This window comes from Rhodanobacter sp. FW104-R8 (genome assembly GCF_001617365.1).
Taxonomy (GTDB): Bacteria; Pseudomonadota; Gammaproteobacteria; order Xanthomonadales; family Rhodanobacteraceae; genus Rhodanobacter.
Genome location: NZ_LVJR01000027.1, coordinates 1 through 111,432, shown reverse-complemented (window position 1 = coordinate 111,432; position 111,432 = coordinate 1). Strand labels below are relative to the sequence as shown.

The window sequence follows — 111,432 nt, the reverse complement described above, 5'->3', positions numbered from 1 at the left end:
AAGAACTCCACGTGCGAGTCGCCCTCGAACGCGATGATGTGGGTGGCGATGCGGTCGAGGAACCAGCGGTCATGCGAGATCACGATCGCCGAGCCGGGGAATTCGAGCAGGGCGTCTTCCAGTGCGCGCAGGGTTTCCACGTCCAGGTCGTTGGACGGCTCGTCCAGCAGCAGCACGTTGCCGCCCTGCAGCAGGGTCTTGGCCATGTGCAGGCGGCCACGCTCACCGCCGGACAGGCTGCCGACGATCTTCTGCTGGTCGGTGCCCTTGAAGTTGAAGCGGCCGATGTAGGCGCGCGACTGGATCTCGAAGTTGCCGATGGTGAGGATGTCCGAGCCGCCGGACACTTCCTGCCACACGTTGTTCTTCGGGTCGAGCGCGTCGCGCGACTGGTCGACATACGCCAGCTTGGTGGTGTGGCCCAGCTTCACCTCGCCCGAGTCCGGCGTTTCCTTGCCCATGATCATCTTCATCAGGGTGGATTTGCCGGCGCCGTTCGGGCCGATCACGCCGATGATGGCGCCCGGCGGCACCTTGAACGAAAGGTCCTCGATCAGCACGCGGTCGCCGAACGACTTGGTCACGTTCTTGAACTCGATCACCTCCTGGCCCAGGCGCTCGCCCGGCGGAATGAAGATCTCGTTGGTCTCGTTGCGGCGCTGGTAGTCGACCGAATTCAGCTCCTCGAAGCGGGCCAGGCGGGCCTTGCCCTTGGACTGGCGGCCCTTGGCGGCCGAGCGCACCCACTCCAGCTCCTTCGCGATGGCCTTCTGGCGCGACTTCTCCTGGTTCGCTTCCTGCTTCAGGCGGGCATCCTTCTGCTCCAGCCATTCGGTGTAGTTGCCCTTCCACGGAATGCCGCGGCCGCGGTCGAGTTCGAGAATCCACTCGGCGGCGTTGTCGAGGAAGTAGCGGTCATGGGTGACCGCCACCACGGTGCCGGGGTAGTCGTGCAGGAATTTCTCCAGCCAGTCCACCGACTCGGCATCCAGATGGTTGGTCGGTTCGTCCAGCAGCAGCATGTCAGGCTTGGACAGCAGTAGGCGGCACAGCGCCACGCGGCGCTTCTCGCCACCGGAAAGTGGCCCGATGATCGCGTCCCACGCCGGCAGGCGCAGCGCGTCGGCGGCCACTTCCAGCTGGCGCTCCAGCGCGTGCGCGTCGTTCGCGGCCAGGATGCCCTCCAGCGCTTCCTGTTCCTTGGCGAGCTTGTCGAAATCGGCGCCGTCCTCGGCGTAGGCGGCGTAGACCTCTTCCAGCCGCTTCTGCGCATCAAGGATGACCGACACGCCTTCCTCGACCACTTCGCGTACGGTCTTTTCCGGATTCAGGTCCGGCTCCTGCGCCAGGTAGCCGATCTTGGTGCCCGGCTGCGCGCGCGCCTCGCCCTGGAAGTCCGTATCCACGCCGGCCATGATCTTCAGTACCGTGGACTTGCCCGCGCCGTTGACGCCGAGCAGGCCGATCTTGGCACCGGGGAAGAACGACAGCGAGATGTCCTTGATGATCTGGCGCTTCGGCGGGACGATCTTGCTGACCCCGTTCATGGTGTAGATGTACTGCGAGCTCATGCAACCTCCGAAGGCGTGCGCCGCACCGCCTGCTTAGGTCGGTACGGAAAGGGAATTCGTCAAACCGCGCAGTATAGCGGCTTGTGGCGTCACGCCGATGCTGCCGTCCGGTTCCGCCCGGCAGGTGGCCGCAAACGCCCGGCGGCGCTACACTTTCCGGCTAATCCCGCCACCACCTGCCGAGGCCAGAATGTTCCCCAAGGACTGCACGATTGCCGGTTACGACGACGAACTGGCCAAGGCCATCGCCGACGAAGGTCGGCGCCAGGAAGACCACGTCGAGCTGATCGCCTCGGAGAACTACGCCAGCCCGCGGGTGATGGAAGCACAGGGTTCCAAGCTCACCAACAAGTACGCCGAGGGCTACCCGGGCAAGCGCTACTACGGCGGCTGCGAGTACGTGGACGTCGCCGAGAGGCTGGCGATCGAGCGGCTCAAGCAACTGTTCGACTGCGACTACGCCAACGTGCAGCCGCATTCCGGCTCGCAGGCTAACCAGGCGGTGTATTTCGCACTGCTGCAGCCGGGCGACAAGATCCTCGGCATGAGCCTGGCCCACGGCGGCCATCTCACCCACGGCGCCAAGGTGAACCTCTCCGGCAAGATCCTCGACGCGGTGCAGTACGGCGTGGACGAGAACGGCCTGGTCGACTACGACGAGGTCGAGCGCCTTGCCGTCGAGCACCAGCCGAAGATGATCGTGGCCGGTTTCTCCGCCTATTCGCAGGTGATGGACTGGGCGCGTTTCCGCGCCATCGCCGACAAGGTCGGCGCCTACCTCTTCGTGGACATGGCCCACGTCGCCGGCCTGGTCGCCGCCGGCGTGTACCCGAGCCCGCTGCCGCACGCGCACGTGGTCACCTCCACCACCCACAAGACCCTGCGCGGCCCGCGCGGCGGCATCATCGTCGCGAGCCATGCCGGTATGGGGCCGGCGGCCGAGGAGATCGAGAAGAAGCTGCAATCGATCGTGTTCCCCGGCATCCAGGGCGGCCCGCTGATGCACGTGATCGCAGCCAAGGCGGTGGCGTTCAAGGAGGCGCTGGAGCCGGCGTTCAAGGAGTATCAGGCCCAGGTGGTGAAGAACGCCAAGGCAATGGCGAAGACCTTCATCGCACGCGGCTACAAGATCGTCTCCGGCGGCACCGAGAACCACCTGATGCTGGTCGACCTGATCGGCCGCGACGTTACCGGCAAGGCCGCCGAGGAAGCGCTGGGCAACGCACACATCACGGTCAACAAGAACGCCGTGCCGAACGACCCACGCAAGCCGTTCGTCACCTCCGGCCTGCGCGTCGGCACCCCGGCCGTCACTACCCGCGGCTACAAGGAAGCGGACGTGACCGAACTGACCAGCTGGATCTGCGACGTGCTGGACGCGCCGGGCGACGAGGCGGTGATCGCCCGCGTGCGCGAGGCGGTAACGGCGCAGTGCCACAAATTCCCGGTCTACGGCTGAGGGCGAGAAGTGAGCGGAGAGGAGTGAGAAGTGAGAGAAAGCCGACGCTGATGCTTCCCTCTCGTTGCTCACTTCTCTACTCTCACTCCTGACTTTATGCATTGCCCCTTCTGCCAGCACGAAGACACCCGCGTGATCGATTCGCGGCTTACCGAGGACGGTGCCAGCGTGCGTCGTCGGCGGGAATGCGAGCAGTGCGGCGAGCGCTTCAACACGTTCGAGACCGCCGAACTCAAGCTGCCGACGATCGTGAAGAGCGGCGAGCGGCGCGAGACGTTCGACGAGCGCAAGCTGCGCGTCAGCTTCGAGCGTGCACTGCAGAAGCGGCCGGTGGCCAGTGACGCGGTGGACGCCGCGGTACGCGCGATCATCAACGACCTGCGCCGCAGCGGCGAGCGCGAGGTGCCGTCGCGCCAGCTCGGCGAGCTGGTGATGCGCGAGCTGAAGAACCTCGACCAGGTCGCCTATGTGCGTTTCGCTTCGGTCTACCGCAAGTTCGAAGACGTGCATGCGTTCCGCGAGGAGATCGAGAAGCTGGAACGCGACCTGCCGGGGCTGGCCGATCTGCAGTTGCCCTTGCTCGGCGGCGGCAAGCGCGAAGGCAAATGACGCGGTGCCTGTAGGAGCGCACCCTGTGCGCGAATGATGTCGCCGCAACGCAAGTTTTTCGCGCACAGGGTGCGCTCCTACAAAGGTGCGGCAGCGTGACCGACTCTTATTCGGCTGTTGATCACACCCACATGGCGCACGCCCTGCGCCTGGCCGAGCGCGGCCTGTACACCACCCAGCCGAATCCGCGCGTGGGTTGCGTGATCGCGCGCGGCGACGAGGTCGTCGGCACCGGTTTCCATCAGCGTGCCGGCGAACCGCATGCCGAGGTGTTCGCGCTGCGCGAGGCGGGCGAGCGGGCGTGTGGTGCCACCGCCTACGTGACGCTTGAGCCGTGCGCGCACCACGGGCGCACGCCGCCCTGCGCCGATGCGTTGATTGCCGCCGCCGTCGGGCGGGTGGTCATCGCGGCAGAGGACCCGTTCCCGCAGGTCGACGGCCGCGGCATCGGCAAGTTGCGCGCCGCCGGCATCACGGTCGAATCGGGCCTGATGCGCGAGGCCGCGCGTGAGTTGAACGTCGGCTTCTTCAGCCGGATCGAGCGCGGCCGCCCGTTCGTGCGGGTGAAGCTGGCGATGAGCCTGGACGGCCGCACCGCTCTCGCCAACGGCGAGTCGAAGTGGATCACCGGCGAGGCCGCGCGCGCCGACGTGCAGCGCTGGCGCGCGCGCAGCTCGGCGATCCTCAGCGGCTGCGGCACCGTGCTCGCCGACGACCCGCGGTTCACCGTGCGGCTGCCGCAGGACGAGGAGTTCACCCCGCCGTTGCGCGTCGTGCTGGACCGCCAGCTGCGCACGCCGGCCGGCAGCCATGTGCTGGACGGTTCGGCGCCGACCCTGCTGCTGCATGGTGTGGCGGCACCATGCACCGATGACCGTTTTGCCCGGGTCGAGCGGGTGGTGCTGGCCACGCAAGGCGACGCGCTCGACCTGCGCGCCGCGCTGGCCCTGCTGGCCGGGCGCGGCTGCAACGAAGTGCATGTCGAGGCCGGTCCGACCCTGTGCGGCGCCTTGTTCGCCGCCGGCCTGGTCGACGAACTGCTGCTCTACGTCGCCCCGCTGCTGCTGGGCGACAGCGCGCGCCCGCTGCTGCAGCTGCCCACGCTCAGTGACATGGCGCGGCGCTGGCAGCTGCAGGTGGTCGATCAGCGCATGCTTGGTGCGGACTGGCGGCTGCACTGCGTCCCGCCTGATTCGTTCAGGTGCGCGCCGTGAACGCTGCATTCGCCATGGCAGCACGCGAGCCGGTGCCGTGGCGGTGCTAGACTTCGCCAGCCGGCCATGCCGGCAAACATTACATAGCGTCTTCAGGGCGGGGTGAAATTCCCCACCGGCGGTAGGTTGAAGGGCCCACGTCCGACAACGAGCCCGCGAGCGCTCACGGTGGTCGCCGTGAGGTCAGCAGATCCGGTCGAATGCCGGAGCCGACGGTTGGAAGCGGGCAACTGCTTCCTCACAGTCCGGATAAAGAGAAGACGGCAGGGCGGGTGGCTTCGTTGCCGCACGCCTGGCCTCATGCCTCGAGGCGTACTCGCCTTCAGCTTTATGCGGGAACGATGCATGAAATCCATCGTATTTGCACGGTCCATCACCCTCCGTCCGGAGGTGCGCTGATGTTTACCGGCATCATCCAGACCGTGGGCCGCGTCGCGCGGCTCGAACCGCGCGGCGGCGACGTGCGCCTGCATGTCGATACCGCCGGCCTCGACCTTGCCGACGTGCAGCTGGGCGACTCGATCGCGGTCTCCGGCGTGTGCCTCACCGCGATCACGCTGGAGCCGCGCGGTTTCAGCGCCGACGTTTCCAACGAGACGCTGTCGCTGACCTCGCTGGGCCAGCTGAAGGCCGGCGACCCGGTGAACCTGGAGAAGGCGCTGCGCCTGGCCGACCGCCTGGGCGGCCATCTGGTTTCCGGCCACGTCGACGGCCTCGGCAAGGTGGTGTCGATCACCCCGGACGGGCGCTCGCAACGCTGGACGTTCGAGGTGCCGGCGGCGATCTCGCGCTACATCGCGGCGAAAGGCTCGGTCTGCATCGACGGCACCAGCCTTACCGTCAACGAGGTCGCCGGGTCACGATTTGGCGTCAACCTGATCCCGCACACGGTCGAACACACCGCGTTCCACGCGCGCCGCGCGGGCGACGCGGTGAACATCGAGGTGGACGTGGTGGCGCGCTACATCGAGCGGCTGCTGTCGCATGGCGAGGCGCCGCGTATCGACGAGGCGTTCCTGAAACAGCACGGCTTCGCCTGATCTTTTGCCCCTCCCCCTGCGAAGCAGGGGGAGGCTGGGAGGGGGTAACGCTTTTGATTTGACAGATCAGATCAAAGGCGGACCCCACCCCAGCCCTCCCCTGCTTTGCAGGGGAGGGAGCACAACCCTCAAGGAACTCCCATGGCTTTCAACACCATTCCCGAAATCCTCGAAGACATCCGCGCCGGCCGCATGGTGGTGATCCTCGACGACGAGGACCGCGAGAACGAGGGCGACCTGATCATGGCGGCGCAGATGGTGCGGCCGGAGGATGTCAACTTCATGGTGCGCGAGGCGCGCGGCCTGCTGTGCCTCACGCTCACCGAGCAGCGCACGCGCCAGCTCGGCCTGCGCCCGATGGTCAGCGACAACACTTCGGCCTACCACACCAACTTCACCGTCTCGATCGAGGCGGCCGAAGGCGTCACCACCGGCATCTCGGCGCACGACCGCGCGCGCACGATCCAGGTGGCGGTTAAATCCGACGCGAAGCCGCAGGACCTGTCGCAGCCGGGCCACATCTTCCCGCTCACCGCGCAGCCGGGCGGCGTGCTGACCCGTGCCGGGCACACCGAGGCCGGCTGCGACCTGGCCGCGCTGGCCGGGCTGGAGCCCTCGGCGGTGCTGATCGAGATCCTGCACGAGGACGGCTCGATGGCGCGCCGGCCGGAACTGGAGATCTTCGCGCAGAAGCACGGCCTGAAGATCGGCACCATCGCCGAGTTGATCCGCTACCGGCTGGAAACCGAGAAGACCGTGCAGCGCGTGCATGAAGAGGACGTGGACACCGAGTTCGGCCCGTTCCGGCTGGTGGCCTACCGCGACGCGATCCGCCACGGCCTGCACTACGCGCTGGTGCGCGGCAGGGTCAACGACGGCGCGCCGGTGCTGACCCGCGTGCACGTGCGCAATACGCTGTCCGACGTGCTGCACCTCAAGCGCGACGACCTCGGCCTCACCGTGACCGCGGCGCTGCGGCGCATAGCCGACGAGGATCGCGGCGTGCTGCTGGTGCTGTCCGGCGAGGACACGCCCGAGGCGCTGCTGGCCCGGCTCAACCGCCAGCCCGGCAAGCAGGCGCCGGAAGAGGCGCAGCAGCAGGAATGGCGACAGCTCGGCCTCGGCGCGCAGATCCTGGCCGACCTCGGCGTGCACCGCCTGCGCGTGCTCGGCACCCCGCGCAAGATGGTCGGCCTGGGCGGCTTCGGCCTCGAAGTCGTCGAATACGTCTGAAACCATCTCGCTGCGTAGGGCGGGCACTGCCCGCCGCTCTACGAGACATGTGGGAAATGCAAAAGCCGGCGGGCAGTGCCCGCCCTACGACAGGGCTGGCTCCGGAGCCCCCCTTCCTGGCCATGGTTGCGCCACGCCACTGTCGCATAATCCAGCTTTCCTCCGCCGACCAGAGCCATGCCCGCAACCCGTATCCGCCTGATCGCCCCCTCCGGTTACCCGCACGATCGCGCCGCGATGGCGCGCGGCGTGGCCCGGCTGCGCGAGGCCGGTTGCCGGTTGAGCGGCCTGGAGGTGCTCGATCGCAGCGAGCAGCGCTACGCCGGCAGCGACACGGAGCGGGCGGCCGACCTCAATGCGCTGGCCACGGAGGACGAACTGCCGGATATCGCGCTGGCGATCCGTGGCGGCTACGGCGCCACGCGCCTGCTGGCGCAACTGCATTACGACGCCTTGCGCGAACGGCTGGGCGGCGGCAGCACCTTGCTGGTCGGCCACAGCGACTTCACCGCCCTGCAGCTGGCGCTGCATGCGAAGAGCGGCCTGTGCACGTTCAGCGGCCCGATGCTGGGCGCCGACTTCGGCGCCGAGACGCTCAGCGAATTCACCTGGCGGCATTTCTGGGGCACCGTGCGTTCCCCCTCGACGCAGGTCGAGTGGGCCACCGCGCCCGACGCCGAACTCGACGCCGAGGGGCCGCTGTGGGGCGGCAATCTGGCGGTGCTGTGCAGCCTGGTCGGCACGCCGTATTTCCCCGGCATCGATGGTCGCGGGATCGACGGCGGCATCCTGTTCGTCGAGGACGTCGGCGAGCCGCCGTTCCGGATCGAGCGGATGCTGTACCAGTTGCACCTGTCCGGCGTGCTGGGGCGCCAGCGCGCGCTGCTGCTGGGCCACTTCAGCCAATGCCGCCCCAGCGGCTACGACAACGGCTATGACCTGGCCGACAGCTTCGCGCAGATCCGCCGGGCCAGCGGCATGCCGGTGCTTGGCGGCCTGCCGATCGGCCACGAGCCGGACAAGTTCACCCTGCCATTCGGCGCGCCGGCGCGGCTGAAAGTCGCTGGCGGCAAGGCGCAGTTGAGTTTCAGCGGATACCCGCATTTGCCGCCTCGGCCTTGACGTCCCGTCCCCGCCTCCGCGCTTCCGCTCCTCCCCCTGCAGGGCAGGGGCGGCTGGTTTTAGGTGAGGGGGTAGCTGCGGACTGGCGAGCAAGATCAAAAGCAACCCCTCCCCAACCCTCCCCTGTGAGCAGGGGAGGGAGCCGAATGAGCATGAGGGCGGCCAAACCCGTAAAATGCCCGCTCTGCATGGGCCGCGCGTCCACCCGAGGAAATCCGCAATGAAGACCATCGAAGGCGATTTCGCCACCCCGAAAGGCCGTTTTGCCATCGTCGCCGGCCGTTTCAACGGCTTCGTCGTCGAGCCGCTGGTGGCCGGCGCGCGCGATGCGCTGGTGCGCCACGGCGTGAAGGACGACGCGATCGAACTGGTCCGCGTGCCGGGCGCGTGGGAGATCGCGCTGGCCGCGCACAAGCTGGCGAACTCCGGCAAGTACGTGGCGGTGATCGCGCTGGGCGCGGTCATCCGCGGCGCCACCCCGCATTTCGACTACGTCGCCGGCGAATGCGCCAAGGGCCTGGCCCAGGCCGCGTACGGCTCCGGCGTGCCGGTGGCGTTCGGCGTGCTGACCACCGACAGCATCGAGCAGGCGATCGAGCGCGCCGGCACCAAGGCCGGCAACAAGGGCGCCGATGCCGCGATCGCCGCGCTGGAAATGGTCAACCTGTACGGGAAGCTGTGATGCATCACGCCCCGCAAGGCCTCGACCTGGCCGCGCGCTCGCGTGCCCGCCGCCGCGCGCTGCAGGCGCTGTACGCATGGCAGCTTTCCGGCAGCCACATGAACGCGGTGATCGAGCAGTTCCGCCATGAGCAGGACATGGAAGTGGCCGACCTCGACTACTTCGAGGACCTGCTGCACGGCGTGGAGAAAAACGTCGATGCACTGGACGCCAGCCTGCGCCCGCACCTCGACCGCGAGGTGGCGCAGGTCGATCCGATCGAACGCGCCGCGCTGCGGCTGGCCGCGTACGAGCTGAAGTTCCGTCCCGACGTGCCGTATCGCGTGGTGATCAACGAGGCGATCGAGGTCACCAAGCGCTTCGGCGCCGACCACGGCCACAGCTACGTCAACGGCGTGCTGGACAAGCTGGCCGGCGAACTGCGCGCGGTCGAGAAGCGCGGCTGATGCCCGGCGCCGCGGGGTCGCCGGGCGGGCAAGTGCCGGAAATCGAGACCGCGCGGTTGCGCCTGCGCGCGCACCAGGCCGGCGATCACGCCACCTGCACCGCGATCTGGTCGGACCCCGAGGTCACCCGCCACATCGGTGGCCGCCCGTTCACCGCCGAGGAAGTGTGGAAGCGCCTGCTGCAGTATCGCGGGCTGTGGAGCCTGCTCGGCTACGGCTACTGGGCCATCGAGGAGAAGGCCAGCGGCCGCTACGTCGGCGACGTCGGTTTCGCCGACTTCGCGCGCGAACTGCAGCCCTCGCTGCGGGGCATGCTGGAGTGCGGCTGGGTGCTGGCGCCGCCGGCGCACGGCAAGGGCTATGCGAGCGAGGCGGTGGCGGCGATCGCGGCCTGGGCCGAGGGGCAGTTTCCCGAACGGCGCGTGGTATGCATCATCGCGCCGGAAAATCAGGCGTCGATCCGGGTCGCGGAGAAAGCCGGCTTCCGCCTGTGGCAGCCGTCGACCTACCACGACAGCCCTACCCTTGTGTTCAGCCGCTGACCTTGCATTGGGGGGTTCCCGATGGAATTCGACCTGATCGAACTGATCCGCCGGCATACCGCGCAAGCGCGGGACGACGTGCGCGTCGGCATCGGCGACGACGCCGCGGTGCTCGCGGTACCGGCCGGGCAGGAGCTGGCGGTGGCGATCGACACCCTGGTCGAGGGCGTGCACTTTCCGCGCGGCACCACGCCGGCCGACATCGGCTGGAAGGCGCTGGCAGTGAATCTTTCCGACCTCGCCGCGATGGGCGCCAGCCCGGCCTGGGCGCTGCTGGCGCTGACCATGCCTAGCGCGGACGCGGCCTTCGTCGAGGGTTTTGCCGAGGGTTTCGCGAAACTGGCGCAGCCGCACCGGCTGGCCCTGGTCGGCGGCGACACCACCCGCGGGCCGTTGACGATCAGCGTGGCCGTGCACGGCTTCGTGCCGCCAGGCCACGCGCTCACCCGCGCCGGCGCGCGGGCCGGCGACGCGGTGCTGGTCACCGGCACGCTGGGCGATGCGGCCGCCGGCTTGCATGCCGTGCAGCATCCGCCGCGCGACGACGACCGCACCGGGCTGCGCGGCTTCCTGATCGAGCGGTTGAACCGGCCGACGCCGCGACTCGCCGCCGGCACCGCGTTGCGCGGGCAGGCCACGGCCTGCGTCGACGTCTCCGACGGCCTGCTCGCCGACCTCGGCCATATCTGCACCGCCAGCGGGGTCGCGGCGGAGATCGAGGCCGCGCTGCTGCCGCGCTCGTCGGCGCTGCTGGAGCTGCACGACGACACTACGGCGCTGCACTTTGCCTTGAGCGGCGGCGACGACTACGAACTGTGCTTCACCGTGCCGGCCGCCCGCGTGGCCGAGCTGCAGGCCGGCCTGGCCCGGCTCGGCTGCGGCGCCACGAAGATCGGCCGCATCGTGGAAGGCGAGGGCGTGCGCGTGCGTGCCGCCGATGGCTCGCGGCTGGCCACGGATCGACCGGGCTGGGAGCATTTCGCGTGAGCGCAAAAAAGAACCTCGGCACGGAACAGCGGCGCGCCCTGCTGGCCACGCCGGCCGGCTGGCTGGCCTGCGGATTCGGTTCGGGCCTCGCGCCGGTGGCGCAGGGCACGTTCGGTTCGCTGGCCGCGCTGCTGCCGTGGCTGCTGCTGCGCCAGCTGCCGCTGCCGTTCTACCTGCTGGTGGTCGTGGCCGGCTTCGCGATCGGCGTGTGGGCCTGCAACGTGGCCGGCCGTGCGCTGGGCGTGGACGACCATCGCAGCCTCGTGTGGGACGAATTCATCGGCCAGTGGATCGCGCTGTTGCCGTTGCTGATTCCCGCGCTGCTGCCAGCCAGCGGATTCGCGTGGTGGATGGTGCTGGCCGGCTTCGTGCTGTTCCGCCTGTTCGACGTATGGAAGCCGTGGCCGATCCGCTGGCTGGACCGGCATCTCAAGGGTGGCCTCGGCGTGATGATCGACGACTTGGTCGCCGGCATCTTCGCCGCGGTCGTGCTGGCGCTGGGGCTGTAACTGCAGCACTGACGGTCGTATCAGTGTTCGGGGCGGGTCGGTCTGCCCGCGGCTCCGTCCAGGCAGCCCAACCCGCGCAGAGTCGCCTCGATCGCCTGGTCCAGGTCCGTATGGGGTTCCGCTCCGAGCAGCGCCACCAGTCTGCGGTTGTCCAGTTGCAGCGGCAGTTGCCACAGGTAACGCATCTCGCGCAGCTCGCGGAACAGTGCGACAAACGGTGCGGCCAGCGTCACCAGCCACCACGGGAAAGCGCGCAGCGGCAGCTCCGGGTGGCCGGTCGCACGCCGGATCGCGTCGGCCATGGCTTGGCCATCGACCCAGTGGCCGCCGAAATGGAAGCGCTCGAACGCGGCCAGTGCATCCTCCCGTTCCAGCAGGCGCGCCACGGTCTCGCCGACATCGGGCAGGTAGGCCCAGGCATGGCGCAACCCGGGGTCGCCTGGATAACTGATGGCACGCACCGGCCGCCCCGGTTTCACCAGCGCCGCAAACCAGTTGTTGCGGGCGTGGGGGCCGAAGAAATCGCCGCAGCGCAGGATCAGCGTGCGCACGCCGTCGGCCGTCGCCTGCTGCAGGCGGCCTTCCATTGCCACCCGGATTGCACCCTTGCGGGTCAACGGATGCTGCGGCGAATCCTCGTGCAGCAGCGGCAGTGCATCTGGCCCGTAGTTGTAGACGTTGCCAGGCAGCACGATGCGCGCGCCGGTGGCGCGCGCGGCAGCGAGGGTGTGCTCGAGCATCGGCAGGATCAGCTTGTGCCAGTCGCGGTAGCCCGGCGGATTGACCGCGTGGACGATCACGTCGACGCCATGCGCCGCCTGCGCCACGTCGGCGGCATTCATGACGTCGCCGGCGTGCCATGCGATCTGCGCCGGCAACCCCGGTCGGGAAGCGTCCCGGACCAGGGCGCGTACCTGCCAGCCGCGGCGCAACAGCGCCGCCGCGATCTCACCGCCAGCGCCGCCGGTGGCGCCCAGTACCAAGGCCTTGCGTGCCGTGTTCATCGCGTTCTCCGGTTGAAAGTGGCCCAGTATGAATGTCGTGGGCGCGAAGGAAAATCCGCGATGGACGAGCTTTCCTGTATGGGGGCGTGGCCACCGACGAGCGGCGGGCGCCGTTCGCCGCGGGAATGGGTTCGATCGGCTACGCCTGCAGCACGATGCGATAACGCGCCTTGCCCGCTTCCAGATGGGCGAGCGCCTCGTTGACCTTGCCCATCGGAAACATCTCCACCTGCGGGCGGATGTCGTGGCGGGCGGCGAAATCGAGCATGCGGGCGATGTCGACCGGCGAGCCGGTGGGCGAGCCAGAGACTTCGCGCTGCTTGCCGATCAGGCTGAACGCCGGCACCGGGATCGGTTCCAGCACCGCGCCGACCACATGCATGCGGCCCTTCGGCGCGAGGGTATTGAGCAGGCCGTTCCAGTCCATCGGCACGTTGACGGTGACCAGCAATAGATCGAGCGAGCCGGCGATCGCCTTGATCGCGGCGCTGTCGCGGCTGGCGACCACGTGGTGCGCGCCGAAGCCGCGCGCCTCGCCGGCCTTGGCCGTGGTGGAGGTGAACGCGGTGACCTCGCAGCCCCATGCCGCGGCGAACTTCACCGCCATATGGCCGAGCCCGCCGATGCCGACCACGCCGACCCGCGCGGTCGGTTCGATGCCGTAAGCGAGGAACGGCTTCAGCACGGTGATGCCGCCGCACAGCAGCGGGCCGGCGCTGGCCAGGTCGATGCCTTCGGGCAGCGGAATCGCCCACGCCCAGTGCGCGCGCACCTTGTCGGCGAAGCCGCCGTGGTGGCCGCCGATGGTCGCCACCGACTGCGCGCACAGGTGCTGGTCGCCGGACAGGCACTGGCGGCAGTGCATGCAGCTCCCCGCGGTCCAGCCGATGCCCACGCGCTGGCCGACCGACAATCCCTTCGCCTGCGCGCCCAGCGCGGCGACCCGGCCGACCACCTCGTGCCCGGGGATGAACGGATAGCGCGAGCCGCCCCATTCGTTGCCGATCATCGACAGGTCGGAGTGGCAGATGCCGCAATAGTCCACCGCCACCTCGACTTCCTCGGGACCCAATTCGCCCACGTCGAACGTGGCCAGCTTCAGCGGTTGACCGGCCGCGCTGGCGGCCCAGCCCGTGATCGATGACATGGCGAACTCCGATGGTGGGGGGAGCACAAGATTACGCCGTTGTATCGCGCGCGTGGATTGGACATGCTGGCGGTCTTTCCCGTCACAGGAGCATCCCCATGCTGTACCGCCGCCTCGGCACCTCCGGCCTGCAACTTTCCGCGCTGTCGTTCGGCGCCTGGATCACCTTCGGCCGGCAGGTGGGGCGTGCCCAGGCGCGCGAGCTGCTGGCGCTGGCGCACGACCGCGGGGTGAACTTCTTCGACAACGCCGAAACCTACAACAACGGCGTGGCCGAGCAGGTGATGGGCGACGTGCTGGCCGACCTGCGCTTTCCGCGCGACAGCTACTGCGTCTCCAGCAAGGTGTTCTTCGGCGCGCATGACAAGCCGCTGCCGACCCAGCGCGGGCTGTCGCGCAAGCACGTGATGGAAGCCTGCCACCAGGCGCTGCAGCGCCTGCGCGTGGATTACCTGGACCTGTACTTCTGCCATCGCCCCGATCCGGATACGCCGATCGAGGAAACCGTGGCGGCGATGGATACGCTGGTGCGCCAGGGCAAGGTGCTGTATTGGGGCACCAGCGAGTGGCCGGCCGAGGCGATCCACGAGGCGCACCGGATTGCCCGCGAAAACCACCTGTATGCGCCGGTGATGGAGCAGCCGCAGTACAACCTGCTGCACCGCGAGCGGGTGGAGGTGGAGTACGCGCCGCTGTACGAGGCCTACGGCATGGGCACCACGATCTGGTCGCCGCTGGCGTCCGGCCTGCTGAGCGGCAAGTACAACGACGGCGTGCCGGCCGACTCGCGGCTGGCCCAGCCCGGCTTCGAGGGGTTGCGCGAGGATGTGCTGGGCCACGGCGACGAACGCCTCGGCAAGGTGCGCGCGCTGCAGCCGAGCGCCGCCGAGCTGGGCACCAGCCTGGCGCAGCTGGCGATCGCCTGGTGCCTGCTCAATCCGCACGTTTCCACGGTGATGCTCGGCGCCAGCAGACGCGAGCAGCTGGCGCAGAACCTGGATGCGCTGGAGCTGCTGCCACGGCTGGATGCGGCGGTGGCGCAGCGGATCCGGCAGGTCGTCGAGGCGGGCTGAGGGAGGAGGGCAGTTGACACTTAAATGATAATCATTATCATCTAAGGTGTCACCGCTTCCACTGGATATTCCGATGCCTGTCCTGTCCCTGCGCCAACCGCCGTCGCCACGCTCGATCCGGCGGCCGGCAGCGCCGCCGCCGGCCGCCGCGATGGCCAGACGCGTTTCCAGCCATGCGTTGCTGGAGGGTGAACGCGAACTGGTGATCCAGCATCAGGGCAGCGAGTACCACCTGCGCCTGACCCGCAACGACAAGCTGATCCTGACCAAGTAGCCCGCCGGTCGGTTTCCCTGGCGCCGTGGGCGGTGGCCCGCGCGTCTTTCCCGGGCCTGGGCGCTTCGCCGGCTCGTGTCGCTGGAGGCAGGCGATGTTCACTCCCTGGTGGCGACAACGGCGGGCATGCTGCCCGCAGGCTTCCGGCACGGCCCCCTGCCGGCGCTGGCTGCGGATCGCGCCGGCGTCGCTGGTTGCGGCGCTGCCGGCGCTCGACAGCGTGCTGTACATGCCGCTGGCGGCGCGTGGGCCGGAGCTGTCGGCGCTGCCGCGCGGCCTGCTGGCGGAAACGCCGCAGCTGGCCCCGCTGCTGCGGGTGCGCTGGCTGATGGCAGTCAGCGTGATTGCGGTGGACGGGCCGCACGAATGGATCGACGGCCTGGATCGCACCGGCCAGCCCTGTGTGCGCCTGCACCTGCTGCCGGACACCGACTACCTGGGCTGGGATCGCCTGCTGGCTGGCGGCGAGCCGGCGGCTGCGATGCCGCGCACGCCGCACCTGCAGGCGGTCGATGCGTACCCGCTGCGCTTCCATCGACGCCGGCTGGCGGGCCTCGACGTGCTGCGCGGCGAGCTGGCCGCCGGGCTGTCGCCGCTGGGCCGTCAGCTGGCCGGGCGAATCGCCTACGTGCATACCGGGCAGCGCGATCGGCAGTTCCGCTAGCCGCGGTTGTCGATGGCCGCGTCGGTTTTCAGCGAGATTCCTGTGCCGGCGCCACGCGCAACAGGTCGTCGGCGTCCGCGGTATGGAAGTGCCGCTTGAACGCGACTTCGCCGGTGGCCGGCTCCTCCAGTTCGCGGGCGTAGCGGTGGCCGGCGTAGACCGCATGCGCGATCAGCCCCGGCGCCTCGGCGTCACCGATGCAGCGCAACGATCGCACGCCGGCAGCGGACCACTCCGGCTCGCGCCGCAGCAGTTCCTGGTACAGCGCGTCGTCGGGCACGCGGGCGGTCACCGTGACCACCGCGTCGCAGGCCAGCTCGCGGCGCCGGTGGGTCCAGATGTCCTCGACGGTGAGCGTGGCTCCGTCGAAGCCGACGATGTCGTGCGACACCAGCGCCTCGATGCCGAGCTTGGCCATCCGCTTGCGGATATGCCGGTAGTCGAGCGTGTGCTGGCCCCACGGCGCGATGCTGTCGTCCGGAGTCAGGTGGGTCACCTCGCAACCGCGCAGGCGCAGGACCTCGGCGGCCACGCTGCCGTAGTAGAAGCCGTCGTCGTCGAATACCACCACACGTCCTTCCGGCAGGCGGCCGTCCATCAGGTCGTCGGGCGTGAACACGCGCGGGTTGTCGACGAAGCCGGGAATGGCGAAACCGTTGCTGCGCCCGTAACCGTCGCGGCGCCAGTGGCAGCCGGTGGCCAGCACCACGTGTTCGGCGCCGAAGTCGAGCACGTCCTGCGCGGTGAGTACCGAATCGAGATAGACGGCTATGTTGGCGAGCTTGTTGATCTGGCCCACGCGCCAGTCGCGCACGCGCGCCCACTCGGCCAGGCCGGGCAGGCGCGCTTCGCGGGTAACGCGGCCGCCGAGTTCGCGGCGCGCCTCGGCCAGGCTCACCTCGTGGCCGCGCTGACCCAGCGCGCGCGCGGCTTCCAGCCCGGCCGGTCCGGCGCCGACCACCAGCACGCGGCTGGCCGTGCGCGCCGGCGCGATGCGTTCCGGGTGCCAGCCCTTGCGCCACTCCTCGCCCATGGTCGGGTTCTGCGTGCAGCGGATCGGCGAGATGGTCATGTCGCCGGAGACGCAGATGTTGCAGCCGATGCATTCGCGGATGTCGTCGACGCGGCCTTCCTCGATCTTCTTCGGCAGGAACGGGTCGGCGATCGACGGGCGCGCGCAGCCGATCATATCCAGCACGCCGCGCTTGAGCTGCGACACCATGGTGTCCGGCGAGGTGAAGCGGCCCACGCCGACCACCGGCTTGCTGGTGGTCTGCTTGACGAAGTCGATGAACGGCTCCTGCGCACCCTCGGCGGCGAAGCGCGAGGGCACCGAGTCGTTGTACCAGGCGGCGAGGTTCACGTCCCACAGGTCAGGCAGTTCGGCCAGCATGCCGACGATCTCCTTCGCCTCGGCCAGTTCCACGCCGCCGGGCCCGAGCAGTTCCTCGGTGGCGAAGCGCAGCGCCACGGCGCAGGTGTCGCCGACGGCATCCTTCGTGTCCTGCAGCACCTCGCGCAGCAGGCGCACGCGGTTCTCCAGCGAGCCACCGTATTCGTCGCTGCGCTGGTTGCGCCGGCGCTGCAGGAAGTGCATCGCGAGCGACAGGTCGTGCGCCGCGTAGACGTAGATGATGTCCATGCCCGCGCGCTTGCCGCGGATCGCCGCCTCGCGATGCCAGCGCCGGTACTCGCGGATGTCGTGCAGGGTCATCGCGCGCGCCTGCGACGGGTAGCCGTACTTGGACGGCTGATGCGACGGCGCCAGCAGCACCTCGCGCGAATACAGGTTCGACGCGGTGGGACCGTTGTGCGACAGCTCCAGCGCGGCGAGCGCGCCGTGCGCGTGCACCTTGTCGCACATCAGCGCCAGTGCGGGGATGTCGCGGTCGTCCCACAGCCGCGCCTCGACGTAGGGCGTGAGGTCGCCGCTGGGATGGATCTCGCACTCCTCGGTGGAGACCACCGCCCAGCCGCCCTCGGCCTTGGTCTCGCGCATAGCCGCGTGCGCCAGCGGCATCGCATGGCCCATGCCGTTGCAATGCGGCACCTGGAAGAAGCGGTTCTTCGCGGTGACCGGGCCGATCTTGATCGGGGTGAACAGGATGTCGTAGCGCGGATCTCTCATTCCGGGATGACCTCGACGGGCGGCGCGCTCCTGTGCCGCAGGCGCATGAACGCATACAGCGGCAGGCCCGCTGCGATCAGTCCCAGCGCGTACAGGAACGGCTCGTGGCCGATGCCGACGAAGGCGAAGACCACGAACAGCACGCAGGTGACGGCGACCAGCAACACCCGCACCGAAGTGCACGTCGCGGTGCGCCGCCGCCACAGCACGACCAGCGCCAGCGCGCAGCACAGGTAGAGCGGCAGGTTGGCGGCGGTGACCACCCGGGTGAGGAAGGTGAACGCCGACACCAGCGACTTGCTGTAGCTCATCCCGATCATCGCCGAGGCGAGCGCGCCGATCACCAGCAGCGCCACCGCCGGCGCGCCATGGCGGTTATTGCGCGCCAGCACAGCCGGCAGCACGCCGTTGTGCGCCATCGTGCGGGTCAGCTCGCCGGCCAGCAGGGTCCAGCCGTTGAGCGCGCCCAGCCCGCTGATCACCACGAACAGCGCCAGCCAGCGCCCGGAGCCGGCGGCGGCGAAGCGGTCCATCAGCAGCGCGAACGGCGCGTTCGCCTCGGCCAGTTCCTGCTGCCGGATCAGCAGCAGCGGCACGGTGGAGACGATGATGTAGATGATCGCGGTGAGCACGGTGCCGGTCATGGTCGAGCGCGGGATCGTGCGCGCCGGGTCGTCCACCCGCGCCGCCGGCACGCTGGCCGATTCGATGCCGAGCATCGCGAACAGGGCGATGGTCGAGGCCGCCATCACGCCGCCCAGGGTGACCGGCGTGGCCGGCGGGTGCGCGACGTAGCTCGCCGGCGAGTCGAGCAGGACCCAGCCGCCGAGCAGGGCGATCGCCAGCATCGGCAGCAGCTTCAGGACGGTGGTGACGATTTGCACCCCGCCGCCGGTGCGCACGCCGAACAGGTTGATCGCCACCACCGACCACAGCAGGCACAGCGCGAACAGCGCCGGCTGGATCGCACCCAGCGGCGGGAACACCACCGTCATGTAGCCGACCACGCCGGTGGCGAGCGCCGCGTTGGTGAGCCACAGCGACACCCAGTACGCCCACAGCGCTAGGTACGCCGGCAGCTCGCCCAGGGTGCGGCGGATGTAGCCGTACGGACCTTCGGCGTCGGGCAGCGCGCGGGCCAGGTGCGAGAACACGCGGGCCAGCACCAGGCAGCCGGCCAGCACGATGATCCAGCCGATCAGCGCATTGAACCCGAACGGCGCCAGCGATGCCGGCAGCACGAAGATGCCCATGCCGATGACATTGCCCACCACCAGCGCGGTGCAGGTCCAGAAGCCGATCTTGTTGCGGTCGTGCATGCCGGCTTCCGCGGGTTTGGGTTCGGAGAGGGAGCGGCCGGGTCGGGCCACGCTCACGCGGACTCCCCGGCGGGTCCGGCGTAGGCCGCGCGCAGCAGGTTCTGGAAATGCCAGACGCCGCCTTCGCGCTTCGGGCACAGCCGGCCGGGGACGTAGTATCCGGACGCCAGTCCCTTCTGCACCGCCTCGCAGATCGCGATGTCCTCGTGCTGCACTTCGTCGCTGAACGCCTGGTCGGCGGCGATGCGGGCCTGGGCGCCGGCGTCCTGCGCGTAGTAGTAGTCGAACACGATGCGGCAGCGGTCCGGCCCCAACGGCAGGATGCGGTTGGTCTGCAGCCGCCCGGGCATGATGTTGAGCATCACGTTGGGGTAGACGAAGTAGTAGAACGCCTGGCCGTCGCCGTAGAGCTCGCTGCTGTTGCGCAGCGGCGAGGACTGCAGCGAATGCCACGGGAACAACTCGGTGTCGTAGGCGCGGTAGTCCAGCACCCGGGACAGGCCCGGGTGCACATGCGGCAGGTGGTAGCCCTCGAGGAAGTTGTCGACGTAGACCTTCCAGTTGCAGTCGATGTCGTAGTTGTCGCGGCGCAGGTAGCGCATCGCCGACAGGTCGATCGGCGCGATGCGGCCGGCGATGCCGCCGTAGACCTCGTCGAACGGCGGCACAGCCGGGTCGAGCGCCACGAACACCAGGCCCTGCCATTCGTGCACGCGCAGCGGCGGCAGGCGGATCTCCTCGACCTTGAAATCGCAGGCGTCCTGCATCTCCGGCGCGCTGCGCAGCTGGCCTTCGAGGGTGTAGGTCCAGCCGTGGTACTTGCAGTGCAGGGCGCGCGCGCCCTTGCCGTCGCACAGCGCCAGCGGCCCGGCGCGGTGGCGGCAGACGTTGGGGAAGGCGCGCAGCACGCGGTCCTGTCCGCGCACCAGCAGGATGGGCACCCCGGCGATCTGCTCGACGGCATGGTCGCCCGGCTCTGCCAGTTGTTCCTGGTGCGCCACCAGCTGCCAGCTGCGCGCGAATACCGCGCGCTGTTCCATCGCCAGCATCGCGTCGCCGGCGTAGTAGCGGGCGGGCAGGGCGCGCGCGCGGTTGAGTTCCTCGACCAAGGTGTCGGTAGGCATGAGCAGGTTCAGTCCCCGGATGGGTGGGCACGGCGAGCAGCCGTCTTCCGGAGCATCCATGTCCGCGTACCGTCTCGCGCCCGCAGCTAGTGTTCGCGATCCAGCCTAGCGCCTCCGCCGGACCGGGGGCAACAGGCCCCGGCCTGCGTGGACGGGATGCCGGCGCATGGCACATTTGCCGGCAACTACTATCTACCGGCCGGATTCGGTTGTAGATTGCGGCGATATCCATTGGGGAGCTGCTGCCGTCCATGCAAGGTGCTGTACCTAGGCTGTGCCGCCCGAGACTCGACCCGCACGGGCGGAGCGCATTGTCACCGCGGGAGCGGTCGTGACGGAGGCGTCAGCCACCGGTACGCTGGAACAGGCGCTGGCCCATGCCGCCCGCCTGCTGGATCGCGATCCGGCCATGGCGGTCGAGCAGCTCGACGAAATCCTTCAGGTCGCCCCGGGCCACCCAGTCGCGCTGCAGCTGCTGGCGGCGGCGCGCTCGCTGCAGGGGGACGTGCAGGGCGCGCTCGACATCCTCATTCCGCTGGCGCGATCCCAGCCGAACTGGGCCGTGGCCCATCTCGACCTGGGCGTGGCCCTGGGCCGCCGCGGGCGCGGGCAGGAGGCGATCGACGCGCTGCGTCGGGCGGTGACCTTGAAGCCCGACCTGCCGCAAGCCTGGCGCGCGCTCGGCGACCATCTCATGGCGGCCGGCGAACAGGCGCAGGCGGACGCGGCGTACGCCAGCCACGTGCGTTACTCCACCCGCGACCCGCGCCTGCTGGCGGCTGCCGTCGCCCTGGTCGAGAACCGCATTCCCGAGGCCGAGGCCCTGCTGCGCGAGCACCTGAAACAGGCGCCGACCGACGTGGCGGCGATCCGCATGTTCGCCGAGGTCGCCGCCCGGCTGGGCCGCAACGAGGATGCCCTGCACCTGCTTGAGCGCTGCCTGGAGCTGGCCCCCAGCTTCCATGAGGCGCGCCAGAACTACGCGCTGGTCCTGCATCGCAGCAACCAGCCGGAGCAGGCGCTGGTCCAGATCGAGCGCCTGCTGGCGGCTGATCCGGGGCACCTGGGCTGCCGCAACCTCAAGGCGGTGGTGCTGTGCCGGATCGGCGACTACGAGCCGGCCATCCGCATCTATGCCGACCTGCTGGAACGTTATCCGCGCAACGCGAAGGTATGGGTGAGCTACGGCCATGCGCTGAAGACCGCCGGGCACACCGAGCGCGCCATCGCCGCGTATCGCCGCAGCCTGGAGCTCGAACCGTCGTTCGGCGAGGTCTGGTGGAGCCTGGCCAACCTGAAGACCTTCCGCTTCGGCGCCGACGAACTGGCCGCGATGCGCCGGCAGCTGGCGCGCACGGATCTCACTGAGGACGATCGCCTGCACCTGGAGTTCGCCGTGGGCAAGGCGCTGGAGGACGCCGGCGAATACGAGCCGTCGTTCCGGCATTACGCGCAGGGCAATGCGATCCGCCGCACGCAGCTGCACTACAGCGCCGACGACACCAGCGCGCGGGTGCGCTATATCCGCGAGCACTACACGCGCGACTTTTTCGCCGCGCGCGCCGGCGCCGGCAGCGCGGCGCCCGACCCGATCTTCGTGGTCGGCCTGCCGCGGGCCGGCTCCACCCTGATCGAGCAGATCCTGTCCAGCCACAGCCAGGTCGAAGGCACCATGGAGCTGCCCGAGGTCACCTCGATCACGCGCCTGCTGCGCCTGCAGGGCGACGCCGGCAGCGCGATGCCGTACCACGGCGCGCTGGCGGCGCTCGACGCCGACGCCCTGCGCGCGCTGGGCGAGCGCTACCTCGCGCACACCCGGATCCAGCGCAAGACCTCGGCGCCGTTGTTCATCGACAAGATGCCGAACAACTTCATGCACATCGGCCTGATCCACCTGATGCTGCCGAACGCGAAGATCATCGACGCGCGCAGGCATCCGCTGGCGTGCTGCTTCTCGGCCTTCAAGCAGCATTTCGCGCGCGGGCAGAACTTCAGCTACGACCTCGAGGACGTGGGGCGCTACTACCGCGACTACGTGGCGCTGATGGCGCACTTCGACGCCGTGCTGCCCGGGCGCATCCACCGCGTCGTGTACGAGCGCATGGTCGAGGACACCGAGGGGGAGGTGCGCCGCCTGCTCGACTATTGCGGCCTGCCGTTCGAGGCGTCGTGCCTGCGGTTCTTCCAGAACCCGCGGCCGGTGCGCACGGCCAGTTCGGAACAGGTGCGCCAGCCGATCTACCGCGAAGGGGTGGATCACTGGCGCCACTACGCACCATGGTTGGGGCCTCTGGCATCGGCGTTGGGGCCGGTGCTGGAGAACTACCCCGACGTACCGGCATTGGAGTAATGGCTGAATTCGATGGATTAGTCCTGGACATGCGAGGGGAGAGTGTATGCACGCGATACGATCGAAACAGATCACGGGGACGCGACAGGCGGGCCTGACCCGGCTGCCGCTTGCGGCGGCGATCTGTCTGGCCATGGCCGCGCCGGCTTTTGCGCAGGACGCGGGGCAGGCCCAGGCGCCTTCGGCGAAACCGAAGACCACGACGCTGAGCGTGGTGAACGTGACCGCGCAGAAGCGCGTGGAGAACCTGCAGAAGGTGCCGATCAGCATCAACGTGCTGGAGACCGACCAGCTCGAGGCGCTGCACGTGCAGAACTTCAACGACTACGTGAAGTACCTGCCCAGTGTCACCTTCCAGCAGGGCGGCGGCGGCATCGCCACCGGCCCCGGCTTCGCCAGCATCTACATGCGAGGCGTGGCCAGCGGCGGCAACACCAACCATTCCGGATCGCAGCCCAGCGTGGGCGTGTACCTGGACGACCAGCCGGTCACCACGATCCAAGGCCCGCTCGACATCCACATGTACGACATCGCCCGCATCGAGGTGCTGGCCGGGCCGCAGGGTACGCTGTACGGCGCCAGCGCGGAGGCGGGCGCCCTGCGCATCATCACCAACAAGCCCGATACCAGTGGTTTCGCGGCGAATTACGCCATCGGCGTCGACAAGGTGGCGCACGGCGGCGTCGGCTTCACCGCCGAAGGCATGCTCAACATCCCGATCAGCAAGAGTGCGGCGGTGCGCATCGTCGGCTGGCGCGAACACGATGCCGGCTACATCGACAACCAGGCCGGCTCGCGTACGTTCCCGGTGTCCGGCATCACCGTCAGCAACGCCGACAACTGCAAGCCGGGCCCGATGCTGGAATGCTTCGGGCACGCCCGCAAGCACTACAATGACGCCAACACCAACGGTGCCCGCGCCGCGCTGAAAGTCGACCTCAACGACAGCTGGTCGATAAGCCCGACCCTGATGGGGCAGCAGACGATCTCGCACGGCACCTTTGCCGGCGATCCCGCCATCGGCGACCTGGCGGTCACCCACTTCTACCCCGAGCGCGTCAACGACCGCTGGTGGCAGGGCGCGCTGACCGTGCAGGGCAAGATCGGCAACTTCGACCTGACCTACGCCTATGCGCACCTCAAGCGCGACCAGGAAGAGCAGACCGATTACAACGACTACTCGTTCTGGTACGACACCCTGCTTTCCTACGGTGCCTACATCCACGACAACAGCGGCGCCCTGATCAATCCGTCCGAGTTCATCAGCGACCGCGACCACTACGCCAACAGCAGCCACGAGCTGCGTATCGTCTCGCCCAAGGAGGACCGTCTGCGGCTCGTCGCCGGCGCGTTCTGGCAGAAGCAGAAGCACGACATCATGCAGGACTACCAGATCAACAAGCTGGCGACGTCGCTGTCGGTCGCCGGCTGGCCCAACACGATCTGGCTGACCCGGCAGATGCGCTACGACTACGACAAGGCGCTGTTCGGCGAGCTGTCCTACGACATCATCCCCGACGAACTCACCGCCACGGTGGGCGAGCGCTATTTCCGCACCAGCAATGACCTGTACGGCTTCTACGGCTTCAGCAAGGGCTTCTCGCCGAATTCGAGCTACGGCGAGGCGGGCTGCATCTCGCCGCAGCCGTTCATCGATGCGCCGTGCCTGGTCTTCAACAAGCACGTGAAGGAAAGCGGCTCGCTCGGCAAGGTCAACATCACCTGGAACATCTCGCCCACCAAGATGATCTACGCCACCCGCTCCGAAGGCTTCCGCCCGGGCGGCGTCAACCGTGCCGGCCAGCTGCCGCCCTACCAGGCGGATTTCCTGACCAACCTGGAGCTGGGCTGGAAAACCTCCTGGTTCGACAACCGGGTGTCGTTCAACGGCGCGGTGTTCCGCGAGAAGTGGAACGACTTCCAGTTCAACATCCTCGGCGCCAACGGCCTCACCCAGATCAAGAACGCCAACTCGGCCCGCATCGACGGACTGGAGTCGCAGGTGAACTGGCAGGCCACCTACAACCTGAATCTCAGTACCGGCCTCGCGTGGTACAACGCCAAGCTGACCGCGAACTATTGCGGATTCACCGACGCCAATGGCAACACGGTCACCTATTGCCCTGCCGGCACGATCAACCCCAACACCGGCGCGGTGGTGAACGGGCCGCTGGCCCCGAAGGGCACGCAGCTGCCGATCACGCCCCGCTTCAAGGCCAACCTGGTGGCGCGCTACACCTTCAGCCTGGGCGGGAACGATGCCTTCGTCCAGGCCGCGTTCGTGCATGTGGGCCGACGGACGACCGACCTGCGCCTGCTCGAGCGGAGCCTGCTCGGCAACCTGCCGGCGTACAACTCGGTCGACTTTTCCGCCGGCATCCAGAAGGGCAGCTGGTCGCTGAACGCGTATGTCGACAACGCGTTCGACAAGCGGGGGGCGCTGTACAAATTCACCGAGTGCGGCGTGACGGTGTGCGCTGCCCACAATGTCGTCGCGCAGTACCCGAACGGACAGGTCTACACCGGCTTCAGCCAGCCGCGCACGTTCGGCATCCGCTTCAAGCAGGACTTCTAGGCGGGCGAGGCCAGTCCGTGTGCAAGAAAGGCCCCGGTGCGAACCGGGGCCTTTCGCGTTTCCGTGGGTAGCCGCGGCGATCGGCCGGGTCGCGTTCGTCCGGTTGTCCGTGCGGTGTCCGCGGACACTGCACCGACAAGGCGCGTTATACGCAAATCATTGAAATACAAATTTTTTTACGCCGTTGCCGCGTGGCACGCGGATTGCAGCCATCTCCGTGCAACCGCGCTGTCCGCGGTCAGGAACGGCATCGATGATCCGCGACACGTCCGCACAAGACCGCTTGGTCGAGGTGAAATCCAATCCCAGGCGCCGGCTGATCCTGGTCGGCGCCGGCGTGCTCGTGCTGGCCCTGCTGGCGTGGCTGGCGCCGCGTGCCGGCCGGCTGTTTTCCGCTTCCGAATCGGTCAGCAGTTCGCGGCTGGCGTTCGCCACCGTGGAGCGTGGTCCGTTCGTGCGCGACATCGCCGCCGAAGGCAAGGTGGTCGCCGCGGTCAGCCCCACCCTGTACGCCACTTCCGGCGGCGCGGTGACGCTGAAGGTGCACGCCGGCGACACGGTGAAGAAGGACCAGGTGCTGGCCACCATCGTCAGTCCCGAGCTGACCAACAAGCTGGCGCAGGAGCAGAGCAACGCCGACGCGATGGAAGTGGAATACCAGCGCGCGCAGATCGACGCGCGCAAGAAGCGCGGCGAACTGCAGAAGGCCTACGACAACGCACAGATCGACGCGACCGCCGCCGAACGCGACCTCGAGCGCAACCAGAAGGCATTCGACAAGGGCGCCGTACCCAGCATGGCGGTGGACCGCGCCAGGGACGAGCTGCAGAAGGCGAAGATCGCCCTGCAGCACGCCAAGGCCGACCTGGGCATGGACAACACCAGCCTCAGCTTCGACATCCAGTCGAAGAAGCTCGCGCACGAGCGCCAGCTGCTGCTGGTGAAGGACCTGCAGCGCCAGGTCGACGACCTCAACGTGAAATCGCCGGTCGACGGCCAGGTCGGCCAGCTGTTCATCGCCGAACGCGCCACCGTGGCCAAGGACGCGCAGCTGCTCAGCGTGATCGACCTGTCCGCGCTGCAGGTGGAGATGCAGGTGCCGGAAAGCTTCGCGCGCGACCTCGGCATCGGCATGGCCGGCGAGATCAGCGGCAACGGCCACACCTGGAAGGGCCTGGTCAGCGCGATCTCGCCGGAAGTGGTCAACGGCCAGGTCGCCGCGCGGCTGCGCTTCGAAGGCGACACGCCGAAGCAGCTGCGGCAGAACCAGCGCCTGTCGGTGCGCGTGCTGCTGGACAAGCGCGACGACGTGCTGACCGTGCAGCGCGGCTCGTTCGTCGACGAATCCGGCGGAAGCTACGCCTACCTGGTGCGCGACGGCCTCGCCAAGAAAACCCCGATCCGCGTCGGCGCCTCCAGCATCGACAAGGTGGAAATCCTCGACGGCCTGAAGGCAGGCGACCGCATCGTGATCTCCGGCACCGACAGCTTCAAGGGCGCGGCGACTGTCGCGATCAGCAACTGACGATTTCTCCCTCCCCTGCGCGCAGGGGAGGGCTGGGGAGGGGTAAAGCTCTTGCTTGCAAAGTCAAAAGCATCACCCCCTCCCAGCCTCCCCCTGCGACCGAAGGAAGTCCCTTTGGGACATGCAGGGGGAGGAGCAAAGACCATCACCACCACCGAGGAACAACCATGCTGAAGATGACCCACCTGTCCAAGGTCTACCGCACCGAAGTGGTGGAGACCTACGCGCTGCGCGATTTCAACATCGACGTGAAGGAGGGCGAGTTCGTCGCCGTCACCGGCCCGTCCGGTTCCGGCAAGACCACCTTCCTCACCATCGCCGGCTTGCTGGAAACCTTCAGCGGCGGCGAGTACCACCTCGACGGCATCGAGGTGAGCAACCTCAACGACAACGCGCGCTCGAAGATCCGCAACGAGAAGATCGGCTTCATCTTCCAGGCGTTCAACCTGATTCCCGACCTCAACGTGTTCGACAACATCGAGGTGCCGCTGCGCTACCGCGGCATGAAGGCGGCCGAGCGCAAGCAGCGCATCATGGATTCGCTGGAGCGCGTGGGCCTGGCCTCGCGCGCCAAGCACTACCCGGCCGAACTGTCCGGCGGCCAGCAGCAGCGCGTGGCGATCGCCCGTGCGCTGGCCGGCAGCCCGCGCCTGCTGCTGGCGGACGAACCGACCGGCAACCTCGACACCCAGATGGCGCGCGGCGTGCTCGAACTGCTGGAGGACATCCACCGCGGCGGCGCCACCATCGTGATGGTCACGCACGACCCGGAACTGGCGGCGCGCGCCCAGCGCAACGTGCACATCATCGACGGCCAGGTGGTGGACCTGTCCGAGGACCCGCGCTTCCACTCCATCCACGCGGTCCAGGTGGACGAGGCGCACGGCTGAGCGGCAGGGATTCGGGATTGGGGACTCGCAAGAGCCGCGGCCCGCGGACCCGCCGCTTTCCCTGATCTCCTATCCCGTCCTCCCGAATCCCGGAACTTGAGATGCTCGCCTACTACTTCCAACTTGGTCTGCTCAGCTTGCGCCGCAATCCGGCTCTCACCGCGCTGATGGTGATGGCGATCGGCTTTGGCGTGGCCGCGTCGATGATCACGTACTCGGTGTTCCGCGCCGTGTCGGGCAATCCCATTCCGGGCAAGTCCGCCCAGCTGTTCACGCCGCAGGTCGACAGCTGGGGGCCGCAGCAGAACCTGAAGGGCGAGCCGGCGGAAGCGCTGGCTTACACCGACGCGATGGCACTGATGCGTGCGCACGCGGCGAAGCACCAGACGCTGTTGTATCCGGTGCAGCTGTCGGTGATGCCGGGCGGCAATCGCGATCTCCCCTTGAATGCCAACGGCTACGCCGTCACCGCCGATTTCTTCACCATGTTCGAGGTGCCGTTCCGCTACGGCAGCGGCTGGAGTACGCGGGACGATGATGCGCGAGCCAGCGATGTGGTCATCAGCAGCGAGCTCAACCAGAAGCTGTTCGGTGGCGCCAACAGCGTGGGGCGTGCGCTCAGCCTTGGCGGTCATGATTACCGCGTTGTGGGCGTCGCCAGCCACTGGAACCCGCGTCCACGTTTCTACGACCTGTTCAGTACCAGCGGCTTTGCCGACGAGCCGGATATCTACATGGTGTTCAACCGTGCGCTGGATCTGCAGATGCGCACGGGCGGTCGCAACAGTTGCCGCGGTTCGCTCGCCTACACGAGCTGGCAAGGCTATCTGCAAAGCAACTGCGTCTGGGTCACGCCATGGGTGGAACTGGGCAGCCCCGCCGAAGTCGCCAGCTACAGCAGCTTCCTCGCCAACTACGCCGCTGACCAGCAGCGCGCGGGCCGCTTCAACTGGGCAGCCAACGTGCGCCTGCGCGACGTGATGCAGTGGCTCGATTACGAGCACGTGGTGCCGCCGGAAAGCCGCATCTCGCTGGCGGTGGCGCTGGGCTTTTTCCTGATCTGCCTGGTCAACACCATCGGCCTGCTGCTGGCGAAATTCATGCGCCGCGCCGGCGAGATCGGCGTGCGCCGCGCCCTGGGCGCAACGCGGGGCGAGATCTACAAGCAATACCTGGTCGAGGCCGGCACGGTGGGTCTCGCGGGCGGCCTGCTGGGCCTGCTGCTCACTGCGCTGGGCGTGTCCGGCGTGGGCATCCTGTTCCAGCCGGAGATCGCCAAGCTGGCGCAGCTCGATTTCTCGCTGGTGGGCCTGACTTTTGTCGTTGCGATCATCGCCACCGTGCTGGCGGCGTTCTACCCGGCGTGGCGCGCGGCACACGTGCAGCCCGCCTGGCAGTTGAAGTCGAGCTGAGGAGAGCGCCATGAATATCCAGATCAGGCCCATCCTCACCGCGCTGCGCCGGTACAAGGCCGGCACCCTGCTGATCGCGCTGCAAATCGCGTTGACCTTGGCCATCGTGTGCAACGCGTTGTTCATCATCCACCAGCGACTGGCCAACCTGTCCGCTGCCAGCGGCGTGGACGAGGCCAACGTGTTCGTCATCGCCAATATGTGGGCCGACGTCGGCCAATCGACGGCGCAGGTCGATGCGCAGGTGCGCGCCGACCTGCTCGCGCTGCGGCAGCTGCCTGCCGTGTCCGACGCCACGCCTGCCAGCGGTTATCCGCTGAGGGGCGGCGGCTGGGACAACTTCGTCACCATGACGCCCGAGCAGACCAGGCCGACCACCGATGCGGCGGTGTACACCGGCGACGAACATTTCATCGGCACGCTGGGCCTGAAGCTCGTCGCGGGGCGCAATTTCCGCCCCGATGAGGTGATGGTGATGGGCACCCAGCAGGCAATCACCCCGCCGACGGCGATCGTGAGCAAGGCGCTGGCCGACCGTTTGTTCCCCGATGGCAACGCGCTGGGCAAGAGCTTCTACGCGATGGGCGCCACGCCGAGCACCATCGTCGGCATCGTCGATCCGCTGCACCGGCAAGGCGTGGATCAATGGAGCAACAGCTATGCCGGGCAGGCGCTGATCTGGCCGATGCGGGCGGATGATTCGCGCGGCATCTACTACATCGTGCGCGCCAGGCCCGGTCAGCTTGCCGACGCGATGCGCGAGGCGCCCAAGGCCCTGTACGCGCAAAGCCGCCTGCGCATCATCGACCCGAAGGACGGCATCCAGGACTACGCCACCATCCGTCACAAGGTGTACGACCGCGACCGCGGCATGGCGATCCTGATGGGCATCATCAGCGTGGTGCTGCTGGCGATCACCGCGGCCGGCATCGTGGGCCTCACCAGCTTCTGGGTCGGCCAGCGCCGCAAGCAGATCGGCGTGCGCCGCGCGCTGGGCGCCCGGCAGCGCGACATCCTCGCCTACTTCCTCACCGAGAACTTCCTGATCAGTGCGGTGGGCGTGGTGCTGGGCACCGTGCTGGCGATCGCCTTCAACCTGTGGACGGTGACCCGTTTCGAGATGAGCCACATGTCGATGGCCTACGTGGGCATCGGCGTGGCCGTGCTGCTGCTGCTCGGCCAGGGCGCGGTGCTGGCGCCGGCGCTGCGTGCCTCGCGCGTGTCGCCGGTGGAGGCGACGCGGTCGGTGTGACGTTCTTTTCTCCCTCCCCTGCAAAGCAGGGGAGGGCTGGGGAGGGGTGCTTTTGATCTTGACGTCAAAAGCTTTACCCCCTCCCGACCTCCCCCTGCTTTGCAGGGGGAGGAGACAAAACCTGGAGCATTTGGAATGTTCAGCTACTACCTCGAACTGGCCCTGCGCAGCCTCAAGCGAAGTCCCGGCCTGACCGCGCTGATGGTGCTGACGATCGGCTTCGGCGTGGCCGCGTCGATGACCACCTGGTCGGTGTTCCGCGCGGTGTCGGGCGATCCGATCCCGTGGAAGTCGTCGAAGCTGTTCGTGCCGCAGATCGACAACTGGGGGCCGAACGGGCGCAGCAGCGACGGCGAGCCGCCGAACGCGATGGACTACACCGACGCGGTCACCCTGATGCGCGATCACCGCGCCAGGCTGCAGTCGGCGATGTACCAGATCTCCCCGTCGATCGTGCCGGCGGATGCGGGCAAGCATCCGATCAACGTCAGCGGCCACGCGGTGTACGGCGAGTTCTTCCCGATGCTCGACGTGCCGTTCCTGTACGGCAGCGGCTGGAGCGCCGACGACGATGCGCAGCGCGCCGCGGTGGCGGTGATCAGCAGCAAGCTCAACCAGAAGCTGTTCGGCGGCGACAACAGCGTGGGCAGGACCGTCAACATCGAGGGCAAGGACTACCGCGTGGTCGGCGTGCTGAACGACTGGAATCCGCAGCCGCGTTTCTTCGACGTGGTCAACAGCGGTGGATTCTCCACCGGCGTCGAGGATGTGTTCGTGCCGTTCCAGCGCGCCATCGCCGTCGGCATGCCGAACGACGGCAACACCAATTGCAACGCCGTTCCCACCGAGTCGGGCTTCGTCGGCCTGCAGCATTCCGCCTGCGTGTGGATCGCCTACATGGCCCAACTGGACGATGCGGCCGCGGTGACGGCCTACCGGCAGTACCTCGACGGCTACGCGCGCGACCAGCAGCAATCCGGCCGCTTCGGCTGGGCGCCGAACAACCGCCTGCGCGACCTGCCGGCATGGCTGGACAACCAGCACGTGGTGCCCAGCGACACCAAGGTGTCGCTGCTGGTGGCGCTGGGCCTGCTGCTGGCCTGCCTGGTCAACACGGCCGGCCTGCTGCTGGCGAAGTTCCTGCGTCGCAGCGGCGAGATCGGCGTGCGCCGCGCGCTGGGCGCGCCGCGCCGGGCGATCTATGCGCAGTTCCTCGTCGAGGCCGGCATGATCGGCCTGAGCGGCGGCGTGCTAGGCCTGCTGCTGACCGGCGTCGGCGTGGCCAGCGTGGGCTGGGTCTTGCCCAAGGACATCGCCGCGCTGGCGCGGGTCGACTTCTCGCTGCTCGTGCTCACCCTGCTGGTAGCCGTCGTCGCCACCGCGCTGGCCGGGCTGTATCCCACCTTCCGTGCCTCGCGCGTGCAGCCCGCGTGGCAACTGAAATCGAACTGATGACTGCCCCACGACTCCGCCCAGCCGTAGGAGCCCGCTCGCGGGCGATGCTTTTGAGCCGGGTTTCAGAATTCAGGATCCGGGGTTTGCACAAGCAGGAGCATCGCCCGCAAGCGGGCTCCTACGGTATCGGCGGCGGCCCGTCTGTCTCGCGCAAGGAACGACAACCATGACACTCCCACCCATTCTCGCGGCGCTGCGCAAACACAAGGCCGGCGTCGTGCTGATCTCGCTGCAGATCGCGCTGACCCTGGCGATCGTCTGCAACGCGGTATTCATCATCGGCCAGCGCGTCGAACGGGTGAACCGGCCCACCGGCCTCGACGAGAACGACCTGTTCCTGGTGTCCCAGCAATGGGTGGGCGCACCCAGCGGCGACGACCCGTCCGGCGTGGAAAAGCTCGACGTGATGCAGCAGGAGGACCTGGCGGCACTGCGCAACCTGCCCGACGTGGCCTCGGTGGCGCCGAGCAACTCGGTGCCCCTGCTCAATTCCTCGTGGACCGGCGCGCTGTCGCTCAAGCCCAACCAGAAGTTCGAGAAAGGCATCACGCGCACGGCGTACTACTTCACCGACGAGCATGCCCTGGCCACGCTGGGCCTGCGCCTGGTGGCCGGCCGCGCCTTCACGGCCGGCGACGTGCAGCACCAGGGAGCACGCGACCAGCGTGACCGTCCGATCGTGATCGTGACCCAGGCACTGGCCGACAAGCTGTTCCCGCAACGCGGCGCGGTGGGCAAGGTGGTCTATGCCGATGGCAGCAGCGCGCCGAGCACCGTCATCGGCGTGGTCGCGCGCCTGCAGACGCCAAGCACCGGCAGCTGGGGCAACGGCTTCGCGTGGCACTCGACCCTGGTGCCGACCCGGCTGGACGCGAACTTCGCGCGCTATGTGGTGCGGGCCAAGCCGGGCCGGCGCGATGCCGCGATGCGCGCCGTGCCGGCGACGCTGTATGCGGTGAACCCGATGCGCGTGCTCGACGACGACAGCGTCAAGTCGTTCGCCGATATCCGCGCCAGCGCCTACCGGGCCGACGTCGGCATGGCGATCCTGATGGGCGTGGTCTGCCTGATCCTGCTCTGCGTCACCGCCGCCGGCATCGTCGGCCTCACCAGCTTCTGGGTCGGCCAGCGCCATCGGCAGATCGGCGTGCGGCGCGCCCTGGGCGCGCGCCGGATCGACATCCTGCACTACTTCCAGATCGAGAACCTGCTGATCGCCGGGATGGGTGTCGTGCTCGGCGTGCTGCTGGCGGTGGGCCTCAACGCGTGGCTGATGATGCATTACGAGATGACGCGCCTCCCGGTGCTGTACGTGCTGACCGGCGTGCTGGCGATGCTGGCGATCGGGCAGGCCGCGGTGTTCGTGCCGGCGCGGCGCGCGTCGAACGTGCCGCCGGTGGTGGCGACGCGGGCGGCGTGATGAAAGCCGGGAATCGGGATTCGGGATGGGGGATTCGGCAAAGCCAAGACTTGCCGTGTCGCCGCTCTTCCAAATTCCGAATCCCGAATCCCGAATCCCGTCTCCAAAGGAGACCTTGATGTTCACCTACTACCTCGACCTGGCCCTGCGCAGCCTCAAGCGCAACAAGGCGCTCACCGCGCTGATGGTGCTGGCGATCGCGCTGGGCATCGGCGCCAGCATGACCACGCTCACGGTACTGCACGTGCTGTCCGGCGACCCGCTGCCCGGCAAGAGCGCGCAGCTGTACTACCCGCAGGTCGATCCGCAGGACATCAAGGGCATGCAACCGAACAAGGAGCCGCCGGATCAGGTCACCCTGATCGACGGCCTGAACCTGCTGCGTGCCGGTCGCGCCGACCACCAGGCGCTGATGAGCGGCGGCTCGGTGCCGCTCCAGCCGGAACGATCCTCGCTCGATCCGTTCTACGTCGAGGCGCGCTACACCAGCGCGGATTTCTTCGCGATGTTCGACGCACCGTTCCTGTACGGCCACGGCTGGACCGCGGCGGACGGCGAGGCCAAGGCGCGCGAGGTGGTGATCGCGAAGTCGCTCAACGACAAGCTGTTCGGCGGAGCCGACAGCGTGGGCCGCACACTGCGCATGGCCGGCACGTCCTTCCGCATCGTGGGCGTGCTGGACAGCTGGCAGCCGAACCCGCATTTCTATGATCTGAACACGGGCTCCTACGCCTATGGCGAGCAGGTGTTCCTGCCGCTGCAGACCATGTTGGAGTTGCGGCTGGATCGCAACGGCTCCAGCGATTGCTGGGGCAACGGTGGCGGTGGCGTCGGCAACATCCTGCCTTCGGATACCTGCGTGTGGCTGCAGTTCTGGGTGCAACTGGACAGCCCCGTGAAAGCAGCCGCGTACGAGGAGTTTCTCGTGCACTACTCGCAGGAGCAGAAAGCGCTGGGCCGGTTCCAGCGCGCTCCCAACGTGCGCCTGCGCAACGTGGTGCAGTGGCTCGACTACCAGAGGGTGGTGCCCAATGACGTGCGCCTGCAAACCGGGTTGGCGTTCGGCTTCCTGCTGGTATGCCTGGTCAACACGGTGGGTCTGATGCTGGCCAAGTTCATGCGCCGCTCGGCCGAGCTGGGCGTGCGCCGTGCGCTGGGCGCGTCGCGGCGCGCGTTGTTCGCGCAGTTGCTGATCGAATCCGGCGTGATCGGCCTGGTCGGCGGCATCGGCGGCCTGCTGCTGGCGATGTTCGGGCTGTGGCTGGTGCGACAGCGGCCTTCGGATTACGCCGCGCTGGCACACCTGGATCCGAGCATGCTGCTCGCCACCTTCGTCCTGGCGGTATGCGCCACGCTGCTGGCCGGCCTGCTGCCGGCCTGGCGCGCCTGCCAAATCGCGCCCGCCCTGCAACTGAAGAGCAACTGAGGTGAGCATGGACATTCTTCCGATCCTTTCCACGCTGCGCCGGCACAAGCTCACGTCCTGGCTGCTGATCCTGGAGATCGCGCTGACCTGCGCCATCGTCTGCAACGCGGTATTCCTGATCGGCCAGCGCCTGCAGCGCATGGACATACCCAGCGGCGTGGCCGAGCACGAGCTGCTGCAGATCCAGGTGGCCGATGTGACGACTCTGTCCAATCCGTATGCCCGCCTCGCGGAGGATGTGGCGGTGCTCAGGCAGGTGCCCGGCGTGCTTTCGGTGGCTTCCTCCAACCAGGTGCCGTTCGGCCACTCGTCGTCGAACGGCAACATCCGGCTCGACCCGGCGCAGCCCGAGCGCACGCTCTTCGCCACCACCTATTTCGGCGAGAACCTGGTGCCGACGCTGGGCACGCGGCTGGTGTCCGGGCGCGACCTGCAGCCGGATGACTTCGTCGATGTGGAGACGGCGTTGAAGGCGCTCGGCACGGGCGACAGCAAGAGCCTGCCGCACGTGACGCTGATCACCCGGACCCTGGCCGAGCGGCTGTGGCCGGGACAGAACCCGCTGGGTCGCGCCATCTACCTCACGCCGGTGGTTGGCCTGCGCGTGGTCGGCGTGCTGGACAGTTTGGTGCGGCCGAATGCGTACGACGTGGCCAAGGCGCAATACACCATGGTGGTGCCGATACGCATGGGCACGAACAAGGACCAGAGCTACCTGATCCGCACCCGGCCGGAAGATCGCGCGAGCGCCATGGCCGCTGCGCTGGCCGCCCTGAAGAAGGCCGACCCGCAGCGCGTGGTGACCACCCAGCGCAGTTTCGACGAAGTACGCCGGAAGTTCTTCCAGGACGACCGCGCGATGGCCGGCATGCTGGTCGGCGTGATCGTGGCGCTGCTGACCGTCACCGCGCTGGGCATCGTGGGCCTGGCCAGCTTCTGGGTGGCGCAGCGGCGCCGCACGATCGGTGTTCGCCGTGCGCTTGGCGCCACTCGCGCCAACATCCTGCATTACTTCCAGACAGAGAACTTTCTGCTTGCCACGATCGGCATTGCGCTGGGCATGGTGCTGGCCTACGGCATCAACCTTTTCCTGATGGCCCACTACGAGCTGCCGCGGCTGCCGGGCATCTATTTCCCGGTGGGTGCGGTGGCGCTGTGGCTGATCGGCCAAGTCGCCGTGCTCGGCCCGGCGCTGCGCGCGGCGGCGGTGCCGCCAGTGGTGGCGACAAGGTCGGTGTGATGAAGCCGGGGTTGGGGATTGGGGATTCGGAAATGCAGCGTGACGCCGACTCCTCCCCCGAACTTCGAATCCCCAATCCCGCTCCGAAGGAGCAGACATGTTCGCCTACTTCCTCGACCTCGCGCTGCGCAGCCTGAAGCGCAACAAGATACTCACCGTGCTGATGGTGATCGCCATCGCCGTCGGCATCGGCGCCAGCATGACCACGCTGACGGTGATGCATCTGCTTTCCGGCGATCCACTGCCGGACAAGAGCGGCAAGTTGTTCTACGCGCAAGTGGATGCTGTCCCAGACACTAGCTACAGCCACACCGAACCGCAGGACATGCTGGACTACCAGTCAGCGATGGATCTGTGGGGTGCGCATCGCGCAGACCGGCAGGCGCTGATCGTGGACAGCCAGTTGAAAGTGCATGCACCTGGCGTGGATCTGCCACCTCTGATGGAGATGATGCTATCGACTACGGCGGATTTCTTCCCGATGTTCGAGGTCCCGTTTCGGTACGGCAACGGCTGGAGCGCGGACGACGACGCGAAGCACGCGCGCGTGGCGGTGATCTCGGCCAACCTCAACGACAAGTTGTTCGGCGGTGCCAACAGCGTGGGCCGCACACTGCGCCTCAAGGACACCGATGTGCGCATCGTCGGCGTGCTGAAACCGTGGCGGCCATCGCCGCAGTTCTACACGGTGGCCGGTGGCCGTTTCTCGCACGGCAACACCGCGGACTATTACGCCAAGCCGGAGGACGTGTTCGTGCCGTTCACCAGCGGCCTCGAAATCAACGACGGCAACTTTCATCAGTTCAACTGCTGGCACATCCCCGACAAGCCCGGCCATCTGGTAAACGCGCCGTGCGTCTGGATCGGTCTGTGGGTGGAACTGGGCAGTGCGGCGAAGGTGGCCGGCTACCGTGATTTCCTGGCCGGTTATGCCGCGCAGCAGAAGGCGCTGGGGCGCTTCATCCATGCCGACAACACGCGCTTGCGCAGCCTGATGCAGTGGCTGGACTTCAACGGCGTGGTACCCGGCGACGTGCGCCTGCAGACCTGGCTGGCATTCGCCTTCCTTGCGATCTGCCTGTTCAACACGGTGGGTCTGCTGCTGGCGAAGTTCCTGCGCCGGGGTGGCGAGATCGGCGTGCGCCGCGCGCTCGGCGCCAGCCGTGCGACGGTGTTCGCGCAATGTCTGGTCGAGGCGGGGCTGATCGGCTTGCTAGGCGGCATCGGTGGTTGGCTGCTGACGCTGGCTGGCCTGTGGCTGGTGCGGAGACAACCCGCGGCGTACGCGGACCTGGTGCATCTGGACGCCCCGATGTTCCTGATCACCTTCGCGCTGGCGATCGCGGTGAGCCTGCTTGCCGGCGCGCTGCCCGCCCTGCGCGCGAGCCGCATCGCGCCTGCGCTGCAACTGAAGACGTTGTGAGGATGCCGGTCATGCAGATACGCCCCATCCTTTCCGCGTTGCGCAAACATCGCCTCGCCACCTTGCTGATTGCGCTGGAGATCGCGCTGGCTTGCGCGGTGCTGTGCAACGCCTGTTTCTTGATCGCCAACCGGCTCGGCATGATGAAGATCCACAGCGGCGTGAACGAATCCTCGCTGGCCGTGATTTACCTCACCGGTTACGACAGCAGCGCGGATATCGATGTCAACGCACGCATGCTTGCCGGCCTGCGTGCGATCCATGGCATGCAATCGGTCAGCGTGATCAACACGGTGCCGTTCGGCCAGCAGGCCGGTACAGTGGGCATCACCACGGATGCGGCCGGCCAGCACTATGGCGCCGTGGTGGACATATACAACGGCGGCCCCGGCAGCACGCAGGCGCTTGGCCTGCAGCTGGTGGCCGGGCAATGGCCGCGGGCCGACGATTACCAGGCGCTGCAAGGCGACTTCCCGACGGATGCGCGCGTGCTGATTACCCGCTCGTTGGCCGAACACCTATGGCCTGGCGCCGACCCGCTGGGCAAGGAGTTCTGGTGCGACAAGCTCCACTTCCGCGTGATCGGCGTGGTCGAGCATCTGGCGCGAGCCCGTCCTGCGAGTCGTGGCGCGAGTGCAGCGGAGTGGTCGGTGTTTGCACCGGCGCAGCCAGGCAGGTTCCTTTCCGGCACGTACCTGTTGCGTGCCGATCCGAAGGACCTGCCGCGCGTGCTGCACGACGCGAAGGCGGTGGTCGCGAAGATCGCCCCGGACGTGGTGCTCGACCACGAGAACAGCCAGACCCTGGGCGATCTGCGCAGCACGTACTTTCAGACCGACCGCGCGATGGCCGGCGTGTTGGTGGGCGTGATCGTGGCGTTGCTCGGCGTCACCGCGCTCGGCATCGTCGGCCTCGCCAGTTTCTGGGTGCAGCAGCGCCGTCGGCAGATCGGCATCCGTCGCGCGATCGGCGCCACTCGCGCCGACATCCTGCATTACTTCCAGACCGAAAACTTCCTGATCGTCAGCTTCGGCATCGCGCTGGGCATGGTGCTGGCCTACGCGCTGAACCTGGTGCTGATGACGCATTACGAATTGCCGCGCCTGCCGTTGTACTACCTGCCGATCGGCGCGCTGGCGCTGTGGGCGCTGGGCCAGCTCGCGGTGCTCGGCCCGGCGCTGCGCGCGGCAGCAGTACCGCCGGTAGTGGCGACGCGGTCGGCGTGAGAATTGTGCTGTCCAGTACCTGAAATCGAGTTTCATGCCAGTCACAATGCATGTTCGTGAGCCCATGTACACCCCGGAGAACTAGCCTGATGAAGACCTTGCCGCTGCTTGTCTGTGCGAGCCTGTTGGGCTCGGTGACCGTGATTTCATCAACCGTGGCCTCACCTGCCCAGGCCGCACCGGCGGCGCAGGTTGCGCAGGCGGGCGTGGCGACCCGGGTGAAGGCGCTCAACGCGCTGTTGGCCGAGCAGTGGCAGCACATGCTGCAGAACAGTCCGGAGTTCGCGACGATCCTCGGCGACCTGCGTTACAACGACCGCTGGAGCGACCTCTCGCTGGCGCATGCGGCGGCCGAGAACAAGGCGACCGCGGATTTCCTGAAGCGCTTCGAGGCGATCGATACGAGCGGGTTCTCCGATACCGACAGGCTCAACCAGCAGCTGATGGTGCGCCGCCTGAAGGACAGGCTGAAAGCCTACGACCTGAAGCTGCACGAGATGCCGCTGGAGCAGATGAGCGGTATCCACCTGGAGCTGGCAGGTTTCGTCAGCTCGATCCCGTTCAACAACACGAAGGAATACGAGGATTATCTCGCGCGCCTGAAGGCGGTGCCGAAAGGCTTCGATCAGGTGATCGATGTGGCGCGGCAGGGCATGCGCGACAAGATGATGCCGCCGAGATACCTGCTGGAGAAAGTCGTCACGCAGATCGCCAGCATCGAGAAGCCGGCCGGCATGGACAGCGTGTTCGCCGAACCGCTGAAGCATTTCCCGGCATCGGTGTCGGCGGCCGACCAGAAGCGCCTGCATGACGCGATCCTTGCGGCGATCGACCAGGACGTGCGTCCGGCCTATCGCAAGCTGGGCGAATTCGTGGCCAAGGATTACGCGCCGCACGGGCGCAGCCAGCCGGGTATCTGGGATTTGCCGAACGGCGACGCGATCTATCGCTACGACGTGGAGCAGATGACCACCACCAAGGAGTCGCCGGAGAAGATCCACGAACTTGGCCTGGCCGAGGTCAAGCGTATCGAGGGCGAGATGACGAAGATCGCCAAGTCGCAGGGCTTCGCCGACCTGGCCAGCTTCCGTGCCTCGCTGAAGACCAACCCGAAGACGCACGCGACCTCGCGCGAGGACATCCTCAAACGCTACCGCGGCTATCTGGCGCAGATGCAGCCGGAGCTGCCCAAGCTGTTCGGCCTGCTGCCGAAGACCAAGGTGGTGGTGGTGCCGGTGGAGGCGTTCCGCGAGAAGGAAGCGCCGACGGCCGAATACCACCAGGGCACGCCGGACGGCTCGCGGCCGGGGCAGATTTTCGTCAACACCGGCGATTTCGCGAATCGCAGCGTGCTGTCGATCGAGTCGACCGCCTATCACGAAGGCGTGCCGGGGCATCACCTGCAGATCTCGATTGCGCAGACCCTGCCGGCGCTGCCGCCGTTCCGCCAGCAGGCCGGCTACACCGCCTATATCGAGGGCTGGGCGCTGTATTCGGAGCAGTTGGGCAAGGACATCGGCTTCTACCAGGACCCGCTGTCCGACTACGGCCGCCTGTCCGACGAGTTGTTGCGCGCCGATCGTCTGGTGCTCGACACCGGGGTGCATTACAAACACTGGACGCGCCAGCAGATGGTGGATTTCTTCCACGCGCATTCCAGCGAGGACGAACCGGACGTGCAGGCCGAGACCGATCGCTACGTCACCTGGCCGGGCCAGGCGCTGGCCTACAAAATGGGCGAGCTGAAAATTCTCGAACTGCGCACGCGCGCGAAGCGGGAGCTGGGCAGCCGGTTCGATATCCGTGCGTTCCATGACGAGATCCTCGACGGCGGCGCGCTGCCGCTGGACGTGCTGGAAGCGCGCACCGACGCATGGATCGCCGCGGTGAAGGCGGGCAGGGCACCGGCGCACCCGGTGGCGGGGTAAGTCGTCAGGCTGGTCGAATCGTCAGCCGCTCCCACGGAAATCGGCAATCATGCGAGGCGCCGGTGCTTCCGGGTTTGAATAGTCCGCAAGTCATGGCAACCTTTCAGGTCAGAGCGGCATCCATGACCGCATGTGCAGAAGAAAGATGCGAACCGTCCTGATCATCGACGACAACCCGGCCGTGGGCGAGGCGCTGTCGCTGGCGCTGTCGCTCAACGAGATCCGCCCGCTCGCCGCGCTGACGCCCGACGAGGGGCTGGCGCTGCTGCAGCGCGAGGCGGTGGACGTGGTGATCCAGGACATGAACTTCACCGCCGATACCACTTCGGGCGAGGAGGGCGTGGCGCTGTTCCGGGCGATCCGCGAGCGCCATCCGGACTTGCCGGTCATCCTGCTGACCGCGTGGACGCACCTGGAGACCGCGGTGGAGCTGGTCAAGGCCGGTGCCGCCGACTACCTGGCCAAGCCGTGGGACGACAACAAGCTGCTGGCCACGGTGGAGAACCTGCTGGAGTTGTCCGAATCGACCCGCGAGGTCAGCCGCAGCCGGCGCGAACGCCGCCAGCGGCGCGAGCAGTTGCAGCGCAAGTACGACCTCGACGGCCTGGTGTTCGCCTCCGAGGCGATGGCGCGCACGCTGGACCTGGCCTGCCAGATCGCCCGCTCCGACGTGCCCGTGCTGATTACCGGGCCGAACGGCACTGGCAAGGAACGCATTGCGGCGATCGTGCACGCGAACTCGGCGGTGAAGCGCGGCCCATTCGTGGCGGTGAATTGCGGCGCGCTGCCGGGCGAACTGATCGAGGCCGAGCTGTTCGGCGCCGAGGCCGGCGCATACACCGGCGCGAACAAGGCGCGCGAGGGCCGCTTCGAGCTGGCCGATGGCGGCACGCTGTTCCTGGACGAGATCGGCAACCTGCCGCTGCCCGGCCAGATGAAGCTGCTGCGCGTGCTGGAGACCGGCCAGTTCGAGCGGCTCGGCTCCGGCCGCACGCGCCATGCCAAGGTGCGCGTGCTGTCGGCGACGAATGCCGACCTCAAGGCGATGATCCAGGCCGGCACGTTCCGCGAGGACCTGTACTACCGGCTCAACGTGATCGAGGTGAACCTGCCGCCGCTGGCCGAGCGCAACGACGACATCCTGCCGCTGGCCGAATTCTTCCTGGACGGCCGTGCCGAACTCGGCGACGCCGCGCGCGAAGCCTTGCTGGGCTACCCGTGGCCGGGCAACGTGCGCGAGCTGAAGAACGCGATCGAGCGCGCCTCGCTGCTGGCCGGCGGCCACCCGATCACCCCCGAACTGCTGAACCTGCCGCAGCACGCGGCGACTGCACTGGCGGCGCGCAATCTCGACGAACCCAGCCGCGAGGCGGTGGAGAGCGCCTTGCACCGGGCCGACGGCGTGGTCAGCCGCGCCGCGCAGAGCCTGGGCCTGTCGCGCCAGGCGCTGTACCGGCGGATGGAGCGCTACGGCCTGGCGACCACGGCTTGATGGCCGCGATGCTTGCCCCCGACCGCAAGGCGTAGAAAGATGGCTGCCCGCGTCCAGCAGGAGAGGCATCGTGCGCTATCGCCGGATCATGCCTGTTTCGGCCCGGCCGGGCGGCCCGCCGCCGGGCCGCGCGATGGCTCCGGTCGGCGCCGGGTGTTGCTGAGCCGGCCCTCCCCCGTCGAGGAGAACGACCGATGTGGCGTCGCCTGAATTCGCTGCAGGGGCGCCTGACCCTCCTGCTGGCCGTGGCCGGCGTGGCCGGCGCGCTGGTCTATGCCGGCGTCACCCAGTGGCCGCTGCCGCAGTTGCTGCTGTGGCTGCGCAAGGACCTGGCGCTGTCGATACGCGCGCCGATGCAGCTGGGCATCTACGGCGGCCTGCTGGCCAGCGTGGTCGTGCTGTTGCCGCTGGCGTTCTGGCTGGCCGGACGGGTGATGGCGCCGGTGAGCCGGCTGCTGCGCGCGCTGGAGGGCGCGGTGGCCAGCTATCGCGATGGCGATTTCAGCTTCTCGATTGCGGTCGACCGGCGCGACGAGCTGGGCGAGCTGATCCGCATGCACAACGCGCTGGGCCAGACCTTGCGCGAGCAGCGCCAGCACCTGGTGCAGCGCGAGCTGCTGCTCGACACGGTGGTGCAGAACACCCCGGTGGCGCTGGTGCTGACCGACGCGATCGGCCGGGTGGCCTACGCGAACATCGCCTCGCGGCATTTGTTCAACGAAGGGCGCAGCCTGGTCGGGCTGGACTTTGCCGAGCTGCTGGCCGAAGCGCCCGAGGCGCTGCGCAAGGCGGTGGAGAGCGGCGAGGATGCGCTGCTCAGCGTGGAGATGGACGGCAGCGAGGAAACCTTCCACCTGTCGCAGCGCGCGTTCCGCCTGCAGGGCCGGCCGCATCGGCTGCACCTGTTCCGGCGCATGACGCGCGAGCTGTCGCGGCAGGAGGTGGCGACCTGGAAGCGGGTGATCCGGGTGATCAGCCACGAGCTCAACAACTCGCTGGCGCCGATCACCTCGCTGGCGCATTCCGGCGCCGAGCTGGCCCGCCGCGGGCAGGTGGATCGGCTGCCCGGCGTGTTCGCCACCATCGGCGAGCGCGCGCTGCACCTGCACCGCTTCATCGCCGGCTACGCCAGCTTCGCCAAGCTGCCCACGCCGCAGCCGGTGGACATCGAGTGGAAACCGTTCCTCGACGGGCTGGCGCTGCATTGCCGGTACCGCCTGGCGGCGCCGGCGCCGCAGCGGCCGGGACATTTCGACGCGGCGCAGATCGAGCAGGTGTTGATCAACCTGATCAAGAACGCGCACGAATCGGGCGGCCCGGACGACGAGGTCACGCTGTCGATCCAGGATGTCGGCAACGAGCTGCGCATCGAGGTGGCCGATCGCGGCCCCGGCATGAGCGAGACGGTGCTGGCGCAGGCGTTGCTGCCGTTCTATTCGACCAAGCGCTCCGGTACCGGCCTGGGCCTGGCGCTGGCGCGCGAGATCACCGAGGCGCACGGCGGCCGCGTGCTGCTGGCCAACCGCGAGGGCGGCGGCCTGCGGGTGAGCCTGCGCCTGCCGCAAACGGCGGCGCGATAACGGCCGGAGCGGCGCGGCCTCGCCTATACTCAAGCCTTCTTCACATGGAATGAGGTGGGCAATGGGACAGCTGCTTGCGTTGGTCGTCGTGGCCGTCGTGGTCATCGGCGTGGTCAAGCTGGTGCGCATCGTGCCGCAGGGCTTCGAGTGGACGGTGGAGACGTTCGGCAAGTACACCCGCACGCTTACCCCGGGCCTGCATTTCCTGGTCCCGATCTACCAGGCGGTCGGACGCAAGATGAACATGATGGAGCAGGTGCTGGACGTGCCCTCGCAGGACGTCATCACCAAGGACAATGCGGTGGTGCGCGTGGACGGCGTGGTGTTCTACCAGGTGCTGGACGCGGCCAAGGCGGCCTATGAGGTGGCCCAGCTCGAGCAGGCCACGCTGGCGCTGATCATGACCAACATCCGTACCGTGCTCGGCTCGCTGGACCTGGACGAGAGCCTGAGCCAGCGCGACGCGATCAACGCCAAGCTGCTGCGAGTGGTGGACGAGGCCACGCATCCGTGGGGCGTCAAGGTCAACCGCATCGAGATCAAGGACATCTCGCCGCCGCGCGACCTGGTCGATGCGATGGCGCGGCAGATGAAGGCCGAGCGCGAGAAGCGCGCCAACATCCTCGACGCCGAGGGCTTCCGCCAGGCGGCGATCCTCAAGGCCGAGGGCGAGAAGCAGTCGGTGATCCTCGCCGCCGAAGGCGAGAAGGAAGCCGCGTTCCGCGCCGCCGAAGCCCGCGAACGTTCGGCCGAGGCCGAGGCGAAGGCGACCACGATGGTGTCCGAGTCGATCGCCAACGGCAACGTCAACGCGCTGAACTACTTCGTCGCCAACAACTACGTCGAGGCGCTGAAGGCGATGGCCGCCTCGCCGAACCAGAAGATGCTGCTGCTGCCGATCGAGGCCACCGGCGTGATCGGCGCACTGGCCGGCATCGGCGAGCTGGCGAAGGAATCGCTCGGCCAGCAGCAAGCCGCCATCAAGATGCCATCGCCGCGCTGATGTCGTGCGCCCTTCTCCCGCTTGCGGGAGAGGGGCGGGGGAGAGGGTACGATGTCGACGGAGAGGGCATCGGTGGGAGAGAGGGCATGGACAACCTCGCAAACGCCAAGGCCATGCGCAGTGGCCAGACACCCGCGGAGCAGCGCCCGTGGTACCACCTGCGTGCCCATCGCTTCCTGGGCCTGAAATTCAAACGGCAGAAACCCATGGGGCCGTACATCGTCGATTTCATTTGCGTTGAACGGCACTTGGTCGTCCAAGTCGATGGCGGCCAACATTGCGAGCAAGTCGCCTATGATCGCCAACGTGATCAGTGGCTGGCAGCGCAAGGACTGCTCGTGCTGCGTTTCTGGAACCACGATGTATTGAATCGCACGGAGAGTGTGCTGGAGCAGATTCGTCTGATCGTCGAAGCGCCCTCTCCCCCAGCCCCTCTCCCATGAATCGGAGAGGGGAGTCGTCCGCCTGCCTGTCGTCATCTTTCACGGAAATCCGTCATGTTCGAGTCGATTGCAATGCATTACCTGTGGTGGATCCTGGCCTTGCTGCTGATCGCCGGGGAGTTGCTGCTGCCCGGCTATTTCCTGCTGTGGATCGGCCTGGCGGCCGCCGCGATGGGCGTGGTGCTGTGGGTCGATCCCGCGCTGGGCGTGCTGGCGCAGGCGCTGTTGTTCGGCCTGCTCGCGTTCGCTTCCTGCGTGGGTTACGCGCGCTGGCTGCGGCCACGGCTGGAGCGGCGCGCGTCCGGCGACGAGCGCCTGAACCGGCGCGCCGAGCAGATGATCGGGCAGCGCTACGAGCTGGTCGAGCCGATCGTCAACGGCCGCGGCAAGGCCCGCGTGGGTGATGGCCAATGGCTGGTCAGCGGGCCGGACCTGCCGCGGGGCGCCACGGTGGAGGTGGTCGCCGTCGCTGGCACCACGCTGCAGGTGCGCGCCGCGGCATGAGCGCCGGCGACGCCATCGGCCGGCAGCAGTTCGCCACCACGGCGCTGACCACGCGCATCGCCTTCGTGCTGGAACTGGCGCGAAGGCTGCACCAGTACGGCACCTCCGCGCCGCGCCTGGAGATGGCGATCGCCGGCGTGGCGCAGCGGCTGGGGCTGTCCGCCGACGTGTGGTCCAGCCCTACCGCGATCATCATCTCCTTCGCCGACCTGGCCCAGGGCGAGGAGGGCGTGGCGCAGACCACCCAGGTGATGCGGCTGGCGCCGGGCGAGGTGAACCTGGAGCGGCTGTGCCAGGCCGACGACATCGCCGACCGCACGATCGCCGGCGAACTGGGCCTGCGCGAGGGTTTCCACCTTCTGCGCGAACTGGGCCGGCCCGACACGCGGCGCGAGAAGATCGGCGCGATCGCCAGCTACGGCCTGTCCGCGGCCAGCATCGCGGCCTTGTTCCTGCACAGCTCCTGGGTGGACCTGCTGGTCGCCGGCGTGATCGGCATGATCATCGGCGGCATCACCCTACTGGCGGCCAGCCGGCCGCAGCTGGCCGCGGCCAGCGACGCGATCAGCGCGCTGGTGGCCACCACGGTGGCGATCATGGTGAGCGCGTTCGTGGTGCCGCTGGCGATCAGGTCGGTAGTGCTGGCCAGCCTGATCATCCTGGTGCCGGGCATGTCGCTGACCACCGCGGTGCGCGAGATTTCCAGCCAGCACCTGGTGTCCGGCATGGCTCGCATGGCCGGCGCGATGTCGACCCTGCTCAAGCTCACCTTCGGCACGATTGCCGCGACCCAGCTGTGCGCGGCGGTGGGCATCACCGCACGCGACTTCGCGCTGCCGGCGTTGCCCGCCTGGACCGACTACCCGGCCCTGCTGGTCGCCGCGATCGCGTTCGCGATCCTGTTCCGTGCGGCCCGCCGCGACTGGCCGGTGGTGATCGTGGCGGTGGCGGTGGGCTACCTCGCCACGCGCTGGGGCGGTGCGATCGCCGGCTCGCTGCCCGCCGCGCCGGTGGGCGTCTTCCTCGGCGGGCTGCTGCTGGCCGCGCTGGCGAATGTCTTCGCGCGCTTCGTGCACCGGCCGGGCGCGGTGGTCCGCGAACCGGGCATCCTGCTGCTGGTGCCGGGCAGTGTCGGCTTCCGCAGCGTGTCGTTCCTGCTCGAACGGGATACCACGCTGAGCATGGACACCGGCCTGCTGCTGATCACCCTGCTGGTGTCGCTGGTGGCGGGGCTGATGTTCGGCGATCTGCTGGTTTCGCCGCGCCGCTCCCTGTAAAGCAAAAGCAGCCGGAGACATATTCTTCCTGTCGCCTTGTCCATCGAGACGACGAGCCGGCTCGGCACGGTTGCCCCTCCCCTGCAAGGCAGCGGAAGGAATCGTGCCCGCCCGCTCTGGCGAATGCGGCGTTGCCTTGTAACCAACAAAAAACGCCGGCACGAGGCCGGCGTTTTCATTGAATCAGCGGAAAAGGCGACGATCAGACCGCCAGGTCCTTTTCCTTCTTGCCGGCCTTCAGCGCGTCATTGAACCAGTGCGGACGCTTGCCGCGGCCGGACCAGGTCTGCGCGGGATTGGCCGGATTGCGGTACTTCGGCGCGACCGTCCCGGTGCTGCGCTTGGCCTTGGCGCGCGCGCTGCCGAAGATATCCTCGAAGGCATAACCCTCGGCCTTGATCAGGGCGTGCACTTTCTCGCGCAGCTTGGCGACTTTTTCCTTGCGCAATTCATTCTGGCGGATCTGGGCCTTGCTGATGAGCTCGTTGAGCTGGTTGTGATTGAGGTTCTTGATATCGACGGCCATGATGGACTCCGGGTAAGTATCGGCAATTAAATGCGGCCATTATGCAGGCCGGTGCCGGACGAGCAAAAAACTTGCAGTGCCGGCGATTCTCGCTGATTTGCAGAATATTTGTAAAGCGGAACGCACCGTGTGAAATACGTTTCACATTAAGGGTGATTAATAATGTGACGGGCTTTTGAATCGGTCGGCGGCGGGCCACGCCGTGCCGAATATGAAAACGGCCGCACTGGGCGGCCGTTTTCGTTAATCGCCCGTGGCGCCGGTTCAGCCGAGCAGGGCGAACAGCTCGTCCTGGCTGAGCGGTCGGTTTTCGCTTTCCTCGCGGGCGCGATATTCCAGCGTGCCGGCGGCCAGCCCGCGCTCGCTGACCACCACGCGATGCGGTATGCCGATCAGTTCCATGTCGGCGAACATGCTGCCCGCGCGCAGGCCGCGGTCGTCCAGCACGGCCTCGACGCCGCGCTGGAGCAGCGCCTGGTAGAGCGCTTCGCCGGCCGCGCCGACGGCGGGCGAATTCTTCGGGTTGATCACGCAGACCGCTACGCGCCAGGGCGCCATCGCTTCCGGCCAGAGGATGCCGGCCTCGTCGTGGCGCTGCTCGATCGCGGCGGCGACGATGCGGCTGACGCCGATGCCGTAGCAGCCCATGGTCATCACCTGCGGCGTGCCGGTTTCGTCCACCACGGTGGCGCCTAGCGCCTCGGCGTACTTGGTGCCCAGCTGGAACACGTGGCCGACCTCGATGCCGCGGGCGATATGCAGCGTGCCCTTGCCGTCGGGCGAGAGGTCGCCCTCGACCACGTTGCGCAGGTCGGCGACGCGGGTGATGCGGGCATCGCGTTCCCAGTTGGCGCCGGTGCAGTGCGTGCGGTCGGCATTGCCGCCGCAGACGAAGTCGGCGAGCGCGGCGGCGTCGCGGTCGACGATCACCGGGATCGACGCCGACAGGCCGACCGGGCCGATGAAGCCGGGGCGGGTGCCGGTGGCGGCGAGGATCTCCTCCTCGCTGGCTAGCACCGACTCGCCCGGCAGTTCGGCCAGCTTGCCGGCTTTCACCTCGTTGACCTCGTGGTCGCCGCGCAGGCACAGCGCCACCAGGCCGTCGCGGCCGCGCACCAGCAGGGTCTTCACGCATTGCCGCGGGCTGACCTTGAGGAAGCCGGCGATGTCGCCGATGGTCTTCTGGGTGGGCGTGTCGACCCGCTGCAGGGCGGCGGCCGGAGCGGGGCGTTCCGTGGCCGGCGCCAGCGCCTCGGCCTTTTCGAGATTCGCGGCGTAGTCGGAGCCGTCGGAAAACGCGATGGCGTCCTCGCCGGAATCGGCCAGCACCTGGAATTCGTGGCTGGCATTGCCGCCGATCGCGCCGGTGTCGGCCTGCACCGCGCGGAAGGTCAATCCCAGGCGGGTGAAAATGCGCACATAAGCCTGGTACATCGCCGCGTAGGTTTCGGCCAGCGAATCCTGGCTCAGGTGGAATGAATACGCATCCTTCATCAGGAATTCGCGCGCGCGCATCACACCGAAACGCGGGCGAATCTCGTCGCGGAACTTGGTCTGGATCTGGTAGAAGTTGACCGGCAGCTGCTTGTAGCTTTTCAGCTCGTTGCGGGCAAAGTCGGTAACCACTTCCTCGTGGGTCGGGCCATAGCAGAATTCCTGGCCCTTGCGGTCCTTGATTTTCAGCAATTGGCCACCGAATTTTTCCCAGCGACCGGTTTCTTCCCACAATTCCTTCGGCTGCACCGAAGGCATCAGCATTTCGATCGCGCCGGCGCGGTCCATTTCCTCGCGCACAATGTTTTCCACCTTGCGCAGCACGCGCAGGCCCAGCGGGCTCCAGGTGTACAGGCCGGAGGCGAGCTTGCGGATCATGCCGGCACGCAGCATCAGCCGGTGGCTGGCGATTTCGGCGTCGGCGGGGACTTCCTTGACGGTGGCCAGGTGGAATTGGCTGAGGCGCATGCGAGCGGTTCCGGCGTGATGAAGACGCTTATTGTAGCGGCCCGCCGTCGCCGGACGGACATCGCCGGCAGTGGCCGGCTGCCGCCGGCGCCATGGTGCGGGGCATGCGCGATCAGTTCCTGCAGTACTGGTCGTACTGCGCCTGGGTCGAGGCGGTCTGCTGCTTGCGCTGGTCGGCGTCCAGGGCCACGGATTTGCCGTCCTGCTGCATCACCACGGGTCCACCGCCCTGCAGCGCGGCGAGGTTGGTTTTCAGCGACGCGCACAGCTTGCCGCGGTTTTCCGGCGTATCGGCCACCGGCTTGGCCGGGCCGGCCTGGGTTTCTTGGTGATCCGTGGGCTGGCTGCTTGCAGGGGGCGCCGGCGGCTCCACGGTGCCGGTGGTGGTCACCCGGGTGAACTTTGTGCCTTGCGCCGGCGGGGTTTCCGAGTAGTGCACGGTGCCGCCGGCGTCCGTCCATTTGTAGACCTGGGCGGTGGCCAGCGGGGCCAGCAGCAACAGTGCCAGGACGATCAGCAAGCGGTGCATGGCGTTCTCCATTTCGCGGGAAAATTCTGGCTACCTTGTTAACACTCCGCCGACCCGGACTCAAGCGGTCGATGGTTTACACTGCGCGCATCCTGTCACGGTCCTGATTCATGAGCGAAACCACGCCCGTTCGCCCGCCCCGGCACCGGGGTATCTACCTGTTGCCGAACCTGTTCACCACGGGAGCGATGTTCGCCGGTTTCTTCGCGATCATCGCCGGCATCGGCGGACGCTACACCGAGGCCGCGGTGGCGGTGTTCATTGCCGCGTTGCTGGACGGCATGGACGGGCGGGTGGCGCGGATGACCGGCACCCAGAGCGAATTCGGCGTGCAGTACGACTCGCTGTCGGACCTGGTCAGCTTCGGGCTGGCGCCGTCGCTGGTGATGTACACCTGGTCGCTGTCGACGCTGCGCGAGTTCGGCCCGTTGTGGGGCAAGCTGGGCTGGGCGGCGGCCTTCATCTACGCCGCCTGCGCCGCCTTGCGGCTGGCGCGCTTCAACACCCAGGTCGGCGTGGCCGACAAGCGCTATTTCCAGGGGCTGGCCAGCCCGGCGGCTGCGGCGGTGTGCATGTCGTTCGTGTGGAGCGTGGAGAAGTTCGGCTTGACCGGCGCCGACTTCTGCTTCGTCACGCCGGGGCTCACCATCGTGGTCGGCCTGCTGATGGTCAGCCGCTTCCGCTATTTCAGCTTCAAGTCGCTGCCGATGGGCGACCGCCAGCGGGTGCCGTTCGTGTGGATGGTGGCCGCGGTGCTGCTGCTGGCGCTGCTGATCCTGGACACGCCGCGGGTGCTGTTCGTCGGTTTCACGGTCTACCTGCTGTCTGGCCCGGTGTGGACGATCTGGGGCCTGGCCACGCACCGGCGCCGCGCGCGGCGCAGCGCGACATGAGCATGTTGCAAGCCGGCGCCACCCACCGTGCCCGCGTGCTGCGCGCGTTGGGCGTGACGCCGTGGGTGCGGCGCGCACCACCGCCGGCGGTTGTCCCCGCGCGTGACGAGCCGGTCGCGGCGGCGGGGAGCGTCGCCTGCGTGGTGGTGCTGCCGCAGGGTTGCGGCACACGCGAACTCGACCTGGTCGGCCGCGCCCTCGGCGCATGCGGCGCCGCCCTGGCGCGCGCCGCGCGGGTCACGGTGAGCGGCGGGCGACTCGCCGGTGAGGTGCCGGTGGCGCGCGCCTACCTGGTATTCGGCGAAACGCAGGCGCACGCGCTGGGGCGTGCGCTGCCGGCGGCGGTGATGCGCGATGCGCAGATCGTGCTGGCCGACGAACCGGCCCTGGTGCTGGCTCGCGCCGAGGCCAAGCGGCGGCTGTGGAATGCGCTGCGCAGCCTGCGTCGCGCGCTGGCCGCGGCGGGGAAGTGAGCCGTGGTCGCGGTGATCAAACCGGTGATCCAGGTGCGCGCCATGCGCATGGAGGACCTGGATACGGTCGGTGCGATGGAGAAGGCCTCCTACGAGTTTCCGTGGTCGCCGGGCATCTTCGGCGATTGCGTGAAGGCCGGGCATCCGTGCTGGGTGCTGTGCGTGGACGGGGTGGTCGCCGGCTACGGCATCCTGTCGACGGGTGCCGGCGAGGCGCACGTGTTGAACCTCTGCGTCGGGCCCGACTGGCGCGGCCGCGGCCTGGGCCGGCATCTGCTGGGTCGGCTGCTGGACATCGCGCGCTGGAACGGCGCCGAGCGGATCTTCCTGGAGGTGCGCCCGTCGAACCCGTTGGCGAAGGCGCTGTACGAATCGGCGGGGTTCCGCGAGATCGGCCGCCGGCCGCGTTACTACCCGGCGCGCAACGGTCGCGAGGATGCGATCGTCATGGCGCTGGAGCCGCCGGCCACCTGACGTATGCGCGGGGCCGGAGCGCAATCGGGCCATTCGCACGGATGAGGCTCCCGGCGGTGCTAGCATGCCGCCTTCGTTTACGCGAAGGGTTCTGGCCAGTGCAAGGGCAGTTTTCGACCGATTGGTTCCACCACAACATTCCGTATTGGGAGCAGTGGCTGGCTTCGCTGCGCGGCAAATCCGGCCTGCGTGCCCTGGAGATCGGCAGCTTCGAGGGGCGTTCGACCCTCTGGCTGTGCGAGAACATTCTGACCGCCGCGGACAGCTCGATCGACTGCCTGGACTTCTTTCAGGTTGATCCGGTCTATGGCGACTACCACGCGCGCTTCCGCGCCAACACGGCGGCTTGGGGCGAGCGGATCCGGGAGTTCCCGGGACCGAGTTTCGACTCGCTGCGGCGCGTCGAAGGCCCCTACGACATCATCTACATCGACGGCTGGCATTCCGCTTTCGGCGCGCTGGCCGATGGCGTCATGGCGTGGCCCTTGCTGAAAGTTGGCGGGGTGATGATCTTCGACGACTACCTGTGGGTGCCGCCGAAGCTGGGATCCCCGCCGCGTCCCGGCTGGTTGACGCGCAAGTGGCTGCGCTGGTCGGGCCGCCGGTGGTGGACCGAAGGGCTGAAGAAGCAGATCGAAAGCGTGAAGACCGAAACGCCCAAGCTCGGCGTGGACGGGCTGCTGGCCACGCTCGACGGTTATTACGAATTGCTGGGCACCAGCAACCAGTTGGCCGTGCGCAAGACGCGCGATTTCTCGCCGGGGCAGGTCGGCCACGATACCTGAGGCGTTGGAGCGGCGGCCGGAGGCAATCGTCGCGACTGCCCGGGCGTCTTGTCCAGGGGCGACGAAGAGATCGTCCATCGCCTATTTGCAGTTCTTCAGCCCAGCTTTTGCGCCTGCTCGCGCAGCGCGCCCAGCGTGGCATTCCAGTCGGCGATGCGCTGGCGCTCCTGCGCCACCACCTCGGCGGGCGCGTTGGCGACGAAGCTGGCGTTGCCGAGCTTGCCCTCGCACTTCCTGATCTCGGCCTCGATGCGGGTGATTTCCCTGGCCAGGCGCGCCTTCTCTGCGCCGAGGTCGATCAGCCCGGCAAGCGGGATCAGCACGCGCAGCGCGCCGACCACGGCGGCGGCCGCGGCGGGCTCCGCGGCTCCGGCTTCGATCCACCGCGGTGCCTCGGTGCGGGCGAGGAAGGCGATCTGCGAGGCAAACTTCGCCACGCGGGCACGATCGCCGGCATCGCCGTCGGCAAGCAGCAGCGGGATCGTCTTGGCGGGCTGGATGTTCATTTCCGAGCGGATCCGGCGGATGCCGGAGAGCACGTTCTTGAACCATTCGATTTCGGCCGTGGCTGCGATGTCGGCAGTGATTTCCCCCGAGTGTGGCCACGGTCGCTGCATCAGGCTGTCTTCGGTCAGGCCAAGCTTCGGTGCCACCGACTGCCAGATTTCCTCGGTGATGAACGGAATCACCGGATGCAGCGCGCGCAGCACGCTTTCCAGCACCACCAGCAAGGTGTGACGGGTCGAGGTGGCCGCCGCGGCGTCGTCGCCGTTCAAGGCTGGCCCTTCGACCTTGCTCAGGGCAGGCTTGGCCAGTTCGAGGAACCAGTCGCAGTACTCGTTCCAGACGAATTCGTACAACGCCTGTGCCAGTTGATCGAAGCGGTAAGTGCCGAAATGCTGCTCGACGTAATCTAAAGTGTGTTTGAGGCGCGTGAGGATCCAGCGCTCGGCCTCGGTGGCCGGGGTGCTCGCCGGCGCGGTGATCTCGCCCTCGGGCAGGTTCATCAACACGAACCGCGCCGCGTTCCACAGCTTGTTGCAGAACGCCTTGTAGCCTTCGGCGCGCTTGATGTCGAAGTTGATCGTGCGGCTGTAGCTGGCCAGCGCGGCGAAGGTGAAGCGCAGCGCGTCCGTGCCGATCGCCGGGATGCCGTCGGGGTAGTCCTTGCGGATGCGCTTCTCGACCTTGGCGCGCACCTGCGGGATCAGCAGTGACCGGGTGGATTTTTCCACCAGCGGTTCCAAGGCGATGCCGTCGATCAGGTCCAGCGGGTCCAGCGTGTTGCCCTTGGACTTGGACATCTTCTGGCCTTCCGCATCGCGCACGATGGCGTTGATGTAGACCTCGCGGAACGGGATCTGGCCGGTGAAGTACTTGGTCGCCATCACCATCCGGGCGACCCAGAAGAAGATGATGTCGAAGCCGGTGACCAGCACCGCGCTGGGCAGGAAAATCTTGTCCTGCTCCCAGTTCGCGACGACCTCGCCACGCTCGTTCCTCACCGGACCGTCGGCCGGCCAGCCCAGCGTGGAGAACGGCCACAGCGCGGAGCTGAACCAGGTGTCCAGCACGTCGTCGTCCTGGCGCAGCGTGCCGACCGGTGCGGCGGTGGCGCTGGCGCGCGCATCGGCCTCGTCCTCGCCCACGTAGATGTTGCCGGCCTCGTCGTACCACGCCGGAATGCGGTGGCCCCACCACAGCTGGCGGCTGATGCACCAGTCCTGGATATTGTCCAGCCACTGCGTGTAGGTGGTGCTCCAGTTCTCCGGCACGAACTTGATCTCGCCCGAACGCACCGCATCCAGGGCCGGCTCGGTGATCGCCTTGCGGCCGCCCGGACGGCCATCGGCCTGCACGTCGGAGGTGAGGTCGACGAACCACTGGTCGGTCAGCATCGGTTCGATCACCGCGTCCGAACGCTGGCTCACCGGCACCTGCAGCTTGTGCGGCCTGGTTTCGACCAGCAGGCCAAGTGCGTCGAGGTCGGCCAACACGGCCTTGCGCGCGTCGTAGCGGTCGAGGCCGCGGTATTCCGGTGGCGCGTTGTCGTTGACCTTGGCGTCCAGCGTGAAGATGGTTATCGGCGCCAGCTTGTGCCGCTGGCCGATCGCGTAGTCGTTGAAGTCGTGCGCCGGGGTGATCTTCACGCAGCCGGTGCCGAAATCCTTGTCGACGTAGTCGTCGGCGATGATTGGAACAAGCCGGTCGGTGAGCGGCAGCTTCAGCGTCTTGCCGACCAGGTGCGCGTAGCGCTCGTCTTCCGGATGTACCGCCACCGCGACGTCGCCGAGCATCGTCTCTGGGCGGGTGGTGGCCACGACGACGCTCTCGCCGCTGCCCGCGACCGGATAGCGGATCGACCACATATGGCCGTCGCGCTCCACGTTGTTAACTTCCAGGTCCGACACCGCCGTGCCCAGCACCGGATCCCAGTTCACCAGCCGGTTGCCGCGATAGATCAGCCCCGCGCGATACCAGTCGATGAACACCTCGCGCACAGCGGCCGACAGCCCCTCGTCCATGGTGAAACGCTCGCGCGACCAGTCCGCCGCGGCGCCGATGCGGCGCATCTGATTGGTGATGGTGGAGCCGGACTCCTCCTTCCACTGCCACACCCGCTCGACGAACGCGTCGCGGCCCAGGTCGTGCCGAGTCTGCTCCTCGGCTGTGAGCTGGTTCTCCACGATCTTCTGGGTGGCGATGCCGGCGTGGTCGGTGCCGACCTGCCACAGCGTGTTGAAGCCGCGCATGCGGTGGTAGCGCACCAGCATGTCCATCACGGTCTGCTGGAACGCATGCCCCATGTGCAGCGTGCCGGTGACGTTCGGCGGCGGCAGCAGGATGCAATACGGCTCACCCTTGCCCGACGGCTGGAACGCGCCGCTGGCTTCCCAGCGCTCATACCACTTCGACTCGATCTGGGCGGGTTCGAAACTCTTTTCCATCGGGGTAGGCTCGGGTGGCGCGCGCAGGGCGCGCGCTTTGTCATGGGGGAAAGCGGGTCATTGTACGGGGAGGGGGCCGGGCTGCCAAAAACCGCGAATATCGGTCGTTGCCTGGCGGCGCCGGGTGGGGCGCTGGGCCGCTTTGCTCCCTCCCCTGTTTGCAGGGGAGGGCTGGGGAGAGGGGCTCTTGCCCTCAATGCTCGTGCTTGATGCTTTAGCCAGCTGTGATTGCGCAACGCCCGAGCCACGGATTCTCGCCGGCCAGCGGTACCTTAATTTGGTGTATTGACAGATGTATCCAAAAAGATACACTACTACGGTGAACACATTCCATCGCACGGCAGCGTTCGATACTTGGCTTTCGGCGCTCAAGGACGGCATCGGCAAGGCGCGCATTGCGCAGCGCATTCGCGCGGCGGAGTTCGGTCACTTCGGTGATACCAAGCCAGTAGGCGACGGCGTTTCCGAAATGCGAATAAACACCGGCCCCGGATATCGCGTGTACTACATGCGGATCGGCAGCGTGGTCTATCTGTTGCTGGCTGGCGGCAGCAAGACCAGCCAGCGACACGACATCAAGCAAGCGCTGGATATAGCTCGCGCACTGAAGGAGTAACCCCATGAAAACCATCAAAGCCAACCCTGTAGCGTTGAAGGCACTGGGCGTCAAACCCTTCGATGCAGCCGACTATCTCAACAGCGACGAAGCCGTTGCCGAATACCTGACCGCAGCACTGGAAGATCCCGACCCCGACCTGTTCCTCACCGCCATCAAGGACGTCGCCCGGGCCCGCGGCATGGCCCAGCTGGCGCGGGACACGGGGCTTGGCCGCGAAAGCCTGTACAAGGCGCTTTCCGCGGGTGCCAAGCCACGCTACGACACTGTGCTGAAGGTACTCAGTGCGCTAGGTGTGCGCTTGCAGGCTGTTGCAGCGTAGGCAACCGACGCAAGGGCACCATGATTATTCCTAACTGCGATGCTCTGGGATGCCACGATGGAATGCTGCCCTGTCTGTTCTGTAGCTAGAGGTGACGCGCTTTGCGTGTGCGGATACTCCTTTGAAGGTGACATGATCGTCGATTGGGGCAGGTTGAAAGCGCAGCTTGCATCAATACCTAGTAGCTCGTGGCCTACACGGGTCAGACTCGTGCACGCAGCAAATAGCGTCCAGTTAAGCAAAGGTGGATCCGGGAGACAAACAGCGACACAGCTTGGCGTCAGTCCAATGACTATTTCTCGCGCTGTGCGATTGGCAAAGTCTCTCGATTTTATCCGCAATTGGCGCTGTGTCGCAACGAAGATGCAGCTCAGAGAAAACTAACTTCCATAGCTAACGAAATTCCAACTAGCCATCCAAACTTGCCAGATGCTGGTCCTTTTGAGTTGGAAGCAAACTTGCAAAGCTACTTGGCGCAGCATTGGGATGCAACGAGCTTAGGAAAGGAGTGGAAGCTCTATGAAAAGGGGCACGTCGACGCCGGAGAGATTGGGATCATAGATCTTCTTGCACAGCACCGGAATCGGCCGGGTTGGCTCGTGATAGAACTGAAAGTGCGTAAGACGAGCGATCAAGTACTTGGCCAAGTACTGCGTTACATGGGGTGGGTCAGAACGCGACTGGCTGCCAAGAACGACACTATTGAAGGCCTTGTCATTGCTTCATGGCCTGATATTCAGACGCTGTATGGTCTGGAGTGTCTTCCCGACATACGGATGATGTGTTACCGGCGCCTGCCAAACGGACTTGATCTGTACGAGAAAACTTTGCACGAGCATTTGATATAGAGTCTTGACGACGACCAGAGGAGAAAACTCGTTGAACTCATCAAAAACTCGTAGCTGAGGCAAGGGCTTTGTCGGAGAGCTGCGGTGCAAAAGAGAAGGAGTGGCTGCAGAGTTACAGCAGCTCAATCCCAAACCGCCGCACCAGCAGCGCAAACAGCCAGAAACACACCACGGTGATCACCACGCAGGCCAGCAATGTCGGCCAGAAGCCGAGGCGCGGCAGCAGCACAGGAAAGGCCAGGAACATCGGCAGCGTCGGCACGACGTACCAGAACGTGTACCAGGCGTGGTTGGCGATCTTCACTTGCGGCTGGCGCTCGACGTACAGCCAGATCAGCGCCAGCACGGTGACCAGCGGCAGCGCGGCGATCAGGCCGCCGAGGCGATCATTGCGTTTGGCGACCTCGGAGACGAGCACGACGACGGCCGCGGTGATCAGGTACTTGGCGACGAGCCATCTCATCGGCCGACTCCGTTGAAGCCTTGCTCAGCTGCCGCGCAGGATGCACCCGTACGCGTGCACCTCGTCCACCAGCACCTTCAGGTTGTCCGGATCGACTTCCGGCGTGATGCCGTGGCCGAGGTTGAACACGTGGCCGGGGTGGTTGCCGTAGCTGTCGAGCACTGCGCGGGCCTCGCGGCGGATCACTTCCGGGCTGGCGCGCATCACCGCTGGGTCGAGGTTGCCTTGCAGGGCGACCTTGCCGGCGACGGCGCGGCGGGCGTCGGCGAGGTCGATGGTCCAGTCCACGCCGAGCGCGGCGCAGCCCGAGCCGGCCATATCGGCCAGGTGCGCGCCGGCGCCCTTGGAGAACAGGATCACCGGCAGCTCGCGTGCGGTCGCGTCGGCCTTCAGCGCGGCGACGATCTGCGCCATGTAGCGCAGCGAAAATTCTCGGAACGGCGCCGGGCCGAGCAGGCCGCCCCAGGTGTCGAAGATCATCAGCGCCTGCGCGCCGGCGGCGGCCTGGGCGATCAGGTAGGTGGCGACGGACTGCGCCAGCGTGTCGAGCAATTGGTGGGCGAGTTTCGGTTCGTTCCAGCACATCGCCTTCAGCGTGGCGAAATCGCGCGAGCCGGCGCCCTCGACCATGTAGCAGGCCAGCGTCCACGGGCTGCCGGAGAAGCCGATCAGCGGCACGCGGCCGCGCAGTTCCCGGCGGATCAGGCGCACCGCGTCCATCACGTAGCGCAGCTCGCCGTCCATGTCGGGTACGGCGAGTTTCGCGACGTCGGCGGCATTGCGCACCGGGTGGGCGAACTGCGGGCCTTCGCCGTGGGCGAACGACAGGCCCAGGCCCATCGCGTCGGGAATGGTGAGGATGTCGGAGAACAGGATCGCGGCATCCAGCTCGAAGCGCTCGAGCGGCTGCAGGGTCACCTCGCAGGCGTACTCGGGGTTCTGCGCCAGCCCCATGAAGCTGCCGGCACGCTCGCGGGTGGCGCGGTACTCCGGCAGATAGCGGCCGGCCTGGCGCATCACCCAGATCGGCGTGGTGTCGGTGGGTTCGCGGCGCAGCGCGCGCAGGAAGCGGTCGTTCTTCAACGCATCGGTCATTTCGATCAACGTCCGTACGGGCCTTCCAGCCCCTGGGCAAACATCAGGCGGAAGCCGCGCTTGAGCTGGGCGTCGCGGGCCTTCTCGAAGGCGGCGACCGCCTCGTCGCGCTCCAGGAACTGCTCGCGCTTCATGGTGGCGCGGCCGCCCTGGGTGCCGGCTTCGCGGTACAGCGTCCAGCCGCCGAGCAGGTCCTGCTCCAGCGTGATCTGGACGTAGCGGGGTGCCTCGGTACTGCCGGGCACGGTTTGCAGGTAGAGGCGCATGGGTTCCAGGAGTACAGCACGAACGGCGCGTAGCCGGACGACACAGTTTATAGGATTTGCGCGGGCACACCCTCGGCCGCGGATGCCGCAGGCCCGTAGGGCAGGCAATGCCTGCCGCTCTCGGTGGTAGCAAGGCAAGAGCCGGCGGACAGTGCCCGCCCTACGGCGTCATGGGCTATCCGGTGGTTTGCAGTGTGGCCAGCACGTCGGCCTCGTCCACGCCGGCAACGATCTCCGCGTGGCCGATGCCGCGCCACAGGATCAGCCGCAGCGTGCCGGCGGTGTTCTTCTTGTCCAGCCGCATCAGCGCCAGCAGTTGCTGCGCGTCCATGCCGGGCGGGATCGCCACCGGCAGGCCGAGGGTTTCCAGCAGACGCTGCAGGCGGATGGTGGCGGCCGGCACGCTCATGCCGAGCCGCTCGGACAGTCGCGCCGCCAGCAGCATGCCGATCGCCACGCCCTCGCCGTGCAGCAGGGTGGTGTAGTGGCCGGCGGTTTCCAGCGCATGGCCGAAAGTGTGGCCGAAGTTGAGCAGGGCGCGTTCACCCTGCTCGGTCTCGTCGCGGGCGACCACGCCGGCCTTGTAGGCGACCTTGCGCGCGATCGCCTCCTGCACGGTGGCGGGGTCGCGCGCGGCCAGCGCGGCGGCGTGCTGTTCCAGCCAGGCGAAGAACGGCTCGTCGCCGATCGCCGCGCCCTTGATCACCTCGGCCAGGCCGGCGCGGTATTCGCGCTCCGGCAAAGTGGCCAGGGTGTCGATGTCGGCGAGCACCGCGCGCGGCTGGTGGAACGCGCCGGCGAGGTTCTTGCCGACCGGCAGGTTGACCCCGGTCTTGCCGCCGACCGAGGAATCGACCATCGCCAGCAGGGTGGTCGGCATCTGGATGAAGTCGATGCCGCGCATCCAGCAGGCAGCGCTGAAGCCGGCCAGGTCGCCGACCACGCCGCCGCCCAGCGCGATCACGCAGGCGTCGCGGGTGGCGCCGAGTTCGCCCAGCGCTTCCAGCACGCGGCCCACGTTGGCGAAACTCTTGTGCGCCTCGCCGTCGTCGAGCAGGAAGCTGGCCCAGCGCAGGCCGTACAGCCCCGCCTCGATGTGCGGCAGGTACAGCGGCGCCACCGTGGTGTTGCTGACCACCAGCGCATGCCGGCCGCGCAGCATGGCGCGCCAGCGCGCATGCTCGGCGAGCAGGCCGGCGCCGATCCATACCGGATAGCTGCGCGGGCCGAGGGTGACGTCGACGGTCTGGAGGGCGGGAGGGTTCATGCGGTCTGCGGTGGCCTTGCCGGGAATGGGTGCCGCCAGTGCCGGTCGATCAGCTCGATGCAGCGCTCGCAGGCGGCGGCGACGCTGCCGTGCTCGCCGGGCACGGCGAGGTCGGCGAGCTCGCGGTAGAGCGGGTCGCGCGCCATCGCCATCGCCTGCAGCCGCCCGCGCCGGTCCGGCACTGCCAGCAGCGGGCGGTGGTGGTCGCGCTCCAGCCGCTCCAACTGCTGCTCGATGGTGGCCTGCAGCCATACCACGTAGCCCTGCTCGCGCAGCTGACGGCGGTTGTGGCTGGCCAGCACCGCGCCGGCGCCGGTAGCCAGCAGCACTCCGGGGCGCCGGCTGAATTCCTCCAGCAGCGCGCTTTCGCGCTGGCGGAAGCCGGCCTCGCCCTCGATCTCGAAGACGGTGTTTACATCCACGCCGCAATGCCGTTCGATTTCCTGGTCGAGGTCGACGAACGGCAGGCCATAATGCGCGGCAAGCCGTCGCCCGATCGAGGTCTTGCCGGCGCCGGTCGGACCGATGATGAACAGGTTGCGCGACGGATTCATGGGCAAATGCTAACAGGCAGGTGAACGGGACGTGGCGGTGAGCGAACGTACATTGCTGGCCGGGTGCGGCGATCTCGGCGAACGCGTGGCGCAGCGCCTGCTGGCGCAGGGCGACGAGGTATGGGCCTTGCGGCGGCGGCCGCCGGAGGCAGGCAAGCGCGGCATCCACTGGCTGCGCGGCGACCTCACCGCGCCGGAAACCCTGCGCGGCCTGCCGGAGGGGATCACCCGGCTGGCTTACCTGCCGGCGCCGGAGGCGCGCGACAGGGCGACCTATCGCGCGGTGTATGCCGACGGCCTGCGCCACCTGCTCGACGCGCTCGATGTCCGCAAGCTGGAGCGCGTGCTGCTGGTGTCCTCCAGCGCCGTGTACGGCGAGCACGACGGCGATTGGGTCGACGAGGACACTCCCGCCGACCCAACGGGCTTCAACGGCGCGGTGCTGCACGAGGCCGAGCAGTGGCTGGCCGGGCGGCCATTGCGCTCGATCGTGCTGCGGCTGGCCGGGCTGTACGGCCCGGGCCGGCTGCAGCTGATCGAGCGCCTGCGCGCGGGGCAGCTGCGGGTACCGCGCGAGACGCCGCACTGGGCCAACCGGATCCACGTCGACGATGCCGCCGCCGCGATCGTGCACCTGCTGGGATTGAAGTCGCCGCAGCCGCTGTACCTCGGCGTCGACGACACGCCGATGCCGCTCGACGAGTTGTACGATTTTCTCGCCGGACTGGTCGACGCGCCGCTGCCGGCGGAAGGTGCGGCCCCGGCCGGCATCGGCAGCAAGCGGCTCAGCAATGCGCGGCTGCGCGCCGGTGGCTGGGCGCCGCAATGGCCGGATGCGCGCGAAGGCTACGCCGCCCTGCTCGACAACTGAATCGTCCCCCACGGAGAACCGTCATGGCCCGCACCATTCCGCATCACCAAGTCAGCACCGGCAACGACATTCCCGGCTGTCGCATCGTGCGCTCGTTCGGCATCGTGCGCGGCATCACGGTGCGTTCGCGCAGCGTGGTCGGCAACCTCGGCGCAGCGCTGCAGACCATCGTCGGCGGCAACATCTCGATCTACACCGAGCTGTGCGAGAAGGCGCGCGAGGAGGCGTTCGAGCTGATGCTGCAGCATGCCGCCGTGATGGGCGCGAACGGCGTGGTGGCGATGCGCTACGACGCGAACGAGGTGGCCCAGGGCGTCACCGAGGTGCTCGCCTATGGCACGGCGGTGCAGGTGGAAGCGTCAACGTGAGGTGATTTTGCAGTGCGGCTTGTCCCGGGCGGCGGCCACGGACCAGACTCAGGCTTCAGGCGGGGGAGCGCAGCGTGCCGCACGCACGATTCCACGGGAGATTGACGCCATGTCGGTAGCCAAGGTCATCGAAATCAACGCCTCGTCCAGCAAGGGCATGGAGGATGCCGTGAAGCACGGTCTGAAGAAGGCCGGCGAGTCGGTGAAGAACATCAAGGGCGCCTGGATCAACGAGATCAAGGTGGTGACGAAGGACGACGGCACGGTCGCCGAGTGGCGCGTCAACATGAAGGTCAACTTCGTGGTCGATTGATCGGCCCATGCCGGGATCGGGGCCGGGGCAGCGCCACGCTTCCCCGACTCCCGGTTCAACCGTGGCTGAGCCCGGTCACGTGGCGTTCGTCGTCGTACTCCACCACGGTATCGGCCAGCGCCGGCAGGATGGCCAGCGCATGCCGGCTGAGCCGCTCGAAGTGCGCCAGGAAGCGTTCCAGCGCGGCCGCGTCCATCGCCAGCGGCGCATGCCGGGCCAGCAACTCCTGTTCCTGCTCGCCGCGCCAGCGGCGCACGATATCCCAGCCCGGCGCCTGCAGCACGATCAGCGCGTCGAACTTGCGCCACAGCGGCTGGTAGCCGCGCAACTGCTTGTTGACCCAGTGCCGCCAGCTGCCGTCGGGATCCTCGGCGCGCTCCAACTCGTTGATCGGCCGCGTCAGCGCGGATTGCAGCTGCGGGCGGATGCCCAGCGCCCAGCCCTCCACGATCACCAGCTTCGGCGGCCGCGTGCTGCGCGGCCAGCGCGACGGCGGGAAGCGGGTGTCGCGGCCCTTGTCGAAGCGCGGGTGCGACACCGGCAGCTTGTCCGAGGCCTGCGGCAGTGCGGCCAGCACCGACATCAGCAGCTCGATCTCGTGGGTGCCTGGCACGCCGCGGCTGCGCAGCAGCGGATGCACGTCGCGGGCCAGCGCCTCGCGGTCGCTGCGGGCGTAGTAGAAGTCGTCCAGCGAAAGCACTTCGGTGGGCCAGCCGCGGGCTTCGGCCGCAGCCTTCATCACCCGCGCCAGCGTGCTCTTGCCGCTGCCCTGCAGGCCGGACAGGCCGAGGATGTAGGGGCGGCGGGACCGGGCGATGCGCCCGGCGTACTGGTCGAGCAGGTGGCCGGCGAGGGCCTCGTTCTGCATGTCGGCGTGGGACGTCATCCGCAAGACACCATGGTTCCGGAAGGGGTGTCGGCCATCGGCAGACCGTGGCGACGGAGTATCCCGCAAACCGGGACGTCACGGCCGCCTTCACGCGTCATGATGGAAGATGGCAGCACCGTCCGTGCCTTCCTGGTACTGGATCGGTGGTGCATTGCACTATCATTGGGCGGATTCATCCGCACCATGATCGCGCGTGTCGGCCGCGATGCAAAAGGAAAGTTTCAGACGCCATGCTCAAATCCGAGATCCTCGACACCTTCCTCAAGCTGCTGGACGAGGCCAGGGCCAGCGGCGAGCGCGAACCGACGGCGATGAACCTGGCCACCGTGGACGGCTCCGGCCGGGTCGCCTCGCGCATCGTGCTGCTGAAGGGGGCCGATGAGCGTGGCTTCCGCTTCTACACCAATTACGAGAGCGACAAGGGCGGCCAGCTCGAGGCGCATCCGCAGGTGGCGTTGTGCTTCCACTGGAAGCAACTGCGCGAGGGCGTGCAGGTGCGTGCCGAGGGCGTGGCGCGCAAGCTTCAGGCGGAGGAGTCGGACGCCTATTTCGCCAGCCGCCCGCGCCCGAGCCAGATCGGCGCCTGGGCTTCGCTGCAGTCGCAGACGCTGCCGGACCGCATCGCCTTCGAGCAGCGCGTGGCGCGCTACGAGCAGCAGTTCGATGGCCTCGAGGTGACCCGGCCGCCGCACTGGGGCGGCTACGTGGTCGAGCCGGACATGGTCGAATTCTGGTACGGCGCCGAGTTCCGCCTGCACGAGCGCGTGCGCTGGGACCGCCACGGCCAGACCTGGACCAGCCGGTTGCTCTACCCATGACCAGGGCACTGCCCGCGGAGCATGTGGCGCAGGGTGGCTTCACCGTGCACACGCGCGGGCGCGGTTTCAGCGAGATCACCGTGCAGGTCGGCGACGCGGTGGCGGCCAGCCATGTGCAGACCGGCATCGCGCAGGTGTTCACCGCGCATACCAGTTGCTCGCTGCTGATCAGCGAGAATGCGGACCCTGCCGTGCGCGACGATCTCGAACGCTGGTTCGCCCGCACGGTGCCGGACGGCGACGCGATCTTCCAGCACGATGCGGAAGGCCCGGATGACATGCCGGCGCACGTCCGCTCGATCCTCACCGGGGTCAGCCTCACGGTGCCGGTGCATGGCGGCAAGCTGATGCTGGGCGCCTGGCAGGGCATCTATCTGTGGGAACACCGCATCGATCCGCACCAGCGCAAGGTGGTGGTGACCGTGCTGGGGAATTGAGCGCATGGATCACGTCGCAGCGGATTCCGGCTTGCCTGACCACTTCCCCCAGCGCATCGTCTGCCTCACCGAGGAGCCCACCGAGGTGCTGTATGCGCTGGGCGAGGAGCGCCGCATCGTCGGCATCTCCGGCTTCACCGTGCGGCCGCCGCGCGCGCGCAAGGAGAAGCCGAAGGTCTCCGCCTTCACCAGCGCGAAGATCGGCGAGATCCTGAAGCTGGAGCCGGACTTGGCGATCGGCTTCTCCGACATCCAGGCCGATATCGCCCGCGAGCTGGTCAAGGCCGGCGTCGAGGTGTGGATCAGCAACCACCGCAGCGTGGACGGCATTCTTGCCTACATCCGCCGGCTGGGCGCAATGGTCGGCGCGCATGTCAAGGCCGAGGCCTACGCGCAGCGCGCCGAGCGGCACATCGCCGACGTTCGCGCCGCCGCGGCGCAACTGCCGCGTCGACCGAAAGTGTACTTCGAGGAATGGGACGAACCCATCATCACCGGCATCCGCTGGGTGGCCGAACTGATCCAGCTCGCCGGTGGCAACGACTGCTTCCCCGAACTGGCCTGCGAACCGCTGGCGAAGCAGCGCATCCTGCCGAACGGCGACGAGGTGGTGCGCCGCGCGCCGGACATCATCCTCGGCTCGTGGTGCGGCAAGCGCTTCCGCCCGGAGAAGATGGCGGCCCGCCCCGGCTGGGGCGCGATCCCTGCCGTGCGCGACGGCGAGCTGCACGAGGTCAAGTCGCCGATCATCCTGCAGCCGGGGCCGGCGGCATTGTTTGACGGGTTGGACGAGATCCATCGGATCATCGCCAGGTGGGCGCTGCGCTGAATTTCCTGGGTCTTGCGGGAGCGGCTTTAGCTGCGACTGCTCTTTCGTTTGGTTGGTTCAGGGCGAAGAGTTTTCGTCTGCCTGCGGCAGCCGAGTTACTTCTCTTTTGCTTGTCCAAAAGAGAAGTAACCAAGAGAAAACGACCCTCCCGCTTGGCGCTTGCCGGGCTTCCCGCCCGGCAAGTCCGTGAGTCGGGGTCGGGCTTTTCGAACGGGCATCCTGCCCGTGCGAAAAGGAGTCGACCTCCCTGTCGACTCCCGCTACGCGGCCTGTCGACCCCGCCTCACCGCCGCACAGGGGCCCCGGGTAAAGTCGCGGGCCATCGTGGCCCGCACTCGGTGATAAAGCTCGGAAGCGAAGCAAGGCAGCAGCCTGAGCAACGCGTTGCTCTGCCGTTGCTCTACTTTTGATCCGGCTCTTCTGAATAGTGCGGGCCACGATGGCCCGCTGCTCTACCGGGTCCCCTGTGAAGCGGCGGGCGGGTGGAGGAAAAGCCCGCAGGGTGGCCGGCATGGATGCCGACCAGTTTGGCGTCAGGGCAGGATGCCCTGTCGACAAACCCCGTAGCCCGCACGCGAACTTTCCGGGCAGGATGCCCGGAAAGCGCGCAAGCGGGGTGGCCTTTCTCTTTGGTTACTTTCTCTTTGGCCACGCAAAGAGAAAGTGACTCGGCCTCCGAAGGAGGACGAAAGCCTTTGCTTCAAAAGTGCTCTCGCTTCAAGAATGAGTAAGTATCTGGTGCAAGAGAAAACTCAAGCGCCCACTGCCAGGCGAGTCCCCAGATCAATCAGCGGCGCCGCCACCAGCAGCCGCGCCAGCAGCAGCACGATCATCACCGCCATCGGCGCGAAGTCGATCTGGCCGACGATCAGCTTGCCGTGCAGCGGGCGCAGCAGCGGGGCGACGATGCGGTCGGCGAGCTGCAGCAGGGGATGGCGGCGGTCCACCGAGAACATGCTCAGCAGCGACCAGCCGAAGATCAGCACCAAGTAGAACAGCAGCACGAAGTCGAGCAGTTCGGCCAGTGACAGCACGATCAGGCCAAGCGGGTGCGGCATCGCGCCGAGCAGGGCGAACAGCAGCAGGCGCTTGACCAGCATCGCCAGCCACGCCAGCAGCAGGGCGGCCAGGTTGATCCGGCGCCAGTTCGGCAGCACGCGGCGGATGGGCGTCAGCACCGGGTTGGTGGTGCGGTAGACGAACTGGCTCAGCGGGTTGTGGAAGTCCGCGCGGCAGGCCTCGGCGGCCACGCGCAGCAGCAGCAGGGTGATGACGGCGTCGAATGCCAGGTCGACCAGCATGGATAGTGCATTCAGCAGATAGCTCACGGCAGCTTGTCCAGTTCGGCGGCGAGTTCCGTGCCGCGCCGCGTAGCGGCGGCGACGGCGCGGGCGACGACGTGCGGCAGGCCGTCGGCGGCGAAGCTTTCCAGCGCGGCCTGGGTGGTGCCGTTGGGCGAGGTGACGCGCCGGCGCAGCACGGCCGGATCTTCGCCACCCTCGACCAGCATGCGGCCGGCGCCGAGGCAGGTCTGCGCGGCGAGTGCGCGGGCAGTGTCGCGCGGGAGGCCTTGCGCCACCGCGGCCGCTTCCAGCGCCTCGACCAGGGCGAAGAAGTAGGCGGGCCCGGAACCGGACAGGGCGGTGACGGTATCCATCGACGCCTCGTCGTCGATCCAGCGGGTAATCCCGGCGGCATCGAGGATGTGCTGCGCCTGCGCCTTCTGCGCCGGGCTGACCCGGCTGTTCGCGCACAGGCCGGTGGCGCCGGCGCCGATCAGCGCGGGCGTGTTCGGCATGCAGCGAACGATCGGCAGGGTGGTTCCGAACCAGCGCTCCAGCTGGTCCAGCCGCACGCCGGCGGCGATCGAGATCAGCAGCGGCCGGTGGCGCTGCAGGATGTCGCGCAACTCGGCGTGGATTGCCGGCATCACCTGCGGCTTCACCGCCAGCAGGATGATCTCGGCGTCAGCCACGGCCAACCGGTTCTCGGCGTAGCAGGCGACGCCGAAGTCGCGGCCGAGCGCCTGGCGTGCTTCGGCCAGCGGTTCGGCCACGCTGAGGGTGGCCGGCGCCACGCCGTTTTTCAGCAGGCCGCCGATCAGGCTGCGCGCCATGTTGCCGCCGCCGATGAAGGCTAGTCGTGTCATGCGGGGTTCCTCGTCCGTCCAGGCCGCTTACCTTACCGGAGCCGGCGTCGCGATGAGAGTTTTTGCCGGCCGGCGCGCCTCGAGGGGCCGCCGGATGACGTTTTTTCGACCCGCTCCGCAAACCGGGTCGACAGTTTGCGTCACGGCACCCGTCAAGACTGGTCGCACGGCCGGTCGCGCGAGTAGTATCGACGCGGCTACAGGGGGATTCGGGCCGTTCGTCCAGGTGGTTCGGTGGCGCCTGCGCCATGCGCTGCGGCACACCACGCCCGCGAGAGTCATCGAAACCCCGGTGTGGTGCGCGAATTTACGCCATCCAGACGATCGGATTGAGGGAAACGACAGATGGACATTGCCGAACTGCTTGCCTTCTCGGTGAAGAACAAGGCCTCGGACTTGCACCTGTCCGCCGGCTTGCCGCCGATGATCCGCGTTGACGGCGACGTGCGCCGCATCAACATCCCCGCGCTCGAGCACAAGCAGGTGCACTCGCTGGTCTACGACATCATGTCGGACAAGCAGCGGCGCGACTACGAGGAGTTCCTTGAAACCGACTTCTCGTTCGAGATTCCCGGCCTGGCGCGCTTCCGCGTCAACGCGTTCACCCAGAACCGCGGCGCCGGCGCGGTGTTCCGCACCATTCCCTCCGAGGTGCTGACGCTGGAGGATCTCGGCGCGCCGCGCGTGTTCAAGGAACTGATCGAGCAACCGCAGGGCCTGATCCTGGTGACCGGGCCGACCGGCTCGGGTAAGTCGACCACGCTGGCGGCGATGGTCGACCACATCAACAAGAGCGAATACGGGCACATGCTCACGATCGAGGATCCGATCGAGTTCGTGCACACCTCGCAGAAGTGCCTGGTCAACCAGCGCGAGGTGCACCGCGACACGCACGGCTTCAACGAGGCGCTGCGCTCGGCGCTGCGCGAGGACCCGGACTTCATCCTGGTCGGCGAGTTGCGCGACCTGGAAACCATCCGCCTGGCGCTGACCGCCGCGGAAACCGGCCACCTGGTATTCGCCACCGTGCACACCAGTTCGGCGGCGAAGACCATCGACCGCATCATCGACGTGTTCCCCGCCGGCGAGAAGCCGATGGTGCGCTCGATGCTGTCCGAGTCGTTGCGCGCGGTGATCTCGCAGTCGCTGCTGAAGAAGGTGGGCGGCGGGCGCATCGCGGCGCACGAGATCATGGTCGGCATCCCGGCCATCCGCAACCTGATCCGCGAGGACAAGGTGGCGCAGATGTATTCGTCGATCCAGACCGGCCAGCAGTTCGGCATGCAGACGCTGGACCAGTGCCTGCAGGACCTGGTCAAGCGCGGCCTGGTGACCCGGCAGGAGGCTTCCAGCTACGCCAAGAACAAGGACGGTTTCAAGTGAAGCCGGGATTGGCGATAGGGGATTCGGGATTGGCAAGTGCCAAAGCCCGGGCTCCGGTCTCGGTTTTCCGGATCTTTGCAAATTCCAATGGATCGGGTCGGCAATGCGGGATGCCATTGGTGTTGACGAATCCCGGCTTTCAACAGACGAATGTCTGGTCATCCCGAATCTCGAATCCCTGAGGTACCGTCATGAGCGACTTCGATTTCACCTCATTCCTGAAACTGATGGTGCACAAGAAGGCCTCCGACCTGTTCATCACGGCCGGCGTGGCGCCATCAATGAAGGTGCAGGGCCGGATCGTGCCGATCACGCAGAGCCCGCTGAGCATCCAGCAGGCGCGCGACATGGTGCTCAACGTGATGACGCCGGGCCAGCGCGAGGAGTTCGAGAAGACCCACGAGTGCCAGTTCGCGATCTCCGCGCAGGGCGTGGGCCGCTTCCGCGTGTCGTGCTTCTACCAGCGCAACTGCGTGGGCATGGTGCTGCGCCGGATCGAGTCGAAGATCCCCACGATCGAGGAACTGACGCTGCCGCCGGTGATCAAGCAGCTGGCGATGACCAAGCGCGGCATCATCGTCTTCGTCGGCGCCACCGGCTCGGGCAAATCGACCTCGCTGGCGTCGATGATCGGCTACCGCAACCAGAACTCGACCGGCCACATCATCACGATCGAGGACCCGATCGAGTACGTGCACAAGCACGAGGGCTGCATCATCACCCAGCGCGAGGTCGGCATCGACACCGACAGCTGGGACAACGCGCTGAAGAACACCCTGCGCCAGGCGCCGGATGTGATCATGATCGGCGAAGTGCGCACGCGCGAGGGCATGGACCACGCGATCGCCTTCGCCGAAACCGGCCATCTGGTGCTGTGCACGCTGCATGCGAACAACGCGAACCAGGCGATGGACCGCATCCTGCACTTCTTCCCGGAAGATCGCCGCCAACAGCTGCTGATGGACCTGTCGCTGAACCTGAAGGGCATCGTGGCGCAGATGCTGATCCCCACCCCCGACGGCAAGGCGCGCCGGGTGGCGGTGGAGATCCTGCTGGGCACGCCGCTGGTGCAGGACTACATCCGCCAGGGCGAGATCCACAAGCTGAAGGAAGTGATGAAGGAATCCACCCTGCTCGGCATGAAGACCTTCGACCAGAGCCTGGTCGAGCTGTACCACGCCGGCGAGATCAGCTACGAGGACGCGCTGCGTTACGCCGACAGCTCCAACGAAGTGCGCTTGCGCATCAAGCTGGCGCAGGGGGGCGACGCCCATACCCTGTCACAGGGCCTGGACGGCGTGGAGCTGGAGGAAACCCGCGACTCGCAGAATTTCAGCAGCAATTTCCTGAACCGCTGAACGCCGCAACTGCGGCATCGCGAAAGGCGCCTGCGGGCGCCTTTTCGTTTTTGGCGCGACCGAATGGTGGTCGATGGAGGGGCGAGGCGTTGGAGTCCTTCGCGCCGGGGGAATATGGCTGCGCGTTTTGTTACGAAATTGTTGACACTTTCGTATTTTCTTGTTATCAAATTCCAGGGTCGAGAATCTGATCCCGGAGAGGATTTCCCGCGCCGGTCTAGCTACTTAGGGGGATGCGGCCGGCCGTTTCCCGGGCTTTGTCTGTGAGTTCGCCGTGCCCGGCGAGGGCCTCTTTTTGCCTGCGTTTCGTAAAAATTTTCGAGACACCTGTTGCCATTCGCAATTCTTCATGGGGAAAACGATGAACAAGTTTTCGAGTAACGCGCGGCCCCTGCTGCGCCTTTCCGCGCTGTCGGTGGCGCTGGGCATGTCCCTGACCGGCACCGCGCTGGCGCAGTCCAATATCACGGGCTCGATCTTCGGCCAGGTCGGTGCGAAGCAGGGCGATACGGTACTGATCCAGAACGCGGATACCGGCTTCGCCCGCTCGACCACGGTGGACGCCAGCGGCCGCTACCGCTTTTCGTCGCTGCCGGTCGGCAAGTACAAGGTCACGCTGCAGAACCACGGGACCACGGTCAGTAGTCGTGACAACGTCACCGTGGTGATCTCGGGCGGTTCGGAAGTATCGTTCGCTTCGCCGGAACAGACCACCGAGTTGGGCGTGGTTTCAGTCACGGCCTCCTCGTTGCCGGCCATTGACGTGTCGTCGGTGGATACCCGGACCGTGCTGACGGCGGATCAGCTGGGGAAGCTGCCGCTCTCGCAGAGCGTGTTGGCGGCGGCCTTGCTGGCGCCAGGCGTCATCCAGGGATCGAGCTACAACGCCCCGAGTTTCGGCGGGTCGGCGGCTTCCGAGAACGCCTACTACATCAATGGTTATGCGGTCACCAATCCGCTGACCTCGATCGGCCTCTCGACCCTGCCGTTCGATGCCATCGACCAGGAGCAGGTGCTGACTGGCGGCTACGGCGCCGAATTCGGCCGCTCCACCGGCGGCGTGATCAACATCGTGACCAAACGCGGCAGCAACGAATGGAAGGCCGGCGTCTACAGCACTTGGGCGCCGGAAACGCTGCGCTCCGATCCCCATAACATCTACTTCGCCAACACCGGCTTCTACGGCAACGCCAATCCCAGCCCGCTGGCCAAGGACCACACCGACGGCACGCTGTACCTGAACCGCAATCGCGCGCAGTTCTGGACCACCAAGGTGGGCGCCTACGTCAGCGGCCCGCTGATCCAGGACAGGCTGTTCTTCTACGCGAACGTGGAGCAGAGCCGGCAGGAAGGCAACAGCGTCCGCTACTACACCAACTCCACCGCGGCGAGCCTCCGGCAGGGCTGGAACGACTACGCCTACAAGAGTCCGCGCTGGACGGCGAAGATCGACTGGAACATCAACGACAGCAACATCGTCGAGTTGACCGGCATCTCCGACAAGACCCAGTACGAAGCGAAGTACTCGCCGTACAGCTACGCCACCGACACCCATACCAACACGCAGACCGCCGGCGTGTATACCAAGGATGGCGGCGAACTCTACATCGGCAAGTACACCAGCTACCTGACCGACGATCTGACCCTGTCGGCGCTCTACGGCACGCAGAAGATCGACCATGTCAGCTTGCCCTGGGGCTATGATCCGAGCTGCCCGCAAATTTCGGTGAACGCCCAGACCTCCGCTCCCGGTCTGGCCTACAACACCTGCCAGAACACCACCGCTACCATCCTGGTGCCCGGCGCCAACGACAAGACCCGCGGTGGCCGCCTGGACGTCGAGTACCGCATCGGTGACCACGACGTCCGCGTGGGCTTCGACAAGCAGATCGCCGATTCGCTGACCGGCGGCAGCATTGCCGGTGGTTACCGCTGGACCTACGGCTGGCAGAAGGACCCGGCCGCGGCGATCGACGCCGGCAACGGCGTGGGCTCGCCGAAGTTGGCGGGGGGCCTCGGCCCGCAGGGCTACTACGTCTATCGCTACTACAATACCCAGCTGGCCCGCGTGAAGACCGAGCAGGAGGCCCAGTACATCGAGGACCGCTGGCAGGTGAACGACCACCTGCTGCTGTCGCTCGGCCTGCGCAACGAGCAGTTCACCAACTACAACAACAGTGGCCAGCCCTATGCGCGCCAGCGTCATCAGCTGGCTCCGCGACTGGGCCTCTCGTGGGACGTGTTCGGCGACTCCAGCCTCAAGGTGTTCGCCAACGCCGGTCGCTACCACCTGGCCATGCCGAACAACGTGGCGGTGCGCGGTGCTTCCGGCTCGCTGATCACCAGCGAGTACTTCACCTATACCGGCGTCGACCCGCGGACCGGTGCGCCGACCGGCCTCAGCCCGATCAGCGTGGACCGGAGCAAGGGGGCGACCTGCGGCAACACCAACCTGGTCTCGACCAACCTCGAGTGCGGCCAGGCTCCGGACCCGCGCACGGTGGCGGCCAAGGGCCTGAAGTCGCACTTCCAGGACGAGTACATCCTGGGCGCGGAATACCAGGTCAGCCCGGCCTTCGTGACCGGCGCCAAGGTCACGGTGCGCAAGCTGCGCAGTGCCATCGACGACACCTGCACCCAGGCCCTTGGCGGCCGCTGCTTCCTGTTCAATCCCGGCCAGGCCAACACCTTCCTGCTGGAGCAGCCCGACGGCAGCTTCACCGAGGCGCACTACACCAACGCCCAGCTCGGCTTTCCCAAGCTGAAGCGCAAGTACGCCGCGCTGGATCTGTTCGTGGAGCATCCGTTTGCCGACAAGTGGTACGGCAAGATCGGCTACACCTTCTCGCACAACTACGGCAACACCGAAGGTCAGCTGCTCTCCGACCTGGACACCGGCGCCGGCGGCCAGTCGGACGTGTCGGTGACCCAGGACTGGGACAAGCCGCAGCTGATGGTGGGCTCCAACGGTTCGCTGCCGAACGACCGCAAGCACCAGATCCGCGCGTTCGGCTATTACCAGCCCACCAAGGAATGGCGCTTCGGCTCGACCCTGCAGGTGGCTTCCGGCCGCCCCAAGAGCTGCCTCAGCTTCTGGCCTGATCCGACCACCAAGGGCATCTACAACTCGTCGAGCTACCACTACTGCGGCCTGAATATCCCGGGTTCGCAGGTCGTGTACGCCCCGCGTGGCACCAGCGGGACCACGCCCTGGACCTACAAGCTGGACCTCAATGCGGCGTACACCCCGGGTTGGGCGGACAACAAGCTGACGCTGCAGGTCGATGTGTTCAACCTGCTGAACCGCCAGACGCCCCAGTACTACAACATGCGCTATGCGACCAATCGCAGCACGGTGAATCAGCTCTACGGACGGGTGCTGAACTACACCGATCCGCGCACGGTACGCTTCACCGTGCGTTACGACTTCTGACGACGCTTCACTTGCAAGGAATCGGCTCTGCTCCGCATGCCGGGGTGGAGCCTGTCTCCCGAGATTCGCCGCCGAACGTTTCGGCGGCGTTTTTTTTTTTTTGGTTCTACGCGGAAGTATGGGAATCGGACATAGACAAGGCGCCGTCAACGTGTCGACTTGGGGGAAGTCGGCTACCGAACAGCGTCAAAAAGAAGAAGGGCGCCAGTCGGGCGCCCTTATCTCGGTTCCTGTATCAATCAGAACGTCAGATTGAGACCGAGGCGCACCGCTCGGGGCGAACCCGGCATGATGTTGTTGTTGCTATGAGCCGTCGCGTAGTATTTCTTGTCCAGCAAGTTCTCGACGTTCAACTGCAATTTGAAGCTGCTGTTGATGGTGTAGAACAGCGCGGCATCCACCCGCGTGAAGCTGGGCAGGACGACGGCGTTGTCGGTCGACACGAACACCTTGTCCTGATAGACGGCTCCGAGGCCGACGCCCCACTGCGGGTTGAAATCAAGGCGGTTCCACAACGAAGCCGAGTTGCGCGGCACCTGGCCGAGCTCTTTGCCGTTGGTTGCGCCCGGGATCTGTACCTCACTGTTCTGATGGGCGTAGCCGGCCATGATCTGCCAGGAATCGGTGACCTGGCCGCTCAGGCCCAACTCGACGCCTTTGACCTGCTGGCCGTCGACGAGGATCTGCTGCGCTGGGTTGTTCGGGTCCACGATCGCGACGTTCGTGCGGTCGAGGCGATAGATCGCGGCGGTCGTCGACATGCGGCCGTTGACGTCCCACTTCGCGCCGATCTCGACGTTTTTGAAACGCTCCGGGTCGAGGTTGCGATTGGTGGCCGTCAGCGACGCCAGCTGCTCGCCAGCGCGCGGGACGTAGGCGATGGAGTAGCTCGTGTACAACGAAACGTTTTCTTGCGGCTTGAAGATCAAGCCCGCCCGCGGTGAGAGCAGGTTGTCGCTGCTGGACAGCTCGACGCCGTTGCGGTTGTTGTGCAGGGTGGCATCGAAGCGGTCGAAGCGTGCGCCCAGGACGGCCTTCCACTTCGGTGAGAACTCGATCTGGTCCTGGACGTAGGCGCCGGCCGTTTTGGCGACGCTGCGGTTGTCGGAGTCGCTGGCGACCTGCCGGAACACGACCGGGCCGGTGTAGATCGGGTTCTGGATCGTGACGAAATCGCCCCGCGCGTCCGGGCCCACCGCCGGGAAGAACGCCGTGTTGCGGAAATTGTCGGTTTCCTGGCGGTTGAGTTCGAGGCCAACGAGGAATTCGTGGCTGACTGAGCCGGTCCTGGCCGAGAAGGTCAGGTCGGTCTGGTTCTGGAAGTTCTTGCGGCCGGTCAGATTGTTGTAGCCACTGATCGCGACGCGGCCGTTGGCGGCCGTGTACGCGCCGGGGAATACGTTTTGGTAGAACTTCTCGTAGTCGGCGATGCGCGTGGTGTTGGTGAGCCTGGCGCCGTCGCTGAAGTCGTGCGTAATCACCGAGTTCAGCGCATTGATGCGCGCCCGCATCGGGCTGTCGGACGGCTTGCCGAAAAAGGTCGAGCTGGCGGTCGGCAGCGGACGGCCGAGCAGCGGCAGCTGGGACGGGATGCCGCGATCGGTCACGCGGTCGTCCTCGAAATGCTCGTAGCCGAACGCAAGCGTGGTGGCATCGCTGGCGCGGATCGTCAGGGTCGGGTTGATTGCCCAGCGCTCGACGTGCGCGAAGTCGCGGTAGCTGTCCGCGTTTTCGTACATGCCCGTGATCCGGAACGCCACGGATTCCCTGACCACGTGGTTGAAATCGCCGGTAACGCGGCGACCGTCCCACGAGCCCAGCGTGAGATTCAGGCTCCCGGCATCGGTCCAGTTGGCCTGCTTGGTGACGCGATTGATCAGTCCACCGGAACCGCCGCGGCCGAAGATCATGCCGCTCGGACCTTTGAGGACTTCGACCCGCTCGACGTTGTACAGATCCCGGTAGTACTGGACGTCGTCGCGCACGCCGTTGAGGAAGAAATCGGCAGTGGAGGTGTTGCCGCGCAGGATCGGCGCGTCACGGTGGCCTTCGCCCTGCGCCATCTGCACGCCGGGCACGTAGCGAACGACATCGCCCATGGTCTGCATCGACTGGTCGCGGATCAGGTCGCCGGTGATGACCGTGATCGACTGCGGCACGTCCAGCAATGGCGTGTCGGTCTTGGTGGCCGTCGAGCTGCGCTTTACCTCGTAGTGCTGGAGCTCGCCCTGGACTTTCACGGTACCAAGCGTTTTGACATCGCGACCTGCGTCCGCGGCAGCCGTATCGATCGCCATCGCGGGGGCCACGTACGCGGCAGCCAGGATCGGCAGACCGTACAGGGCGTTGCGGATGGCGCGAGCGACAGTACTCGTCGAGAGGTGCGAGAGGGAACTCATTGAAAGACTCCGGAAGGGATGGAAGGTGGGTTGAATCAAGGATGCGGACAAGAATGATTCGTATTAAGATGCGCGCCGTGATGTCGGATTTTTGTCGGATGGGCCGTTGGCGGGTCCCCGGCGCCCCGCGCGCGCTCTTGTTTGGCCCGATATTCCGGCCCGCTTCCCGGCCCTCGCCTTTGGATGCCCCATGCTCAGTCGGTTATTGGTCGTCGAAGACAACCACAGCCTGGTCTCGAACCTGTTCGCGTTCTTCGAGCAGCGCGGCTACACGCTCGACGCAGCGCCCGATGGCGTTGTCGGCCTGCAATTGGCGCAAACGGGTAACTACGACGCGATGGTCCTGGACTGGATGCTTCCGCGCCTGGAGGGCAAGGAAGTCGCCAGGCGGCTGCGTGCGTCGGGGTCGGACCTCCCGATCCTGATGCTCACCGTGCGCGACGAACTGCCCGACAAACTGGCCGGTTTTGGTGCTGGCGTGGACGACTATCTCACCAAGCCCTTTGCCTTCGACGAACTCGCTGCACGAGTGGAAGCTTTGATAGTGCGGTCGCAGGGCCGTGTTGCCTGCAAGACACTGCGAATCGGTGACCTGAGCTTCAATACATCAACGCAGGAGATAGATCGGAATGGAGCGGCACTTCAACTCAACGCCAGCTGCAAGAAGATACTGGCGTTGTTGATGACAGCCAGTCCCTTGGTCGTCGCCCGCAGCACCCTGGAGTCCGCGCTGTGGGGCGACAACCCGCCGGACACCGACTTGTTGCGCTCGCATGTCTATGACTTGCGAAAGGCCATCGACGGGCCCCACGAAAGCAAGCTGATCCAAACGGTGCCGAAAGTTGGCTACCGGATCATTGCTTCGGAGGCCATCGGTGGCCACTGAGACCAGCCTCAAGCAGCGGATGGTCAGCGGCATCGTCATCTACAGCCTGTTCCTGACCTTGGCGCTGTTGGCGCACGGTTACCTCGTCAATAAGCGGGCCGGGGCATTGGTCTGGGAATCCCTGCTCAATACGGAGATGGACCATTTCCTGGGGCGCCACTCGCTCGACCCCAACTACCGGTGGAACGACTCCGAGACCTTGACGCTCTACGGCACGCTGATGGGGCAGGAACCGCCCATCGAATTCCGTTCGCTCGATGTCGGGGTGCATGATGAGGTCGTCGTCGGCAGCAAGGAGTACGTCGTCCTGGTGCGTTCGGTCGGAGGAGACAATGCGATCCTCGCGCTGAACATATCGGGCATGAGGTCCAGCAAATCGGGGCTGAATGCGCTTGTCATCGGCTCAGCCGCGGCCATGGTCGCACTCTTGACCTTTGCCACAGCCATGGGTGTTGGACGACTGACAAAGCCATTGAGCGATCTGGCTCGCCGCATCGTCGACCTGCAGCCGGCGATATCCGGCCAGAGGCTGGTCATGGCCGAGGGCGAATCCGCCGAGATCGGTGTGGTGATGAGGGCATTCAATGGCTACCTCGGACGGATGGACCAGACCGTGGAACGCGAAAGAACGTTCTTGAACATGGCCAGCCATGAACTGCGTACGCCAGTAGCGGTAATCCGCAGTTCGACCGAACTTGCTCTCTCGCAGCATGACATCTCCGAAATGACACAGCGTTACCTGCAGCGCATCCGCCACACGGCCGAAGGCATGGACGAACTGCTGGCCCTGGTCCTGGTCCTGGCGAAGGACCCTGTGCGATTGCTGAAACATTCCGAAATGACGGACCTGGCTGCATTGGTTCCAGAGATAGTGAACGACCACCGCCCCCTGATGAGCGGCAAGGCTTTGGCGTTTGAAATAGGAACGTTGCCGAGCGCTTGGATCGAGGCACCGCCGCAGATCGTACGGGCAGCCATCGGAAACTTGGTTCGCAACGCGATCGAGAACAGCGATGCCGGCACGATTCGGGTCAGCCTGGAGCTGCCGGCCGAGGTCGTTATTTCCGACCCCGGGCACGGAATGACGGCGGAAGAAATCTCCCGCGTCTATTCACGGCATGCACGGGAGAGTGGACTGGGCCGCGATGGCATCGGTTTGGAACTCATAGGACGTTTATGTGAGCACCTGGGCTGGACGCTTGAACTGACTTCGGGCGGAGGCACCGGCACGACGGCATCGCTGGCCTTTGCGCACTAGGGATGCCCTGATCTATCCAGCGCAGGCGTCACCGGCCCGGTCTGTCCGCAGATTCGTGGTGCAAGGCAGGCGTCCGCCTGTCGAGGGCGCGCGCCGCGGAGATGCGGACAGACCGGGCCGGCCCCATAGCTTGAAACACAATGATGGGGTGATATCCAGAAGGCCCGCAGCCGGCAGCGCGCGGCTTGCCAAGGCGGCCAGCCCTGCCTGCGCCACGCACTGCCGGCTGCGAGCCTTCTGGATATCATGCCGCCTGCGCTGGATAGATCAGGGCATCCCTAGCTTTGGCTAACGCCTGCGGGCCTCGGCACCCTTCCTCGGTCCAGCGGGCTCAGGGGGATTGCCGAGGCGGAGAAGGGTCACGGCGGTGCAGGGACCGCGTTCGATGCCGGGCGCGATGCATGAAAAAAAACCGGGACGTTGCAATGTCCCGGCGTCCCGTCGATCGCTGGCTGGCGTCTACTTCAGTGCGGTCTGGCTGGTGATCACCATGCCGCTGCTGTCCACGTGCATCTCCGCGTCGATGCGGTCGACGCGTTCGGCCTGGAACTTCATCGCGGCGAACTGTGCCTTGGAGTGCTTCAGCTCCGCGGCGGCACTGGCGGCATCGTCGCTGTCGTCGACCGAGGGCTGGTCGTTCTTGCCCAGTGTCGCGGTGACGGCGGCCAGGTTGTCGATCTTTTCTTCCATCAGCTGCAGCCAGCTCAGGTACATCGCCCCGCTGATGTGCATGCGGCCGACCTGTCCGGCGTCGCCGGCCGGATCCTTCAGCGTGTCGCCGAGGTGTGCATCCTCGCCGGTGCCGACACCGAGAGCGAGCGCCTTGGCGCTCATGGCGATCCAGGCGGGCTGGCCCAGTATGCCGACCATGTCTTTCGGCAGCGGCAGCGGCTTGCCGTCGTGGCCCGGCTTCAGCTGGGCCAGTGCTGGCACCATCATCTGGCCCATCGCGAACAGGCCGTCGGGGTTGTTGGTGCCCAGCACGAGGCGCCCGCTGAACGTGGGCAGGCTGGAATCCTTGGCCGGCGGCACCAGCGAATCCAGCGCGACGCGCAGGCCGAGCATGTCGCCGAACGGCGGGATCGCCGCCTTCTGCATGACCGGGCCGAGCTTGGCGAAGCTGTCGTTGAGGTCGGTCAGCGAGGGGCAGCTGAACGGCTTGGCGGCCACCGCATCGGCCTGGGCCAGCCAGAACGTGCGCAGGCTGGCGACCGGCAGGGCGAGGCTCAGGTCGAACGGCGCCGTGCCGGCGCGGCCCAGGCCGGGCAGTTCCACCTTGAGGCCGGCGAACGCCTTGCTGATGTCGTCGGCCAGCGCCACGTCGAAGCGCACGTCCTGGTGCTTGGCGTCGAGCCGGGTGTAGCCGAAGCTCATCGCCGGAACGCGGGCGGCGATGCGCGCGGCGTCGGTGGTGCAACTGGGCGAGGTCTGCAGCTGCGTGGCGACCGGCTCGCCGGTCTTGGCCGCGATGGCTTCGGCATGGGCCTTCTGGATCGCGCCGATCAATGCATCCTTGCCGCTGATTGCCAGCGGCAGCGCGCGGGCCAGGTCCAGCTCGCCGACCAGCCACTTCTGATAGCCCTTGGCCTTGGCCAGCGCAGCCAGGCGGCCGTCGTCCTGCAGGTTTTTCTGCGGCCGGTCCAGGCCCAGCGCCTGGCGCAGCAGGGTCGCCGAGGCATCGGCGGGCAGCAAGGCGGCCACGGCCTGCTTGCCGACCGTGGCGAGGACCATTTCGGTGCCCGAGGCCGGGAACGCGTATTTGCGGTAGCCCTGCTGGCCCACCTTGGCGACGTCGAGCTTCCTGCCGTAGGCGGTTTCCAGCCGGCCGACGAAGCCGTCGAAGGCGGCCGGGTCGCTCAGCTCGAAGCGCAGCACCGGCGCCAGGCCCAGGCCGTACAGCGCGGAGTGGCCCTTGAGGTTCAGGCCGGCGCCCCGGGCGAAGCCCTCGACCGTCTTGCCGTCGAACTCGGCGCGCAGCGCGCGCAACAGCCGGGCGCCGTCGGGGTCCTTCACCGCCAGCCGGTCGGCGGTCGCCTCGAGCTGGGCCAGCTGGGATGGCAGCTGCGCGTCCGCCTGGGCGAGCAGCGCGGTGCGGGTGCCGTCGTCGAGCACCTCCAGATTGGCCACCACGTACGGCGTGTCCGCCGGCACGAAAGCCAGCGGCGCATCCTTGTCCTTGTGCCCGCAGGCGGCCAGCATGGCGCCGGCCAGACCCAGCGCGATGTATCGCGTCATCGATCGCATGTTGATCCCCAGAGAGGTGGTGGGTGCCGCACTCGCCATTATGCCCGCTTGCGTCGCGCGGAGGCGGCTCAGCGGGCCAGCACTTCGTTCAGCACCGCCATGCGCACGAACACGCCGTTGCCGACCTGTTCGAGGATGCGCGACTGCGCGCCGTCGGCCACTTCGGAGGCGATCTCGATGCCACGGTTGATCGGCCCCGGATGCATCACCAGGCAACCCGGGGCGGCCAGTGCCAGGCGCCGCCGGTCCAGTCCGTAATGGGCGAAATAGGCCGCCTCGTCCGGTAGTTCGATACTGGCCATGCGCTCCTTCTGCAGGCGCAGCATGATCACCGCGTCGGCGCCGTCGATGGCCTGGTCGAAGTCGTCGTAGCGGCGGCCGAGCGGCATGTCGTCCGCCGCCGGCATCAGTTCGGCCGGGCCGCACAGGCGGATCTCCTTCACGCCCAGCGCGGTGAAGGCGTGGATGTCCGAGCGGGCCACCCGCGAATGCTTGATGTCGCCGCAGATGACCACGGTGAGGTTGCCGAAGTCCGGCCGGTGCTGGCGGATCGTCAGCGCATCCAGCAGGCCCTGGGTGGGGTGTGCGCGGTTGCCGTCGCCGGCGTTGATCACCGAAACCCCGCTCATGGCGTGGCGCACCAGCTCTTCCGGAGTGCCCGAGTGCTTGTGGCGCACCACGATCGCGTCGAGGTGCATCGCCTCCAGCGTGTGCAGGGTGTCGAACAGCTCCTCGCCCTTGCTGGTGGAGGACAGCCCGATGTCGAAGTTGACCACGTCGGCGCCCAGTCGCCGCGCGGCCAGTTCGAACGAGGTGCGCGTGCGCGTGGACGGTTCGAAGAACAGGTTCAGCACGGTGCGTCCGGCCAGCACGTCGAGCTTGCGCGTGCCGTGCGCGCAGGCGTCGCGCAGGGACTCGGCGCGGTCGAGCAGGCGCTCGATCGTCTCGCGCGGCAGGTTTTCCAGGGTGGTCAGGTGGCGCAGGCGAGGGCTCATGGCGGCAGGGTCTGGGGGTGGAAAGGGGAATGTCCGTTCAGTGGCCCGGGCTTTCGGCCGGTGGCGTTTCGGCGCCGGCGAGCCAGCGCTCCAGGATGACCGCTGCCGCCTCGGCGTCGATGTCGGCCGCATCGCGGCGGTGCCTGAGGCCGACAGCTCGGGCAGCGGCGAAGCGCCGCGCGGCTTCCTGCGAGCTGTGTCGCTCGTCGACGAGCACCACGGGCAGGCCGTAGCGCTGCTGCAAGGTGGCGGCGAACCGGCGGGCACGGCGGCTGGCGGCCTGCTCGGCGCCGTCCAGGGTCAGCGGCAGGCCGACCACCAGGGTGTCGGGCCGCCATTCCCGGTTGAGCGCGTCGAGCCGGTTCCAGTCCGGTTCGCCGTCATGCACCGCCAGCGCGGCCAGCGCGCGGGCGCTGGCCGTGAAGGTATTGCCGATGGCCACGCCGGTGAGCCGGCTGCCCACGTCGAAGCCGAACACGCAGCTCATGCGTGGCCCGCGTAGCCGGACAGCTGGCGCGGGTCCACCCCGACCAGTCCGGCGGCGGCGCTCCAGCGTTCCTCCAGCGGGGTGTCGAACACCACGCGGCCGCACGCCTCGGCGGTGAGCCAGGCGTTCGCCATCAGTTCCTGTTCCAGCTGGCCGGCGTCCCAGCCGGCGTAGCCGAGCACCATGATGGCCTGGCGTGGGCCTTCGCCGGCGGCCATCGCGACGAGGATGTCGCGCGAGGTGGTGACCGACCATTCGGCGTTGACGCGGTAGCTGGAATCCCAGTCGCCGGGCTCGCGGTGCAGCACGAAGCCGCGCTCCTGCTGCACCGGTCCGCCGATCAGCACCGGCGCGTCGGCCAGCTCGCTGTCCGCGCACTCGAGTTTCATCTGCGCCAGCACGTCGCCGAAACGGTATTCGGACAGCTGGTTCACCAGCAGGCCCACCGCGCCGCCCTCGTCGTGCTGGCACAACAGCGCCACGCCGCGGGAGAACGGCGGATCGGCCAGGCCCGGCATGGCGATCAGGAAGTGCCCGGTGAGGGTCGAGGACTGCACGGCGGTCATGCGCGCATTGTAAGCGCACGGCGCGGCGCGCGCTGAAGGCCGGGGCGGCCGTTCAGCGAGTCTGCAGCACGTTGTTCGGCTGGAAGCGCCAGGTACGGGTGATGTTGAGTTCGTCGATGCGCTCGTTGCTCCGTGGCGCGGGCGGAAACGGGGCGGCCAGGCGCACGATGCGCTCGGCGGCGGCGTCCAGCACCTTCTGCCCGGAACTCTGGATCACCTCGATGTTCTTGATGCTGCCGTCGAGGTTGAGCACCACGGTGAGCAGCACATCGCCGTGCAGGCCGCGGCTGCGGGCTTCTTCCGGGTAGTTGAGGTTGCCGACCCGCTCGACCCGGTCGGACCAGCCGCGCATGTAGGCGGCATAGGCATATTCGCGGGTGCTGGCGGTGAGGTATTTCACCTTCGGCCGCTTGGCGTAGTCCACCTTCTTCCTGCTCAGCTCGGCGGCCAGCTGGGCGATCGCCTGCTGGCGCCTCAGTTCGGCGGCCGTCGGGGTCTGCTCGTGCGGGTCGACCGCGGTTTGCGCGGTATCGCTGGTCACGCGGAAATCGGTGGCGCCGCTGGTGGTGACCATGCGTGTCGGGGTGGCCTCGCGCGGCCGCGGCGTGGTGGCCTCGACGGGTTGTGCCGCGATGCCGGGGTCGGGCTTCGGGATGGCGCCGGAGAACGGCTCCGACGGCCGTGCGGCGCGGTCGCTGCGGCCGCCGCCGGTGTTGTTGGCCTGGGCCAGGAAATCCGCCTTGTCCGGCGCCTGCTGGTTGGCCACGTTGACCAGGGTCACGTCCAGCGTGGGCAGGCTGGGCGTGGGCTTCACGAAGTGGAACGTGATGCCCAGCAGCAGCACGCCGTGCAGCAGCAGCGAGAACAGCAGGGTGGCGCCGATCGGATCGGGCGGCGAGTCGACGTTGACGGTTGCGGTGGCGCTCACGCGTTGCGGTTTCCGGAGACGTGCCGCTCGACGACATCGAACAGCTGGCCGGCAATGTTAAGCCCGAACTGCGCGTCCAGCTCACGCACGCAGGTCGGGGATGTGACGTTGATCTCGGTCAGGTAGTCGCCGATCACGTCCAGCCCCACGAACAGCAGGCCGCGCCGACGCAGCTCAGGCGCCACCTGGCCCACGATCCAGCGGTCGCGCTCGGACAGCGGCACGCCGACGCCGCGGCCGCCGGCGGCAAGGTTGCCGCGGAATTCGTCGCCTTGCGGAATGCGCGCCAGCGCGTACGGCACCGGTTCGCCGTCGATCACCAGGATGCGCTTGTCGCCGGCGCTGATCTGCGGGATGTATTTCTGCGCAACGGTGAATTGCCGCCCCTCGCCGTGGGCATCGCCGCCCAGCAGGGTCTCCAGCATCGAATTGAGGTTGCCGTCGCCGGTCCTGGCCCGGAAGATGCCGCGCCCGCCCATGCCGTCCAGCGGCTTCAGCACCACCTCACCGTGCTCGGCGGCGAACCGGCGCAGTTCGCCCGCATCGCGCGCGACCAGGGTCGGCACGATGCATTGCGGGAATTCCAGCGAGAACAGCTTCTCGTTGCTGTCGCGCAGCGAGCGCGGGTCGTTGATCACGGCCACGCCGCCGCGCTGGGCCGCTTCGAGCACCATCGTGTCGTAGATGAACTGGGCGTCGACCGGCGGGTCCTTGCGCATCAGCACCACGTCGAGCTCGCGCAGGTCGCGCCATTGCGCCGGGCCCAGCGTGAACCAGCGCTGCGGGTCCTCGCGCACCTCGAGCGGGGCGGTCCGCGCCCAGGGCTCGCCATTGCGCAGGGCCAGGTCGCCCTGCTCGAAGTAATGCAGCGAGTGGCCGCGGCGCCGGGCTTCCAGCAGCATCGCGAAGCTGGTGTCCTTGGCTATCTTGATCGCGCCGATGGGGTCCATCAGCACGCCGACCGAAAGGGTCATCGGGATTCTCCGTGGGTGGCTACCCGTGGGGCGGGTCGGGATCGTCAGGCCGCTATACTAAGGCGGATGCGGGAAATCCCGTGCCGCGTCGCTGTCGCCGACGGCCGGATGGTGCCAATATGGGGCACCTTGTGCGGGCAGCAGGCAGCAGGGGTGATTATTGCTTGACAGTCTCGGCGGGCAGGCAGTAAACAGCAAAGCCTTGGATATCCCGCTACAGCACGGTCTTATTCGGGTGGTTCGTTTCGACTTTTTTTGCTGCGCACCGTCCGGCATGACCATTGCATGCCATGGTGCCTATCCTGAGCTCGGGTGAGCCGCAGGGGGGAGTAGGTGAATTTGAACATGAGTGCTAATGACTTGGCTGGTCTCAAGGTCATGGTGATCGATGACTCCAAGACCATCCGCCGCACCGCGGAGACCCTGCTCAAGAAAGAGGGCTGCGAAGTACTGACCGCCGTCGACGGCTTCGAGGCATTGGCCAAGATCTCCGACCAGAAGCCCGCGATCATCTTCGTCGACATCATGATGCCGCGGCTGGACGGCTACCAGACCTGCGCGCTGATCAAGAACAATCCGCAGTTCCGCGCCACGCCGGTGATCATGCTGAGTTCGAAGGACGGCCTGTTCGACAAGGCGCGCGGCCGCATCGTGGGCGCCGAACAGTACCTGACCAAGCCGTTCACGCGTGACGAACTGCTGGGTGCCATCCATCGCCATGTCGGCGCGGTATCGAGCCGCTGACTGCAGATTCTGAGGGGGGCCCGTGGCCAATATTCTCATCATCGACGATTCGCCGACCGACGTGCGCGTGTTCACCACGCTGCTTGAACGGGCCGGGCACCAGGTCGTCGCCGTAAGCTCCGCCGAGGAAGGCATCGAGCGCGTGCGCGCCGACCTTCCGGCACTGGTCATCATGGACGTCATCATGCCAGGCATGAACGGCTTCCAGGCCACCCGTACGCTGACCCGCGATCCGGCCACCTCGGCGGTGCCGATCGTGATGATCACCACCAAGTCGATGGAAACCGATCGCGTCTGGGGCCTGCGCCAGGGCGCCCGCGCGTTCATCACCAAGCCGGTGAACGAAAAAGAACTGCTGGCCTGCATCAACGAATTGCTGCCGAGCGCGACATGAACGAGCCCGTCAACCGCACGCCGTTCGAGATCCTGGCGCAGTACGAGCGGCTGTCGCTGGCGCACGCATCGGATACGCAGGAGAAGTTCGAGGCGCCCGGCTTGTGGCGCGGGATCGGCTTCCGGGTCGGCTCGCGCCTGTTGGTCAGCGGCATCGACGAGATCAACGAACTGCTCGCGGTGCCGGTGCTCACCCCGGTGCCGGGGACGCAGCCGTGGCTGCTGGGCGTGGCCAACGTGCGCGGCAACCTGGTGCCGGTGATCGACTTCGGCCGCTTCCTGTTCGGCGAACGCACGCAGTACACCGACCGTACCCGCCTGCTGGTGGTGCGCCAGAGCGGCGGCAGCGTGGCGCTGATGGTGGACGAGGTGTTCGGCCAGCGCACCGTGGACGAGGAACAGCGGCGCGAGGCCGGGCCCGAGGATGATCCGCGGCTTGCCCGTTTCGTCGACAGCCGCGTGGGCGAGCAGCAGCTGGCGATGTTCAGCATGAACCGGCTGGTGCGCGCACCGGATTTCCGGCAAGCCGCGGCCTGAGGCCGCGGCTTGCCGCAGTGGCATGAAGGGCCGGCGCCTGCAGGGCCGGCGATCTCGGGACGGGCATTCCCTGGCGGTGCGCGCTCTGCGGAGCCGGTGACGTAATCAGTTAGACGGATGAGGTGAACATGAGCACTACAGGGGGCGTCAGCCGGGAGCGCGGTTACACCGTACTCATTGTCCTGCTGCTGATAGCGATGGGTTTTGCCGCGCTGGATTTCTTCATGCTCAACCAGAAGAACGGCGAGGACCGCCAGGCGATCGCGCTGACCACGCAGATCCAGGTGCTGTCGCAGCAGACGGCGAAGTTCGCGCTGGAGTCGGCGGACGGCAACACCGACTCCTTCAAGGAGCTCGAATCCACCCGCAACGCGATCGATTCGGCCGTGCAGAAGCTGGGCAGGGGCGATCCCAGCGGCAGCATGAAGCCCTATGCGGACAACAACGCCACGCCGGCCGGCCGCGCCGTGAGCGCGCTCGATGCCTCATGGAAGCAGCTCGACGCCGACATCGGCAAGATCCTCTCCAACAAGGCCGTCGTGCTCGACTCCGGCCAGCGCGCCGCCACGCTGTCGCAGCAAATGCCGCTGCTCAACTCGAGCATGGAGCAGGTCGTCAACATCCTGCAGCAGCGCAACGGCAGCGCCGAACAGATGCTGGGTACGTCCCGCCAGATGCTGTCCGCCGACCGCATCATCCGCCGCGTGCAGGAAGTGTTGCAGGGCGGCGACAATGCCCAGTCGGCGGCTGACGGCCTGTCCCGCGACGCGCAGCTGTACGGCAGCGTGCTGAAGGGCCTGATCGAGGGCAACCCCGACAGCGGCGTGCGGCCGATCAACGACGCGAACGCGCGCAAGATCCTCACCGAAATGGATGCCGGCTGGACCCATCTAGCCGACCCGGTGGCCAGGCTGGTCGCCGCCGCCGGCAACATCGCCGACGTGAAGCGCGCGGGCAACCAGGCCTCGCTGGATTCGCAGACCGTGCTGCTGCGCGCGAACGACCTGTCCGAGCAGATCGGCAAGCTGCCGCTGCGCCGGCTGTTCCCGAACGTGTGGTGGGGCCTGCTCGGCGCGATCGCCGCGGTGGCGTTCGCCCTGCTGCTGGTCATTACCCTGGTGCGCGACCAGCGTCGCCGGTTCGCCCAGAGTACCGAGCTGAACCAGCGCAACCAGGAGGCGATCATGCGCCTGCTGGACGAGATGGGTTCGCTGGCGGAAGGCGACCTGACCGTGAAGACCACGGTGTCGGAGGACATCACCGGCGCCATCGCCGACTCGGTGAACTACGCCATCGACGAGCTGCGATCCCTGGTGACCACCATCAACGAGACCTCCGAGCAGGTATCGTCCTCGGCGCAGGAAACCCAGACCACCGCCCGCCACCTGGCCAATGCGGCCGAGCAGCAGGCGCAGCAGATCAGCACCGCGACCTCGGCGATCAACCAGATCGCCAGCTCGATGGACGACGTGTCGAAGAATTCCGCCGAGTCGGCCGACGTGGCGGAACGCTCGGTGAAGATCGCCTCGCACGGCGCCGAGGTGGTGCGCGAGACGATCTCCGGCATGGACTCGATCCGCGACCAGATCCAGGAGACCTCCAAGCGCATCAAGCGGCTGGGTGAATCCTCGCAGGAGATCGGCTCGATCGTGGAACTGATCAACGACATCGCCGAGCAGACCAACATCCTGGCGTTGAACGCGGCGATCCAGGCGGCCTCGGCCGGCGAGGCGGGCCGCGGCTTCGCGGTGGTCGCGGACGAAGTGCAGCGGCTGGCGGAACGCTCCACCAGCGCCACCAAGCGCATCGAGGCGCTGGTGCAGACCATTCAGTCCGATACCAACGAGGCGGTGAACTCGATGGAGCAGACCACCGCCGAGGTGGTCGCCGGCGCACGCAAGGCGGAGGACGCCGGCAGCGCGCTGGGCGACATCGAGCGCGTCTCGCACGACCTGTCCTCGCTGATTCAGAACATCTCCACCGCGGCGCGCGAGCAGTCCGCGGCGGCGACCGACATTTCGCATTCGATGAACGCGATCCAGGAAATCACCTCGCAGACCTCGCAGGGCGCCAGCCAGACGGCTGACTCGATCGGTACGCTGGCGCAGTTGGCGAGCGACCTGCGGCGCTCGGTGGCGCACTTCAAGCTGCCGGGCTGACAACGGGCCTGGCTGGTATGGGCATTTTGACGGGGAGTAGTCTCGTTGGTTGCATGATGCATGCATGGCGCAACCGCTGAGAGAGGCGCATGAGACTTCAAGACCACATCGATTTCACCACGCTGCAGTGGGTCAAGCCGGAGCTCGACGACACCCTGTCGATCGCCCGCGAGGCGCTGGAGTCCTACGTCGACAATCCGGGCAAGCGCGACTACATGCGCACCTGCGCCGACCACCTGCACCAGGTGCGTGGCACCTTGCAGATGGTCGAACTGTACGGCGCGGCGACGGTGGCCGCGGAGATGGAGGAGCTGGCCATCGCGCTGCTGGGGGACCGCGTCGCCCAGCGCGAGGAAGCCTATGCCGCGCTGATGCGCGGCCTGATGCAACTGCCCGACTATCTAGAGCGCCTGTCCGGCGGCCATCGCGACGTGCCGGTGGTGCTGCTGCCGCTGTTGAACGACCTGCGCGCCAGTCGCGGGCTGGAGCCGCTGCCCGAGTCGGCGATGTTCCACCCCAACCTCGACGCGTTCCTGCCGGAGCAGGCGCCCGCCGCGATGAGCGAGGCCTACGCCGAGGCGCATCGCGGCGAGCTGGTGGATCTGCGCCTGCGCTTCCAGCAGCAGTTGCTGGGCTGGTTCCGCGGGCAGAACGCGGCGGTGCAGCTGGCCAACATGCGCAAGACCCTGCTGGCGATCACCGCCCGCTGCCATCACGTGCACGGCCGGCGCCTGTGGTGGATCGCCTCCGGCGTGCTGGAAGGCCTGGAGCAGGGCCAGCTCAAGGGCTTTGCCGGCGAGATACGCCAGCTGGTCGGCAAGGTCGACCGCAACATCCGCCAGCTGATCGAGCACGGCGAGGGCAGCCTGCGCGGCGGCGAAGCCGACGAGGTGGCCTGCAAGCTGCTCTACATCGTGGCGCAGGCCAAGCCGCGCAGCCCGCAGATGGAGCTGCTGCGCGCGACCTATGCGCTGGACAGCCTGCTGCCCGACGCCGGCGAGCTGGAACATGCCCGCGGTTCGATGGCCGGGCACAACCGCGCACTGCTCGATTCCGTCTCGCGCGCGCTGAAGGATGACCTGCTGCGCGTCAAGGAGGCGCTGGATCTGTTCCTGCGCCAGCAGAACGGCGACCCGGCACAGCTCGCCGCGCAGGGCGAAGTGCTCGAGCGCGTGGGCGACACGCTCGGCATGCTGGCGCTGTCGGTGCCGCGCCGGGTGGTCGGCGAGCAGCGCCGGGTGCTCGACGAGATCGCCAACCGCATGCGCCCGGCCGACGAGGAGACCCTGCTCGACGTGGCCGGCGCGCTGCTGTACGTCGAGGCGTCGTTGGACGACCACATCGAAAGCCTCGGCTCCGAGGAGGAGTCGGGCAGTTCCGAAGCCACGCATGGCCTGCCGCGCAGCGAGGCGCTGGGGGTGGTCACCACCCTGATGCAGGAAGCGATCAGCAATACCGGCCGGGTCAAGGACGCGATCGTGGCGTTCGTCGAATCCGGCTGGGAGCACGATCGCCTTGCCGGCGCACCGGCGTTGATGGACGAAGTCGCCGGCGCCATGAACATGCTGTCGTCGCCGCGGCCGGCCGAGCTGGCGCAGGGCATCGGCCGCTTCATCCATTATGAGCTGCTGGACGACCGGCGCGTGCCGAGCGGCGCGCAGATGGATCAGCTGGCCGATGCGCTGGCGGCGCTGGAGTACTACCTCGAGGCTGCGCGCGAGCACCGCGGCGGCCTGGAGCACATCCTCGACGTGGCGGAACACAGCCTCGGCCTGCTCGGCTACTGGCCGGTGCCGTCGGCGCGCGTGGCGCCCGCCGCCGCCGAAGCGGCCGTGCCGATCAGCCGGCGGATCGATGACGAGGAGCATCCGGAACTGTCCGAATCCGTCAGCCTGCTGCCGGGCCAGGATCTGGGACACCTGTTCGTCGGCGACAGCGCGTCGCCTGCCGGGCCCGTCCACGACCTGGACGGCTTGCGCCTGGCACCGACCGAGGCGACCGCGGCGGCCGGGTGGGGGGGGCATGCCGCAGTCGACCAGGACGACTGGGTCGAGATCGAGGAAGAGGTCGTCGAACAGGTGCCGGTGCGCGACGCACTGGCCGCGAACACCCGCTTCAACACCAGCGCCGAAGGCATCGACGACGACATCCGCGAGATCTTCCTGGAGGAAATGCAGGAGGAGATCGACAACCTGCGCACCGCCGAGCAGGCGTGGTTGGTCGATCCGGCGCAGACCGCGTCCCTGGTCGGCATCCGCCGCTCGTTCCACACGCTGAAGGGCTCGGGCCGGCTGGTCGGCGCCGGCGTGCTGGGCGAGTTCGCGTGGAAGGTGGAGGACATGCTCAACCGCGTGCTCGACAACACCATCGAGCCGAACGCGAACGTGCAGGCGCTGGTGCAGCACGCGATCGACGCATTGCCGCAGCTGCTGGCCGCGCTCAAGGGCGAGGGCGCGCCGGTGGCGCCGCTCAGCGCGATCATGCATACCGCCGAGCAACTGGCGGCCGGCAAGCCGGCGCGCGTGGAGGATCATGCGCCGCGGGCCACCGAAACGGTCCGCCGCATCGTGCGCCGACGCGTGCCGCGCTTCGAGGCGGCCGCGGGAGCGGTACCGGTGGCGGCCGTGACCGATCGGGAAACCGCCGCCGCGCAGGCGCCGGTCGAGCCCGTCATGGCGGAGCCGGTGATGCCGCCGGTGGATCCGGTGCTGCTGGAGATCCTGCGCAGCGAAGTGGCGCAATACCTGCAGACCATCCGCGCCGCGGTCCAGCGCAGCGACATCGAGCTGCCGATCGGCGAGGAGCTGCTGCGTGCCGTGCACACCTTGCATGGCGCGATCGCGATGGTGGACATCCCGTTGCTCACGCAATTGCTGTCGCCGCTGGAGGGCCTGTTCAAGCGTTTGCGTGCGGCCAACCTGCCACTGACCTCCGAAGGCGTGCACCTGCTCGACCAGGCGGTCGACGTGGTCGACCGCGTGATGGGCCAGTTCGACGCCGCCGAGCCGCGGTTGCCCAACGCCGACCCGCTGACCGCGCAGATCGTCAACCTGCGCGACCGCTATCCCGAATCCAAGGTCGCGCACGTCGTGTACGAGCCGCGGGCCGACGAGATGGAACCCGAGGAGCTCGCTACCGCCGCGGATCATGCCGGCGTCGACGAGGCGGTCATGACCGCCTCGCTCGAGGCTGGCATGCTCGAAGCCACCAGCGCGCCGTCGGACGAGTCGCCTGCCGTCGGGCAGGCGTCCGATGTCCATCCGGACCAGGCCCACCATGACGAGGTGACGGCGGAATTGATGGCGGCCCTGGGCGCCTTCGACCCCGTGCAGGCCATGGCCGGAAAACTGGCCGCCGAGAAACAGGCGGCCGAGCGTGCGGAAGCCGAGCGGGCCGCTGCCGAGAGACAGGCGGCCGAGCGTGCGGAAGCCGAGCGGGCTGCCGCCGAGAAGCAGGCGGCCGAGCGTGCGGAAGCCGAGCGGGCTGCCGCCGAGAAGCAGGCGGCCGAGCGTACGGAAGCCGAGCGGGTCGCCGCCGGGAAACGGGCGGCCGAGCGTGCGGAGGCCGAACGGCTCGCCGCGGCGGGCAAGGCCGCTACCGAAGTTGCCGCCACGCAGGCCCCGGTTCATGCCCTGGCGGGGTCCGGCCAGATCGACGCCGACCTGCTGGAAGTGTTCATCGACGAGGCGCGCGAGATCCTCGACCACGCCGATGGCGTGTTGGCCCAGTGGCATGCCGAGCCGGGCAACCTGGTGCACGTGCCCGAGTTGCAGCGCGACCTGCACACGCTGAAGGGAGGTGCGCGCATCGCCGGCCTGGTGCCGGTGGGTGACCTCAGCCACGCGATCGAGACCCTGCTCGAAAAGCCGATCCGTGACTCGTCGGGGACCGGCCCGCTGATCGCCGCACTCGAGGCGAGCTTCGATCAGCTGCATGCCTTGGTGCAGCAGGTGTCGCAGGGCCGCACGCCCGATTACCCGCAGGCCATGATCAACCGCCTGCTGGCATTGGCCGGCGAAACGGCGCTGGCCGACGACGCCCAGCCGCATGTGGCCGCAACGGCAGCCGCGGCACCGGCACCGGCCGTGCCGCCGTCGCTGGCGGCCGTCGCGGCGGAGGGCACCGATCATCTGCCCGAGCTGATGCCGGAGGTGGAAGAGGAGGTGCGTTCCTCGCAGGAGCAGATCCGCGTCCGCGCCGACCTGCTCGACAACCTGGTCAACCATGCCGGCGAAGTGGCGATCTACCGTTCGCGACTGGAGCAGCAGGTTGCCGGGTACCGCTTCAACCTGGTCGAGCTGGAGCAGACCGTCTCGCGCCTGCGCAGCCAGCTGCGCATGCTGGAGATCGAGACCGAGGCGCAGATCATCGCGCGCTTCCAGCGCGAGCACCGCGAAGCGGGCATGGCGGCGTTCGATCCGCTCGAGCTCGACCGCTATTCGCAGTTGCAGCAGTACTCGCGTGCGCTGGCCGAGTCGGTATCCGATCTGGTGTCCATCCAGAACATGCTGGACGAACTGACCCGCCAGGCCGAGACGCTGCTGATCCAGCAGTCGCGCGTCAGCACCGAGCTGCAGGACGGCCTGCTGCGCACGCGCATGCTGCCGTTCGACACGATGGTGCCGAACCTGCGCCGCACGCTGCGCCAGGCCGCGCAGGAGGAAGGCAAGCACGCCCAGCTCTACGTGGACGGTGCCCACGGCGAAATGGACCGCAACCTGCTCGACCGCATCAAGGCGCCGTTCGAGCACATGCTGCGCAACGCGATCGCGCACGGCATCGAAGCTCCTGCCGAACGCCGCAAGCTGGGCAAGCCGGCCGAGGGCGCGGTGCACATCACCGTGGCGCGCGAGGCCACCGAGGTGGTGGTGCGCGTCAGCGACGACGGCCGCGGCCTGAACCGCGAGGCGATCCGCAAGCGCGGCGTCGAGCGCGGCCTGCTGCGCCCGGAGACCCGGCCGACCGACAACCAGCTGCTCTCGCTGATCGCCCAGCCGGGCTTCTCCACCGCCAGCCAGGTCACCCAGCTGGCCGGGCGCGGCGTCGGCATGGACGTGGTGGCGAACGAGATCAAGCAGCTCGGCGGTTCGCTGTCGATCGAGTCGGAAGAGGGCAAGGGCACCACCTTCGTGCTGCGCCTGCCGTTCACCCTCGCGGTGACCCAGGCGATCCTGGTGCGCATCGGCGAGGCCACGTTCGCGATCCCGATGACCTCGGTACAGGGCGTGGCGCGGGTCAATCCGGCCGACCTGGCCGCACTGATGGCCGAGGACGAGCCGTCGTTCCGCTACGGCAGCGAGGCCTACGGCATCCACGACCTGGCCGAGCTGCTGGGCCTGCCGCCGGGGCTGCCGGCCGAGGACGAGCAGCAGCCGCTGCTGCTGACCCGCGCCGGCGACCTGCGCGCGGCGATCCGCATCGACGCCGTGCTCGGTTCGCGCGAGATCGTGGTCAAGTCGGTCGGCCCGCAGATCAGCTCGGTGCCCGGCCTGCTCGGCGCGACCATCATGGGCGATGGCTCGGTGCTGATCATTCTGGATCTGGCGCCGCTGGTCCGTCACGGCATCATCCGTCGCGAGCAGCGCCTGGCCGAAGGCCTCAGCGCCGTGCAGACGCCGGAGGTCGAGGAGGCACAGGTGCGGCCGCTGGTGATGGTGGTGGACGACTCGATCACCATGCGCAAGGTCACCGGCCGCGTGCTGGAGCGCCACGAGTACGAGGTCAGCACCGCGAAGGACGGCGTCGACGCGCTGGAGAAGCTGCACGAGCGCGTGCCCGACCTGATGCTGCTGGACATCGAGATGCCACGCATGGACGGCTACGAACTGGCCACACACATGAAGGCCGACCCGCGGCTGCGCGACGTGCCGATCATCATGATCACCTCGCGCAGCGGCGACAAGCATCGCCAGCGGGCGTTCGACATCGGCGTGGATCGCTACCTCGGCAAGCCGTACCAGGAGGCCGAGCTGCTGGCGCAGATCGCCGAGGTGCTGGAGCAACGTGCGGTGGAGCCGATACATGACTGATACCGTTCCGGCGGTGGCCCTGCTGTTCGACGACACCGACCTGGGCGGCCAGTTGCGCCACGCGCTGCACGAGCGCGGCGCCCGGATCGTCCACGAAGGCGGGGTCTCCAGCCTCAGCCGGGAGTTGCTGCAGCAGGTCGGCGCGGACGTGCTGGTGGTCAACCTGGACGATGGCGCCGACGACGCGCTCGACCGCCTGTACGAAGTGATCGACGACGACCGGCCGCGGGTGGTCTTCAATGACGCCCAGGCCAGCCGCGAGCTGACCGGCTGGGATCGCGCGCGCTGGGCGCGCCACCTCGCGGTCAAGGTGATGGCGATGGGCGACATCGATCCGCCGCGTCCGGGCGATGCCCGCGGCGTCGAGACACCGGCGGCCGTTGTGGCCGCCGAAGCGGCGGCGGAACCGGCCGTCGCCTCCTTCGTCGCGGAGCCCGGGATCGACCTCCCGGCCTACCACGATCCCGACAGCCGGCACGAGCAGGTCGCCGCGGCCGAATCGGAGAACCTGGCGGCGGAACTGGAGGCCCTGCTGGCCGCCGGCGAGCCGCCGGATGACGGCGCCGACGAGACCGGCCCCGGCCTGCGCTACCGCGACGACGACGAGCTGCCGCCGCTGCACGATGGCCATTTCGGCGAGTCGCGGCCCGGGCCGGCCGCGCCCACGCCCGTCGCGGCCGCGAAGCCCGCGGCAGGCGCGCCGGCGCCGGCGTTCCAGCTCGACCACCTGCAGTTGTCGCCGCTGCCCGATCCGGCGGATGCCACGAAAACCGCCGTGCCGGCTGGCCCGGCGCGTGCCGCCGCCGCGCCGGCCGTGCGCGCGCCGGACAACTGGGCGCTGCTGGACGACGATCCTCCGGCGGCTGCGCCCGCCGCCGAAAAGTCCCAGGCCGCGGCGTTCGGCATCGAGAAATTGAGCGCCGCCGATTTCCTCGCGCCCGATATCGAGACGGTCGCGCCCGACCTCGAACCGACCATGAGCCTCGAGCTGGTGTCGATGGAGGAGGCGATCGCCCCGCAGGTGTACGAGCACGACCACGCGATGGTGCTCGACGAGTTCGGCAGCGCGCTGAGCCGGATCGTGCTGCTGGGTGCCGCGACCGACGGTGTCGATTCGGTATGCGGTTTCCTGTCGGCGTTGCCGGCGACCACCCGGCTCACCTTCCTGCACACCCAGCACCTGGGCGGGCGGCCGGACGCGGGTCTGGTGGAAAAATTGGCGGCGCACTGCGCGCTGCCGGTGCGGCTGGCCAGCCAGGGCAGCCGCGTCGGCTTCGGCGAGGTGCTGGTCGTTCCCGCCGGGCAGCAGGTGCGCCTACGTCGTGACGGCGGTGTCGAGTTGCAGGCCGGTGTCGCGCAGGAGCCCTCGATCGACGCCAGCCTCACCATGGCCGCCATCGCGTTCGGTCGCGATGCGCTGGCGATCGTGTTCGCCGGGCGCGGCAACGATGCCGTGGCCGGTGCGCAGGCGATCCATGACCGTGGCGGCCAGGTCTGGGTAGAGTCGTCGTCCGGTGAGCATTTTGCCGACATGGTCAGCGGAATCCTCGCCGAACGGCTGGTCAGTTTCTCCGGTACGCCGCCCGAACTGGCGGCGCGCCTGATCGAGGTGTTCCCATGAGTGATCCGCTGCCGCGTGAAATCCGCTGCGTCCTGGTGCCGGTCGGCAACCTGCGCCTGCTGTTGCCGAATGCGACCATCGCCGAGGTGATCACCCAGAGCCGGCCCGAGCCGGTACCCGGCGGCCCCTCCTGGCTGCTCGGCCGGATCGCCTGGCGCGGCTGGCGCGTGCCGCTGGTGTCGTTCACCGAACTGGCCGGCACCGAAGAGGGCGACGCCGAGCTGGTCGTGCGCGTGGCCGTGCTGAAGGCGCTCGGCGGCAACCCGGCGATGCCGTTCATCGCGGTGCAGACCCAGGGCTTCCCGCGCCTGACCACGCTCAATGCCGAGCTGATCATCCCCACCCACGACGGCAGGCAGTTGCCGCCGGGCGTGCGTGCCCACGTGCTGGTGCGCGACGACGTGGCGGTGATCCCGGACCTGGAATGGATCGAAGCCACCCTGCTCGATCTGTTCGACGATGGCGAGCCGGCGCAAGCTGCGGCATCGTCCGCCACGGAAGGCTGAGCCGGCAGGCGATGACGGCAGGCTAGCCGTCGCCGTGCAGGGCCTGCAGCGCCGCCAGCGCGGCCAGCCCGGCCGTCTCCGTGCGCAGGATGCGCGGGCCCAGCCGCAGGCCTTCGAAACCGGCGGCCGCCAGTGCGCCGGCATCGCGTTCGCCCAGCCCGCCTTCCGGGCCGACCACCAGCAGGCCGCCGGCCGCGCCGAAGCGCAGTTCCCGGGACGAGCGGCCGGCTTCCGGCAGCAGCGCCAGGCGCAGCGCGCCGTCCGCAGCCAGGCCGTTCAGCCAGGCCGGCAACGGCAGCGCCTGGACGATTTCGGGGAGACGCGCACGACCGCTCTGCTCGCAGGCGCTGGCCGCCACCGCGCGCCAGTGCGCCAGCCGCTTCTCCGCGCGGGCCGCGTCGAGTTTCACCTCGGCGCGCTCGGTCAGCAGCGGCACGATGCGGGTCACGCCAAGCTCGGTGGCCTTCTGCACGATCAGGTCCATCTTCTCGCCGCGGGCGACGCCCTGGGCCAGGGTCAGCGGCAGCGGCGACTCGTTGGCCAGTGCGTGGCAGCCATCCACCCGCACGACGACTTCGCGCTTGCCGACGGCGAGGATCGTGGCGGGGTAGTCGTTGCCATCGCCGTTGAACAGCGTCAGCGGGTCGCCGGCGGCCATGCGCAGCACGCGCGCGACGTGCTCGCCGGCCTGCGCCGGCAAGATGCGTTCGGCGCCGGCGGCAAGCGGCAGGTCGACATGGATGCGGATGTTTCGCATGGAACGACGGGCGGCAAAATTCCAGCATAGCCGAGCCTGCCGGCCGCGGCACGGCGCCGGTGGCGCGGGTAGTGTCTCAGTTTGAATCTTGATTGCTCTGCCGATTCCTTGAGCGCTCAGGCATGCGGACGCATACTTCCTGTATGAACACATCAAAGCCCAAGCGTCCACGCGACCCGAACCAGCTAGCTCACCTCATCGCTGCGATAGCGACGGGGGAAGTGGATGATGCCAAGACGGACGACGGGAAGAACCCGGCAGCGGTCGCGCTTGGCCGGAAGGGTGGGCTCAAGGGTGGGAAGGCGCGCGCAAAAAAGCTGACCGCTGAGGAACGGTCAGCTATTGCGAAGAAGGCTGCAAAGAAGCGGTGGACGAAACCTACTTGAACAAGTCTTGTTGGACGCCGAAGAGTCTGTTCACGAATGTTTCGTACTCCTCGCTGTTCTTCGATACGCGCGCAATGCCAAGTAGCTGACCAAGCTGCGTGCGCAATGCTTTGACGCCTACTTCCGACAGGAAAAGATGCAGACGCTTGTGCCGATCACCACTGGCATCGCGCTTTTGCCGTGTCAAATCCAACACCTTGCCGCTGCTATTCGCCAGTGGTTTGTACACATGGTCAATCGTAAGGTGCATGAATTTCCACGGCTTGTTGCGCTCAGGCTTCGGTAGCTTATAGAGGCGATACCACTCTTCGTACAACTGCGCTGGGAACTCTTTTTCATATTCGCGCGCCTCGTCCCTCACATATAGCTTGAAGGCAGCAATGACTTCTTCACGAGTGGCATCGTAGCCAGAGAGTGCGTATACAAGACCCTTGATGCCAGCTTTGGCGGAGGCTCCGAGAATAATGTGAGCCTGCTGAGCGATGCCGGCTTGGCTAGGACGAAGGCTTCCGTTTGTCTCTGCCGCGATGATTGCCTTGCAAATGTCGATCAGCAACGTCACGTCGTAGCCGTGGATATCGCCTGGAAACTGCTTTTCAGCACCACGAGGCGACCATTGAAATTTAAGGGGATTTTGGATTTTTTCCTGAACTTCAGCACCAAGGAAAGGCGCGATTGATTTTCCCGCCGTGAACCGGATGAATGCCTGACCGCTGCTCGTCAAGCCGAGTGCATCCCCCATGCCTCGCTGGCTGATTACAGCTGTCTTACCGGCATCATTCAGGACATAGCAGTCCACGTTGATGCCAAAGTCCTTCTCGAAATTGCCCTTGTGCGTAGCTTGCAAGGGGCGCTCTTTCCAGCGTGCCGCTGCTGCTGTCATTGCAATTTCCTTCCTTTGCTCGGGGGACAAAGCCAGCGCGCGCGCTTGGCCGCCAGCAACCTTGGATTCGTCCTTCTTTGTCATGCAAGCATGCTCCGCTAGGTCAGTGCTTGCATCCTACTGGCATCCATGCCAACAATGCAAGCATGAGAAACGTAACTATGCTTGCATTTACTTGACCGGTCATGCATAATGTTCATTATGAACTGCATGTCCATCCAAGATCGCGCCAAAATCCTCGGCTTCCTCGTTGAAGGGATGAGCCTTCGCGCAGCCTCCCGCCTGGCTGACTGCTCTATCAATACCGTGACCAAGTTGCTTGTGGACGTGGGCACCGCCTGCGCCGAGTTTCAGGACAGCGCGCTGTGCAATCTGCCCTGCAAGCGCGTTCAGTGCGACGAAATATGGTCGTTCGTCGGCGCTAAGCAAAAGAATGTGGCGCAGGGCGCGAACGGCTATGGTGACGTATGGACGTGGACGGCGATCTGCGCCGATACCAAGTTGGTCGCTTCGTGGATGGTCGGGAGCCGCGATGGCGAGGCCGCTAATACCTTCATTGCCGATCTGGCTGGCCGCTTGGCGAACCGCGTGCAGCTCACGACGGACGGCCACAAGGTCTACGTCGATGCCGTGGAACGCGCCTTCGGTGCGGATATCGACTACGCCATGCTCATCAAGCTCTTTGGCGAAGGCCCCGCATCACCGGAACGCAAATACAGTCCCGCCAGCCAGATCGGCACCAAGATCGTGAAGGTCGAGGGCGTCCCAGATCTGGCGAAGGTTTCAACCAGCTACGTCGAGCGCCAGAACCTGACCATGCGCATGTCCATGCGCCGCTTCACCCGCCTAACCAACGGTTTCAGCAAGAAGATCGAGAACCACGCGCACGCCGTCGCGCTACACTTCATGTACTACAACTTTGGCCGTATCCACAAGACGCTGCGCGTCACGCCTGCGATGGAGGCTGGCGTCTCTGACCATGTATGGTCGCTGGAAGAGATTGCGGCGCTAGTGCCTGTGCCGATTGCCAAGAAGCGCGGCCCGTACAAAAAAAATCTATCTTCCACTTGAACTTAGATACGCATTCCGTGTCTACTATGGGGCTATCATCAACTGGTGATTTAAGGACAGAGGGAAGGAACAGTGAAGAAGCTAGGAAAAACGTACTTCTGGTACGGGTTCACGAGCATTCTTGACCTGTACCCAGACCCGAATTTTTGCTCTAAGCAGCGTTGGGCAAACGGTCCTGAGCGTGATTGGCAGGCAGTCGGCAATGACTTGCGCCATGCGCTAAGCTCTTATGATGAACAGCGAAATAGCGACGCCGGACAACGATCCGAAAAACGCCCCCACAAAACTTCCACCTGTTCCGCCTGAATTACAGCGTCTTGATCCCAAGGCGTTTCAGGCTGCGAAGCAATATTTTTTGCAGGTCGCTGTTCATTCTGGGCCGCTCCCGTCCCCCCAGCAACTAGCTGAGTATGAGCAAGCTAGCCCCGGACTGGCTCTTGAAATAGTGGGGATGGCCAAGAGTGAGCAGATCACGAGGCATCATTGCATGCGCTCGGAAGTGGATGCGATCAAACGAGGCCAACTATGTGCCATCGCGGCGTTCGCGCTTGCAATGGGCGCGACATGTTTCCTCGCATACGTCGGCGCGTACATCGCAGCCGGATCTATTGGCGGAACAGCCATTACGGTCTTTGGGGGGGCCTTCATCTTGGCGCGGCATTTCAGTGCTAAACAAGAGCAAGGGCAGCAGGTCAAGCCGGCGACTTCAGCTTCGAAAAAGTCCAAAGTCAGGCGCTAAAAACGCAGATTTCAAACTGAGACACTACCGTGGCGCGGAACGGGATTCCCGCCGCGGATGCGGTTGCCCGGAGCGCGGGATCGGCGCAGCATGGAGGTGCCTCTTCCCCGTGCCACCGGAGGTTCCCGCCATGTCCAGACCGACTCTCGTTTCGTTCATCCTGTTCGCCGGCATCGCCGCCGGCGCGACGGCGTTCGCCCAGGACGTGTCGCCGGCCGGCACGGCGCCGGCCAGCCACGCCGGCCGATCCGCGGCCGCGGCGGACAGGTCGCCCCTCCGGCCCGGCGACCGCAATTGCCTGCGCAGCACCGGCAGCCTGATTCCGGTCAAGGAAGGTCAATGCCTGCCGGTGGCGGGACGCAGCTACAGCGGCGACGAGCTGCGGCGTACCGGCGTCAACAACACGGCGCGTGCCCTGCAGATGCTCGACCCGGGCATCAGCGTCGGCCATTGACCGGGAGGCCGCTTACGAACCGGCCACGGCTTTGGCGATGCCGACCGTGGCGATCTCCACCAGCCGGTCGATCTCCGGCTCGGTGATCACGAACGGCGGCATGAAGTACACCACGTCGCCGAGCGGGCGCAGCAGCGCGCCGTGTTGCAGGCCGTGCAGGTAGACGCGCAGGCCGCGCCGTTCCGCCGCGGGATACGGCCGGCGGCTGGGCTTGTCGGCGACCAGTTCGACGGCGGCGATCATGCCGGTCTGGCGCACGTCGGCGACATGCGGGTGGTCGCGCAGCGGCTCCAGCCGCCGGGCCAGGTGCGTGGCCAGTTCGCGGTTGCGCGCGAGCACCGGCTCGTCGCGGAAGATCGCCAGGGTCTCCAGCGCCACCCGGCAGGCCAGCGGGTTGCCGGTGTAGCTGTGCGAGTGCAGGAACGCCTTGCCGGCGCCGTATTCGGCGTAGAACGCCTGGTAGACCGCGTCGCGGGTCAGCACCGCCGACAGCGGCAGGAAACCGCCGGTGAGGCCTTTCGACAGGCACATGAAGTCCGGCGTCACGCCGGCCCTTCGACCGGGCTCAGGACAGGCCTGTTCGCAGGCGAATAGGGTGCCGGTGCGGCCGAAGCCCACCGCGATCTCGTCGGCGATGAAGTGCACCGCGAACTCGTCGCACAGCGCACGCAGGCCACTGAGGTAACTGGGGTGGTACATGCGCATGCCGCCGGCGCATTGCACCAGCGGCTCGACGATCACCGCGCAGGTCTTGTGGGCGTGGCGTTCCAGCAGTGTGCGCAATTCGCCGAGGCGGCGCACGGCCGTCTGTTCGGCGGACTCGCCCGGCTCGCCTTCGTACGCGTCCGGCGACGGCGCCAGGAACGGCGTCAGCAGCAGCGGCGCATAGGTCTTGCGGTACAGCGCCACGTCGCTCACCGACAGCGCGCCCAGCGTCTCGCCGTGGTAGCTGCCGGTCAGCGCGATGAAGCGGGTCTTCTCGCCATGGCCCTGGTTGAGCCAGTAGTGGAAGCTCATCTTCAGCGCCACCTCGATCGCCGCCGAACCGTTGTCGGCGTAGAACACCCGGTCGAGCCCGGGCGGCGTGATCCGCACCAGCTCCTCGGCCAGCTCGATCGCCGGTTCGTGGGTGAAGCCGGCGAAGATCACGTGCTCCAGCCGCTGCGCCTGGTCGGCGAGGGCGGCGGCGATGCGCGGGTTGGCGTGGCCGAACAGGTTGGTCCACCACGAACTGATGCCGTCCAGGTAGCGATGGCCGTCGGCATCGACCAGCCAGGCGCCGTCGCCGCGCACGATCGGCAGCATCGGCACGCTCTCGTGGTCGTGCATCTGCGTGCAGGGATGCCAGATGTGTCGCAGGTCGCGCGCGGCGAGGGCGGCATTGCCGCTTGCGGGGTTGTTCATCCGGCTATGATCGGCTTTGCGTGACGGGCGCTCAAGCCCGCGCATGGATGACAGTCCCGGGAAGCGACCCTTGAAGCCCCTGCGAACATGCCTGGTCGGTCTCGGCGTGCTGGCGCCGGCCGCGGCCCTGCTGCTGTGGTTCCTGCCGGCGCGCTGGGCGCTGCCGTGGATCGAGCCGCGACTGCACGGGCTGCAGCTGCAGCAGGTGCAGGGCAGCCTGTGGGATGGCCGCGCCGGCGCGGTGATGGCCGCCGATGGACGCAGGCTGGGACAGCTGCAATGGCGGCTGTCGCGGCGCAGCCTGCTCGGGCAACCGCAAGGGCAATTGCGCTTCGAGGGCGCGCAACTGTGGTTTTCCGGCGGCGTGCGGCGCCTCGCCGATGCGCGCCTCGCGATCGACGACCTCGACGCGCGCGTGCAACTGGCCGCGCTGGATGCCTACACGAGGTCGCCGCTGGGCCAGCCGCGTGGCGAACTGCAACTGGCCATCGCGCACGCGCTGCTGCAGGGCGGCTGGCCCGTGCAGTTGCAGGCGTGGGCGCGATGGCCGGAGGCGGTCGTGCGTACCCGCGACGGCAACCTCGCGCTGGGCGCGCTGCAGGGACAAGCGCAGGCAACCAGCGGAGTGATCCGTGTCCAACTGCAGGACGACGGCCACGGTCCGCTGCAGGCCGCCGGCGAGCTGCAACTGAGCCCGCTCGGCTGGCGACTGGACGCGACGCTGCGCGCCCGACAGACTGACCCGACCCTGCGCCGCTGGCTGGCCGCGCTGGGACCGGTCGCGGCCGACGGCAGCGTGCATGTCCGCCGTGGCGGCGGCCTGGCCGGCAGCGTGCCGGCATCACCCACGAACTGAGGACGCGAGACGAACATGAATGCCGACATCGCCGCCACCGCCCTGGCCGCCGCACGTGAAGCGGCGGCCGCCGCCGCCGAGGTGATCCGGCACTACTGGCGGCGCGGCGTCGAGGTGGAGCTGAAATCCGACGCGACCCCGGTGACCGTCGCCGACCGCGAGGCCGAGCAGGCGATCCGCCGGATCCTGCAGGCCGCGCTGCCGCAGGCGTCGATCTACGGCGAAGAGTTCGGCCTGGACGGCGAGCGCGACGGCCTGCTGTGGCTGGTCGATCCGCTCGACGGCACCAAGAGCTTCGTGCGCCGCACGCCGTTCTTCTCCACCCAGATCGCGCTGATGGAGCGCGGCCAACTGGTGCTCGGCGTGTCCAGCGCACCGGTCTACGGCGAGACGATGTGGGCTAGCGCGGCCCAGGGTGCCTGGCTCGACGGCGAGCGCGTGCGCGTGGCGGACACGACGGAGATGGCGCAGGCCTCGATCTCCACCGGCAACGTCAAGACGCTCACCGGCGACGCGCGCTGGGGGGCGCTGGGCGCGCTGATCCGCGACTCGAACCGCATCCGCGGCTACGGCGATTTCTGCCATTACCACCTGCTGGCGCGCGGCAGCCTGGACCTGGTGATCGAGTCGGACGTGAACATCCTCGACATCGCCGCGCTGGCGGTGATCGTGCGCGAGGCCGGCGGCGAATTCACCGACCTCGACGGTGCGCCGCCCACGCTGGATACGCGCAGCGTGCTGGCCGGCACGCCGGCGATCCACGCGCAGGCGTTGCGGCGCCTGCGGCGCTGAGCCGTGCAGGCTAGAATGCCCCGATGCGCAAACTACCCGTCATCCACGCCACGCGCGACGTCAGCGATAGCCACTTCCTGCACGTCGAGCAGCTCGACCTGGAGTTCTCCAACGGCGAGCGCCGCACCTACGAGCGGCTGAAGGGCAGCGGCCTGGGCGCGGTGATCATCGTGCCGATGCTGGACGACGACACGGTGCTGCTGGTGCGCGAGTACGCCGGCGGGCTCGGCCGCTACGAACTGGGCCTGCCGAAAGGGCGGCTGGACCAGGACGAGACCGCCGAGCAGGGTGCCGAGCGCGAGCTGAAGGAGGAGATCGGCTACGGCGCGCGCCGGCTGAAGATCCTGCACAACCTGTCGCTGTCGCCCTCGTACATGACGCACATGGCGCACGTGGTGCTGGCGCAGGACCTGTATCCGGAGAAGCTGGCCGGCGACGAACCGGAGGAACTCGAAGTGGTGCCGTGGAAGCTGTCCGAGCTGCACACCCTGCTCGGCCGCGACGACGTGACCGAAGGGCGCTCGATCGCCGCGCTGTTCATGGCCCGCGAGTACCTCGCCGGGCGCTTCCCGCGCACATGAGCATGGCGCCCGCTTTCGCCCGGAAAGTCGGCGAGATCGCCCGCGCCGCCGGGGCCGCCATCCTCGAGGTCTACCGCGGCGACTTCGCGGTGCAGACCAAGGACGATGCCTCGCCGTTGACCGCCGCCGACCTGGCCGCGCAGCGGGTCATCATGGCCGGCCTGGCCGCGCTCGATCCGGTGCTGCCGGTGCTGTCGGAGGAGGCGAAGGCGCTGCCGTGGTCCGAGCGCCGGCACTGGTCGCGCTACTGGCTGGTCGATCCGCTCGATGGCACCCGCGAGTTCATCAAGCGCAACGGCGAGTTCACCGTCAACATCGCCCTGATCGACGACCGGCGCAGCGCGCTCGGCGTGGTGCTGGCGCCGGTGACCGGCGAGCTCTACGTCGCCGAGCAAGGGCAGGGGGCATGGCTGCAGGCCGAAGCCGGCGGCCCCTGGCAACGCATCCGCACCCGCGCGCTGGCGCAGCCGCCGTTGGTGGCCGGCAGCCGTTCGCACGGCGGCGCGCAGGGCGAGCGGCTGCGGTCGCTGGTCGGCAGCGACTACCAGCTGGTGCCGCTGGGCTCGTCGCTGAAGTTCTGCCTGATCGCGCGCGGCGCGGCGGACCTGTACCTGCGCCTCGGTCCCACCAGCGAATGGGACACCGCCGCCGCGCAGTGCGTGCTGGACGAGGCCGGCGGCGCCGTGCTCGACCTGGCGGGACAGCCGTTCCGCTACAACCGCGGCGAGTCGCTGCTGAACCCCGAGTTCGTCGCGGTGGGCGACCGCGATATCGACTGGGCCGCGCGCCTAGAACGAGGAGCGAGGAACGGGGAGTGAGAAGTGAGTAAAAGCCATCCCGCATCCGGCCGGTCGGACGTCCTTGCGTCAAGCCGCTCTCTCTCCTTTCTCACTCCTCTCCACTCACTTCTCGCTTTCCCATGACCCGACACTCCCTCGATGATCTGCTCGCGATCATGGCGCGCCTGCGCGATCCCGAGCGCGGCTGCCCATGGGACGTGCGGCAGGATTTCGCCTCGATCGCGGCGTACACGATCGAGGAAGCCTACGAGGTGGCCGACGCGATCGATCGCCGCGACTGGCACGACCTGCGCGACGAGCTGGGCGACCTGCTGCTGCAGGTGGCATTCCACGCGCAGATGGCGGCAGAGCAGGGGCTGTTCGATTTCGCCGACGTGGTGCACGCGATCGGCGCCAAAATGGTGCGGCGCCATCCGCACGTGTTCGGCGACACGCGCTACGCCGATCTCGGCGAGCAGATGCAGGCGTGGGAGGCGATCAAGGCGGCCGAGCGTGCCGACAAGGGCGACGCCGTCGACCACAGCGCGCTGGCCGGCGTCTCCGCTGGGCTGCCGGAATGGAAGCGGGCGCACAAGCTGCAGCAGCGTGCCGCCGCCACCGGCTTCACCTGGCCCGGTCCCGAGCCGGTGCTGGCCAAGCTGGCCGAGGAACTGGACGAGGTGCGCGCCGAGTTCGCCGACGGCGCCGATCCGGCGCGGCTGCAGGACGAGGTCGGCGACGTGCTGTTCGTGGCGGTGAACCTGGCGCGCCACGCCGGGGTGGATTTCTCGCAGGCATTGCGCCACGCCAATGCCAAGTTCGAGCGGCGTTTCCGCCGGATGGAACACCTGGCCGCGGCCGAGGGCACCGCGTTCGGCGAGCGCACGCTGGCCGAACAGGAACAGCTCTGGCAGCGCGCCAAGCAGATGGAACGCCAACCGTAGAGCCGGCACGATGGCGCCAGGCCAGCGCGCCGGCCAGGGCGGACTTTCGCGGAAGTTACCTGGCCGCCGGTGCCGCCTCGCCGGCACGCTGCTGCCAGGCGGCACGCATCTTCGCCTCGTCGGCCAGGTTCTCGTCCAGCCCCTTGCGCAGCGTGGCGATGGCCTGGTCCACGTTGGCCGGCTGCGCCTGCAGGCGGGCCAGCCGGTGGTAGACATAGTCGCGCACGCGCGGATCCTGCGACCTGGCCAGTACGTCGTTGTAGACCGACGCCATTTCCTTGCTGCGGCCGGCCTGCATGTACAACCGTTCCAGCCCACGCAGGTCGCCGATCACGCCGCTGCGCCGGTGGTCGAAGCCGTGCATGCGCATGCCGTGGCCGCGATCGCCGCGGATCACGTGCATGTCCCTGCTGGCTACTGCGTGGGGAGCCGATGGCGGGGGCGGCGTATTCTGGGCCATCACGAACGAGGCCGATCCGGCGATCAGCACGGCCAGCGCGGAAGCGAACAGGGTTTTGCGGTGCATGGTAAATCTCCTCGGCAGGTAGACCAGGGAAACGCGACCGGCCCGGGCGCGTTGACCGGGACGCTCATGCATCCGTCGTGCCTGGAGACCATGAGCAGGCTCTTGCAACCTTTCTCCCGCCGGCCGCATCCCAGGCGGGCCGACCACTCAAGGAGAGTCCCATGCGCCGCCTTCTCACCACAGCCCTGCTGTTCGCACCGATCGCCGCCTTCGCCGCCACGCCGTGCAAGTACGAGGCGCCGCGCAACCTGCAACTCGACCTGGCCGACGTGCGCGGCGTGCAGATCGAGGTGAACAGCCACGACCTGCACCTGACCGGTAGCGGCAACGCCAGGGGCCTCACCCTTCACGGCCGCGCCTGCGCCTCCGAGCAGGCGGCGCTGGACAAGCTGCAGGTCACCCAGCGGCGCGAGGGCGACCAGCTGCTGATCGATATCGGCGGCAGCGGCGGCTTCAGTTTCAGCCTGTTCGGCGGCAGTTCCTACAGCAGCCTCGACGTCACCGTGCAACTGCCGGCGAACCTGCCGGTCACCGTGCGCGTGGGTTCCGGCGACGCCGACGTCAGCGGCGTGCAGCAGCTGCAGACCAGCGTGGGCTCGGGCGACCTGCACGTGCGCCAGGTGTCCGGCAAGTTCGCCACCAGCGTGGGCTCGGGCGACGTCGATGCCACCGATATCGGCAGCCTGGAGCTGGGCTCGGTCGGCTCCGGCGACTTCAAGGCCGCGGGCATCAAGGGCGACGCCCGGATCGGCAGCATCGGCTCGGGCGACGTCACGTTGCGCAACGTCGGCGGCAGCGTGCGCGCCGATACGCTGGGCTCGGGCGACCTGAACGTGCACGACGTGGCCGGCGATCTCAGTCTCGGCGCCAAGGGCAGCGGCGACGTCGGCCACTCCGGCGTGAAGGGCAAGGTCAGCGTGCCGCACGGCGACGATTGAGCGCGGCCGTCAGCCCACCCAGCGCCAGGCCAGGTACACCAGCGGCGCGCACACCAGCAGGAACGGAATCGACACCAGGTGTAGCAGCCGCAGGCCATGCGGCTGCTTCGCCAAGCGCAGCGCGATCAGGTTCGCCAGCGAACCGATCGCGGTGCCAAAGCCGCCCACGTTCACCGCCACCGCCAGCGCGGTCGCATCGGGCGTGCGCTCGAGCAGCAGCACTGTCGCCGGCACGTTGCTGATCAGCTGCGAGGCGACGATGCCGCTGGCGTACAGGGTCAGCGGCTGGCTGAAGTCCAGCCGGTCCAGCATCCGCTGTACCAGCGGCAGCTCGGCGAGGTGGCCCACGGCCAGGAAGATCGCGGCGAAGGTGAGCAGCAGCAGCCAGTCGATCCGCGCCAGGCTCGATCGCGCCAGCAGGGCGAACAGCGCCAGCATCAGCAGCGCGCCGGGCAGCGCGTGGCCGTATTCCATCAGCAGCACCATGCCCACCAGTGCGGCCATCGAGCACGCGCCGAGGCGGGTCGAGGCCGCGATGCCGTCGATCCGTTCCGGGTTCAACGCCACGCGATCGCGCGGCAGCCACAGCCAGGCGAGCGCCGCCAGCAGCACGAACGTCACCGTGGCGGCCGGCAGCATCGCCGCCGCGAAATGCAGGAACGACAGCCGCGAGTGCTGCCACAGCAGCAGGTTCTGCGGGTTGCCGATCGGGCTCAGGGTGGAGCCCGCGTTCACCGCCAGCGCCTCCAGCACCACCATGCGCAGCACCGGCAGGTTCGAGACGCCACCGATCGCCAGGGTCAGCGGCACGATCAGGAACAGGCTCACGTCGTTGGTCAGCACCATCGACAGGAGTGCCGTCGCCACCACCAGCAGCAGGCCCAGGCTGCGCAGCGAATGCGCGCGCGCCACCACGGCCACCGCCGCGTGCTGCACCCGTCCGCTGTCGCGGATGCCCTGGATCGCGATCAGCAGGCCCGTCAGGCCGGCCAGCGTGGGCAACTGCAGCCAGCGCCGGTAGTCGCTCGCGGGACGGGGATCCAGCACGGCAAGCGCCAGCGCCAGCAGCGCGAACACCAGCAGCAGCCATTCGTTCTGCAGGTGCCGGGCCCAGCCGGGTGGCTTTTGCGTGGATGGATTCATGGTTTCAACGCGGGCCTGGAAACCACGCCATCATCGTGCATGCCCTGCATCGGGATGCTTTCAGTGACCCGGGCGGCCGGGCATCACCAGCGCGCCAGCAGCATGAGCATGCCGGGTATCCAGCAGGTGACGATCCCCACGATCACCGCATAAGGCGCGAGGAAGCGTTTCACCCGCACGCTGGTGCACAGGTCGATGAAGAACAGCAGCCACAGGCTCGACCAGACCAGCCAGATGCCGGCCATGCGCAGCTCGCCGAGGGTGTACGCGTCCCAGCTCAGGGGCAGCGCGGTGATCGCGACGAACAGGCAGTACCAGCCCAGCCCGGTGCCGCTCAGCTTGAACCAATGCACGCCGGCCACGTACAGGTAAGTGAATGCAAACAGCAGGCCCGAACCCACGGCGAGAAAATCCGCCGGCGTGGAAGCCTGGATGGCGCCCAGTACCGCGGCGAATGCCGAGAGGCTGCCGACCAGCAGGTTGAGCACGGCGGCTTCCTTCGCCTCGATGCGTCCGGCGAGGGTCAGGCCGTTGACGATCAGGACGACACCGACAAAAAGCAGGACGACACCGAGCATGGGCGGATTCCCGTGGCTTCAAGTTGGAAATGGGGTTGGCCTGGTGGAGCCGCGGTACGCCGGAAGAGGGTTGCTCCATGCGCCCACGGTTGCCAGTCTCGCATGGCTTCGCCATCGACGGGATCTGCTCCTGCCGATGCCTGTTTTCAGCCCTCGCGCAGCAACCGCATCGGCGGCGTGCGGCTGACCTTGCGGGTGCCGGCCAGGCCCAGCAGCATCACCACCAGCGCCGCGCCCGCGGCACCGCCGAGCAGCGGCCACAGCGGCGGCACGAAGCCCTCGATGTGGAACACGGCCTGACCCAGCCACAAGCCGGCACCGGCGGCGCCGAGTGCGGCGGTGAGGCCGGCGACCAGCCCGAGCAGGGCGAACTCGCAGGCGGCGGCCACGCGCAGCTGCGCGCGGCGTGCGCCCAGCGTGCGCAGCAGGGCGGCTTCGTGGCGGCGCTCGGCGGCGCTGGCGGCGAGTGCCGCGGCCAGCACCAGCGCGCCGGCGAGCAGGCTGAAGCCGAGTATCCAGCGCACCGCGTTGCCGACCCGGTCGACGATCTCGCGCACGCGGTCGAGCAGCGAGTCGACGTCGACCAGGCTGAGGTTGGGGTAGTCGCGCGACAGCTGCGCCAGGCCGGCGGCGTGCCCGCGCGGCAGGTGGAAACTGGCCAGCCAGGTATGCGGCAGCGCGCCGGCGTGGGCCGGGTCGAGCAGCAGGAAGAAGTTGACCCGGAACGAACTCCAGTCGACCTTGCGCACGCTGCCGACCTTCGCCTCGATGCTGCCTTCGCCCACGTCGAAGCGCATGGTGTCGCCGAGCTTCAACGCGAACATGTCGCGCCACATGGTGTCGATCGAGACCTCGGCCTGCGCCGGCTGCGCGCCGTGCCAGCGGCCGGCGATCACCTCGTTCGCCGGCGGCAACGCGGCGGACCAGGACAATCGCAGCTGGCGGTCGGCCCAGTCCTTGGCGCGTTCGTCGGCGAAGCCGAGCTGGTCGACCGGGCGGCCGTTGATCGCGGTGAGCTTGCCTACCGCCAGCGGCAGCATGTTGAGCTGGTCGCCGCCGATGGTCGTCAGCGCCTGCGGGAAGCCGGTGCGCTGGTCGTCCTGCAGGTTCAGCGCGAACCAGTTCGGCGTGTCCGCTGGCAGCTCCTGGCGCCAGCCCTGCAGCAGCGCCGGCGCCACGATCGCCAGCAACAGCAGCGCGCACAGGCCGAGGCTGAGCGCGGTGGCCTGGATCACGCTCAGCGCCGGCCGCCGCGCCAATGCGGCCAGGCCCAGCCGCAACGCGGGGTGCGCGCCCGGTGCGATGCGCCGGGCCAGCCACAGCAGCAGGCTGGCCAGCAGCGCCGCGATCAACGCCACGCCGAGCAGGCTGGCGGCGAGGATGCCGGCCAGGGTGAGCGAACTGCTCTGGCTCCAGATCAGGCCCAGCGCCACCACGGCGGGGATCAGGTACAGCGCATCGAAGCGCCGCACCCGCCGTTGCATGCTCTGGCGGAACACCGCCACCGGTGGCACCTCGGCCAGCCGCGCCAGCGGCGGCAGGGCGAAGCCGACCAGCACCGCGATACCCATCGCGGCGGCGGCGAACGAGGGCGCCAGCGGCAGCACGGTCGGCACGTTGCCGAACAGCTGGCTGGCCAGCAGCCAGGCCAGTTGCGCCAGGCCCAGCGCCAGCAGGATGCCGAGTGCCGTCGCCGGCACAGCGAGTGCGCCCAGCGTGCCCAGCAGCAGGCCCAGCACACGCCGGCGCGGCGTGCCCAGCGCGCGCAGCAGCGCTACTTCGGCGGTCTTGCGCCGCGCGTAGCGCTGTGCGGACAACGCGATCGCGATGCCGGCCAGCAGCGCCGACAGCAGGGCGGTGAGGCGCAGGAACGCACCGGCGCGGTCGAACGAGGTGCGCATGCGCTCCTGGGTCTGCTCCGGCGTGACCAGCTCGGCGCCCTGCGGCAGCGCGGTCGCCTGCGCCCAGTCGCGCCAGGCCTGCACCGCGGCCGGCGCGCCGGCCAGCAGCAGGCGGTGGCGGGCGCGGCTGCCCACGCCGAGCAGGCCGGCCTGTTCGGCATCGGCCAGGCTCATCAGCGCGCGCGGCGCCAGCGCCAGCAGCTCGCCGCCGTCGGGTTGGCGCAGCAGTTCGGCGGCGATGGTCAGCTCGCGGCCACCGAGTTGCAGCGTCTGGCCGACCTTGAGGCCCAGCGCGACCAGGGCGCGATGGTCGAGATAGACCTCGCCCGCGGCCGGGGCATGGCCATTGCGCGTGCGGCCGGCGGCGTCGCGCAGCTCCAGCTTGCCGCGCAGCGGATAGGGCGGATCGACCGCCTGCACGTCGAGCAGCTGGGTCTGCTCATGGGCGAACGCCACGCTGGGAAAGCCGGCGGTGCGGCTGACCTGCAAGCCGTCGCGGCGGGCGCGGTCGGCGAACGTGTCCGGCACCGCCTGCGG

At 67.6% G+C, this 111,432-nt stretch carries 99 protein-coding genes and 1 riboswitch (1 of these 100 only partly in view); of the genes, 67 read left to right on the top strand and 32 right to left on the bottom strand.

From position 1 onward, the window contains the following. Positions 1-1,571, bottom strand: the 5' portion of a protein-coding gene (ettA, locus tag RHOFW104R8_RS08725) for an energy-dependent translational throttle protein EttA (RefSeq protein ID WP_068093147.1). 97 nt of this gene lie to the left of the window's left edge; the window shows 1,571 of its 1,668 coding nt (coding positions 1-1,571); it begins with the start codon at positions 1,569-1,571; the stop codon falls past the left edge of the window. Positions 1,572-1,761: 190 nt separating this feature from the next. Between ettA and glyA the strand changes: the two genes are divergently transcribed. The 11 genes from glyA (at position 1,762) to RHOFW104R8_RS08670 (ending at position 11,414) form a co-directional block, all read left to right on the top strand. Next, positions 1,762-3,030, top strand: a complete 1,269-nt coding sequence (gene glyA, locus RHOFW104R8_RS08720; protein ID WP_068093152.1) for a serine hydroxymethyltransferase — start codon at positions 1,762-1,764, stop codon at positions 3,028-3,030. A 96-nt stretch (positions 3,031-3,126) separates the two neighbouring features. Continuing rightward, a complete protein-coding gene (gene nrdR, locus RHOFW104R8_RS08715; RefSeq protein WP_068093155.1) occupies positions 3,127-3,639 on the top strand; it encodes a transcriptional regulator NrdR in 513 nt (170 codons plus the stop codon). A 131-nt stretch (positions 3,640-3,770) separates the two neighbouring features. After that, positions 3,771-4,853 carry a bifunctional diaminohydroxyphosphoribosylaminopyrimidine deaminase/5-amino-6-(5-phosphoribosylamino)uracil reductase RibD gene (gene ribD / locus RHOFW104R8_RS08710; protein WP_068093158.1) on the top strand — a complete coding sequence of 361 codons (1,083 nt, stop codon included), beginning with the start codon at positions 3,771-3,773 and terminating at the stop codon, positions 4,851-4,853. 84 nt (positions 4,854-4,937) lie between these two features. Next, a riboswitch (FMN riboswitch) is annotated at positions 4,938-5,119 on the top strand. Positions 5,120-5,251: 132 nt separating this feature from the next. Next, positions 5,252-5,893 (top strand): riboflavin synthase, encoded by a 642-nt coding sequence (locus RHOFW104R8_RS08705; RefSeq protein WP_068093161.1) that lies wholly within the window; start codon positions 5,252-5,254, stop codon positions 5,891-5,893. A gap of 141 nt (positions 5,894-6,034) precedes the next feature. Then, complete coding sequence (gene ribBA / locus RHOFW104R8_RS08700; protein ID WP_068093163.1) at positions 6,035-7,126, top strand: bifunctional 3,4-dihydroxy-2-butanone-4-phosphate synthase/GTP cyclohydrolase II; 1,092 nt, start codon at positions 6,035-6,037, stop codon at positions 7,124-7,126. Positions 7,127-7,303: 177 nt separating this feature from the next. Next, a complete protein-coding gene (ldcA, locus tag RHOFW104R8_RS08695) occupies positions 7,304-8,248 on the top strand; it encodes a muramoyltetrapeptide carboxypeptidase (protein WP_068093168.1) in 945 nt (314 codons plus the stop codon). Positions 8,249-8,468: 220 nt separating this feature from the next. Then, a complete protein-coding gene (ribE, locus tag RHOFW104R8_RS08690; protein ID WP_068093170.1) occupies positions 8,469-8,930 on the top strand; it encodes a 6,7-dimethyl-8-ribityllumazine synthase in 462 nt (153 codons plus the stop codon). After that, the gene (gene nusB, locus RHOFW104R8_RS08685) at positions 8,930-9,376 is read left to right on the top strand and encodes a transcription antitermination factor NusB (RefSeq protein ID WP_068093172.1); all 447 of its coding nucleotides are present in this window, start codon (positions 8,930-8,932) and stop codon (positions 9,374-9,376) included. Before ribE ends, nusB begins: the two co-directional genes overlap by 1 nt. Continuing rightward, entirely contained in the window at positions 9,376-9,918 is a 543-nt protein-coding gene (locus RHOFW104R8_RS08680) for a GNAT family N-acetyltransferase (protein WP_068093174.1), read from the top strand. The genes nusB and RHOFW104R8_RS08680 overlap by 1 nt, the downstream gene beginning before the upstream one ends. A gap of 21 nt (positions 9,919-9,939) precedes the next feature. Continuing rightward, entirely contained in the window at positions 9,940-10,905 is a 966-nt protein-coding gene (thiL, locus tag RHOFW104R8_RS08675) for a thiamine-phosphate kinase (RefSeq protein ID WP_068093177.1), read from the top strand. Next, on the top strand, positions 10,902-11,414 hold the full coding sequence (locus RHOFW104R8_RS08670; RefSeq protein WP_068093180.1) for a phosphatidylglycerophosphatase A: 513 nt from the start codon (positions 10,902-10,904) through the stop codon (positions 11,412-11,414). The genes thiL and RHOFW104R8_RS08670 overlap by 4 nt, the downstream gene beginning before the upstream one ends. A 20-nt stretch (positions 11,415-11,434) precedes the next feature. On the opposite strand, the gene RHOFW104R8_RS08665 is transcribed toward RHOFW104R8_RS08670, so the two are convergent. Together RHOFW104R8_RS08665 and RHOFW104R8_RS08660 are read right to left on the bottom strand one after the other, a co-directional pair. Continuing rightward, a complete protein-coding gene (locus RHOFW104R8_RS08665) occupies positions 11,435-12,418 on the bottom strand; it encodes an NAD-dependent epimerase/dehydratase family protein (RefSeq protein ID WP_068093183.1) in 984 nt (327 codons plus the stop codon). Between the two features lie 139 nt (positions 12,419-12,557). Continuing rightward, entirely contained in the window at positions 12,558-13,565 is a 1,008-nt protein-coding gene (locus RHOFW104R8_RS08660) for an NAD(P)-dependent alcohol dehydrogenase (protein ID WP_068093185.1), read from the bottom strand. A gap of 98 nt (positions 13,566-13,663) precedes the next feature. Between RHOFW104R8_RS08660 and RHOFW104R8_RS08655 the strand changes: the two genes are divergently transcribed. The 3 genes from RHOFW104R8_RS08655 to RHOFW104R8_RS08645 all read left to right on the top strand — a co-directional run bounded on the left by RHOFW104R8_RS08655 (position 13,664) and on the right by RHOFW104R8_RS08645 (position 15,576). Then, positions 13,664-14,638, top strand: a complete 975-nt coding sequence (locus RHOFW104R8_RS08655; protein WP_068093187.1) for an aldo/keto reductase — start codon at positions 13,664-13,666, stop codon at positions 14,636-14,638. Positions 14,639-14,711: 73 nt separating this feature from the next. Next, on the top strand, positions 14,712-14,912 hold the full coding sequence (gene hemP / locus RHOFW104R8_RS08650) for a hemin uptake protein HemP (RefSeq protein ID WP_063089564.1): 201 nt from the start codon (positions 14,712-14,714) through the stop codon (positions 14,910-14,912). Positions 14,913-15,006: 94 nt separating this feature from the next. Beyond that, positions 15,007-15,576 carry a hypothetical protein gene (locus RHOFW104R8_RS08645; RefSeq protein WP_068093189.1) on the top strand — a complete coding sequence of 190 codons (570 nt, stop codon included), beginning with the start codon at positions 15,007-15,009 and terminating at the stop codon, positions 15,574-15,576. A gap of 28 nt (positions 15,577-15,604) precedes the next feature. Here the strand turns inward: RHOFW104R8_RS08645 and RHOFW104R8_RS08640 are convergent, their stop codons facing one another. The 3 genes from RHOFW104R8_RS08640 to RHOFW104R8_RS08630 are packed head-to-tail and all read right to left on the bottom strand — an operon-like array spanning position 15,605 to position 20,147. Next, the gene (locus RHOFW104R8_RS08640; protein WP_068093193.1) at positions 15,605-17,704 is read right to left on the bottom strand and encodes an FAD-dependent oxidoreductase; all 2,100 of its coding nucleotides are present in this window, start codon (positions 17,702-17,704) and stop codon (positions 15,605-15,607) included. After that, positions 17,701-19,023, bottom strand: coding sequence for an APC family permease (locus tag RHOFW104R8_RS08635; RefSeq protein WP_068093196.1), 1,323 nt, complete (start codon positions 19,021-19,023; stop codon positions 17,701-17,703). Before RHOFW104R8_RS08635 ends, RHOFW104R8_RS08640 begins: the two co-directional genes overlap by 4 nt. A 53-nt stretch (positions 19,024-19,076) precedes the next feature. Further along, a complete protein-coding gene (locus RHOFW104R8_RS08630; RefSeq protein ID WP_068093198.1) occupies positions 19,077-20,147 on the bottom strand; it encodes an aromatic ring-hydroxylating dioxygenase subunit alpha in 1,071 nt (356 codons plus the stop codon). Between the two features lie 331 nt (positions 20,148-20,478). Here RHOFW104R8_RS08630 and RHOFW104R8_RS08625 point away from each other — a divergent pair, with 331 nt between their 5' ends. From RHOFW104R8_RS08625 to RHOFW104R8_RS08535, 19 genes are all read left to right on the top strand, one after another. Beyond that, positions 20,479-22,497, top strand: a complete 2,019-nt coding sequence (locus RHOFW104R8_RS08625) for a tetratricopeptide repeat-containing sulfotransferase family protein (RefSeq protein ID WP_068093200.1) — start codon at positions 20,479-20,481, stop codon at positions 22,495-22,497. A gap of 46 nt (positions 22,498-22,543) precedes the next feature. After that, entirely contained in the window at positions 22,544-25,072 is a 2,529-nt protein-coding gene (locus tag RHOFW104R8_RS08620; protein ID WP_201028671.1) for a TonB-dependent receptor, read from the top strand. Positions 25,073-25,325: 253 nt separating this feature from the next. After that, positions 25,326-26,597 carry an efflux RND transporter periplasmic adaptor subunit gene (locus RHOFW104R8_RS08615; protein ID WP_068093203.1) on the top strand — a complete coding sequence of 424 codons (1,272 nt, stop codon included), beginning with the start codon at positions 25,326-25,328 and terminating at the stop codon, positions 26,595-26,597. A gap of 167 nt (positions 26,598-26,764) precedes the next feature. Continuing rightward, positions 26,765-27,487 (top strand): ABC transporter ATP-binding protein, encoded by a 723-nt coding sequence (locus RHOFW104R8_RS08610; protein WP_068093205.1) that lies wholly within the window; start codon positions 26,765-26,767, stop codon positions 27,485-27,487. Positions 27,488-27,588: 101 nt separating this feature from the next. Then, positions 27,589-28,899 (top strand): ABC transporter permease, encoded by a 1,311-nt coding sequence (locus RHOFW104R8_RS08605; protein WP_068093206.1) that lies wholly within the window; start codon positions 27,589-27,591, stop codon positions 28,897-28,899. Between the two features lie 10 nt (positions 28,900-28,909). After that, positions 28,910-30,151 (top strand): ABC transporter permease, encoded by a 1,242-nt coding sequence (locus RHOFW104R8_RS08600; RefSeq protein ID WP_068093208.1) that lies wholly within the window; start codon positions 28,910-28,912, stop codon positions 30,149-30,151. 135 nt (positions 30,152-30,286) lie between these two features. Further along, complete coding sequence (locus RHOFW104R8_RS08595; RefSeq protein WP_068093210.1) at positions 30,287-31,603, top strand: ABC transporter permease; 1,317 nt, start codon at positions 30,287-30,289, stop codon at positions 31,601-31,603. Between the two features lie 169 nt (positions 31,604-31,772). After that, complete coding sequence (locus tag RHOFW104R8_RS08590) at positions 31,773-33,026, top strand: ABC transporter permease (protein WP_068093211.1); 1,254 nt, start codon at positions 31,773-31,775, stop codon at positions 33,024-33,026. Positions 33,027-33,144: 118 nt separating this feature from the next. Further along, positions 33,145-34,452 carry an ABC transporter permease gene (locus tag RHOFW104R8_RS08585; protein ID WP_068093213.1) on the top strand — a complete coding sequence of 436 codons (1,308 nt, stop codon included), beginning with the start codon at positions 33,145-33,147 and terminating at the stop codon, positions 34,450-34,452. Positions 34,453-34,459: 7 nt separating this feature from the next. Beyond that, a complete protein-coding gene (locus tag RHOFW104R8_RS08580; protein WP_068093480.1) occupies positions 34,460-35,692 on the top strand; it encodes an ABC transporter permease in 1,233 nt (410 codons plus the stop codon). 97 nt (positions 35,693-35,789) lie between these two features. Beyond that, positions 35,790-37,115, top strand: a complete 1,326-nt coding sequence (locus tag RHOFW104R8_RS08575; RefSeq protein WP_068093217.1) for an ABC transporter permease — start codon at positions 35,790-35,792, stop codon at positions 37,113-37,115. An 11-nt stretch (positions 37,116-37,126) separates the two neighbouring features. Further along, positions 37,127-38,341, top strand: coding sequence for an ABC transporter permease (locus RHOFW104R8_RS08570; protein WP_068093481.1), 1,215 nt, complete (start codon positions 37,127-37,129; stop codon positions 38,339-38,341). An 89-nt stretch (positions 38,342-38,430) separates the two neighbouring features. Continuing rightward, entirely contained in the window at positions 38,431-40,269 is a 1,839-nt protein-coding gene (locus tag RHOFW104R8_RS08565) for a DUF885 family protein (RefSeq protein WP_068093220.1), read from the top strand. 145 nt (positions 40,270-40,414) lie between these two features. Continuing rightward, complete coding sequence (locus tag RHOFW104R8_RS08560; RefSeq protein ID WP_068093222.1) at positions 40,415-41,761, top strand: sigma-54 dependent transcriptional regulator; 1,347 nt, start codon at positions 40,415-40,417, stop codon at positions 41,759-41,761. A 194-nt stretch (positions 41,762-41,955) separates the two neighbouring features. Further along, the gene (locus RHOFW104R8_RS08555) at positions 41,956-43,341 is read left to right on the top strand and encodes a PAS domain-containing sensor histidine kinase (protein ID WP_068093223.1); all 1,386 of its coding nucleotides are present in this window, start codon (positions 41,956-41,958) and stop codon (positions 43,339-43,341) included. 61 nt (positions 43,342-43,402) lie between these two features. Further along, positions 43,403-44,344, top strand: a complete 942-nt coding sequence (locus RHOFW104R8_RS08550) for an SPFH domain-containing protein (RefSeq protein WP_068093225.1) — start codon at positions 43,403-43,405, stop codon at positions 44,342-44,344. Positions 44,345-44,430: 86 nt separating this feature from the next. Next, complete coding sequence (locus RHOFW104R8_RS08545) at positions 44,431-44,787, top strand: endonuclease domain-containing protein (RefSeq protein ID WP_068093484.1); 357 nt, start codon at positions 44,431-44,433, stop codon at positions 44,785-44,787. A gap of 54 nt (positions 44,788-44,841) precedes the next feature. Then, positions 44,842-45,291 (top strand): NfeD family protein, encoded by a 450-nt coding sequence (locus tag RHOFW104R8_RS08540; protein ID WP_068093229.1) that lies wholly within the window; start codon positions 44,842-44,844, stop codon positions 45,289-45,291. Then, positions 45,288-46,568 carry a threonine/serine exporter ThrE family protein gene (locus RHOFW104R8_RS08535; protein WP_068093231.1) on the top strand — a complete coding sequence of 427 codons (1,281 nt, stop codon included), beginning with the start codon at positions 45,288-45,290 and terminating at the stop codon, positions 46,566-46,568. The genes RHOFW104R8_RS08540 and RHOFW104R8_RS08535 overlap by 4 nt, the downstream gene beginning before the upstream one ends. Positions 46,569-46,770: 202 nt before the next feature. On the opposite strand, the gene RHOFW104R8_RS08530 is transcribed toward RHOFW104R8_RS08535, so the two are convergent. From RHOFW104R8_RS08530 to RHOFW104R8_RS08520, 3 genes are all read right to left on the bottom strand, one after another. Next, complete coding sequence (locus RHOFW104R8_RS08530; RefSeq protein WP_068093233.1) at positions 46,771-47,094, bottom strand: H-NS family nucleoid-associated regulatory protein; 324 nt, start codon at positions 47,092-47,094, stop codon at positions 46,771-46,773. A gap of 264 nt (positions 47,095-47,358) precedes the next feature. Next, entirely contained in the window at positions 47,359-49,056 is a 1,698-nt protein-coding gene (locus RHOFW104R8_RS08525) for a proline--tRNA ligase (RefSeq protein WP_068093236.1), read from the bottom strand. 112 nt (positions 49,057-49,168) lie between these two features. Continuing rightward, complete coding sequence (locus tag RHOFW104R8_RS08520) at positions 49,169-49,585, bottom strand: DUF4124 domain-containing protein (protein ID WP_068093487.1); 417 nt, start codon at positions 49,583-49,585, stop codon at positions 49,169-49,171. 110 nt (positions 49,586-49,695) lie between these two features. Here RHOFW104R8_RS08520 and RHOFW104R8_RS08515 point away from each other — a divergent pair, with 110 nt between their 5' ends. From RHOFW104R8_RS08515 to RHOFW104R8_RS08500, 4 genes are read left to right on the top strand one after another with little or no spacing between them, the layout of a single operon-like run. Next, positions 49,696-50,478, top strand: coding sequence for a phosphatidylcholine/phosphatidylserine synthase (locus RHOFW104R8_RS08515; RefSeq protein ID WP_068093239.1), 783 nt, complete (start codon positions 49,696-49,698; stop codon positions 50,476-50,478). After that, positions 50,475-50,951, top strand: coding sequence for a hypothetical protein (locus RHOFW104R8_RS08510; RefSeq protein WP_068093490.1), 477 nt, complete (start codon positions 50,475-50,477; stop codon positions 50,949-50,951). The genes RHOFW104R8_RS08515 and RHOFW104R8_RS08510 overlap by 4 nt, the downstream gene beginning before the upstream one ends. Before the next feature lie 3 nt (positions 50,952-50,954). Next, positions 50,955-51,425, top strand: a complete 471-nt coding sequence (rimI, locus tag RHOFW104R8_RS08505; protein ID WP_068093241.1) for a ribosomal protein S18-alanine N-acetyltransferase — start codon at positions 50,955-50,957, stop codon at positions 51,423-51,425. Between the two features lie 56 nt (positions 51,426-51,481). Then, positions 51,482-52,210: a class I SAM-dependent methyltransferase gene (locus RHOFW104R8_RS08500; RefSeq protein ID WP_235604206.1), complete on the top strand. Its 729-nt coding sequence runs from the start codon at positions 51,482-51,484 to the stop codon at positions 52,208-52,210. A gap of 95 nt (positions 52,211-52,305) precedes the next feature. Here RHOFW104R8_RS08500 and RHOFW104R8_RS08495 read toward each other — a convergent pair whose 3' ends face one another. Further along, positions 52,306-55,158, bottom strand: coding sequence for a valine--tRNA ligase (locus RHOFW104R8_RS08495; protein ID WP_068093248.1), 2,853 nt, complete (start codon positions 55,156-55,158; stop codon positions 52,306-52,308). A gap of 319 nt (positions 55,159-55,477) precedes the next feature. Here RHOFW104R8_RS08495 and RHOFW104R8_RS08490 point away from each other — a divergent pair, with 319 nt between their 5' ends. The 3 genes from RHOFW104R8_RS08490 to RHOFW104R8_RS17345 all read left to right on the top strand — a co-directional run bounded on the left by RHOFW104R8_RS08490 (position 55,478) and on the right by RHOFW104R8_RS17345 (position 56,944). Further along, positions 55,478-55,774, top strand: a complete 297-nt coding sequence (locus RHOFW104R8_RS08490) for a type II toxin-antitoxin system RelE/ParE family toxin (protein WP_068093253.1) — start codon at positions 55,478-55,480, stop codon at positions 55,772-55,774. Between the two features lie 4 nt (positions 55,775-55,778). Then, positions 55,779-56,096 (top strand): addiction module antidote protein, encoded by a 318-nt coding sequence (locus tag RHOFW104R8_RS08485; protein ID WP_068093256.1) that lies wholly within the window; start codon positions 55,779-55,781, stop codon positions 56,094-56,096. Positions 56,097-56,554: 458 nt separating this feature from the next. Continuing rightward, positions 56,555-56,944, top strand: coding sequence for an endonuclease NucS domain-containing protein (locus RHOFW104R8_RS17345; protein ID WP_161487729.1), 390 nt, complete (start codon positions 56,555-56,557; stop codon positions 56,942-56,944). Between the two features lie 112 nt (positions 56,945-57,056). On the opposite strand, the gene RHOFW104R8_RS08480 is transcribed toward RHOFW104R8_RS17345, so the two are convergent. The 5 genes from RHOFW104R8_RS08480 to RHOFW104R8_RS08460 form a co-directional block, all read right to left on the bottom strand. Then, complete coding sequence (locus RHOFW104R8_RS08480; RefSeq protein ID WP_068093258.1) at positions 57,057-57,407, bottom strand: DUF3147 family protein; 351 nt, start codon at positions 57,405-57,407, stop codon at positions 57,057-57,059. A 24-nt stretch (positions 57,408-57,431) separates the two neighbouring features. Then, positions 57,432-58,502, bottom strand: coding sequence for a uroporphyrinogen decarboxylase (gene hemE, locus RHOFW104R8_RS08475; protein ID WP_068093262.1), 1,071 nt, complete (start codon positions 58,500-58,502; stop codon positions 57,432-57,434). Between the two features lie 5 nt (positions 58,503-58,507). Beyond that, a complete protein-coding gene (locus RHOFW104R8_RS08470) occupies positions 58,508-58,768 on the bottom strand; it encodes a WGR domain-containing protein (RefSeq protein ID WP_068093265.1) in 261 nt (86 codons plus the stop codon). A 175-nt stretch (positions 58,769-58,943) separates the two neighbouring features. Continuing rightward, entirely contained in the window at positions 58,944-60,035 is a 1,092-nt protein-coding gene (gene aroB, locus RHOFW104R8_RS08465) for a 3-dehydroquinate synthase (RefSeq protein ID WP_068093267.1), read from the bottom strand. Beyond that, positions 60,032-60,589, bottom strand: a complete 558-nt coding sequence (locus tag RHOFW104R8_RS08460) for a shikimate kinase (protein WP_068093270.1) — start codon at positions 60,587-60,589, stop codon at positions 60,032-60,034. Before RHOFW104R8_RS08460 ends, aroB begins: the two co-directional genes overlap by 4 nt. 37 nt (positions 60,590-60,626) lie before the next feature. On the opposite strand from RHOFW104R8_RS08460, the gene RHOFW104R8_RS08455 reads away from it, so the two are divergent. The 3 genes from RHOFW104R8_RS08455 (at position 60,627) to RHOFW104R8_RS08445 (ending at position 62,141) form a co-directional block, all read left to right on the top strand. Further along, entirely contained in the window at positions 60,627-61,460 is an 834-nt protein-coding gene (locus tag RHOFW104R8_RS08455) for an NAD-dependent epimerase/dehydratase family protein (protein WP_068093492.1), read from the top strand. Positions 61,461-61,483: 23 nt separating this feature from the next. Next, positions 61,484-61,828, top strand: a complete 345-nt coding sequence (locus RHOFW104R8_RS08450; RefSeq protein ID WP_068093273.1) for a YbjQ family protein — start codon at positions 61,484-61,486, stop codon at positions 61,826-61,828. Positions 61,829-61,937: 109 nt separating this feature from the next. Next, positions 61,938-62,141, top strand: coding sequence for a dodecin family protein (locus tag RHOFW104R8_RS08445; RefSeq protein ID WP_063089657.1), 204 nt, complete (start codon positions 61,938-61,940; stop codon positions 62,139-62,141). A gap of 55 nt (positions 62,142-62,196) precedes the next feature. Here the strand turns inward: RHOFW104R8_RS08445 and RHOFW104R8_RS08440 are convergent, their stop codons facing one another. Next, entirely contained in the window at positions 62,197-63,027 is an 831-nt protein-coding gene (locus tag RHOFW104R8_RS08440; protein ID WP_068093275.1) for a kinase, read from the bottom strand. Between the two features lie 233 nt (positions 63,028-63,260). On the opposite strand from RHOFW104R8_RS08440, the gene pdxH reads away from it, so the two are divergent. From pdxH to RHOFW104R8_RS08425, 3 genes are read left to right on the top strand one after another with little or no spacing between them, the layout of a single operon-like run. Beyond that, the gene (gene pdxH, locus RHOFW104R8_RS08435; RefSeq protein WP_068093277.1) at positions 63,261-63,848 is read left to right on the top strand and encodes a pyridoxamine 5'-phosphate oxidase; all 588 of its coding nucleotides are present in this window, start codon (positions 63,261-63,263) and stop codon (positions 63,846-63,848) included. Further along, a complete protein-coding gene (locus RHOFW104R8_RS08430; RefSeq protein WP_068093281.1) occupies positions 63,845-64,285 on the top strand; it encodes a secondary thiamine-phosphate synthase enzyme YjbQ in 441 nt (146 codons plus the stop codon). Before pdxH ends, RHOFW104R8_RS08430 begins: the two co-directional genes overlap by 4 nt. Positions 64,286-64,289: 4 nt before the next feature. After that, the gene (locus RHOFW104R8_RS08425) at positions 64,290-65,114 is read left to right on the top strand and encodes a cobalamin-binding protein (protein WP_068093286.1); all 825 of its coding nucleotides are present in this window, start codon (positions 64,290-64,292) and stop codon (positions 65,112-65,114) included. 752 nt (positions 65,115-65,866) lie between these two features. On the opposite strand, the gene RHOFW104R8_RS08420 is transcribed toward RHOFW104R8_RS08425, so the two are convergent. Both RHOFW104R8_RS08420 and proC read right to left on the bottom strand, forming a co-directional pair. Beyond that, positions 65,867-66,442, bottom strand: a complete 576-nt coding sequence (locus RHOFW104R8_RS08420) for a YggT family protein (RefSeq protein ID WP_068093288.1) — start codon at positions 66,440-66,442, stop codon at positions 65,867-65,869. Continuing rightward, the gene (gene proC, locus RHOFW104R8_RS08415) at positions 66,439-67,263 is read right to left on the bottom strand and encodes a pyrroline-5-carboxylate reductase (RefSeq protein ID WP_068093290.1); all 825 of its coding nucleotides are present in this window, start codon (positions 67,261-67,263) and stop codon (positions 66,439-66,441) included. Before proC ends, RHOFW104R8_RS08420 begins: the two co-directional genes overlap by 4 nt. A 345-nt stretch (positions 67,264-67,608) precedes the next feature. Here proC and RHOFW104R8_RS08410 point away from each other — a divergent pair, with 345 nt between their 5' ends. From RHOFW104R8_RS08410 to RHOFW104R8_RS08400, 3 genes are all read left to right on the top strand, one after another. Further along, a complete protein-coding gene (locus tag RHOFW104R8_RS08410; protein ID WP_068093292.1) occupies positions 67,609-68,646 on the top strand; it encodes a type IV pilus twitching motility protein PilT in 1,038 nt (345 codons plus the stop codon). 191 nt (positions 68,647-68,837) lie between these two features. Then, complete coding sequence (locus tag RHOFW104R8_RS08405) at positions 68,838-70,004, top strand: PilT/PilU family type 4a pilus ATPase (protein WP_068093294.1); 1,167 nt, start codon at positions 68,838-68,840, stop codon at positions 70,002-70,004. 361 nt (positions 70,005-70,365) lie between these two features. Further along, positions 70,366-73,437, top strand: a complete 3,072-nt coding sequence (locus RHOFW104R8_RS08400) for a TonB-dependent receptor (protein ID WP_068093302.1) — start codon at positions 70,366-70,368, stop codon at positions 73,435-73,437. A 239-nt stretch (positions 73,438-73,676) separates the two neighbouring features. On the opposite strand, the gene RHOFW104R8_RS08395 is transcribed toward RHOFW104R8_RS08400, so the two are convergent. Next, a complete protein-coding gene (locus RHOFW104R8_RS08395) occupies positions 73,677-75,836 on the bottom strand; it encodes a TonB-dependent siderophore receptor (protein ID WP_068093304.1) in 2,160 nt (719 codons plus the stop codon). Positions 75,837-76,026: 190 nt separating this feature from the next. Between RHOFW104R8_RS08395 and RHOFW104R8_RS08390 the strand changes: the two genes are divergently transcribed. Together RHOFW104R8_RS08390 and RHOFW104R8_RS08385 are read left to right on the top strand one after the other, a co-directional pair. Further along, positions 76,027-76,722, top strand: a complete 696-nt coding sequence (locus tag RHOFW104R8_RS08390) for a response regulator transcription factor (RefSeq protein WP_068093307.1) — start codon at positions 76,027-76,029, stop codon at positions 76,720-76,722. Continuing rightward, positions 76,712-77,980 carry a HAMP domain-containing sensor histidine kinase gene (locus RHOFW104R8_RS08385; RefSeq protein WP_153021681.1) on the top strand — a complete coding sequence of 423 codons (1,269 nt, stop codon included), beginning with the start codon at positions 76,712-76,714 and terminating at the stop codon, positions 77,978-77,980. Before RHOFW104R8_RS08390 ends, RHOFW104R8_RS08385 begins: the two co-directional genes overlap by 11 nt. Positions 77,981-78,439: 459 nt before the next feature. On the opposite strand, the gene RHOFW104R8_RS08380 is transcribed toward RHOFW104R8_RS08385, so the two are convergent. From RHOFW104R8_RS08380 to gshB, 6 genes are all read right to left on the bottom strand, one after another. Further along, entirely contained in the window at positions 78,440-80,224 is a 1,785-nt protein-coding gene (locus RHOFW104R8_RS08380; RefSeq protein WP_068093308.1) for a hypothetical protein, read from the bottom strand. A 68-nt stretch (positions 80,225-80,292) separates the two neighbouring features. Next, the gene (locus tag RHOFW104R8_RS08375) at positions 80,293-81,219 is read right to left on the bottom strand and encodes an aspartate carbamoyltransferase catalytic subunit (RefSeq protein ID WP_068093309.1); all 927 of its coding nucleotides are present in this window, start codon (positions 81,217-81,219) and stop codon (positions 80,293-80,295) included. A 37-nt stretch (positions 81,220-81,256) separates the two neighbouring features. Then, complete coding sequence (gene ruvX / locus RHOFW104R8_RS08370) at positions 81,257-81,706, bottom strand: Holliday junction resolvase RuvX (RefSeq protein ID WP_068093312.1); 450 nt, start codon at positions 81,704-81,706, stop codon at positions 81,257-81,259. Next, a complete protein-coding gene (locus RHOFW104R8_RS08365; RefSeq protein ID WP_068093316.1) occupies positions 81,703-82,272 on the bottom strand; it encodes a YqgE/AlgH family protein in 570 nt (189 codons plus the stop codon). Before RHOFW104R8_RS08365 ends, ruvX begins: the two co-directional genes overlap by 4 nt. A 52-nt stretch (positions 82,273-82,324) precedes the next feature. Next, the gene (locus RHOFW104R8_RS08360) at positions 82,325-83,200 is read right to left on the bottom strand and encodes an energy transducer TonB (RefSeq protein ID WP_068093318.1); all 876 of its coding nucleotides are present in this window, start codon (positions 83,198-83,200) and stop codon (positions 82,325-82,327) included. Further along, positions 83,197-84,174, bottom strand: a complete 978-nt coding sequence (gene gshB, locus RHOFW104R8_RS08355) for a glutathione synthase (RefSeq protein ID WP_068093320.1) — start codon at positions 84,172-84,174, stop codon at positions 83,197-83,199. Before gshB ends, RHOFW104R8_RS08360 begins: the two co-directional genes overlap by 4 nt. A 345-nt stretch (positions 84,175-84,519) precedes the next feature. Here gshB and pilG point away from each other — a divergent pair, with 345 nt between their 5' ends. From pilG to RHOFW104R8_RS08320, 7 genes are all read left to right on the top strand, one after another. Beyond that, the gene (gene pilG / locus RHOFW104R8_RS08350; RefSeq protein WP_068093322.1) at positions 84,520-84,918 is read left to right on the top strand and encodes a twitching motility response regulator PilG; all 399 of its coding nucleotides are present in this window, start codon (positions 84,520-84,522) and stop codon (positions 84,916-84,918) included. A 22-nt stretch (positions 84,919-84,940) separates the two neighbouring features. Next, positions 84,941-85,312: a response regulator gene (locus tag RHOFW104R8_RS08345; RefSeq protein WP_068093326.1), complete on the top strand. Its 372-nt coding sequence runs from the start codon at positions 84,941-84,943 to the stop codon at positions 85,310-85,312. Then, positions 85,309-85,848, top strand: coding sequence for a chemotaxis protein CheW (locus tag RHOFW104R8_RS08340; protein WP_068093327.1), 540 nt, complete (start codon positions 85,309-85,311; stop codon positions 85,846-85,848). Before RHOFW104R8_RS08345 ends, RHOFW104R8_RS08340 begins: the two co-directional genes overlap by 4 nt. A gap of 128 nt (positions 85,849-85,976) precedes the next feature. After that, positions 85,977-88,007, top strand: a complete 2,031-nt coding sequence (locus RHOFW104R8_RS08335) for a methyl-accepting chemotaxis protein (RefSeq protein WP_068093331.1) — start codon at positions 85,977-85,979, stop codon at positions 88,005-88,007. Between the two features lie 89 nt (positions 88,008-88,096). Beyond that, positions 88,097-94,036 (top strand): Hpt domain-containing protein, encoded by a 5,940-nt coding sequence (locus RHOFW104R8_RS08330; RefSeq protein WP_068093332.1) that lies wholly within the window; start codon positions 88,097-88,099, stop codon positions 94,034-94,036. Beyond that, positions 94,029-95,657, top strand: a complete 1,629-nt coding sequence (locus tag RHOFW104R8_RS08325; RefSeq protein WP_068093337.1) for a chemotaxis protein CheB — start codon at positions 94,029-94,031, stop codon at positions 95,655-95,657. The genes RHOFW104R8_RS08330 and RHOFW104R8_RS08325 overlap by 8 nt, the downstream gene beginning before the upstream one ends. Next, complete coding sequence (locus tag RHOFW104R8_RS08320; protein WP_068093339.1) at positions 95,654-96,163, top strand: chemotaxis protein CheW; 510 nt, start codon at positions 95,654-95,656, stop codon at positions 96,161-96,163. Before RHOFW104R8_RS08325 ends, RHOFW104R8_RS08320 begins: the two co-directional genes overlap by 4 nt. A 22-nt stretch (positions 96,164-96,185) precedes the next feature. Here RHOFW104R8_RS08320 and RHOFW104R8_RS08315 read toward each other — a convergent pair whose 3' ends face one another. Beyond that, positions 96,186-96,920 (bottom strand): 16S rRNA (uracil(1498)-N(3))-methyltransferase, encoded by a 735-nt coding sequence (locus RHOFW104R8_RS08315; RefSeq protein WP_068093343.1) that lies wholly within the window; start codon positions 96,918-96,920, stop codon positions 96,186-96,188. 378 nt (positions 96,921-97,298) lie between these two features. Beyond that, complete coding sequence (locus tag RHOFW104R8_RS08310; RefSeq protein ID WP_068093346.1) at positions 97,299-98,273, bottom strand: P63C domain-containing protein; 975 nt, start codon at positions 98,271-98,273, stop codon at positions 97,299-97,301. 117 nt (positions 98,274-98,390) lie between these two features. Between RHOFW104R8_RS08310 and RHOFW104R8_RS08305 the strand changes: the two genes are divergently transcribed. The 3 genes from RHOFW104R8_RS08305 (at position 98,391) to RHOFW104R8_RS08300 (ending at position 100,453) form a co-directional block, all read left to right on the top strand. Continuing rightward, positions 98,391-99,260: an IS1 family transposase gene (locus RHOFW104R8_RS08305; protein ID WP_201028765.1), complete on the top strand. Its 870-nt coding sequence runs from the start codon at positions 98,391-98,393 to the stop codon at positions 99,258-99,260. A 229-nt stretch (positions 99,261-99,489) separates the two neighbouring features. Further along, positions 99,490-99,999 (top strand): DUF2335 domain-containing protein, encoded by a 510-nt coding sequence (locus RHOFW104R8_RS16925; protein WP_082823568.1) that lies wholly within the window; start codon positions 99,490-99,492, stop codon positions 99,997-99,999. A 130-nt stretch (positions 100,000-100,129) separates the two neighbouring features. Further along, on the top strand, positions 100,130-100,453 hold the full coding sequence (locus RHOFW104R8_RS08300) for a hypothetical protein (RefSeq protein WP_153021682.1): 324 nt from the start codon (positions 100,130-100,132) through the stop codon (positions 100,451-100,453). Positions 100,454-100,465: 12 nt separating this feature from the next. Here RHOFW104R8_RS08300 and RHOFW104R8_RS08295 read toward each other — a convergent pair whose 3' ends face one another. Beyond that, positions 100,466-101,857, bottom strand: coding sequence for an adenosylmethionine--8-amino-7-oxononanoate transaminase (locus RHOFW104R8_RS08295; RefSeq protein WP_068093355.1), 1,392 nt, complete (start codon positions 101,855-101,857; stop codon positions 100,466-100,468). A 70-nt stretch (positions 101,858-101,927) separates the two neighbouring features. Between RHOFW104R8_RS08295 and RHOFW104R8_RS08290 the strand changes: the two genes are divergently transcribed. The 5 genes from RHOFW104R8_RS08290 (at position 101,928) to mazG (ending at position 105,809) form a co-directional block, all read left to right on the top strand. Further along, positions 101,928-102,713 (top strand): type II secretion system protein N, encoded by a 786-nt coding sequence (locus RHOFW104R8_RS08290; RefSeq protein ID WP_068093357.1) that lies wholly within the window; start codon positions 101,928-101,930, stop codon positions 102,711-102,713. Between the two features lie 15 nt (positions 102,714-102,728). Further along, a complete protein-coding gene (locus RHOFW104R8_RS08285; protein WP_068093360.1) occupies positions 102,729-103,505 on the top strand; it encodes an inositol monophosphatase family protein in 777 nt (258 codons plus the stop codon). Between the two features lie 23 nt (positions 103,506-103,528). Next, entirely contained in the window at positions 103,529-104,086 is a 558-nt protein-coding gene (gene nudE, locus RHOFW104R8_RS08280) for an ADP compounds hydrolase NudE (protein WP_068093362.1), read from the top strand. Further along, a complete protein-coding gene (gene cysQ, locus RHOFW104R8_RS08275; RefSeq protein ID WP_068093364.1) occupies positions 104,083-104,904 on the top strand; it encodes a 3'(2'),5'-bisphosphate nucleotidase CysQ in 822 nt (273 codons plus the stop codon). Before nudE ends, cysQ begins: the two co-directional genes overlap by 4 nt. A 101-nt stretch (positions 104,905-105,005) precedes the next feature. Continuing rightward, complete coding sequence (gene mazG / locus RHOFW104R8_RS08270; RefSeq protein WP_082823567.1) at positions 105,006-105,809, top strand: nucleoside triphosphate pyrophosphohydrolase; 804 nt, start codon at positions 105,006-105,008, stop codon at positions 105,807-105,809. A gap of 55 nt (positions 105,810-105,864) precedes the next feature. Here the strand turns inward: mazG and RHOFW104R8_RS08265 are convergent, their stop codons facing one another. Then, complete coding sequence (locus tag RHOFW104R8_RS08265) at positions 105,865-106,335, bottom strand: hypothetical protein (RefSeq protein WP_068093367.1); 471 nt, start codon at positions 106,333-106,335, stop codon at positions 105,865-105,867. A gap of 161 nt (positions 106,336-106,496) precedes the next feature. On the opposite strand from RHOFW104R8_RS08265, the gene RHOFW104R8_RS08260 reads away from it, so the two are divergent. After that, entirely contained in the window at positions 106,497-107,273 is a 777-nt protein-coding gene (locus RHOFW104R8_RS08260; RefSeq protein ID WP_068093371.1) for a DUF4097 family beta strand repeat-containing protein, read from the top strand. Positions 107,274-107,282: 9 nt separating this feature from the next. Here RHOFW104R8_RS08260 and RHOFW104R8_RS08255 read toward each other — a convergent pair whose 3' ends face one another. The 3 genes from RHOFW104R8_RS08255 to RHOFW104R8_RS08245 all read right to left on the bottom strand — a co-directional run. Further along, positions 107,283-108,416: an SLC13 family permease gene (locus tag RHOFW104R8_RS08255; protein WP_068093374.1), complete on the bottom strand. Its 1,134-nt coding sequence runs from the start codon at positions 108,414-108,416 to the stop codon at positions 107,283-107,285. An 83-nt stretch (positions 108,417-108,499) separates the two neighbouring features. Beyond that, entirely contained in the window at positions 108,500-108,994 is a 495-nt protein-coding gene (locus RHOFW104R8_RS08250; protein ID WP_068093378.1) for an AmiS/UreI family transporter, read from the bottom strand. 146 nt (positions 108,995-109,140) lie between these two features. Then, positions 109,141-111,432: ABC transporter permease (locus RHOFW104R8_RS08245; protein ID WP_068205429.1), on the bottom strand; the 2,292-nt coding region annotated here is incomplete at its 5' end.

What these genes read in the sequence shown, in the direction of transcription:
- glyA (WP_068093152.1), top strand. Translation starts at nt 1,762, where the DNA reads ATGTTCCCCAAGGACTGCACGATTGCCGGTTACGACGACGAACTGGCC.
- nrdR (WP_068093155.1), top strand. Translation starts at nt 3,127, where the DNA reads ATGCATTGCCCCTTCTGCCAGCACGAAGACACCCGCGTGATCGATTCG.
- ribD (WP_068093158.1), top strand. Translation starts at nt 3,771, where the DNA reads ATGGCGCACGCCCTGCGCCTGGCCGAGCGCGGCCTGTACACCACCCAG.
- RHOFW104R8_RS08705 (WP_068093161.1), top strand. Translation starts at nt 5,252, where the DNA reads ATGTTTACCGGCATCATCCAGACCGTGGGCCGCGTCGCGCGGCTCGAA.
- ribBA (WP_068093163.1), top strand. Translation starts at nt 6,035, where the DNA reads ATGGCTTTCAACACCATTCCCGAAATCCTCGAAGACATCCGCGCCGGC.
- ldcA (WP_068093168.1), top strand. Translation starts at nt 7,304, where the DNA reads ATGCCCGCAACCCGTATCCGCCTGATCGCCCCCTCCGGTTACCCGCAC.
- ribE (WP_068093170.1), top strand. Translation starts at nt 8,469, where the DNA reads ATGAAGACCATCGAAGGCGATTTCGCCACCCCGAAAGGCCGTTTTGCC.
- nusB (WP_068093172.1), top strand. Translation starts at nt 8,930, where the DNA reads ATGCATCACGCCCCGCAAGGCCTCGACCTGGCCGCGCGCTCGCGTGCC.
- RHOFW104R8_RS08680 (WP_068093174.1), top strand. Translation starts at nt 9,376, where the DNA reads ATGCCCGGCGCCGCGGGGTCGCCGGGCGGGCAAGTGCCGGAAATCGAG.
- thiL (WP_068093177.1), top strand. Translation starts at nt 9,940, where the DNA reads ATGGAATTCGACCTGATCGAACTGATCCGCCGGCATACCGCGCAAGCG.
- RHOFW104R8_RS08665 (WP_068093183.1), bottom strand. Translation starts at nt 12,418, where the DNA reads ATGAACACGGCACGCAAGGCCTTGGTACTGGGCGCCACCGGCGGCGCT.
- RHOFW104R8_RS08660 (WP_068093185.1), bottom strand. Translation starts at nt 13,565, where the DNA reads ATGTCATCGATCACGGGCTGGGCCGCCAGCGCGGCCGGTCAACCGCTG.
- RHOFW104R8_RS08655 (WP_068093187.1), top strand. Translation starts at nt 13,664, where the DNA reads ATGCTGTACCGCCGCCTCGGCACCTCCGGCCTGCAACTTTCCGCGCTG.
- hemP (WP_063089564.1), top strand. Translation starts at nt 14,712, where the DNA reads ATGCCTGTCCTGTCCCTGCGCCAACCGCCGTCGCCACGCTCGATCCGG.
- RHOFW104R8_RS08645 (WP_068093189.1), top strand. Translation starts at nt 15,007, where the DNA reads ATGTTCACTCCCTGGTGGCGACAACGGCGGGCATGCTGCCCGCAGGCT.
- RHOFW104R8_RS08640 (WP_068093193.1), bottom strand. Translation starts at nt 17,704, where the DNA reads ATGAGAGATCCGCGCTACGACATCCTGTTCACCCCGATCAAGATCGGC.
- RHOFW104R8_RS08635 (WP_068093196.1), bottom strand. Translation starts at nt 19,023, where the DNA reads ATGCACGACCGCAACAAGATCGGCTTCTGGACCTGCACCGCGCTGGTG.
- RHOFW104R8_RS08630 (WP_068093198.1), bottom strand. Translation starts at nt 20,147, where the DNA reads ATGCCTACCGACACCTTGGTCGAGGAACTCAACCGCGCGCGCGCCCTG.
- RHOFW104R8_RS08620 (WP_201028671.1), top strand. Translation starts at nt 22,544, where the DNA reads ATGCACGCGATACGATCGAAACAGATCACGGGGACGCGACAGGCGGGC.
- RHOFW104R8_RS08615 (WP_068093203.1), top strand. Translation starts at nt 25,326, where the DNA reads ATGATCCGCGACACGTCCGCACAAGACCGCTTGGTCGAGGTGAAATCC.
- RHOFW104R8_RS08610 (WP_068093205.1), top strand. Translation starts at nt 26,765, where the DNA reads ATGCTGAAGATGACCCACCTGTCCAAGGTCTACCGCACCGAAGTGGTG.
- RHOFW104R8_RS08605 (WP_068093206.1), top strand. Translation starts at nt 27,589, where the DNA reads ATGCTCGCCTACTACTTCCAACTTGGTCTGCTCAGCTTGCGCCGCAAT.
- RHOFW104R8_RS08600 (WP_068093208.1), top strand. Translation starts at nt 28,910, where the DNA reads ATGAATATCCAGATCAGGCCCATCCTCACCGCGCTGCGCCGGTACAAG.
- RHOFW104R8_RS08595 (WP_068093210.1), top strand. Translation starts at nt 30,287, where the DNA reads ATGTTCAGCTACTACCTCGAACTGGCCCTGCGCAGCCTCAAGCGAAGT.
- RHOFW104R8_RS08590 (WP_068093211.1), top strand. Translation starts at nt 31,773, where the DNA reads ATGACACTCCCACCCATTCTCGCGGCGCTGCGCAAACACAAGGCCGGC.
- RHOFW104R8_RS08585 (WP_068093213.1), top strand. Translation starts at nt 33,145, where the DNA reads ATGTTCACCTACTACCTCGACCTGGCCCTGCGCAGCCTCAAGCGCAAC.
- RHOFW104R8_RS08580 (WP_068093480.1), top strand. Translation starts at nt 34,460, where the DNA reads ATGGACATTCTTCCGATCCTTTCCACGCTGCGCCGGCACAAGCTCACG.
- RHOFW104R8_RS08575 (WP_068093217.1), top strand. Translation starts at nt 35,790, where the DNA reads ATGTTCGCCTACTTCCTCGACCTCGCGCTGCGCAGCCTGAAGCGCAAC.
- RHOFW104R8_RS08570 (WP_068093481.1), top strand. Translation starts at nt 37,127, where the DNA reads ATGCAGATACGCCCCATCCTTTCCGCGTTGCGCAAACATCGCCTCGCC.
- RHOFW104R8_RS08565 (WP_068093220.1), top strand. Translation starts at nt 38,431, where the DNA reads ATGAAGACCTTGCCGCTGCTTGTCTGTGCGAGCCTGTTGGGCTCGGTG.
- RHOFW104R8_RS08560 (WP_068093222.1), top strand. Translation starts at nt 40,415, where the DNA reads ATGCGAACCGTCCTGATCATCGACGACAACCCGGCCGTGGGCGAGGCG.
- RHOFW104R8_RS08555 (WP_068093223.1), top strand. Translation starts at nt 41,956, where the DNA reads ATGTGGCGTCGCCTGAATTCGCTGCAGGGGCGCCTGACCCTCCTGCTG.
- RHOFW104R8_RS08550 (WP_068093225.1), top strand. Translation starts at nt 43,403, where the DNA reads ATGGGACAGCTGCTTGCGTTGGTCGTCGTGGCCGTCGTGGTCATCGGC.
- RHOFW104R8_RS08545 (WP_068093484.1), top strand. Translation starts at nt 44,431, where the DNA reads ATGGACAACCTCGCAAACGCCAAGGCCATGCGCAGTGGCCAGACACCC.
- RHOFW104R8_RS08540 (WP_068093229.1), top strand. Translation starts at nt 44,842, where the DNA reads ATGTTCGAGTCGATTGCAATGCATTACCTGTGGTGGATCCTGGCCTTG.
- RHOFW104R8_RS08535 (WP_068093231.1), top strand. Translation starts at nt 45,288, where the DNA reads ATGAGCGCCGGCGACGCCATCGGCCGGCAGCAGTTCGCCACCACGGCG.
- RHOFW104R8_RS08530 (WP_068093233.1), bottom strand. Translation starts at nt 47,094, where the DNA reads ATGGCCGTCGATATCAAGAACCTCAATCACAACCAGCTCAACGAGCTC.
- RHOFW104R8_RS08525 (WP_068093236.1), bottom strand. Translation starts at nt 49,056, where the DNA reads ATGCGCCTCAGCCAATTCCACCTGGCCACCGTCAAGGAAGTCCCCGCC.
- RHOFW104R8_RS08520 (WP_068093487.1), bottom strand. Translation starts at nt 49,585, where the DNA reads ATGCACCGCTTGCTGATCGTCCTGGCACTGTTGCTGCTGGCCCCGCTG.
- RHOFW104R8_RS08515 (WP_068093239.1), top strand. Translation starts at nt 49,696, where the DNA reads ATGAGCGAAACCACGCCCGTTCGCCCGCCCCGGCACCGGGGTATCTAC.
- RHOFW104R8_RS08510 (WP_068093490.1), top strand. Translation starts at nt 50,475, where the DNA reads ATGAGCATGTTGCAAGCCGGCGCCACCCACCGTGCCCGCGTGCTGCGC.
- RHOFW104R8_RS08495 (WP_068093248.1), bottom strand. Translation starts at nt 55,158, where the DNA reads ATGGAAAAGAGTTTCGAACCCGCCCAGATCGAGTCGAAGTGGTATGAG.
- RHOFW104R8_RS08485 (WP_068093256.1), top strand. Translation starts at nt 55,779, where the DNA reads ATGAAAACCATCAAAGCCAACCCTGTAGCGTTGAAGGCACTGGGCGTC.
- RHOFW104R8_RS08480 (WP_068093258.1), bottom strand. Translation starts at nt 57,407, where the DNA reads ATGAGATGGCTCGTCGCCAAGTACCTGATCACCGCGGCCGTCGTCGTG.
- hemE (WP_068093262.1), bottom strand. Translation starts at nt 58,502, where the DNA reads ATGACCGATGCGTTGAAGAACGACCGCTTCCTGCGCGCGCTGCGCCGC.
- RHOFW104R8_RS08470 (WP_068093265.1), bottom strand. Translation starts at nt 58,768, where the DNA reads ATGCGCCTCTACCTGCAAACCGTGCCCGGCAGTACCGAGGCACCCCGC.
- aroB (WP_068093267.1), bottom strand. Translation starts at nt 60,035, where the DNA reads ATGAACCCTCCCGCCCTCCAGACCGTCGACGTCACCCTCGGCCCGCGC.
- RHOFW104R8_RS08460 (WP_068093270.1), bottom strand. Translation starts at nt 60,589, where the DNA reads ATGAATCCGTCGCGCAACCTGTTCATCATCGGTCCGACCGGCGCCGGC.
- RHOFW104R8_RS08450 (WP_068093273.1), top strand. Translation starts at nt 61,484, where the DNA reads ATGGCCCGCACCATTCCGCATCACCAAGTCAGCACCGGCAACGACATT.
- RHOFW104R8_RS08445 (WP_063089657.1), top strand. Translation starts at nt 61,938, where the DNA reads ATGTCGGTAGCCAAGGTCATCGAAATCAACGCCTCGTCCAGCAAGGGC.
- RHOFW104R8_RS08440 (WP_068093275.1), bottom strand. Translation starts at nt 63,027, where the DNA reads ATGACGTCCCACGCCGACATGCAGAACGAGGCCCTCGCCGGCCACCTG.
- pdxH (WP_068093277.1), top strand. Translation starts at nt 63,261, where the DNA reads ATGCTCAAATCCGAGATCCTCGACACCTTCCTCAAGCTGCTGGACGAG.
- RHOFW104R8_RS08430 (WP_068093281.1), top strand. Translation starts at nt 63,845, where the DNA reads ATGACCAGGGCACTGCCCGCGGAGCATGTGGCGCAGGGTGGCTTCACC.
- RHOFW104R8_RS08425 (WP_068093286.1), top strand. Translation starts at nt 64,290, where the DNA reads ATGGATCACGTCGCAGCGGATTCCGGCTTGCCTGACCACTTCCCCCAG.
- proC (WP_068093290.1), bottom strand. Translation starts at nt 67,263, where the DNA reads ATGACACGACTAGCCTTCATCGGCGGCGGCAACATGGCGCGCAGCCTG.
- RHOFW104R8_RS08410 (WP_068093292.1), top strand. Translation starts at nt 67,609, where the DNA reads ATGGACATTGCCGAACTGCTTGCCTTCTCGGTGAAGAACAAGGCCTCG.
- RHOFW104R8_RS08405 (WP_068093294.1), top strand. Translation starts at nt 68,838, where the DNA reads ATGAGCGACTTCGATTTCACCTCATTCCTGAAACTGATGGTGCACAAG.
- RHOFW104R8_RS08400 (WP_068093302.1), top strand. Translation starts at nt 70,366, where the DNA reads ATGAACAAGTTTTCGAGTAACGCGCGGCCCCTGCTGCGCCTTTCCGCG.
- RHOFW104R8_RS08395 (WP_068093304.1), bottom strand. Translation starts at nt 75,836, where the DNA reads ATGAGTTCCCTCTCGCACCTCTCGACGAGTACTGTCGCTCGCGCCATC.
- RHOFW104R8_RS08390 (WP_068093307.1), top strand. Translation starts at nt 76,027, where the DNA reads ATGCTCAGTCGGTTATTGGTCGTCGAAGACAACCACAGCCTGGTCTCG.
- RHOFW104R8_RS08380 (WP_068093308.1), bottom strand. Translation starts at nt 80,224, where the DNA reads ATGCGATCGATGACGCGATACATCGCGCTGGGTCTGGCCGGCGCCATG.
- RHOFW104R8_RS08375 (WP_068093309.1), bottom strand. Translation starts at nt 81,219, where the DNA reads ATGAGCCCTCGCCTGCGCCACCTGACCACCCTGGAAAACCTGCCGCGC.
- ruvX (WP_068093312.1), bottom strand. Translation starts at nt 81,706, where the DNA reads ATGAGCTGCGTGTTCGGCTTCGACGTGGGCAGCCGGCTCACCGGCGTG.
- RHOFW104R8_RS08365 (WP_068093316.1), bottom strand. Translation starts at nt 82,272, where the DNA reads ATGACCGCCGTGCAGTCCTCGACCCTCACCGGGCACTTCCTGATCGCC.
- gshB (WP_068093320.1), bottom strand. Translation starts at nt 84,174, where the DNA reads ATGACCCTTTCGGTCGGCGTGCTGATGGACCCCATCGGCGCGATCAAG.
- pilG (WP_068093322.1), top strand. Translation starts at nt 84,520, where the DNA reads ATGAGTGCTAATGACTTGGCTGGTCTCAAGGTCATGGTGATCGATGAC.
- RHOFW104R8_RS08340 (WP_068093327.1), top strand. Translation starts at nt 85,309, where the DNA reads ATGAACGAGCCCGTCAACCGCACGCCGTTCGAGATCCTGGCGCAGTAC.
- RHOFW104R8_RS08335 (WP_068093331.1), top strand. Translation starts at nt 85,977, where the DNA reads ATGAGCACTACAGGGGGCGTCAGCCGGGAGCGCGGTTACACCGTACTC.
- RHOFW104R8_RS08330 (WP_068093332.1), top strand. Translation starts at nt 88,097, where the DNA reads ATGAGACTTCAAGACCACATCGATTTCACCACGCTGCAGTGGGTCAAG.
- RHOFW104R8_RS08325 (WP_068093337.1), top strand. Translation starts at nt 94,029, where the DNA reads ATGACTGATACCGTTCCGGCGGTGGCCCTGCTGTTCGACGACACCGAC.
- RHOFW104R8_RS08320 (WP_068093339.1), top strand. Translation starts at nt 95,654, where the DNA reads ATGAGTGATCCGCTGCCGCGTGAAATCCGCTGCGTCCTGGTGCCGGTC.
- RHOFW104R8_RS08315 (WP_068093343.1), bottom strand. Translation starts at nt 96,920, where the DNA reads ATGCGAAACATCCGCATCCATGTCGACCTGCCGCTTGCCGCCGGCGCC.
- RHOFW104R8_RS08310 (WP_068093346.1), bottom strand. Translation starts at nt 98,273, where the DNA reads ATGACAAAGAAGGACGAATCCAAGGTTGCTGGCGGCCAAGCGCGCGCG.
- RHOFW104R8_RS08305 (WP_201028765.1), top strand. Translation starts at nt 98,391, where the DNA reads ATGAACTGCATGTCCATCCAAGATCGCGCCAAAATCCTCGGCTTCCTC.
- RHOFW104R8_RS16925 (WP_082823568.1), top strand. Translation starts at nt 99,490, where the DNA reads ATGATGAACAGCGAAATAGCGACGCCGGACAACGATCCGAAAAACGCC.
- RHOFW104R8_RS08300 (WP_153021682.1), top strand. Translation starts at nt 100,130, where the DNA reads ATGTCCAGACCGACTCTCGTTTCGTTCATCCTGTTCGCCGGCATCGCC.
- RHOFW104R8_RS08295 (WP_068093355.1), bottom strand. Translation starts at nt 101,857, where the DNA reads ATGAACAACCCCGCAAGCGGCAATGCCGCCCTCGCCGCGCGCGACCTG.
- RHOFW104R8_RS08285 (WP_068093360.1), top strand. Translation starts at nt 102,729, where the DNA reads ATGAATGCCGACATCGCCGCCACCGCCCTGGCCGCCGCACGTGAAGCG.
- nudE (WP_068093362.1), top strand. Translation starts at nt 103,529, where the DNA reads ATGCGCAAACTACCCGTCATCCACGCCACGCGCGACGTCAGCGATAGC.
- cysQ (WP_068093364.1), top strand. Translation starts at nt 104,083, where the DNA reads ATGAGCATGGCGCCCGCTTTCGCCCGGAAAGTCGGCGAGATCGCCCGC.
- mazG (WP_082823567.1), top strand. Translation starts at nt 105,006, where the DNA reads ATGACCCGACACTCCCTCGATGATCTGCTCGCGATCATGGCGCGCCTG.
- RHOFW104R8_RS08265 (WP_068093367.1), bottom strand. Translation starts at nt 106,335, where the DNA reads ATGCACCGCAAAACCCTGTTCGCTTCCGCGCTGGCCGTGCTGATCGCC.
- RHOFW104R8_RS08260 (WP_068093371.1), top strand. Translation starts at nt 106,497, where the DNA reads ATGCGCCGCCTTCTCACCACAGCCCTGCTGTTCGCACCGATCGCCGCC.
- RHOFW104R8_RS08255 (WP_068093374.1), bottom strand. Translation starts at nt 108,416, where the DNA reads ATGAATCCATCCACGCAAAAGCCACCCGGCTGGGCCCGGCACCTGCAG.
- RHOFW104R8_RS08250 (WP_068093378.1), bottom strand. Translation starts at nt 108,994, where the DNA reads ATGCTCGGTGTCGTCCTGCTTTTTGTCGGTGTCGTCCTGATCGTCAAC.